This is a genomic window from Curtobacterium aurantiacum, assembly GCF_018598555.1.
Lineage (GTDB): Bacteria > Actinomycetota > Actinomycetes > Actinomycetales > Microbacteriaceae > Curtobacterium > Curtobacterium aurantiacum.
In genome coordinates, this window is record NZ_JAHEWN010000016.1 from 1 (window position 1) to 89,608 (window position 89,608).

80 protein-coding genes, 1 tRNA gene and 1 pseudogene are annotated in these 89,608 nt (G+C 70.6%); 46 read left to right on the forward strand and 36 right to left on the reverse strand.

From position 1 onward, the window contains the following. Positions 1-41: 41 nt before the first annotated feature. A pseudogene (locus tag KK087_RS18045) lies at positions 42-510 on the forward strand (ATP-binding cassette domain-containing protein); the annotation flags it as partial. Between the two features lie 23 nt (positions 511-533). Continuing rightward, the gene (locus KK087_RS13500) at positions 534-1,889 is read left to right on the forward strand and encodes an ABC-F family ATP-binding cassette domain-containing protein (RefSeq protein WP_439647695.1); all 1,356 of its coding nucleotides are present in this window, start codon (positions 534-536) and stop codon (positions 1,887-1,889) included. Positions 1,890-1,895: 6 nt separating this feature from the next. Here the strand turns inward: KK087_RS13500 and KK087_RS13505 are convergent, their stop codons facing one another. Both KK087_RS13505 and KK087_RS13510 read right to left on the reverse strand, forming a co-directional pair. After that, positions 1,896-2,372 carry a VOC family protein gene (locus KK087_RS13505; RefSeq protein ID WP_214565985.1) on the reverse strand — a complete coding sequence of 159 codons (477 nt, stop codon included), beginning with the start codon at positions 2,370-2,372 and terminating at the stop codon, positions 1,896-1,898. A gap of 47 nt (positions 2,373-2,419) precedes the next feature. Further along, complete coding sequence (locus KK087_RS13510; protein WP_071406000.1) at positions 2,420-2,914, reverse strand: MarR family winged helix-turn-helix transcriptional regulator; 495 nt, start codon at positions 2,912-2,914, stop codon at positions 2,420-2,422. Positions 2,915-2,993: 79 nt separating this feature from the next. On the opposite strand from KK087_RS13510, the gene KK087_RS13515 reads away from it, so the two are divergent. After that, positions 2,994-3,065 (forward strand) — tRNA-Gln (locus KK087_RS13515). A 136-nt stretch (positions 3,066-3,201) separates the two neighbouring features. Here the strand turns inward: KK087_RS13515 and KK087_RS13520 are convergent. Together KK087_RS13520 and KK087_RS13525 are read right to left on the reverse strand one after the other, a co-directional pair. Then, on the reverse strand, positions 3,202-4,302 hold the full coding sequence (locus KK087_RS13520) for a DNA cytosine methyltransferase (RefSeq protein ID WP_214565987.1): 1,101 nt from the start codon (positions 4,300-4,302) through the stop codon (positions 3,202-3,204). 32 nt (positions 4,303-4,334) lie between these two features. Next, positions 4,335-7,508 (reverse strand): sigma-70 family RNA polymerase sigma factor, encoded by a 3,174-nt coding sequence (locus KK087_RS13525; RefSeq protein ID WP_214565989.1) that lies wholly within the window; start codon positions 7,506-7,508, stop codon positions 4,335-4,337. A gap of 182 nt (positions 7,509-7,690) precedes the next feature. On the opposite strand from KK087_RS13525, the gene KK087_RS13530 reads away from it, so the two are divergent. Further along, entirely contained in the window at positions 7,691-8,707 is a 1,017-nt protein-coding gene (locus tag KK087_RS13530) for a PD-(D/E)XK motif protein (RefSeq protein ID WP_214565991.1), read from the forward strand. Beyond that, on the forward strand, positions 8,704-11,715 hold the full coding sequence (locus KK087_RS13535; protein WP_214565993.1) for a Z1 domain-containing protein: 3,012 nt from the start codon (positions 8,704-8,706) through the stop codon (positions 11,713-11,715). The genes KK087_RS13530 and KK087_RS13535 overlap by 4 nt, the downstream gene beginning before the upstream one ends. 368 nt (positions 11,716-12,083) lie before the next feature. Here the strand turns inward: KK087_RS13535 and KK087_RS13540 are convergent, their stop codons facing one another. From KK087_RS13540 to KK087_RS13555, 4 genes are all read right to left on the reverse strand, one after another. Then, on the reverse strand, positions 12,084-13,577 hold the full coding sequence (locus KK087_RS13540) for an SDR family NAD(P)-dependent oxidoreductase (protein WP_214566002.1): 1,494 nt from the start codon (positions 13,575-13,577) through the stop codon (positions 12,084-12,086). 3 nt (positions 13,578-13,580) lie between these two features. Then, positions 13,581-14,036 carry a GNAT family N-acetyltransferase gene (locus tag KK087_RS13545; protein ID WP_307860065.1) on the reverse strand — a complete coding sequence of 152 codons (456 nt, stop codon included), beginning with the start codon at positions 14,034-14,036 and terminating at the stop codon, positions 13,581-13,583. A gap of 61 nt (positions 14,037-14,097) precedes the next feature. Beyond that, positions 14,098-15,075: an SDR family NAD(P)-dependent oxidoreductase gene (locus KK087_RS13550; protein ID WP_214566006.1), complete on the reverse strand. Its 978-nt coding sequence runs from the start codon at positions 15,073-15,075 to the stop codon at positions 14,098-14,100. Continuing rightward, positions 15,072-16,058 (reverse strand): alpha/beta hydrolase family protein, encoded by a 987-nt coding sequence (locus KK087_RS13555; protein ID WP_250901117.1) that lies wholly within the window; start codon positions 16,056-16,058, stop codon positions 15,072-15,074. The genes KK087_RS13550 and KK087_RS13555 overlap by 4 nt, the downstream gene beginning before the upstream one ends. A gap of 155 nt (positions 16,059-16,213) precedes the next feature. Here KK087_RS13555 and KK087_RS13560 point away from each other — a divergent pair, with 155 nt between their 5' ends. Then, entirely contained in the window at positions 16,214-16,816 is a 603-nt protein-coding gene (locus KK087_RS13560) for a TetR/AcrR family transcriptional regulator (RefSeq protein WP_214529126.1), read from the forward strand. A gap of 126 nt (positions 16,817-16,942) precedes the next feature. Here KK087_RS13560 and KK087_RS13565 read toward each other — a convergent pair whose 3' ends face one another. Further along, positions 16,943-17,275 (reverse strand): hypothetical protein, encoded by a 333-nt coding sequence (locus KK087_RS13565; protein WP_214566008.1) that lies wholly within the window; start codon positions 17,273-17,275, stop codon positions 16,943-16,945. A 92-nt stretch (positions 17,276-17,367) separates the two neighbouring features. Here KK087_RS13565 and KK087_RS13570 point away from each other — a divergent pair, with 92 nt between their 5' ends. The 3 genes from KK087_RS13570 (at position 17,368) to KK087_RS13580 (ending at position 19,467) form a co-directional block, all read left to right on the forward strand. After that, positions 17,368-18,306, forward strand: coding sequence for a serine hydrolase domain-containing protein (locus KK087_RS13570; protein ID WP_214566010.1), 939 nt, complete (start codon positions 17,368-17,370; stop codon positions 18,304-18,306). Between the two features lie 57 nt (positions 18,307-18,363). After that, positions 18,364-19,071, forward strand: a complete 708-nt coding sequence (gene mtnN / locus KK087_RS13575; protein ID WP_110864380.1) for a 5'-methylthioadenosine/S-adenosylhomocysteine nucleosidase — start codon at positions 18,364-18,366, stop codon at positions 19,069-19,071. A gap of 240 nt (positions 19,072-19,311) precedes the next feature. Next, positions 19,312-19,467: a hypothetical protein gene (locus tag KK087_RS13580; protein ID WP_155896774.1), complete on the forward strand. Its 156-nt coding sequence runs from the start codon at positions 19,312-19,314 to the stop codon at positions 19,465-19,467. Between the two features lie 54 nt (positions 19,468-19,521). Here the strand turns inward: KK087_RS13580 and KK087_RS13585 are convergent, their stop codons facing one another. The 5 genes from KK087_RS13585 to KK087_RS13605 form a co-directional block, all read right to left on the reverse strand. Further along, entirely contained in the window at positions 19,522-21,945 is a 2,424-nt protein-coding gene (locus KK087_RS13585; RefSeq protein ID WP_214566012.1) for an excinuclease ABC subunit UvrA, read from the reverse strand. Positions 21,946-22,091: 146 nt separating this feature from the next. Beyond that, entirely contained in the window at positions 22,092-22,772 is a 681-nt protein-coding gene (locus KK087_RS13590) for a hypothetical protein (RefSeq protein ID WP_214529122.1), read from the reverse strand. Between the two features lie 208 nt (positions 22,773-22,980). After that, on the reverse strand, positions 22,981-24,366 hold the full coding sequence (locus KK087_RS13595) for an FAD-binding oxidoreductase (protein ID WP_214566014.1): 1,386 nt from the start codon (positions 24,364-24,366) through the stop codon (positions 22,981-22,983). Between the two features lie 61 nt (positions 24,367-24,427). Beyond that, positions 24,428-24,862, reverse strand: a complete 435-nt coding sequence (locus tag KK087_RS13600) for a VOC family protein (protein WP_214566016.1) — start codon at positions 24,860-24,862, stop codon at positions 24,428-24,430. Between the two features lie 194 nt (positions 24,863-25,056). Continuing rightward, positions 25,057-25,932: a DUF808 family protein gene (locus tag KK087_RS13605; RefSeq protein ID WP_214529120.1), complete on the reverse strand. Its 876-nt coding sequence runs from the start codon at positions 25,930-25,932 to the stop codon at positions 25,057-25,059. Between the two features lie 94 nt (positions 25,933-26,026). Between KK087_RS13605 and KK087_RS13610 the strand changes: the two genes are divergently transcribed. Continuing rightward, entirely contained in the window at positions 26,027-26,296 is a 270-nt protein-coding gene (locus tag KK087_RS13610; RefSeq protein ID WP_071245932.1) for a hypothetical protein, read from the forward strand. A gap of 19 nt (positions 26,297-26,315) precedes the next feature. On the opposite strand, the gene KK087_RS13615 is transcribed toward KK087_RS13610, so the two are convergent. Beyond that, on the reverse strand, positions 26,316-26,726 hold the full coding sequence (locus tag KK087_RS13615; RefSeq protein WP_214566018.1) for a VOC family protein: 411 nt from the start codon (positions 26,724-26,726) through the stop codon (positions 26,316-26,318). Between the two features lie 47 nt (positions 26,727-26,773). Further along, positions 26,774-27,397, reverse strand: a complete 624-nt coding sequence (locus KK087_RS17690; RefSeq protein WP_214566020.1) for an acyl-CoA-like ligand-binding transcription factor — start codon at positions 27,395-27,397, stop codon at positions 26,774-26,776. A gap of 107 nt (positions 27,398-27,504) precedes the next feature. Between KK087_RS17690 and KK087_RS13625 the strand changes: the two genes are divergently transcribed. Continuing rightward, a complete protein-coding gene (locus KK087_RS13625; RefSeq protein ID WP_214566027.1) occupies positions 27,505-28,446 on the forward strand; it encodes an aldo/keto reductase in 942 nt (313 codons plus the stop codon). Positions 28,447-28,531: 85 nt separating this feature from the next. Here the strand turns inward: KK087_RS13625 and KK087_RS13630 are convergent, their stop codons facing one another. Further along, positions 28,532-29,110, reverse strand: a complete 579-nt coding sequence (locus KK087_RS13630) for a TetR family transcriptional regulator (RefSeq protein ID WP_214566029.1) — start codon at positions 29,108-29,110, stop codon at positions 28,532-28,534. Between the two features lie 68 nt (positions 29,111-29,178). Here KK087_RS13630 and KK087_RS13635 point away from each other — a divergent pair, with 68 nt between their 5' ends. After that, a complete protein-coding gene (locus KK087_RS13635; RefSeq protein WP_214545041.1) occupies positions 29,179-29,940 on the forward strand; it encodes an SDR family NAD(P)-dependent oxidoreductase in 762 nt (253 codons plus the stop codon). Between the two features lie 296 nt (positions 29,941-30,236). Here the strand turns inward: KK087_RS13635 and KK087_RS13640 are convergent, their stop codons facing one another. Then, positions 30,237-30,824 (reverse strand): TetR/AcrR family transcriptional regulator, encoded by a 588-nt coding sequence (locus KK087_RS13640; RefSeq protein ID WP_214566031.1) that lies wholly within the window; start codon positions 30,822-30,824, stop codon positions 30,237-30,239. A 76-nt stretch (positions 30,825-30,900) separates the two neighbouring features. Continuing rightward, the gene (locus KK087_RS13645) at positions 30,901-33,135 is read right to left on the reverse strand and encodes an MDR family MFS transporter (protein WP_250901118.1); all 2,235 of its coding nucleotides are present in this window, start codon (positions 33,133-33,135) and stop codon (positions 30,901-30,903) included. Positions 33,136-33,231: 96 nt separating this feature from the next. On the opposite strand from KK087_RS13645, the gene KK087_RS13650 reads away from it, so the two are divergent. The 3 genes from KK087_RS13650 to KK087_RS13660 all read left to right on the forward strand — a co-directional run bounded on the left by KK087_RS13650 (position 33,232) and on the right by KK087_RS13660 (position 37,253). Beyond that, positions 33,232-33,696 (forward strand): MarR family winged helix-turn-helix transcriptional regulator, encoded by a 465-nt coding sequence (locus KK087_RS13650; RefSeq protein WP_214566033.1) that lies wholly within the window; start codon positions 33,232-33,234, stop codon positions 33,694-33,696. A 91-nt stretch (positions 33,697-33,787) separates the two neighbouring features. Continuing rightward, positions 33,788-35,596 carry a DEAD/DEAH box helicase gene (locus tag KK087_RS13655; protein WP_071245939.1) on the forward strand — a complete coding sequence of 603 codons (1,809 nt, stop codon included), beginning with the start codon at positions 33,788-33,790 and terminating at the stop codon, positions 35,594-35,596. 319 nt (positions 35,597-35,915) lie between these two features. After that, the gene (locus KK087_RS13660; RefSeq protein WP_214566043.1) at positions 35,916-37,253 is read left to right on the forward strand and encodes a fibronectin type III domain-containing protein; all 1,338 of its coding nucleotides are present in this window, start codon (positions 35,916-35,918) and stop codon (positions 37,251-37,253) included. Positions 37,254-37,401: 148 nt separating this feature from the next. Here KK087_RS13660 and KK087_RS13665 read toward each other — a convergent pair whose 3' ends face one another. After that, positions 37,402-38,340, reverse strand: coding sequence for an NAD-dependent epimerase/dehydratase family protein (locus KK087_RS13665; protein WP_214566045.1), 939 nt, complete (start codon positions 38,338-38,340; stop codon positions 37,402-37,404). 124 nt (positions 38,341-38,464) lie between these two features. Here KK087_RS13665 and KK087_RS13670 point away from each other — a divergent pair, with 124 nt between their 5' ends. The 4 genes from KK087_RS13670 (at position 38,465) to opgC (ending at position 44,425) form a co-directional block, all read left to right on the forward strand. Further along, the gene (locus KK087_RS13670) at positions 38,465-39,268 is read left to right on the forward strand and encodes a TetR/AcrR family transcriptional regulator (protein WP_214566047.1); all 804 of its coding nucleotides are present in this window, start codon (positions 38,465-38,467) and stop codon (positions 39,266-39,268) included. Positions 39,269-39,582: 314 nt separating this feature from the next. Continuing rightward, positions 39,583-41,532 carry a glycosyltransferase gene (locus tag KK087_RS13675; RefSeq protein ID WP_307860069.1) on the forward strand — a complete coding sequence of 650 codons (1,950 nt, stop codon included), beginning with the start codon at positions 39,583-39,585 and terminating at the stop codon, positions 41,530-41,532. Then, positions 41,529-41,939, forward strand: coding sequence for an ATP-binding protein (locus tag KK087_RS13680; RefSeq protein ID WP_214529105.1), 411 nt, complete (start codon positions 41,529-41,531; stop codon positions 41,937-41,939). Before KK087_RS13675 ends, KK087_RS13680 begins: the two co-directional genes overlap by 4 nt. After that, complete coding sequence (opgC, locus tag KK087_RS17950; protein ID WP_214566049.1) at positions 41,936-44,425, forward strand: OpgC domain-containing protein; 2,490 nt, start codon at positions 41,936-41,938, stop codon at positions 44,423-44,425. The genes KK087_RS13680 and opgC overlap by 4 nt, the downstream gene beginning before the upstream one ends. Before the next feature lie 139 nt (positions 44,426-44,564). Here opgC and KK087_RS13690 read toward each other — a convergent pair whose 3' ends face one another. The 5 genes from KK087_RS13690 to KK087_RS13710 are packed head-to-tail and all read right to left on the reverse strand — an operon-like array spanning position 44,565 to position 49,599. Further along, on the reverse strand, positions 44,565-45,668 hold the full coding sequence (locus tag KK087_RS13690; RefSeq protein WP_214566051.1) for a Gfo/Idh/MocA family protein: 1,104 nt from the start codon (positions 45,666-45,668) through the stop codon (positions 44,565-44,567). Beyond that, positions 45,665-46,483: a ThuA domain-containing protein gene (locus KK087_RS13695; RefSeq protein WP_214529102.1), complete on the reverse strand. Its 819-nt coding sequence runs from the start codon at positions 46,481-46,483 to the stop codon at positions 45,665-45,667. Before KK087_RS13695 ends, KK087_RS13690 begins: the two co-directional genes overlap by 4 nt. A gap of 32 nt (positions 46,484-46,515) precedes the next feature. After that, the gene (locus KK087_RS13700; RefSeq protein ID WP_214566053.1) at positions 46,516-47,403 is read right to left on the reverse strand and encodes a carbohydrate ABC transporter permease; all 888 of its coding nucleotides are present in this window, start codon (positions 47,401-47,403) and stop codon (positions 46,516-46,518) included. Beyond that, positions 47,396-48,361 carry a carbohydrate ABC transporter permease gene (locus tag KK087_RS13705; protein ID WP_214566055.1) on the reverse strand — a complete coding sequence of 322 codons (966 nt, stop codon included), beginning with the start codon at positions 48,359-48,361 and terminating at the stop codon, positions 47,396-47,398. The genes KK087_RS13700 and KK087_RS13705 overlap by 8 nt, the downstream gene beginning before the upstream one ends. A 2-nt stretch (positions 48,362-48,363) precedes the next feature. Then, positions 48,364-49,599, reverse strand: a complete 1,236-nt coding sequence (locus tag KK087_RS13710) for a sugar ABC transporter substrate-binding protein (RefSeq protein ID WP_214529100.1) — start codon at positions 49,597-49,599, stop codon at positions 48,364-48,366. Between the two features lie 201 nt (positions 49,600-49,800). Between KK087_RS13710 and KK087_RS13715 the strand changes: the two genes are divergently transcribed. From KK087_RS13715 to KK087_RS13730, 4 genes are all read left to right on the forward strand, one after another. After that, the gene (locus KK087_RS13715) at positions 49,801-50,817 is read left to right on the forward strand and encodes a LacI family DNA-binding transcriptional regulator (protein WP_250901121.1); all 1,017 of its coding nucleotides are present in this window, start codon (positions 49,801-49,803) and stop codon (positions 50,815-50,817) included. A 227-nt stretch (positions 50,818-51,044) separates the two neighbouring features. Next, positions 51,045-52,364: an ABC transporter substrate-binding protein gene (locus tag KK087_RS13720; protein WP_214529099.1), complete on the forward strand. Its 1,320-nt coding sequence runs from the start codon at positions 51,045-51,047 to the stop codon at positions 52,362-52,364. After that, complete coding sequence (locus KK087_RS17955; protein WP_214529098.1) at positions 52,361-53,329, forward strand: carbohydrate ABC transporter permease; 969 nt, start codon at positions 52,361-52,363, stop codon at positions 53,327-53,329. Before KK087_RS13720 ends, KK087_RS17955 begins: the two co-directional genes overlap by 4 nt. Next, complete coding sequence (locus KK087_RS13730; protein ID WP_250892880.1) at positions 53,329-54,177, forward strand: carbohydrate ABC transporter permease; 849 nt, start codon at positions 53,329-53,331, stop codon at positions 54,175-54,177. Before KK087_RS17955 ends, KK087_RS13730 begins: the two co-directional genes overlap by 1 nt. Positions 54,178-54,272: 95 nt before the next feature. Here KK087_RS13730 and KK087_RS13735 read toward each other — a convergent pair whose 3' ends face one another. Continuing rightward, entirely contained in the window at positions 54,273-54,719 is a 447-nt protein-coding gene (locus KK087_RS13735; protein ID WP_214529097.1) for a MarR family winged helix-turn-helix transcriptional regulator, read from the reverse strand. 121 nt (positions 54,720-54,840) lie between these two features. Here KK087_RS13735 and KK087_RS17960 point away from each other — a divergent pair, with 121 nt between their 5' ends. After that, positions 54,841-55,824, forward strand: coding sequence for an AraC family transcriptional regulator (locus tag KK087_RS17960; protein WP_214566057.1), 984 nt, complete (start codon positions 54,841-54,843; stop codon positions 55,822-55,824). Between the two features lie 27 nt (positions 55,825-55,851). Here KK087_RS17960 and KK087_RS13745 read toward each other — a convergent pair whose 3' ends face one another. Then, complete coding sequence (locus tag KK087_RS13745) at positions 55,852-56,895, reverse strand: LacI family DNA-binding transcriptional regulator (RefSeq protein ID WP_214529095.1); 1,044 nt, start codon at positions 56,893-56,895, stop codon at positions 55,852-55,854. 147 nt (positions 56,896-57,042) lie between these two features. Here KK087_RS13745 and KK087_RS13750 point away from each other — a divergent pair, with 147 nt between their 5' ends. Genes KK087_RS13750 through KK087_RS17490 form a run of 5 tightly spaced genes read left to right on the forward strand, consistent with a single transcriptional unit; the run spans position 57,043 to position 63,550 of the window. Further along, positions 57,043-58,338, forward strand: a complete 1,296-nt coding sequence (locus KK087_RS13750; protein WP_214566059.1) for an ABC transporter substrate-binding protein — start codon at positions 57,043-57,045, stop codon at positions 58,336-58,338. A 2-nt stretch (positions 58,339-58,340) separates the two neighbouring features. Beyond that, positions 58,341-59,363 carry a carbohydrate ABC transporter permease gene (locus tag KK087_RS13755; RefSeq protein WP_071405209.1) on the forward strand — a complete coding sequence of 341 codons (1,023 nt, stop codon included), beginning with the start codon at positions 58,341-58,343 and terminating at the stop codon, positions 59,361-59,363. After that, a complete protein-coding gene (locus tag KK087_RS13760) occupies positions 59,363-60,244 on the forward strand; it encodes a carbohydrate ABC transporter permease (RefSeq protein ID WP_214529093.1) in 882 nt (293 codons plus the stop codon). The genes KK087_RS13755 and KK087_RS13760 overlap by 1 nt, the downstream gene beginning before the upstream one ends. After that, the gene (locus KK087_RS13765; RefSeq protein WP_214566061.1) at positions 60,241-62,781 is read left to right on the forward strand and encodes a beta-xylosidase/alpha-l-arabinosidase; all 2,541 of its coding nucleotides are present in this window, start codon (positions 60,241-60,243) and stop codon (positions 62,779-62,781) included. The genes KK087_RS13760 and KK087_RS13765 overlap by 4 nt, the downstream gene beginning before the upstream one ends. A gap of 52 nt (positions 62,782-62,833) precedes the next feature. After that, entirely contained in the window at positions 62,834-63,550 is a 717-nt protein-coding gene (locus tag KK087_RS17490) for an aggregation-promoting factor C-terminal-like domain-containing protein (protein ID WP_307860066.1), read from the forward strand. 6 nt (positions 63,551-63,556) lie between these two features. On the opposite strand, the gene KK087_RS13775 is transcribed toward KK087_RS17490, so the two are convergent. From KK087_RS13775 to KK087_RS13785, 3 genes are all read right to left on the reverse strand, one after another. Next, entirely contained in the window at positions 63,557-64,618 is a 1,062-nt protein-coding gene (locus KK087_RS13775; RefSeq protein ID WP_214566063.1) for a glycosyl hydrolase family 18 protein, read from the reverse strand. 31 nt (positions 64,619-64,649) lie between these two features. Further along, the gene (locus KK087_RS13780) at positions 64,650-65,027 is read right to left on the reverse strand and encodes a DUF7882 family protein (RefSeq protein ID WP_214529088.1); all 378 of its coding nucleotides are present in this window, start codon (positions 65,025-65,027) and stop codon (positions 64,650-64,652) included. A 107-nt stretch (positions 65,028-65,134) separates the two neighbouring features. After that, a complete protein-coding gene (locus tag KK087_RS13785; protein WP_214566065.1) occupies positions 65,135-65,890 on the reverse strand; it encodes a helix-turn-helix domain-containing protein in 756 nt (251 codons plus the stop codon). 196 nt (positions 65,891-66,086) lie between these two features. On the opposite strand from KK087_RS13785, the gene KK087_RS13790 reads away from it, so the two are divergent. Genes KK087_RS13790 through KK087_RS13800 form a run of 3 tightly spaced genes read left to right on the forward strand, consistent with a single transcriptional unit; the run spans position 66,087 to position 67,413 of the window. Continuing rightward, positions 66,087-66,254: a hypothetical protein gene (locus KK087_RS13790; protein WP_163343324.1), complete on the forward strand. Its 168-nt coding sequence runs from the start codon at positions 66,087-66,089 to the stop codon at positions 66,252-66,254. Then, positions 66,251-67,213 carry a helix-turn-helix transcriptional regulator gene (locus tag KK087_RS17965; RefSeq protein ID WP_214566067.1) on the forward strand — a complete coding sequence of 321 codons (963 nt, stop codon included), beginning with the start codon at positions 66,251-66,253 and terminating at the stop codon, positions 67,211-67,213. Before KK087_RS13790 ends, KK087_RS17965 begins: the two co-directional genes overlap by 4 nt. Before the next feature lie 8 nt (positions 67,214-67,221). Continuing rightward, on the forward strand, positions 67,222-67,413 hold the full coding sequence (locus KK087_RS13800; protein WP_214566069.1) for a hypothetical protein: 192 nt from the start codon (positions 67,222-67,224) through the stop codon (positions 67,411-67,413). Here the strand turns inward: KK087_RS13800 and KK087_RS13805 are convergent. The 3 genes from KK087_RS13805 to xylA all read right to left on the reverse strand — a co-directional run bounded on the left by KK087_RS13805 (position 67,406) and on the right by xylA (position 71,155). Further along, complete coding sequence (locus KK087_RS13805; protein WP_214566071.1) at positions 67,406-68,407, reverse strand: acetylxylan esterase; 1,002 nt, start codon at positions 68,405-68,407, stop codon at positions 67,406-67,408. The genes KK087_RS13800 and KK087_RS13805 overlap by 8 nt on opposite strands. A gap of 82 nt (positions 68,408-68,489) precedes the next feature. Continuing rightward, on the reverse strand, positions 68,490-69,965 hold the full coding sequence (gene xylB / locus KK087_RS13810; protein ID WP_214566073.1) for a xylulokinase: 1,476 nt from the start codon (positions 69,963-69,965) through the stop codon (positions 68,490-68,492). Next, the gene (gene xylA, locus KK087_RS13815) at positions 69,962-71,155 is read right to left on the reverse strand and encodes a xylose isomerase (RefSeq protein WP_111033642.1); all 1,194 of its coding nucleotides are present in this window, start codon (positions 71,153-71,155) and stop codon (positions 69,962-69,964) included. Before xylA ends, xylB begins: the two co-directional genes overlap by 4 nt. Positions 71,156-71,252: 97 nt before the next feature. Here xylA and KK087_RS13820 point away from each other — a divergent pair, with 97 nt between their 5' ends. From KK087_RS13820 to KK087_RS13865, 10 genes are all read left to right on the forward strand, one after another. After that, complete coding sequence (locus tag KK087_RS13820) at positions 71,253-72,449, forward strand: Gfo/Idh/MocA family protein (protein WP_250901122.1); 1,197 nt, start codon at positions 71,253-71,255, stop codon at positions 72,447-72,449. After that, a complete protein-coding gene (locus KK087_RS13825; protein WP_214529081.1) occupies positions 72,446-73,153 on the forward strand; it encodes a ThuA domain-containing protein in 708 nt (235 codons plus the stop codon). The genes KK087_RS13820 and KK087_RS13825 overlap by 4 nt, the downstream gene beginning before the upstream one ends. Further along, positions 73,150-74,250: a Gfo/Idh/MocA family protein gene (locus tag KK087_RS13830; RefSeq protein WP_307860067.1), complete on the forward strand. Its 1,101-nt coding sequence runs from the start codon at positions 73,150-73,152 to the stop codon at positions 74,248-74,250. Before KK087_RS13825 ends, KK087_RS13830 begins: the two co-directional genes overlap by 4 nt. 34 nt (positions 74,251-74,284) lie before the next feature. Next, entirely contained in the window at positions 74,285-75,334 is a 1,050-nt protein-coding gene (locus KK087_RS13835; protein ID WP_214566077.1) for a sugar phosphate isomerase/epimerase family protein, read from the forward strand. A 114-nt stretch (positions 75,335-75,448) separates the two neighbouring features. Continuing rightward, a complete protein-coding gene (locus tag KK087_RS13840; protein WP_214566079.1) occupies positions 75,449-76,717 on the forward strand; it encodes an ROK family transcriptional regulator in 1,269 nt (422 codons plus the stop codon). Next, positions 76,714-77,745 carry an NAD(P)-dependent alcohol dehydrogenase gene (locus KK087_RS13845; RefSeq protein ID WP_214545016.1) on the forward strand — a complete coding sequence of 344 codons (1,032 nt, stop codon included), beginning with the start codon at positions 76,714-76,716 and terminating at the stop codon, positions 77,743-77,745. Before KK087_RS13840 ends, KK087_RS13845 begins: the two co-directional genes overlap by 4 nt. Before the next feature lie 373 nt (positions 77,746-78,118). Beyond that, a complete protein-coding gene (locus KK087_RS13850) occupies positions 78,119-79,501 on the forward strand; it encodes an MFS transporter (protein ID WP_214529076.1) in 1,383 nt (460 codons plus the stop codon). A gap of 148 nt (positions 79,502-79,649) precedes the next feature. Continuing rightward, entirely contained in the window at positions 79,650-81,077 is a 1,428-nt protein-coding gene (glmU, locus tag KK087_RS13855; protein ID WP_214566081.1) for a bifunctional UDP-N-acetylglucosamine diphosphorylase/glucosamine-1-phosphate N-acetyltransferase GlmU, read from the forward strand. Between the two features lie 61 nt (positions 81,078-81,138). Next, a complete protein-coding gene (locus tag KK087_RS13860) occupies positions 81,139-82,116 on the forward strand; it encodes a ribose-phosphate diphosphokinase (protein WP_111090688.1) in 978 nt (325 codons plus the stop codon). Continuing rightward, positions 82,113-82,892, forward strand: coding sequence for a putative protein N(5)-glutamine methyltransferase (locus KK087_RS13865; protein ID WP_214566083.1), 780 nt, complete (start codon positions 82,113-82,115; stop codon positions 82,890-82,892). Before KK087_RS13860 ends, KK087_RS13865 begins: the two co-directional genes overlap by 4 nt. 550 nt (positions 82,893-83,442) lie before the next feature. Here KK087_RS13865 and KK087_RS13870 read toward each other — a convergent pair. Beyond that, positions 83,443-85,068, reverse strand: a complete 1,626-nt coding sequence (locus KK087_RS13870; RefSeq protein WP_214566084.1) for a molybdopterin-dependent oxidoreductase — start codon at positions 85,066-85,068, stop codon at positions 83,443-83,445. 107 nt (positions 85,069-85,175) lie between these two features. Between KK087_RS13870 and KK087_RS13875 the strand changes: the two genes are divergently transcribed. Further along, positions 85,176-85,910 carry a hypothetical protein gene (locus KK087_RS13875; RefSeq protein WP_214566085.1) on the forward strand — a complete coding sequence of 245 codons (735 nt, stop codon included), beginning with the start codon at positions 85,176-85,178 and terminating at the stop codon, positions 85,908-85,910. Between the two features lie 66 nt (positions 85,911-85,976). On the opposite strand, the gene gnd is transcribed toward KK087_RS13875, so the two are convergent. Then, positions 85,977-87,434 carry an NADP-dependent phosphogluconate dehydrogenase gene (gnd, locus tag KK087_RS13880; protein WP_214529070.1) on the reverse strand — a complete coding sequence of 486 codons (1,458 nt, stop codon included), beginning with the start codon at positions 87,432-87,434 and terminating at the stop codon, positions 85,977-85,979. 112 nt (positions 87,435-87,546) lie between these two features. On the opposite strand from gnd, the gene KK087_RS13885 reads away from it, so the two are divergent. The 3 genes from KK087_RS13885 to KK087_RS13895 all read left to right on the forward strand — a co-directional run bounded on the left by KK087_RS13885 (position 87,547) and on the right by KK087_RS13895 (position 88,841). Next, complete coding sequence (locus tag KK087_RS13885; protein WP_214545587.1) at positions 87,547-88,086, forward strand: gluconokinase; 540 nt, start codon at positions 87,547-87,549, stop codon at positions 88,084-88,086. A 123-nt stretch (positions 88,087-88,209) separates the two neighbouring features. Then, the gene (locus KK087_RS13890; RefSeq protein WP_250896895.1) at positions 88,210-88,467 is read left to right on the forward strand and encodes a ribbon-helix-helix protein, CopG family; all 258 of its coding nucleotides are present in this window, start codon (positions 88,210-88,212) and stop codon (positions 88,465-88,467) included. Next, on the forward strand, positions 88,464-88,841 hold the full coding sequence (locus KK087_RS13895) for a type II toxin-antitoxin system death-on-curing family toxin (protein ID WP_214529068.1): 378 nt from the start codon (positions 88,464-88,466) through the stop codon (positions 88,839-88,841). Before KK087_RS13890 ends, KK087_RS13895 begins: the two co-directional genes overlap by 4 nt. Before the next feature lie 30 nt (positions 88,842-88,871). Here KK087_RS13895 and KK087_RS13900 read toward each other — a convergent pair whose 3' ends face one another. Further along, positions 88,872-89,471 (reverse strand): class I SAM-dependent methyltransferase, encoded by a 600-nt coding sequence (locus KK087_RS13900; protein WP_214566086.1) that lies wholly within the window; start codon positions 89,469-89,471, stop codon positions 88,872-88,874. Positions 89,472-89,608: the final 137 nt, after the last annotated feature.

Sequence of the window (89,608 nt, forward strand, 5' to 3'; positions counted from 1 at the left end):
CCCCGCACCCACCACCCCGCCGCGCCACCTACCCTTGTCGGGTGGCACATCTCCTCGGCGCCGAGAACCTGCATCTCGAGTTCCCCACCAAGGTCGTCTTCGACAACGTCACCCTCGGCATCGACGAGGGAGACCGGATCGGCGTCGTCGGCCGGAACGGCGACGGCAAGTCGACCCTCCTCGCACTGCTGTCCCAGCGTCTCGAACCGGATGGCGGCCGCGTCACGCACCGGCGCGGGCTGACCATCGGCTACCTGGACCAGCGCGACATCCTGCCCGAGGGCGCGACCGTCGGCAGCACCGTCGTCGGCGACCTCGAGGAGCACGAGTGGGCCGGCGACCCGAAGATCCGCGACATCATCGGCGGTCTGGTCTCGGACATCCCGTGGGACGTCAGCGTCGACGAGCTGTCCGGTGGGCAGCGTCGCCGTGTGGCACTCGCGCGGCTGCTGGTCGGTGACTGGGACGTCCTGTTCCTGGACGAGCCGACCAACCACCTCGACGTCGAGGGCATCGAGTGGCTCGCCGGGCACATCAACCGCCGGTGGTCGTCGAACCAGGGCGGCATGGTCGTGGTGACGCACGATCGGTGGTTCCTCGATGCGGTGTCGACCGACACGTGGGAGGTCCACGACGGCGTCGTCGACCCCTTCGAAGGTGGCTACGCCGCGTACATCCTGCAGCGCGTCGAGCGTGACCGGCAGGCTGCCACGATCGAGCAGCGCCGCCAGAACCTGGCCCGCAAGGAGCTCGCGTGGCTCCGCCGTGGTGCCCCTGCCCGCACGAGCAAGCCGAAGTTCCGCATCGACGCGGCGAACGCCCTGATCGACGACGTCCCGCCGATCCGCGACACCGTCGCGCTGTCCCGGACGGCGACGGCGCGCCTCGGCAAGGACGTCGTCGACCTGCTCGACGTGAGCGTCTCGTTCGACGGCACGCAGATCCTCGACCGCATCGAGTGGCGCATCGCACCGGGGGAGCGGACCGGCATCCTCGGCCCGAACGGCGCCGGCAAGTCGACCCTGCTCAACCTCGTCTCCGGGCGGCTGCAGCCGACCAGCGGGCGGGTGAAGACCGGCAAGACGGTGCAGGTCGCGGTGCTCGACCAGCAGCTCGCCGACCTGCAGCAGTTCGCCGACGACCGCGTGCGCGAGGTCGTCGCCCGCAAGAAGACGAGCTACGTCGCCGACGGCAAGGAGATGACGCCGTCGCAGCTGCTCGAGCGGCTCGGCTTCACCTCGGAGCAGCTCTCCACGCCGGTCAAAGACCTGTCCGGTGGGCAGAAGCGGCGCCTGCAGCTCATGCTCATCCTGCTCGACGAGCCGAACGTGCTCATCCTCGACGAGCCCACCAACGACCTCGACACCGACATGCTCGCCGCCATGGAGGACCTGCTCGACACCTGGCCCGGCACCCTGCTGGTCGTCAGCCACGACCGCTACCTGCTCGAGCGCGTCACCGACCAGCAGTACGCCGTGCTCGGCGGGCACCTGCGCCACCTGCCCGGCGGCGTCGACGAGTACATGCGTCTGCGCGAGGCCGGCACCGGTGGCGGGACCGCCTCTGCGGCTGCCGCCGCGTCTGCCGGGAGGCCCGACACCGTCGGCGGGACCGGCTCGGCCGGTGCCGTGGCCGGGTCCACGGCCGCTGGTACGTCCGCCCTGTCGGGAGCGGACCGGCGGACGGCCGAGAAGGAGATGTCGGCGCTCGACCGGAAGATCGCGAAGGTCGGCGCTGACCGCAAGAAGCTGCTCGACCAGTTCGCGACGCACGACCAGTCCGACTACGCCGGGCTCGGCGAACTCCAGTCGAAGCTGGGCGCGCTCGAGGCCGAGGTCGAGCAGCTCGAGGAGCGCTGGCTCGAGGTCGCGGAGCTGCTCGGGGTCTGAGCCGGTCTACTCGACGGACGCGGGGTCGACCGTGTCCTGGTCTGCATCCGTCGGCTTGGCGTCCTCGGGGGCTCCGCCGCCGGGGTTCGCCACGACCTCCCACAGGTGTCCGTCCGGGTCCTGGAAGAAGCCGGACCACATGCCCCACGGGCGGGTGTACGGCGGTTCGGGCATCGTGGCGCCCGCTGCCTGTGCTCGCTCGAGGAACGCCTCGGCCTCTGCCTGGCTGCTCGTGAAGTGCCCGATCGTGCTGCTCGGTGCCGTGGCCAGCTGCACGCCGGAGTCCTTCGCCATGTCGTCCCGGCCGTAGACGCTGACGATCAGGCCGTCGTCGAGGGTGAACATCGCCGTGGTGCCGCCGGCCTGCGTCTCGGTGGCGGGGTACTCGGTGCCGATGACGCCGCTGCCCTCGATGCCGAGCAGAGCGCGGTAGAACTCGGCCGATCGAGCGACGTCGGCGACGGCGAGGGTGATGGCGTGCATGCGCCGCACGCTACGCCGGGGCCGCTCGGCCCGTGTCGCGCTTTCGGTCAGTCCCCGAGACCCAGGATGAGTCGGCGGAGCAGCCCGGCCAACTGGCCCTGCTCGTCGGCGGAGACCCCGGACAGGATGTCCCGCTCGGCGGCCAGCAGGTCCGCGATCGCCGCGTCCACCGCCACCCGGCCCTTGCTCGTCAGCGAGACGAGGATGCCGCGGCCGTCCTTCGGGTCGGTCCGTCGCCCCACGAAGCCGCGGGCCGCCAGGCGGTCCACCCGGTTCGTCATCGTGCCGCTCGACACCAGGGTCTGCTGCAGCAGGGTCTTCGGGCTCAGCTCGTAGGGCTCACCCGCCCGCCGCAGTGCCGACAGGACGTCGAACTCCCACGGTTCCATGTCGCTCGCGTCGAAGGCTGTCCGCCTGGCGCGGTCCAGGTGCCGGGCGAGCCGGTCCACGCGGGACAGGACCTCGAGCGGGCCGAAGTCGAGGTCGGCACGCTCACGACCCCACGCCGCGACGATGCGATCGACCTCGTCCTCATGCGGCATCCCTCCATCTTGGCCGAACCCGGAGCGGACAGCCAGCCTCGTCGGTCGTGGGAGGATGGAGGAGCACCCCTCGGTGCGTTCCGCCTTGGTGTAATGGCAGCACGACGGCCTTTGGTGCCGTTAGGTCCGGGTTCGAATCCTGGAGGCGGAGCGGGAGACCGTGTCGCTCACGTCGCTTCACTTCACGAGGGCATGGGCACGGAGCCGTGAGATCCGGGTTCGAATCCATCCCGAGCATTATCGGCGCTTAGCGCCGTGCGCGGATGGATGAGAGCGCAAAGACGCTTTCAATCGATCAGCCCTGCCAGGTGTCGTCCGATCGCGGCCCCCAACGCGATTGGCACGGCGTTGCCGATTTGTCGGGCAATCTCGATCTTCGATCCCATGAAGAGGTACTCGTCGGGGAAGCCTTGAAGCGTCGCGGCCTCGTAATGCGTGAGCGCTCGGTCCTCGACCGGATGGAGGTAACGCCCCTTCTCCGGCTTGAAGAACTCTGTGCGCACGGTGACTGACGGCTTGTCCCAGTGCAGTCGCCCCATGACGTCCGCCGATCCTGATGTGTGCTTCTTCCAGCAGTCAGGCAAGAGCTCAAATGGAATGTCGAAGCGGTTACCCTTCTCGGGAATGTGAGCGAACCGCTCGCGCGAGAGCTCCGTGTAGTAGCGGGTGACGTGCAGTTCGGCGGCGCGATAGGGCCCGGACACCGCGCGTCCGTTGAGGACTCGAGCGCGATTGGGAGGGAGGTCGATCGTGCTTACGGCCGCGGCCATTCCACGCTGTTCGAAGGCCTGTCCGACGGTGACATGCGCATGCGTGCGCCCGGGTCCGTGTGTCGGCTCGGGGAATCCTGGCGCCTCCTGGTCGTCACGCCACCCGAGGATGACCGTGCGCTTCCGTGCTTGCGCTGCACCGTAGTCTGCAGAGTTGAGGACGCGCCAGTCGAAGGAGTAGTTGGATAGCATTCCCGCTTCGGAGGTTTCACGGCGAAAATCTTCGAACTGGCGAGACTTGGTGAAAGCGGCGACATTCTCGACCACAAAGTATTTGGGTTGGGCTCGTTTGACTGTCTCCGCGTATTGCTTCCAGAGGAAGTTACGCACGTCCTCGGCATCCTGCTTCCCGAGTGTGGAGAACCCCTGGCAAGGTGGGCCTCCGAGGACAATGTCGACGAAGGGGACTTCCTCCTGCGCCAGCCACTCCTCAATGGGGCCAGTGAACACGAGGTCGTCGCCGTGGTTTGATGCGTAAGTGGCTGCCGCCGCCGTGTCCATCTCGACCGCGCGCACCGTCGAGAATCGGTCCGAGCCTTCACGGAAACCTTCGCTGAGGCCTCCGGCTCCTGCGAAGAGGTCGAGCGTGCGGATGGGGGCGAGCTTCGTCGTGGCCATGTCGGATCAAACTTACGGTACGAACGCGCCGTTCAGGCGGGCGCGGCCGGCGCGCCGGCGGGACCAGGGTTCACCTCTGCGCGCTCCTCTACGGCGCTCGGCTGACGCCTCCGGAACGTGTCCGCATGGCGCGGCTCCATCAGAACCCGGCAGGCGACACCGAACGGAGTCCGTTCAAGCCGGAGTGCGACGTCGTGGATCGGGGTGCCGGTGGTGAGCGCTGAATCGATGAGCTGTGCGTCGACGTCCGAGTACCCGACACCGTGACGGGCGGGACGGTCAGAAATCGGCGTCGACGGTTCGACGCCGAAGAGCGTCTGGCTGAGCGAGGCCAGGACAGTGCCACGACCGACGTTCAGGCGGCGGGCGATGTCATCCGGGTGCTGGCCAGTTAGGAAGGCAGCCGCCGTGTCCGGGGGGCTCGCAATGGGATCGGTTTCTCGTTGCGCCGATCTGTTGGCAGAGGGGTCCGCGATCGTCGAGTGCGCGGCTGGCCGAGTCCGGCGCTTCTTCCGGCCATACTGCCTGATCTGCTCCTCGACGGTCAGAGGCCTAGCTCTAGGGACCGAAGTGATGGGCCTATCTTGCCGGACGGTGGTGTCGTCGATGAAGTGATGATGCGTGAGCATTGCCTGCACCTGGGGGCCACGCATCGTCTCCAGCGCCCTTTTCTCCACTTGTCGGATTCGCTCTCGGGTGACCCCGAACTCGACACCAATCGTGTCAAGTGTCCGACGCTCGCCTTCATCGAGCCCGAAGCGGAGCACGAGGACCCGTGCTTCCCTCCAGTCAAGGGTGTTGAGGACTCGGACGAGGTCTCGTCGGAACAACAGTGCCTCGAAGACGTCGCTTGTGGAGTCAACGGCGTCGTCTACGAGGTGATCACCGAAGGGCTCGTCCCTTCGCAGTTCTGGGTTGTACCAGGGCGCATCAAGTGACCACACATGCGTCAGCCGGTCCGCAGCGTCGAGCCGTTCGATGTCAGAGACGTCGATTTCGGACTGCCGGGCGAGCTCGTCGAGCGGTACGCCATCCGGGTAGAGCGGTTCGAGCGCGGCGCGAGCGCTGGACAGTCTCCGCAGTGACTCCATCAGATGTACTGGCAAGCGTATGGCGCGTGCCTTGTCGTCGAGCGCCCGCGAGATAGCCTGCCGGATCCACCAGGTAGCGTATGTCGAGAACTTCGTCCCTTGCTCGTAGTCGAACTTCTCGACCGCGTGGATGAGCCCCATGTTGCCCTCCTGGATCAGGTCGAGTAACTCCATGTCGCGCCCTGCGTAGCGCTTCGCGACGGAGACGACCAGGCGCAAGTTCGCGTTGACGAATCGTAACTTGGCGTGCTGACCAGCGTGAGCGATCTCTCGAAGTTCGCGTAAAAGCGACCTGCGCTGTTCCTGAGCGCTATCGGAGGCGAGACGCTCTTCGGCGAACAATCCGGCCTCGATACGACGCGCGAGCTCGACCTCGTCGGCGGCGCTGAGCAACTGCGCTCTCCCGATTCCCCAGAGGTACTGCTTCACCGCGTCTGCAGAGTGCGGGATTTCTTGACCGCGCTTGACGAACTCAGGGGTCGGATTGTCAATCGAGAAGCCCCCCTCGTCAAGTCGCGCGGGTGTTGGAACCTCGTCGCCAACCTGCCACCCGTCTAGATCGATTTCGTCGTCGGCAATCGGTCGGGCGACGCGGGTCGCCGTCTCGCGGGTTTCGTCGTAAGCGTGTTCGTCGATTTGCTGGAACGTGGCGGCGGCGAGAACCGCATGGATGCGCTCGATCTGATCGATCGTGCTCTGCTGCAAATGGCCGCGCTCGAGCTTGTCCTGCAGCTGCAGCACGATCGAGGTCTTGAAGAATGCGGCATCGCCGCCATGGACGCCCTGTAGCTGTTCTCGATAGCCCTCGTTCAACCAGACCGTCGCTGCGGCGTGCTCCAGTTCGAAGAGCCGGCCGCGGCCCAGAGGTTTCCACAAGACGCGAAGGTTGTTCCCATCGTCGCGGAATCCGAACTCCTCGTCCATCGCGCCGATCACGGCCTGAGGGAGTCCCTCGGCGATGCGCGCGACCGGCTTCGGGCCGCGCTCACGCCTGGCCCCGAGGCGGAACACTTCACGCGCTGCGGAAAGGAAGGATTGGAGACCACGCCCGTCCTCCGTGACGGCTCGTTCCATGGCGTGGACACCGTCCGCCGTGAGAACGACCCCGTGCTTCTCCGGGTTGATGCGGACGGCACCGGTGGCTCCGTCGTTTACGTCAATGGTGACCCGGGCGAGTTGTAGGTCGACCGCGTTGCCGGGCAGCAAGTTCAACCACCCGCCAGCGTGCTGAAGCCGGTCGTTACGGTAGACATACAAGCCCTGCCACTCCGCCCTCGGCCGGCCCAGCAACTTGGCGCTCGGGCCCTGGTTCGCGGGCTGCATGATGTGGCCGGTGAAGCGCAGTTCAGTGCCGCCCGGGGTCGTTCCGATCAGATCGAGCGGATAGCCTGCGGCGCCAGATACGAAATCTGTTGGATCGACAGGCGTCACTTTGGTCGGGATGCCGTCGCCCGTCCGAGTGTCGAACTGCTGTAGGACGATCGTGATGTCACCGCGCGAGATGATCCTGTGGAACGTCAGTCCGAGGTCGTGGCTCAGGCTCGTGATCACCTCGTCGAGCCACTGCCGCCGATCGACCGCCACTTCACCCGTGAAAACCGCATGCAGGTGGTCCCATTCGACCACAGTGCCGCTTTCGACGCGGGCGAAGCCGCCTGCCCCCTTGGTGAATCCGCGCTGAGCCTCAGCGTCACTGAGAACCTCGCCTTGGAATCGCCCTCGCACCAGACGTATCGCTCGCGTGGGCTCGTAGCCGCACCTTGAGTAAACGGTCAACCGATCGGCTTGACTGAAAGACGCCGCCTTCAAACCGACGCCGAAATGTCCGTGCTCGCCCGCTCCGTATTCGCGACGGACGCCTAGACGCATCGCAGCCTCGAGCTGCGTTGCCGACATCCCTGCGCCGTCGTCATGCATGCGGATGCCGATGAGCTCCTCGTTGCGCGTGATGAAGCGAGCCAGGAACTTGCTTGCGCCCTTGTCGATGGAGTTGTCTACCAGGTCGGCCATCGCCGTGGCCAAAGAGTGCCCAGCGCCGATCGCGCTGAGGATCGACGGATCAGGGGCGAGCTCGACGACATGCGCCGCCTCGGCGTGCTCTTCGATCGACTCCATGACTCTGGACGCTACAACCCTCGTCGGACATCCAATGATCAAGATTCAAACGACCGAGCCCTTGTGTCCGCCCCCAAAACAGGGGGAGCAGGCAAGCCCGCTCACCCGGCTATGCTCTGCCCGTACGCCCTCGGGGTGTGCTCGCCGCTCACGTGGCACACCGGGGTGAAGAATCAGCAGAATTGGCGAACAAGGGGAGGGGGGCTATGGTCGGCGGCGTTAGCGAGGAGATCGTCCAGCACCTGACACCGGAGACTGTCGATGTCTACTTCCGCGCTTCCGCTCCCGCTCGATTCCGTCTAAGTGCCCGTTTCGATGCGTTCCTGGACATCGATCCTGGTGCTCAGCGAATCAGCCTTCACGTCCCAGCGACCGCCGAAGTGCCCGACGTCTCGGCGTTCGAGCGCATCGCGATCGGTAAGTTCGCAATGGCCGGTCGCCCCGGAGATTGGTTTCGCATCGACATCGATGCGGCCGGTATGCGCTACGAGGCGTACGCCCTCGCGGAATCCGTGGTGGATCAGATGCAGGACGGGACAACGCTGCGTGACGCACTCTCAGAATGCCTCGAAGCACTCAAAGACTTGCTGAGCAAGCGAAGCCGGTTGACCGCCGAGAATGAGGCGGGTCTCCTTGGCGAACTGCTCGTGGTCCGGCACGTGCTGCAAACGAGCGGCGAGGGCGCCGCCATCGCCAGCTGGCTGGGCCCCGAATCCGGCGAGCACGACTTCGGCTTCGAGCACTTCGAGGCCGAAGTGAAGACAACTCGATCTGAAGCTCGGGTGCACGTCGTCGGGTCCGAAACCCAGCTCATGGCTTCACCCGATCGCCCGCTCCATCTGATCTCCATTCAGCTCACCTTGGCTGGCCGTGGCCAGAGTGGGTTCACCCTGCCGGAGCTCGTAGACGAGGTGCGATCGCCAGTGAATCGCGCCTCCCGTTCCTTAGACCATCGGCTGGAAGCGGCAGGCTGGCAGGACGAAGCGCGAGACCTCTACCGAACGCGCTTCCAGTTCCGGAGTCACCCTCGGGCTTTCCTGGTGGATGAGCTGTTTCCCGCGATCACGCGCCCTCGGCTCGACGAGGTTATTCCTCAGCCAGTGCATGTCCGTGGTGTCTCGTATCGTTTGGACGTTACCGATCTTCCCTTCACGAGTGCACTCGCGCCGTTGGAGGGATTCTGTGAAGGGGTATCATGAGCATAGTTGAGTCGGCCGTATTGGGGAGCGCGATCCAGTCCGCTTTCTACGCGATGGAGAAGACGGGGCCGAAAGCTCTTCTTCCTCGTGTCAACCTCGACGTTGTGGAAGAAGGCAAAGACCCGGTCGATGAGGGCACAGTCGTTTCGTTCATCGTCGACGCTGATCTGAATGACCCTGCCCGCCGCGCAGCGCACATTGCCCTTGCCCAGTGGGATGTCAGCAACGGGGTTGACTGGCCGGCTGGCGCCGCTGTGGGGTCGGCCGCCCGGCGGGAACGCGTCTACGACCTGCTCAAGTTGGGGACCGCTGGCCGGGCGCTCCTCGATGACGCCTTCCCTAGCCAGGCGCTGGTGGACTCCGTCATCGTCAGCGAGGAGTGGGATCCCTGGTACACCCAGGCCCGTCAAGAGCGAGACTTTTACTGGAAGGCATACAAGGGCGTCCTCGAGGGCAAGAAGTGGAAGCCCGAGGCAATCGCGGAGGTCGACGCGTCCGCCTCGACGATCGTCGGCCGTCTTGCTGATCCAGCGGCGGACGCTGCTTATTCATCACGAGGGCTTGTTGTCGGCTACGTGCAGAGCGGCAAGACCGCGAACTTCACGGGGATGATCGCCAAGTCCATCGACGCTGGCTATCGGCTTGTCATCGTCCTCACCGGCACGATCGAGCTCTTGCGCGGGCAGACTCAGCGCCGCCTGGACATGGAACTCGTTGGGGAGGAGAACATTCTTGGCGGACGCGACAAGAACGACGTCAACGCTATTCGGGACGTCGATTATGCGGGCAGTGGGGATACTGACTGGCTCGCCGACAAGTTCGTCCGTCACGGTATCGACCTCAACGCGCGCCGAGATATCCCTTCCATCAAACGTCTGACCACGGCAAACGGTGACTACAAGGCGCTGAAGCAGGGCCTCGACACCCTTGACTTTCGCTCAGCCGCCGAGCTCGCCGACATGAGCAAGCCGGTGAATCACCCTGACAACCTTTACGGAACCGATGTGCGCATCGCAGTGGTGAAAAAGAACAAAGCGGTGCTCACCAAGCTCCTCACGGACCTGAAGAACATCCGAGCGCGGCTTGACGAGATTCCTGTACTCCTTATCGATGACGAGGCGGATCAGGCATCGGTGAACACCAAGAACAACACAAAGAGAACCAAGCGCACTGATGAGGAGAAGGATCGGACCGCGATTAACAAGCTGATCTCCGATATCTTGGAGCTCATGCCGCGGGCCCAATACGTCGGATACACCGCTACCCCGTTCGCCAATGTGTTCGTGGAGCCCGACGACGAGGTCGACATCTTCCCGCGCGACTTCATCGTCCGGCTAAAAGCGTCACCGGAATACATGGGTGGAACAAGCTTCCACGACCTCGAGCCCCTTCAGCCCGGTGAAGAGGCATCAGCGGTGAATTCGAACGAGAAAGCTCACGTACGCAATCTCCACGCAAGCGCAGGAACACCAAGCGAGGCCCTGGAGATCCGTAATGCCCTGGATGCATTCGTCCTGACAGGTGCGATCAAGCTCTGGCGGCAGGCGCAGGACGCGGACCTACGTTTCCGACACCACACCATGCTCGTTCACGAGGACGTAACGCAGGCCGCGCACAACACTCTTGCTGTATTGATTCGCAAGGTGTGGGCGGAAGCCAGCTACCGCTCGCCTGAGACGAAGGCCCGGCTGCAAGACCTTTACGAGGACGACTTCTTGCCGGTGCACGAGGCCCGCGGCGGCTGGGGGCTCTCAATGCCCACTGAATTCGACGAACTAGTCGAGTACATCGGTGAAGCGGTCGGCAGGATCATGGCCGACAACAATCCGGTTGTCGTGGTCAACGGCTCCAAGGAGAGTGATTACGACGCCATGGACTTCACGACCAAGGACTATTGGCGCGTCATGGTCGGCGGAACCAAACTCAGCCGCGGCTTTACGGTTGAGGGGCTCACGATCACTTACTTCAAGCGCCGCGCCATGGCTGCCGACACATTCATGCAGATGGGGCGCTGGTTCGGCTACCGACCCGGTTACCGCGACTTAGTTCGCCTCTACGTCGCGCGGGATGTCACCGGTCCCCGAGGCAGGAGCTACGACCTCTACGGTGCGTTCACTGCTATGGTGCAGGACGAGGAAGCATTCCGCGAGCAACTCGACGAATTTGCCGACGTTGATCCCGAAACGGGACGGCCCGCGATGCGGCCAATTGACGTGCCGCCTCTCGTTTTCCAGCAGCTCCCGTGGCTCCGGCCGACCGCCGGCAACAAGATGTATAACGTCGAACTAGCTATCGAAGGCAGCCCCGGCAAGACCCGCGACTTCCCCATGCAAGCCGAACGAGGCACCGGCGCAGCCAACGTACGCCACTTCGAACTCGTTGCACCGTGGCTCGACCAGAGAAGCGAGAAAATGCGCTTCCTGACGGACACCGGCGGTAGCTACGACGCACGCGTAACGATCGTTCCTGCCGCTAACGTCATCGAGGTGCTCGATCGGTTCACCTGGGCGGACGGGTACTCGTTCAAGCCGACCGTCGCCTTCATGAGACACGCCGTTGAAGCAGGACAGTTGCACGACTTCGCACTTGTGTTCCCGGAGCTGTCTGTGAAGGGTGAAGCCGTACATGAGGTCTTTGGACGCGACGTTCAAATCCTCCAGCGCAAGCGCCGTGCTGACCGTCCCGGGTTCTCAGGAAGTTCCGCCCGGCAGCGTCATGCAGTCGAGTTCATAGCGGGGGCTTCCAAAAGCAAGCCAGCAGGAACCGGAGCGGAAGCGCTGCGATCCGCCGACGGTCGGGGCGCCCTCCTCTTCACTTTCGCCGACGACACCAATGGCTCCGACGGAGCACCGCTCAGCCGGGGAACCTCGGAGATCACGGGAGCGGCCGACGTTTCAGACGTTGCAACGTTGTTCTCGATTGTCATGCCGGAGTCGACCCGGTCGCTGGGTCGAGTCGGGTTCCGCGCCAAGCGGGCCGATGCTGGCTGGATCATCGACGCGGAATGACAAGGGAGAGACCATAAAGGGGCGGGTGAAGAGCGGTTCTCTTGTGCGACGTCGGAAGGCACTCGCCGTTCAATGCAGGTGAACAAAGGTCGCGACACCAAGCCGTAGCTCGCCGTTCGACGACTCCTGCACGCGGCAGGCCCGCGCTACTGCAAGAGACCCCCGAGGCCCGTGGAACGCCTGTCATCACTGGGCTTCGGGATTCGCGCGACCACTGGCAGGCGCGAATAGATCGATCACCTCTTGTTGGCGTCCAGGCCCTTGAGCCACGCCGACAGCGCGCGACTTCCTGCTCCGCTTCGCCGCGGTCCTGCCGCAGGAGACGGCCGCGTCGAAGCACTGACGGAACCGGTCTGGTCAGCGGCCGGTCACCACGAACTCGGCGCGTAGTCTTTCAGGAAGACGCCGAAAACGTCCTCGCCGGCTTCGCCCCGGACGATCGGATCGTAGACGCGGGCTGCCCCGTCGACCAGGTCGAGCGGCGCGTGGAAGCCCTCTTCGGCGAGCCGGACCTTCGTGGGGTGCGGCCGTTCGTCGGTGATCCAGCCGGTGTCGACGCTCGTCATCAGGATGTTGTCGGTCTCGAACATCTCCTGCGCGCTCGTGCGGGTGAGCATGTTCACGGCGGCCTTCGCCATGTTCGTGTGCGGGTGACCCGGCCCCTTGTACGCGCGGCCGAACACCCCTTCCATCGCGCTGACGTTCACCACGTAGGTGCGGCGTCCGGTGCTGGCGACCATCGCGGGGCGGAGCTTCGAGATCAGGATGAACGGCGCCGTGGTGTTGGCCAGCTGGACCTCGAGCATCTCGAGTGGGTCGACCTCGTCCACCTGCTGGGTCCACGAGTTCTCGTCGTGCAGGTCGGGGACCAGGCCACCGGCGTCGATCGCGGTGCCCAGTGCGAGTCGTTCGAGTGAGCTCGATCCCGGCGCCATCGCCTGTTCGGTCAGCTCGTCGGCTCGGGCTGCGGCGGCCGCGAGGATCGGGTGCGCGGCCACGGAACGGGCGAGCGCCAGCGGGTGCTGGTCGTTCGTGTGCCCGAAGGTCACGAGTTCGGGCAGCGGTCCGTCGGGCAGCGGCGCGAGTTCCGCGTCGACCAGCGGCTGGTAGGCCCCGGTCGACCGGCGCACGGTCTGGGTGGCGTTGTTGATCAGGATGTCGAGGGGACCGGAGGCGGCGACGTCCTCGGCGAGCCCGATCACCTGCGCCGGGTCGCGCAGGTCGATGCCGACGACCTTCAGACGGTCCATCCAGTCGGCGGAGTCGGGCAGGCTCGCGAACCGTCGGACCGCGTCGCGGGGGAACCGCGTGGTGATGGTGGTGTGGGCCCCGTCGCGCAGCAGCCGGAGCGCGATGTACATGCCGATCTTCGCGCGACCGCCGGTGAGCAGCGCCCGCTTGCCGGTCAGGTCCGTCCGGGCGTCGCGCTTCGCGTGGCTCATGCGAGCGCACGCCGGGCAGAGCTGGTGGTAGAACGCGTCGACGACCGTGTAGTGCTGCTTGCACATGTAGCAGGGCCGTGACTTCAGCAGCGTGCCCGCGGTCGTCGATGCGGTCGAGGCGCTGATCAGGACGCCGCGGGTCTCGTCGTCGATCCGGTCGGCGGCCCCGGTGGCGGTGGCGGCGATCACACGGCGGTCGGCCTCGGCGATGACGCCGCGCTTCTCGAGACGGTGCGCACGCTTGACGGCCTTGAACATCTTCGCGGTGGCCTGGCGGACCCGGATGAAGTCCGGGTGCGTCTCGTCGATCGACGGCAGCTGCTCGAGCACCCGGAGCGCGACGGTCAGGTCGTCGGGGTCGATGCCGCTGGGTTCGGGGTGCTCGGAGCTCACACGCGATCCTACGTCGGGACCGAGCATCGATCAGACGAGCTGCTGCTCCATGCACACGCTCGTCGGGTCGTCGACGTACGGACCGAACCGCGGGATGTCCGCGTACCCGGCCTTCCGGTACAGCGCGATCGCCGCGGCCTGCGGCAGACCGGTCTCGAGCCGGACGGTCCCGATGCCGACCGCACGGGCCCGGTCGTGCAGGGCGTCGAGCAGCCGCGTCCCCACGCCGAGCCCACGCGCGGCGTCGCTCACGAACATGCGCTTGACCTCGCCGGTGCCGTCGCCGGCGTCGACGAGCGACACCGTGCCGAGGGCGGTGCCGTCCTCGCGCGCCACCAGGAACGTGACGTCGGGCTGGTCCAGGTCGTCGACGTCGAGGGCATGGTAGTTCTCGGCCGCGTAGAGGCTCAGTCCGTAGTCGTCGCCCTGCTGCAGCAGGTGCAGGACGTCGTCCTGCCGGGGGCTCTCGATCCGCACGGTCAGCACCGTCACACAGTAGCGAGGACGACGAGAACAGTGAGCAGACGAGGCCCCCGGCTGACCCCGATCAGGCGAGAAGCCCCTCGCTGACCGCCCACAGCCGCCGGGCATCGTCGGCGTCGAGCATCGCCGAGTTCGCGTCCGACGGGATCCGGTCCGCGGTGAGGGGCAGGATCCGGTCGTCGATCACGGCGACGTCGCTGTCCTTCAGGTAGACCCCGCCGACGCCGTCGAGCAGCGGGCTCGCGGCACCGAACACGAGCGTCGCTGCGCCCTGCTCGACGGTCTTCTTGCCGACCTCGGGATCGATGACGGTCACCCCGTCGTCGTCGACCAGGCCCTGCTCGCGGTACGACGCGAGCACCGTCGGGTCGTGCGGGCCGGGTCCGATGATCACGCCCGGGTGCGCGGCGAAGGCGCGGATGCCCTGGTCGGCGTACCGGCGGTCGAGCTCCACCGTGAACAGGACGTTCGCCCGCTTCGACTGCCCGTACGCGGTGACCGGGTCGTACCCGTGCGCGAACGTCAGGTCGTCCCACCGGATCTGCCCGAACCGGGCCGCGCCGGAGGTGACGGTCAGGACCCGGGCACCACGGGCCTCCAGGAGGGCGGGGAGGAGCGCCCGCGTGAGCTGGAAGTGCCCGAGGTGCGTCGTCGAGAACGCCAGTTCGTTGCCGCGGCCGTCGAGCCGGCGGTCCGGGGTGAAGAGCATCGCGGCACTGTTCACGAGCATGTGCAGCGGGCGTCCGGAGGCTGACCAGCGCGCGGCGAAGGCATCGACCGACGACGGGTCGGTGAGGTCGAGGGCCTCGACGTGGACGCCGGGGATGCCGGCGACGGCTGCGGATGCCCGGTCGACGTCACGTGAGGCGACGGTGACGTCGGCGCCGGCCGCCGCGAGGGCGCGGCTGGTCTCGCGGCCGAGGCGGCTGTGTCCGCCGGTCACGATGACGTTCCGGCCGGTCAGGTCGACGCCGTCCAGGACGTCGGCGGCGGTGGACGCGGCGGTGAAGCCGCTGGGCAGGGGGTGCTGGTCGGTGATCACGACTGGTGCTCCTTCGATTCGATGTGGCCGACGGCGGCAGCAGGGCCGGCCGCGTCGGCGGTGGCAGAGCCGACGGCGGCGGCAGGGCCGTCGGCGGCGGCAGGGCCGACGGCGTCGACGATCGCCGACCACGCGTCGGGGTCGAGGCCGAGCGCGGTCCGGAGGAACGCCGTCGTGGTGCGGCGGACGAGGTCCACACGCTCGGGGTTCTCGTCGGTGGTGGCGGTCGACTCGTAGTCCTGGATCCCGCCGAGCAGGTGCTCGCCGCCGTGGACGGTCACCAGGTGCCGCGCGCCGGGGCTCAGGTGGTAGACGTCGGTGAACCAGTCCGGGCCTCGCGTCGAGAGCTGGGACTGGTCGTGGTCGCCGGCGACGACCAGTGACGGGGTGTGCAGCTGGCTGAAGTCGGGGCTCATGAACGCGAAGTGCTCCTGCGCGAACGGCACGAGGTCGCCGCGCGCGATCCCGGTGGTGGACAGCAGGACCCCGGCGCGCACGCGGTGGTCGGTGCGGTCCTCGCCCGGCCGTCCGTCGGCGTCCAGGACGCGGGCCCCGAGCAGCATGCCCACGGACTGTCCGCCCCACGAGTGTCCGACCGCGGCGATGCGCGCGGTGTCGACGCGCCCGCTCAGGCCGGGGACCGCGTCGATGACCTGGTCGAGGTCGTCGAGCACCCGCTCGAGGTCGTCGACCCGCGTCTGCCAGATGGTCGGGTAGCGCGGGTCGTCGAGCGTCAGCCCGTAGGCCTTCGCGTCGAGGAACGTCGGCTGGACGACGACGAAGCCGTTCGCGGTCCAGTGGTCGACCAGGGGGTCGCCGCCGGTCATGGACTGGCCGAAGCCGTGGGCGAAGACGATGACCGGCAGGTCCGTTCCGGTCGTCGGTGCGGTGATCCGGACCTCGAGGTCCTGACCGCGGGACGGTGCGGGAAGCGTGACGGGCCGCACGCTGATGACCTGCGGTCGGGGTGCTGTGGGTGCCATGGGGGCCTTTCCAGGATGCCGTGTCGCCCGTGGACGGGAGCGACTGTCGCCCAAAACGGAGCGACGTTCCGGAACGATACGGAACAACGATCCGGATTGCAAGAGGAAGTGGAGCAGCGTTCCGTATCGGTCGCGAGTCGTGCGATGATCGATGCATGAGCACTCCGGCGACCGACCCCGCACCGCGCCGCCGTCGCGACGTCGAGCGCAACGAGCGCACGATCCTCGACGCCGCCGCCGCGGTCTTCGCAGCCTCGGGCGTCGGTGCGCCGGTACGCGAGGTCGCCACCGCCGCCGGTGTCGGGGTCGGCACGCTCTACCGGCACTTCCCGACCCGCTCGGACCTGGTCGTCGCCGTCTACCGGCACCAGATCGAGGCCCTGGTCGACGCGGGGCCGGCGCTGCTCGACTCCGAGCCGACACCGTTCGCCGCCTTGCTGCGCTGGGTGCACCAGTTCGTCGACTTCCTCGGCACCAAGCACGGCCTGGCGCGCGTCTGGGAGGGCGACGCCGACGGCTTCACAGCGCTGCACACCCTGTTCGTCGACGAGCTCGTGCCCGTGCTCGGCCGGCTGCTCGACGCCGCGCGGGCGTCCGGCGAGGTGGCCGCACCGACCCCGCCGTACCAGCTGCTCCGGGCCGTCGGTGACCTGGTGGCGTGGAGTCCCCAGGACCCCGACTACGACGTCCGGACGATCGTGACCCTCCTGGTCACCGGGCTGCGGCAGGCGCAGCCGACGGTGACCGACAGCGCGTAGCCGGCCAGGTGCACTGGTCGCGACCGGCACCGGACTGGAGGCGCGGTGCGGGCCCGTCACGGGCCTCCCGTCCGGCGTCGCGACCGTCTCGGGACGCACCAGCGCCGTCGGGGCCCGCTCAGGCGGTCAGCCCGCCGGCGTCGAGTACAGGACCGCGAGGGTCGCCACCAGTCCGACGACCACGATGCCGAGGTCGAGCAGGGCCAGGGTGACGAGTCGGGTGCGCTGCGGCCGGACGGCGGCCCGCACCACGACCATCGTCACGAACAACACGATGACGAGCACGAGCGCCGGCCAGCCGATCGCCGGCGCTCGGATCGCCATGAGGACCATCACCGCGGCGACGATCACGGCCGTGACGGCTCCCCACGCGAGCCAGTTCGAACCCGACGCCGTCCGGAGTGCGGGCTGGTCGCCGACACGGGTGGGATCGGGGCGGCGGGGCTGTTCGTCGGACACGAGCCGGACGCTACGCGGCGGCCCCTGCCCGTGCCTGCAGCCGCTCGGCCACGGACGGCCGCGCATGCCGCTCGGCCACGAGAGGATGGGGTGTGCACACCGCCGCGACCATCCTCGACGCCGTCGTCCGGCGCATCGACACCACCGGGTTCGCCGCGCACGGCATCCACGTGCGCACGAGGACTGCCGCTCCGGGCGCTGAGGGCACCGCGGACGACGTCGCCGAGCACCACTGGACGCCCGACGTCCGACGCGAGATCCACTCCGCCGCGAAGGGCGTCTGTGTCCTCGCCACCGGCATCGCCGCCGACGACGGCCTGGTGGACCTCGACGAACCGGTCGCGACGTTCCTTGCCGCGACCGGGCTCGCGCTCGGCGACGGCGTCGACCGGGTCACCCTCCGGCACCTGCTCACCATGACGAGCGGCATCGACATGCCGTGGTCGGCGACCGAGCTGACCGACTGGCCTGACCTGGCGGCCGAGTTCCTGCGGCGACCGTCCCGCGGCCGGGTGTTCCAGTACGCCAACGCCAGTACGTACACGGCGATGCGCCTGCTCGAGACCCGGGTCGGCGACGTCGGCGCGTTCGTCACCGAGCGACTGTTCGCGCCGCTCGGCATCCAGGACGTCGAGTGGCAACGCTGCCCGAACGGGTTCGTCGCAGCGGGCGGGGGGCTGTCGCTCCGCACCGAGGAGCTCGCCCGCATCGGACGTCTGATCCGCGACCGCGGGGTCGTCGACGGACAGCGGGTCGTCAGCGCGCGGTGGTGCGACGCGATGCACACCGACTGGGTGGAGCGCGAGGGGACCGGGCCCGGCTACGAGCGGTACGCGATGGCCGGGTGGGGTGGTCCCGGCCGACTCTGGCGGCTGCACGGTGCGTACGGTCAGATGCTGCTGTTCGACGAGACCGAGGCGAGCAACGACTCCGGCACCGTCGTCACCATCACCGCCGACGATCACTTCGGCGCCGACGCGCTCGCCGCCTTCGTCGCCGACGAGCTGGCCCGCCAGGACCCCCGCCGCTAGCACCTTCGACGATCCGACCTGCACGTCCGCGCGCGCCCGGCGTGGGAGGATCGATCAGTGCAGCAGCAACCCGTCGCGATCATCATCGCGGCCATGAGCGAAGAGGTCTCGGCCTTCGCCGACCTGTTCGGCGGTGTCCCGGTCCTCGACGGCCCCGTCGGTGGCCACGACCCGCACCAGCTGCTCGACATCGGCGGCGCCACGGTCGTCGTGCGCCGCAGCGGCATCGGCTTCACGAACGCCACGGCCGCCGTCGCCCACGGCTTCCACGACTTCGGTCCGGGCATCCCGGTCATCAGCGTCGGGACCGCCGGTGGACTCATGCACGGTGTCGCCATCGGTGATGTCGTGGTCGGCGACCGGTACGTCAACCTCAACGCCGACGCCACCGCGTTCGGCTACGCCCTGGGCCAGGTCCCCGGCATGCCGACCGGCTACGCGCCGGACGCCCGGCTCGTCGAGCTCGCGATGGGCGCCGACATCGCGTGGCCGCTGCGGTCGGCGACGATCGGCTCGAGCGAGGTCTTCGTGACCGAGGGGCGTGCCCGCGCACTCCGGGTCGCGTTCCCCGAGGTGGCCGCGGTCGACATGGAGTCGGCCGCGATCGCACAGTTCGCCCACGTGCACGACATGCCGTTCGTCTCGGTCCGGTGCATCAGCGACCTCTGCGCGCCGGACGGTGCCGAGTTCCGCGAGCACCTGGACGACGCCGCGGCACGGGCAGCGCGCGTGGTCCACGACCTGGTGCTCGGCCTGCGTTCCTGAGTCCGCACCGGTGCACCGGCCTGGAGGCGCGACTCGCCGCCGCCGGTCCGCCGGCGGTGATCCGGGCCTCCAGTCCGTCCCGCCTGGTCGCGTCCGTGCATGCGTTCCGCGGCCATCAGATGGCCGGAATTGCGTTCCACGGACGTTCCGGGACGGATTGCGAACTGGTCGTCGGGGCGCTCGCTAGCCTCCATTTCGGGGGGCCAAGGAACCACGGCCAATCACACAGGGAGATCAGCCATGAGCGCCTACACGAGCGACGAGAACGTCGAACCTGCACGCATCACCACCTTCAAGCGCGTCCGCAAGCAGTGGCGTCGGACGGGTGAGGTCGGCTACACGCACAGTGGCAGCGACTTCTTCCGCGACGACGCGCCGGAAGCGGTCCAGCGGTAACCAGCTGCAGCCACGAAGTGCCCGCCAGGAGCGATCCTGGCGGGCACTTCTGCGTCAGCGACCGAGCTGGTCCCGCAGGTAGGGCGCGGTCCGGCTGGTCGTCGAGGCGGCGACCTCGGCGGGCGTGCCGGAGGCGACGACCCGGCCGCCGTCGTCGCCGCCCGAGGGACCCATGTCGATGACGTGGTCGGCGCTCGCGACGACGTCCATGGCGTGCTCGACCACGACGACGGTGTTGCCCGCGTCGGTCAGACGGGCGAGCTGGGCGGTGAGCAGCTCGACGTCGGCCGGGTGCAGGCCGGTGGTGGGCTCGTCGAGCAGGTACAGGGTGTGGCCGGTCCGCGCACGCTGCAGTTCCGTGGCGAGCTTGATGCGCTGTGCCTCGCCGCCGGACAGCTCCGGAGCGGGCTGGCCGAGCCGCAGGTAGCCGAGGCCGACCTCGCGCAGGGTCTCGAGTCCGCGCCCGGCCGCGGGCAGGGACGCCAGGAACGGTGCCGCTTCGTCGACGGTCATGCCGAGGACGTCGGCGATGGACGCCCCGTTCCACCGGACCTCGAGCGTCTCCGCCGTGTACCGGGAGCCGTGGCACTCAGGACACGGGGCCCAGCTACCGGGAAGGAAGAGGAGCTCGACGGACACCGAGCCCTCGCCCTGGCAGACCTCGCACCTGCCTCCGGCGACGTTGAACGAGAACCGTCCGGCGCCCCAACCGCGGGCCTTCGCCTCGTCGGTCTGGGCGAAGGCGGCCCGGACCGCGTCGAACAGGCCGGTGTAGGTGGCGAGGTTCGAGCGGGGCGTCCGGCCGATCGGCTTCTGGTCGACCTGCACGACGCGGCTGACGAGCGGGTGCGACGTCGCGACGCCGGGCAGCACGCCGCCGACGAGCGACGACTTGCCGGACCCGCTGACCCCGGTGACCGCGGTGAGGACACCGAGCGGCAGGTCGACGTCGAGCCCCCGCAGGTTGTGCAGGGTGAGGTCGCGGAGCTCGAGCGTGCCCACCGGGGTCCGGACGGCGCGGTCGGCGGTCGGCTGCCGGGGCTCCAGGAAGCGCCGGGTGACCGAGGCCTCTACCTCGGCCAGACCGGCGACCGGGCCGCTGTACAGGACGGTTCCGCCGCCGGTGCCCGCGCGGGGACCGACGTCGACGATCCAGTCGGCACGGCGCACGATGCTCATGTCGTGTTCGACCACGAAGACGCTGTTGCCGCCGGCGCGCAGGTCGTCGAGGACGTCGACGAGCGACTCGGCGTCGGCGGGGTGCAGCCCGGCGCTCGGCTCGTCGAGCACGTAGACGACGCCGAACAGTCCCGAGCGCAGCTGCGTCGCGATCCGCAGCCGCTGGCTCTCACCGGGGGAGAGCGTCGGGGTGGCGCGGTCGAGCGCCAGGTAACCGAGCCCCAGGCCGACCAGGACCTCGACGCGGGTGAGCAGGTCGCGGGAGATCGCCACGGCGACCTCGGTGTGCTCGCCGGACGATGCTCGCGACGTCGCCGCTGCCGCGTCGGTGATCGCCGCGATCGGGCGCAGGACGTCGGCCAGGCCGGTCAGCGGCAGGGCGTTCAGCTCGGAGATCGAGTGCCCGCCGATCGTCACGGCGAGGGCGGCTCGGGTCAGGCCGGTGCCGCCGCAGAGCCCGCACGGGCCGGACTCGACGAACTGCAGCACCTTCTTGCGCTGGGTCTCGCTCTGCGAGTCGGCGAGGGTGTGCAGCACGAACTGGCGGGCGCTCCAGAACCGGCCCTTGTAGGGCTTCGCCACACGGTCGCGCTTCGGCTGCACCTGCACGACGGGCTGTTCCTCGGTGAAGAGCAGCCAGTCGCGGTCCTCCCGCGACAGCTCGCGCCACGGGCGGTCGATGTCGTAGCCGAGCACGGCGGTGACGTCGCGCAGGTTCTTGCCCTGCCACGCACCGGGCCAGGCGGTGATCGCGCCGTCGCGGATGCTCAGCGACGGGTCGTGCACGGCCGATGCCTCGGTGACCTCGTGCGCGGTCCCGATGCCGTGGCACCGGGGGCAGGCGCCGGCGACGGTGTTCGGCGAGAACGAGTCCGACTCGAGCCGGTCGGCGCCGGACGGGTAGGTGCCGGCACGCGAGTAGAGCATGCGCATCGAGTTCGACAGCGTGGTCATGGTGCCGACGGTGGAGCGGGAACTCGGGGCACCGCGACGCTGCTGCAGGGCGACCGCGGGGGGCAGGCCGGTGATCGAGTCGACGTGCGGGGTGGACCCCTGCGCGATCAGCCGCCGGGCGTACGGGGCGACGGACTCGAGGAACCGACGCTGGGCCTCGGCGAACACGGTGCCGAAGGCGAGCGAGGACTTGCCGGAGCCGGAGACGCCGGTGAACGCGACGATCCGGTCGCGGGGGATGTCCACGTCGACGTCGCGCAGGTTGTTCTCACGGGCGCCGCGGACGCGGATGAAGTCGTCCGGCCCGGGTCGGTCATCGGTGGGGGTGGAGCGAGGAGCGGGCATTCATTCGAGCGTAGGCGCGGCCACTGGGAGAAGCAGTACCGCGGCGGAACCGCGAACGACGAAGAGCCGCTCCGCCCTGATCGGCGGAGCGACTCTTCGCGTCGTGCGTGGTGCTTCGTGCGTTTGTTGCTCTGTTGCGGCAGGTGTTACTTGATCTGTGCGGTGATGGTGGCGGTGCCGACGAGGAGGCCGCGCTTGACGGCGTCGGTGCCGAAGGTCTTGTTCAGCAGGCCGGCGGCGTCTTCGGAGATGTGGACGGTGGTGCCGGTCAGGATGGCGTTGTCGCCCTCGAGCTGGAGGGGCTTGAGGGAGCCGCCGTGCAGCTCGAACAGGAACGCGTTGGCCGCGGCGACCTTGCCGTTGACGAGGACGTCGCCGTAGAGCTTGGACGAGCCCGGGTTCACGACGAAGTTCTCCAGCGTGACGGTGGTGTCGCCGGCCTTCAGGGTCAGACCCGAGTCGTCGTGGTTCAGCAGCCCCTGCACGTACGGGCGGTAGTTGCCATCCGGGGACCAGTAGGTGACCGACCCGGCGGTGATCGGGAACGACACCGACCCGTCCTCGAGGGTCGCGTCGCCGGAGACGCCGGGGGTGAGCTTGAGGGCGGTGAGGGCGTCGGTGAAGCCGGAGTCGAGCTTCACGGCGGTGGAACCACCGAGGACCTCGGGGACCGAGGCGACGGGTGCGGGGATCTTCGACTCGGACGAGGACACCGTCTGCACGTTCGGGGTGGCGGCCTGGGCGGAGGAGATCCCGAACGCGGCGCCGCCGAGGACGAGGGCACCGGTCGTGGCGAGGGTGATGGAGGTCTTGAGGCTCTTACGCATCGTGATCAGTCCTTTGCTGTTGTCGCGCTCGGCGCGGTTGCTGTGTGCGCGCCGAACACACCCTCGAACAGGGTGGAGAACCAGCGGTGTGCGGCTGGTGAGCGCTCCGGGTGGTTCCCGGTCGTTGCAGGTGATTCGGCACCCTCCGGCGAAGGGTTTGGACGGATCTGCCGTCGTTACCGCTCTGTGACCTTTCGGGTCCCGCGGGTCAGAACGCCTTGCCGGGGTTCAGGGTCCCCGCCGGGTCGAGCGCGTGCTTGACGGAGCGGTGCATCGCGAGCACACGGTCGCCGAGCTCGACCCGCAGGCCCGGCAGCTTCAGCAGCCCGACGCCGTGCTCACCCGTGACGGTCCCACCGAGCGCCAGGCAGTCCGCCACGATCTGGTCGAACGCGGTCTTCGCGCGGGCCTTCGCGGCGTCGTCGCCCTCGGGCGCGATGATCAGCGGGTGCAGGTTGCCGTCGCCGGCGTGCGCGATGTTGGCGATCGTGACGTCCTGCGCGTCCGCGGCCACCTGGATCCGCCGGAGCATCTCGGGCACCGCACTCCGCGGCACGCAGATGTCCTCGGTCAGCACCGGACCGAGCCGTTCGAGTGCCGGGTAGGCGAGCCGGCGGGCCTGGAAGAGCCGGTCGATGTCCTCGGGGTCGGTGGCCCGCTCGACGTCGGTGCCACCGGCTTCGGTGAAGACGTCCGCCACGTGGCCGGCGATCTCGTCCCCGGCCGCACCGCGCTCGTCGACCCGTGCGAGCAGCAGGGTGTCGACGTCCGCCGGCAGCCCGAGGTGCATCCAGTCGTCGACGGCTCGCAGGCACGTGCGGTCGACGATCTCGAGCGCCGCGGGGATGATGCCCGCGCGCGAGATCGCGGCCACGGCGTCGCCCGCCGCGGTCAGCGAGGGGAAGTACCCGATCACGGCCCGCTCGTCACGGCCGGCCAGGGGCAGCAGCTTCACGGTGACCGACACGACGATGCCCAGCGTGCCCTCGGAGCCGACCATCAGTGCGGTGAGGTCGTACCCGGCGACGCCCTTCGCCGTCCGGCGGCCGAGCTCGACCACCGAACCGTCGGCCAGCACGACGGTCAGGCCGAGCACGTAGTCGCGGGTGACCCCGTACTTGACGCAGCAGATGCCGCCGGCGTTCGTCGCGACGTTGCCGCCGATCGTCGAGATCGCCGAGCTCGCGGGGTCCGGCGGATACCAGAGGCCGTGCTCGGCGACCGCGGCGCGGAGTGCATCGTTGATGACGCCGGGTTCGGTGACCGCGTAGCGCTCGTCGGTGTTCACCTCGAGCACCCGGTTCATCCGCTCGAGCGACACCACGATCGAGTCGGCCATCGCGTTCGCGCCGCCGGACAGGCCGGTGCCGGCACCGCGGGGGACGACCCGGAGACCGGCGGCGGCTGCCCAGCGGACGGCGGTGACGACGTCGTCGGTGCAGCGTGCCAGGACCACGGCGAGCGGTACCGTGGAGTCGGCCCACTCGGCGTCGTCGTGGCGGTAGCGCTCGAGCGACTCCGGGTCGCGGAGCACCTGGTCGGACCCCAGCAGGTGTTCGAGGGCGGTGGCGTCGGCTGCGGCGGTGACGATCATGCGGGGTGGGGGTCCTTCTGTGGCGCGGCGGTGCGGTTCGGGTCCGTCGACGATACGTCGGTCAGTCCAGGCAGAACTCGTTGCCCTCGACGTCCTGCATGACGATGCACGACTCGTTCACCTGGTCCGCCGTCATGCGACGGACCTGGGTGGCGCCGAGTCCCACCAGTCGGGCGCTCTCGGCGTCGAGGGCCGCGAGCCGTTCGGCACCGACCATGCCGGTGCCGACCCGGACGTCCAGGTGCACCCGGTTCTTCACCGTCTTGCCCTCGGGGACGCGCTGGAAGAACAGGCGAGGTCCGGCTCCGGTCGGGTCGACGCACGCGAAGGCCGATCCCTGGTGCTCCGGCGGCACCGACCGGTCGAACGCGTCCCAGTCGGCGAACCCCGGTGGGGGCGGTGGCACCACGTAGCCGAGGACCTCGCACCAGAACCGGGCGACACGCTCCGGCTCAGCGCAGTCGAACGTCACCTGGACCTGTCGCACCGTTGCCATGGCGCCGAGGATACGATGATGCACGACCGGCGTCCGCTCAGCGTCCGCTCAACCGAGCTGGGCCGCCGCTGCTCGCAGCTCGGTGAGCGCGGCCGTGGCGTGGTCGGCCAGCCGGTCGTCGTCCGCGCGCCCCACACCGGACGGGAGGCCCGTGGCGGGTCCGCCCCGGGCCTCCCGTCCGCCGTGCAGCCGCGTCAGTGCTGCTTGCCGCGCAGGCGACCGATGCCGAGCACGATGCCGACGACGACCATGCCCAGGACGAGCCCGACGACGGCCGACACGGCCGTGTCGGCGATCCACACCACGACGGGGCCGGCGGCCTCGAGGGCGTGCTCGATCACGTGCAGCAGGTCGTACGGTCCGTGCCAGAACGTCTCGGCGAGGTTCGCGATGACCAGGTGCCCACCGACCCACAGCATCGCGACCGTGCCGATGACGCTGATGACCCGGAAGACCATCGGCATCGCGCGGACGATCCGCGCGCCGATGCGACGGGTGCGGCGGACCGAGTTCTTCATCATCTGCAGGCCGATGTCGTCGACCTTCACGAGCAGCGCCACGGCGCCGTAGACGACGGCCGTCATGACCAGACCGATCACGATCAGTGCGCCGAGCGTCGGCCAGAGCCCGAGGTCGGGGTCGAGGCCCGCCAGCGCGATGAGCATGATCTCGGTGCTCAGGATGAGGTCCGTGCGGATGGCGCCGAAGACCAGCTTCGGTTCCGTGACGGCCTCGTCCGCGCCACCCTCGTGGTGGACGCCGAACCACTCCGTGACCTTCTCGGCGCCCTCGAAGCACAGGTAGGTCCCGCCGAGCAGCAACAGCCACGGCAGCACCCCGGGGGCGAACGCCGTCAGGAGCAACGCCAGCGGGATGATGATGATGAACTTGTTGAACAGGCTGCCGAGGGCGATGCGCCCGACGACCGGCAGTTCGCGAGCGGGCTCCAGGCCCTGCACGTACTGGGGTGTGACGGCGGCGTCGTCGATGACGACCCCGGCGGTCTTCGCGCTGGCCTTGAGGGCTGCGGAGAGGATGTCGTCCACCACGGCGAGCAATCCGACTGACAATTCGTTCTCCACTCGTCTGACCTGTGACCGTGCACAGCGTAGTCGGCGCGGAGCATCCTGAACGCCAGCCCGCGGCCGTCCGTAAGCTCGCGCCATGGCTGACTTCACCGCATCCCAGGCCGCCGTCGTCCGGATCGAGCGTTCCGAGCAGGGGCGCTGGGACCTCTCCGTGATCAGCGACGCCGGTGTCGCGATGGGGCACGGGGTGTACCTGTTCGACGCGGACCACGACGACGCCGAGGACGAGCAGGCTGCGGCCCTCGACTTCGTGCGCGACTACGGCTTCCGGTTCGAGCGCGACGCCGTGCAGGCGGACGGTCCCGATGCCTTCTGGGCGCCCCTGCTGCCGTCCGACCAGCAGTAGGCGCGTCAGCACGCGCGGCTCAGCGCGCGGAGCCCTCGAACCCGATCAGCCAGGTGACCCCGTGTGCGTCACGGACGGTGCCGTCCCAGTCGCCCCACGGGCGCTGCTGCAGCGGGTCGACAACCGTGCCGCCCTCGGCGAGCCGGTCGAACCACCGGCGCAGCACGTCCGGTTCCGCGGCGCCGAGCAGTGAGAAGAGGAGTCCCGTCGCCGAGAACGGGGTGTCGCCCTCGCCGGCGTCCGCGGCGAACAGCTGCAGTTCGCCGGTGAGCTCCCCGTGCGCCACGGCGTCGGTGGGGCCGTCCGTGCGGGAGAAGTCCGCGTAGGTCGCGATCCGCACCTCGCCACCGAACACCCGCTGCCAGTGCTCGAGTGCCTGCCTCGCGGTGCCGGCGAACTGGAAGTAGGGCGCGGGGCCGGTTGCGTGCATGCCCGGCAAGGTACTCCGGCGTGCGGCGCTGGGGAACCCGTCCGCGGTCAGTCCGCCGTGCCTCGGTTGGTCGGGCGGATGACGTCGAAGGTGCGGTGCAGGGTCCGGACCGCGTCGGGTTCGTCCCCGACGGCCCACTCCGCGATCGCGACGTCGAAGCACCCGAGGGCCGCCTGCACCAGCGTCCGGGCGCGCAGATCGACGCCTGGCCCTGCGAGCCGCTCGGCGACCAGTGGCGTCAGGACCTCGGCACACGCGTTGTGCTTCTCGAGGTTGCGTGCCCGCAGCGACGCCGTGCTCGTCATCACCCGGATCGAGCGGCGGGCGGTCTCGGTGTCCTCACCGCCGCTGTCGCTCACCAGGTCGGCGAACGCCTCGCGCAGTGCCGTCCACACCGGTTCGTCCGCGGGGCGGGACCGGAAGGCCGCGGCCAGTGCCTGGCGGTGCCGTCCGGGGTCTCCGATGACCGTGTCCTCCTTGGCGGGGAAGTAGCGGTGGAAGCTCCGCGCGGAGATCCCCACCTCGGCGGCGATCTGCTCGACGGTGACCTGGTCGAACCCGTCGGCGTCGAAGCGCGCGATCGCCACCTCGGCGACGCGGGCTCGCACGGCGTCGCGCGCGATGTCCCGCAGGCCGGGCTTCGCTGCGGGGTCCGTCGGGCGAGCGTTCACAGACCGATCCTACCTCGACGGCAGCCAATGCCTGGATTGGCAGACACTGACAGAACAGGCGTAGAGTGCCACCCGCATGACCTCGAGACGTCACGAAGGGACGGAACATGCAGCAACGCACCCTCGGCCGCCAAGGCCTCACCGTCAGCGCCGTCGGCTACGGCGCCATGGGCACCACGTTCGCCTACGGCCCCGGCGACGACAGCGAGTCGATCGCCGCCATCCGCACCGCCCACGACCTCGGCGTCACCCACTTCGACACCGCCGAGCTCTACGGCTGGGGCTCCGGTGAACGCCTGCTCGGCACGGCGCTCGCCCCGATCCGTGACGAGGTGACCATCGCCACCAAGTTCGGGTTCACCCCGGAGACCTACGCGCCGGACTCCCGCCCGGAGCACATCCGTCAGGTGGTCGACGCGAGCCTGCGGAACCTCGGGACCGACTCGATCGACGTGCTCTACCAGCACGTCCACGACCCGGCCGTCCCCGTCGAGGACGTCGTCGGCACGATGCAGGAGTTCGTGCAGGCCGGCAAGGTCCGGTACCTCGGCCTCTCCAACACCGACGCCGAGCAGATCCGCCGTGCGCACGCCGTGCACCCGATCTCCGTCCTGCAGAACGAGTACTCCGTGTTCTCGCGTGAGTCCGAGGAACTGTTCCCGACGGTCGACGAACTCGGCATCGGCCTGGTCGCCTACTCGCCCCTCGCGCGCGGGTTCCTCAGCGGCGCGGTCCAGCCTCGCGGCGCCTACGCGGCCGACGACATCCGCCACCAGCTCGAGTGGTGGGCGCCCGAGCACTTCGACGCGAACGTCGGGGTGACCGCTGCCCTCACCGACATCGCCGACGCGAAGGGCGTCCAGCTCTCGCAGCTGGCGCTCGCCTGGGTCCTCGCGAAGCGCGACGACCTCGTGCCGATCCCCGGGTCGCGCAACCGCTCGCGTGTGGCGGAGAACGTCGCGGCTGCCGACATCGTGCTCGGTGACGACGAGGTGGCGCGGATCGACGCGCTGTCCCGCCAGGTCCGCGGGAAGCGCGCGATGGGCTGAGCCCGGGCGCGTCTGGACGGGAGGCCCGTGGCGGGCCCGCCACGGGCCTCCCGTCCTTCAGGGCGTCTCTGCGTTGGCCCGCCCGTCAGTCGAGCAGCGCGAGCGCACGCTCCACGACGTCCTCCGGGCGCCCGTCGCCGTGCAGCGCCCACCAGGTGAGCGCGGCGCTCGCGGCGGCGGCCAGCGTGTGTGCCCGCACCGCGACGGCGAGGTCGTCGGCGGTGGCGCCGTCCCGCTCGGCCACGTACCGCAGGATCTCGTCCGTCAGGGCCGTCACCGTGGCGGCTCCGACGTGCTCGAGCGACGGGTTCGCGCGGATGACCCGGAGCCGGTGGCGGGTGACCTCGACGGCGTCGTCCGGGAAGGTGGCGCCGATCTTGTAGGCGGCCCGGAGTGCCACCGCCGAGGGCTCGTCGGCCGGTCGTGAACGCAGGGCCTCGCGGAACCGTGCGGCGAACTCGTCGAGGCCGCCCCAGACCAGCGCGGCCTTGTTCGGGAACAACCGGAAGAGCGACCGACGGCTCACGCCGGCCGCCGCGGCGACGTCGTCCATCGACACCGCGTCGAAGCCCTGTTCGTCGAACAGCCGGAGTGCGACGAGGGACACGGCGTCGGGGTCGATGGTGCGCGGGCGCCCCGTCGGACGGTCGTTCGTCGAGTTCATGGAGACCTTTCGGCACTGAGTGCTATAACCGGTGTGGCGCAGCGAGCGCCTCGCATCGAGGAGACGACATGACCGACACCACCACCGCCGGACGGTTCACCGGCAGGACCATCATCGTCACCGGAGCGGGTTCCGGCATCGGACGCGCCACGGCGACACGCATCGCGAACGAGGGCGGGCGCGTCATCGCGACCGACGTCGTGGCGGAGCGGCTCGACGCACTCCGCTCGGAGCTCGAGGGCTTCGCCGTGGAGACCGTCGTCGGCGACGTCGCCGCGAGCGAGACCATCGACGCGCTCATCGCCGCCGCCGGTGACCGGGTGGACGGGCTCGCTAACGTCGCCGGCATCATGGACGCGTTCCTGCCGCCGGACGAGGTCGACGACGCCACGTGGGAGCGCGTCTTCAGCGTCAACGTCACCGGTCCGATGCGGCTGACCCGTGCGGTGCTGCCGCTGATGATCGCCGCGGGCACAGGATCGGTCGTCAACGTGGCGTCCGAGGCGGCGCTCAAGGCCTCGGCCGCCGGTGCCGCCTACACCTCGTCGAAGCACGCCATCGCCGGGTACACCAAGAGCGTCGCGTTCTTCCACGGGCCGCAGGGCATCCGGGCGAACGCCGTCGCGCCGGGTGCGGTCGCCACGAACATCGAGGCGCCGATGCGCAGCGAGTACGCGGCCCGCCGGGTCGGTCCGATCATGCAGACCACGATCCCGCCGGTCGCGCAGCCCGAGCAGCTCGCCGCCGCCATCACCTGGTTGCTCAGCGACGACTCCGCGAACGTCAACGGTGCGGTGCTGCCGAGCGACGGTGGCTGGTCCGTCGTCTGACCCGTTGCTGCGGCTGGGAGACGCCGTCGTCACGTCGAGACGCCTCCGGGAACGGGGGCGTCTCGACGACTTCGCGGCGTCCGGCTGACACGACGGCGTGTTCGCACGCTGGCCACGGTGCGGACGGGAGGCCCGTGGGGACGCCGCCACGGGCCTCCCGTCCTCCCCTCGGTCGCGTCGACCACGTGACGTTCCTTCCCATTGCACGCGCGATGGAAAGTGGAATCGGGCGTACCGGGCAGGAAGTTCCTGCCAGGTACGCCCGATTCGACCAGGTACGCCCGCAGGGCCCCGCGTCAGGCCACGAGCGCAGCCATCTCCCGCACCACCGCACGGAGCCGGTCCGCGAGCTCGTCGTTGCTGCGGACGGTCTCGCGGTGGGCGACCTCGCTCAGCGCCGACATCACCAGGGTGACGGCGGTGCGGGCGGTCTGGGCGTCGGTCCGGGTGCCGGCGACGCTGAGCAGGGACTGGCGCGACTCCGCCATCCACTGCATCACCATCGAGGACATCTCCGGCCGGAGCACGAGCAGCTCCTTCATGCGTCGGCGGTCCTGCGACAGCGGCACGGTCGCAGCGACCAGGGTGCACAGGTCGTCGATCAGTGGACCGTCGGCCTCGGTGAACCAGGTCGCCGAGTGCTCCGGGACCTCGACCGAGTCGAGCCCGAGCGCCGCGTGCGCCTTCGACGAGAAGTAGTTGAAGAAGGTGCGCGGCGAGACGTCGGCGTCGGCGCAGATCTGCTCGACCGTGACGCCGTCGAGCCCGTGCGCGGACACGAGCGTGAGCGCCGCGTCGTGCAGGGCCTGCCGGGTCTGCTGCTTCTTCCGTTCACGCAGCGTGCACGGCTCCGTTGCCGCAGCCGCTGCCGGGGTGGTGATCACGTGGACTCCTGGTGGGTTGAAGTGTGTGGGAGGGGCGCCCGCCCGGAAAGGGGGCACGGACGGACGCCCCGGTCGGTCACCGACGGTGCGTCGGCGTGGATCCGGTCGAACCCGATCCGGTCGAGCCCGAGCCGGTCGAACCTGAGCCGGTCGAACCCGAACCGGTCGGCACGGACCCGGTCATCGGGCCCGTGAACGAGCCGGCCTCGGCTGCAGCGGCGCCGGCCTCGGCCTCGAGCTGCGCCTCGGCGGACATGTCGGCCTGCTCCTGCAGGGCGGAACGCTGGCGCAGCGGCGGCACCCGGAAGAACCAGGTGAGCACGAACGCGAGCAGGATGACGCCGAGACCGACCCAGTAGATCGTCACGGACGAGGCGTTGAAGCCCGCCATGAACGGCCGGGTCAGGCGGCTGTCGGCACCGGTCAGGAACGAGGTGTCGTTCGTGCTGGTGGCGCTGTCGCTCGTGGTGTTGCCGTCGTCGATCTTCTTCGCCAGCTCCGGGGTGAGCTCGTCGACCCAGTAGGACCGCTGCTCGGCGTCCGACCAGTCGACGGACACGGTGCCGTCCTGCACGCTGGCGTGCGCCTGGTCGGCGACCTGCTCGAGAGCCGACTGTTCGGCGGCCGGCGTGGCCGCGGCGACCTGCTGGTCGATGACGGTCTGCGCTGCCGCGGCGGGCACGGCACCGGCGGCGACCTGCTGCTGCACGGCCGCGGTGACCTGCTCGGTGACCGCGGTGTCGGCGGCCTGCTTCGCCGTCGCCGAGGCGTCGTCGAGCTGTGACTGCACGGTCTTCGTCAGCGGGGTGACGACGGGCGTCCAGATCTTGTCCATGGCGCCCTGGTTCGCCTTCGCGCTGGCGACGGTCGGGTTGAGTGCGGCGTCGAGCGCCGGACCGAGGTCCTTCTCGTTCGCGGTCGCCGTCAGGATGTTCGCCGGCATCACCGAGAACAGGATGGACAGCAGCACGGCGGTGCCGAGCGTGCCACCGATCTGACGGAAGAACGTGGCGGACGACGTGGCGACGCCCATGTCACGCGCCTCGACGGAGCCCTGCGACGCCAGGGTCAGCGACTGCATGACCGAGCCGAGGCCGAGACCGATGAGGAACATGCCGATCATCAGGAACCAGAGCGGCTTGTCGATCGTCATGAAGGTCAGCACGACGTAGCCGGCGGACACGAGCGCGGTGCCGATGACCGGGAAGATCCGGTACCGGCCGACGCGGGCGACGATCTGCCCCGAGGTGATCGAGGCGATCATCAGGCCACCGACGAGCGGCAGGGTCGCGAAGCCGGACTCGGTCGGGGTCAGTCCGACGACGATCTGCAGGTAGAGCGGGATCGTGAGCATCGCGCCGAACATCGCGAAGCCGACCAGGAACCCGATGACGGTCGCCATCGAGAACGTGCCCGAGCGGAACAGCTTGAGAGGGATGATCGCCGCGTCGCCCATCTTCGACTCGATGAGCAGCAGGCCGATCAGGCCGACGACACCGACGACGTAGCAGGCGATCGCAGCGGGGGAGCCCCAGCCCCAGATACGGCCCTGTTCGGCCACGAGCAGGAGCGGCACGAGGGTGACGATGACGGCGGTCGCGCCCCACCAGTCGACCTTCGGCTTCGCGTCGCCGGCGCCGTGCACCTTCGGCAGGTGCAGGAACACGATGACCATGAGGAGCGCCGCGACCCCGATCGGCACGTTGATGAGCAGCACCCAGCGCCAGCCGGTGATCCACAGGATCTCGGAGGAACCGGCGAGCAGACCACCGATCAGCGGGCCGATCACGGACGAGATGCCGAACACGGCGAGGAAGTACCCCTGGTACTTGGCGCGCTCACGCGGGGCGAGGATGTCGCCCATGATCGCGAGCGGCAGCGACATGAGGGCACCGGCGCCGATGCCCTGCACCGCGCGGAAGGCGGCGAGCATGAGCATCGAGGTGGACATCGACGACAGGACGGCGCCGAGGATGAAGACGACGATGCCGAAGATGTACAGCGGGCGGCGGCCGAAGATGTCGGAGAGCTTGCCGTAGATCGGCGTCGCGATCGTCGAGGTGATGAGGTACGCGGTCGTCACCCAGGCCTGCTGGTCGAGCCCGTGCAGGTCGTCGCCGATCGTGCGGATCGCCGTGCCGAACACCGTCTGGCCGAGCGAGGACAGGAACATGCCCGCCATCAGGCCGTAGATCACCAGGAGGATCTGACGGTGGGTCATCAGCGGCTGCTGGCCGGCGCCTCCGGAGGCCGCGGGGGCCTCGGCGGTGTGCCGACCGTGCTGCACCGGGACGGGTGCGGTGGCGGTCATCGAACTCCTTTTTCTGGCTGTGAAACTTTGCAGACCGCGCAACGATACATCCGTTGCTTCCGACAAGCAACTAAATGTGCCCGGTACGCTGTGCCCGTGACCGACGACCGGCGTGCCGCCGAGCGACTCCTGCGATCCCAGCTCGACCGGCTGTGGGTCCGGCAGACCCTGCGCTCCTCGCTCATCGAGTCCCGGGGCGGACTCGACCCGACCGCGCGCGTGATCCTCCGGGCCGTCGCCGGGCACGGCCCGGTCCGGGCGACCGCGATCGCCGACGCCACGGGGCTGTCGCGCCCGGTGATCAGCCGCCGGGTCGCCTCGCTGATCGAGGCCGAGCACCTGATCGGCTCGCCCGACCCCGCGGACGGCCGCGCCACGCTCGTCACGCTCGCCCCCGCCGGCCGACGACTGCTCGACGAGTTGGACGCGGCCGGAGCCGAGGTGTTCGACGACCTGACGGGGGAGTTCGCCTCCGACGAGCTGCGCTCGCTCGCCGAGATGCTGACGCGGCTGAACGACCGTGCCGACACGGTCCTGGGGATCGGCACCACGCGCTCCTGACGCGACCAACGGGGCGAACGGGAGGCCCGTGCCGGCGCCGCCACGGGCCTCCCGTCCCTGCGGAGCGCGCATTCGAGATACCGTTGGTGGTATGAGCACGGACACCACCCCCACCACTGAGACCCTCGACGACGGGCCCGTGGTGACGTTCGCCGATCTCGGCCTGAGCGACGCTGTGCTCAAGGCCGTCAAGGACATCGGCTACGAGACCCCTTCCGCCATCCAGGAAGCCACCATCCCCACGCTCCTCGCCGGGCGCGACGTCGTCGGCCTGGCGCAGACCGGAACCGGCAAGACCGCGGCCTTCGCGCTGCCGATCCTGTCCCGCATGGAGTCCGGCAGCAAGAAGCCGCAGGCGCTCGTGCTGTCCCCGACGCGCGAGCTCGCCCTGCAGGTGTGCGAGGCGTTCGAGCAGTTCGCGTCGCACATGAAGAACGTCCACGTCCTGCCGGTCTACGGCGGCCAGGCGTACGGCGTGCAGCTCTCCGCCCTGCGCCGCGGCGTCGACGTCATCGTCGGCACCCCCGGTCGCATCATGGACCACCTGGCGAAGGGCACGCTCGACCTGTCCGAGCTGAAGTACCTGGTCCTCGACGAGGCCGACGAGATGCTCAAGATGGGCTTCGCCGAAGACGTCGAGACGATCCTCGCCGACACCCCCGACGACAAGCAGGTCGCGCTGTTCTCGGCGACCATGCCCGCGCAGATCCGCCGCATCTCGCAGCAGTACCTGACCGACCCGGCCGAGATCACCGTCAAGACCAAGACGAAGACCGCCGCGAACATCACGCAGCGCTACCTGATGGTCTCGTACCCGCAGAAGGTCGACGCGCTCACCCGCATCCTCGAGGTCGAGGACTTCGAGGGCATGATCATCTTCGTCCGCACCAAGAGCGAGACCGAGACCCTGGCCGAGAAGCTCCGCGCCCGCGGGTACGCCGCCGCCGCGATCAGCGGTGACGTCGCCCAGGCCCAGCGCGAGCGCACGGTCAACCAGCTGAAGTCGGGCAAGCTCGACATCCTGGTCGCCACCGACGTCGCCGCCCGTGGCCTCGACGTCGACCGCATCACGCACGTCGTGAACTTCGACATCCCGGTCGACATCGAGTCCTACGTGCACCGCATCGGCCGCACCGGTCGCGCCGGCCGCTCGGGTGACTCGATCAGCTTCGTCACCCCGCGCGAGCGTCGCCTGCTGTCGGCGATCGAGCGCCACACCAAGCAGCCGCTCACGCAGATGCAGCTGCCGACCATCGACGACGTCAACGAGACGCGCCTGACCCGCTTCGACGACGCCATCACCGCGGCGCTCGAGGACCAGGGCCGGATCGCGGCCTTCCGCGACGTCATCGCGCACTACGTCGAGCACCACGACGTCCCCTCGGACGACGTCGCCGCTGCCCTGGCCGTCGTGGCGCAGGGTGACTCGCCGCTGCTCCTCACCGCAGCCGACGACGCCCTCCGCAGCCAGATGGAGCGCGACGCCCGCCGCAGCGAGCGCGACGAGCGTGGTGCCCGCGACGACCGTGGCGGCCGCAACGACCGCGGCGACCGTGGTGGCGACCGCGACCGTGGTGACCGCGGCGACCGTGGCCCGCGCCGTTCGCAGCCGATGTCCCCGTACCGCATCGAGGTCGGCCGTCGTCACCGCGTCGAGCCGCGCCAGATCGTCGGTGCCCTGGCCAACGAAGGTGGCCTGCGCCGCGACGACTTCGGTGCGATCCAGATCCGTCCGGACTTCTCGATCGTCGAACTGCCGGCCGACATGGACCCCGGTGTGCTCGACCGCCTGACCGACACCCGGATCAGCGGCAAGCTCATCGAGATCCGTGCGGACCGCCGCGGCGGCGGCCGCCGTGACGACCGCGACGACCGTCCGGAGCGCAAGCCGCGCTACTGAGACGCGCCGCGTCCGAGACGCGACCCCCTTCTGACGGGAGGCCCGGTGCCAGCTGGCACCGGGCCTCCCGTCCGTCGTCTGCCCGGGTCCAGAACCCGCGAGACGCCGTCGTGTCGGTTCCGCGCCGCCGAGACGGCGAGACGCCGCTGAGTTCGGCGGCGTCTCGCCGAACACGACGGCGTGTGCGGGACTGCCCTGCGGCATCTTGCGGTGCGGGGAACCGCACATCCCGCCCGCAGTCGTTCCCCTGGCGTCCGCACGGTGCTGTGATACCGGGAGCCGTGACGCAGGAAGCCGCGGAGAAGGCAGGGGAACCATCGTGTACCGAGCACTGATCACCGCGGTCGCCGCCGCGGCGCTCGTCTTCGGAGGTGCGGTGCCGGCGACGGCGCACACCTCCTGGTCGTCGGTGCCGGGAGCACCGACCGCCGTCCGTGTCACCGGCGACGCGGACAGTGCCACGCTGACGTGGCGCGGGCCGAAGCACGGTGCCAAGGTGACCGGCTGGAAGGTCGCCGTCGCCGCCGTCGCGAACCGGCACCACCGCCAGGTCGACCGACTCCACCCGCGCGCCCGCTCCGACCGCTTCGACGAGCTCTCGCCCGCGACCACGTACCGGTTCTCCGTCCGTGCCGTCGGCCACCGGGGGACCGGTCGCACGATCACGCTGCGCTGGACGGCACCACCCGCCCCGGAGCCGGAGACGACGCAGTCGCTGTTCGGACTCGACGACAACGGTGCCGTCGTGCGGTTCGCGGACTCCGGCAGTGGCGCGAAGGCCGTCGTCGCGACGGACGGCGAGGGCTTCGCCGCGAACGCCGACGGTGACGTGTTCACCCCGTCCGCGGACGGCACCGAGATCCTGCTGCACCCGGCAGACGGTGGCGGGATCTCGATCATCGCGTCCGGGCTGCACCTGACCCCGGACCTGCGCTCCGACGTCGCCGGCAACCTGTACTGGACGGACTCGGTGACCGGCGCGGTGCAGCAGTTGCCGGTCGGCACCTCGACCCAGAAGACCGTGCTCGACCTGGGCGGTGTCGCGACCGGCAGCGATCGGCGCTTCTGGACCGTCACCCCGGACGGCAAGGTCGTCGTGCTCGGCGGAACCGTCAGCCAGCCGTACGTCAAGGGCACCGGCATCGCACCCCGCACGTTCATCGGCCCGGGCGGCTCGACCGTCGGCTACCCCGCCGGCGTGCTCGCCGACTCGCACGGCAACGTCTACGTCGACATCCGATCGACCGGTGGCGCCGGGTCGTGGGTCTGGTACCAGCTCAAGCCCGGGGCGACCCAACTGACGCAGATCGAACCGCGGTACGCGTTCGAGTACGCCGCCGCGAACGCGGACGGCTTCTCGCTCCTGCAGTCGGCGGAGTTCTGCCCCGCCCCGTCGGAGTACCGGCCGGCCGGGTGCAAGATCGACCGCGGCATCCCGGACAAGCTCGTGGTGGGCGGCGGCGGGACGTCGACCGTGCCGGTGACCGGGCTGACCGCCGGGTCGCGTGGCGAGCACCTGGGTGCCGCCTCTGCCGACGGGGACGTGTTCGTCTCCATCGACAGCGGCCCCTCGGTCGGACTGTGGAAGGTCCCCGCCGCGGGTGGAGCTGCCCAGCAGCTCGACGCGGCGCAGTACTCGAGGCTGCTGGTGATCTGACCGGCGGTGCGAGGCGGAAGGGGGACAGGGCGCAACGGCGCGTCCTGTCCCCCTTCCGTGTGCGGCGGCGGGCGGTCGGCCGCCGCCGGCTCTGCGCTCGAGGCGCCGCCGCTGTGCGGCGGCGGGTGGCTGTGGTGGGAGCGGTGGTTCAGGCGCCGGTCGCCGTGCGGCGGCACACCTCGTCCCACGGCGTCGGTTCGATGCCGAAGTGCGCCCGGGTCTCCGAGTCGTCCACGACGTACGGCGCGGTCCACTGGTAGGTCAGGTCGGCCAGTTCGCGGAGCATCGGCGACACGAGCCCGCCGACCCGGAACAGGGCCGCGGGCATCCGCCGCACCGGCACCGCGGGCTTCCCCGCCGCGGCGAGCACGTCGGTGAGCGCCTGCCGCTGCGTCCGCGGCGCGTTGCTCGGCACGATCCACGTGCGGCCGTGCGCGCCCTCGTCCTCCGCGGCGGCGACCAGCGTCCGGGCGACGTCGAGTACGTCCGTGAAGGTGTGCGGCAGGTCGGTCCGGCCGAGCATCGCCACCGCCCGCCCCTGCAGCGCCGCCGGGAGCACGCGCGTCACGTGCCCGTTGGCGCCGATCCCGGGGCCGACGTAGTCCGAGCCGCGCACTTCGACGGTCCGGATCCGACCGGCGTCGTGCGCGGCGAGAGCATCGGCCCACAGGGTGGCCCGGAGCACGCCCTTGTGGTCGGTCGCGGCGTCCGGCAGGCCGGCGTGGACGGGGCCGTCGACCGGGCCGTAGGGGTACAGGTTGCCGGTGATGGCGGAGACCGCTCCGGTGCGTTCGGCCGCGGTGAGCAGGGCGGCGGCGAGCGGGGGCCAGGTGTGTTCCCACTGCGTGTAGTCGCCGGGGTTCGCGCAGTTGTACAGGACGGCCGCGCCCTCGGCGGCGCGGGTGAGGGCATCGGCGTCGGAGGCGTCGAGTGCAAGGTGCTCGACGCCGGCGACGCCCGTGGTGCGACCGGAGCGGGAGACGACGGTGACGCGGTCGCGTTGGTCGCTTCGTCCGCTCCGCTCGGCGAGCAGTGCGGCGACGTGCCGGCCGACGGGGCCGGCGCCGATGACGAGGTGGTGGGACATGCTTCCTGCTTCCTGGTCGGCACGAGAGCAGTGCTCTCGGAAGTGAGCATGACGATTCGACCGACGGAAAGCAAGAGCAGTGATCTCTTTTGTGTGCGCTGCTCTCCCGTGTCAGGATCGACGGATGGCACCCACCGCCCGAGAACTCGCCCGGCAGGCGGTCACCGCGGACATCCTGGCCGCGGCACGCACCCGACTGACCGACGAGGGCCCGGCCGCGCTCAGCCTGCGCGCCGTCGCCCGCGACGTCGGGCTGGTCTCGTCCGCCGTGTACCGGTACTTCCCGAGCCGTGACGACCTGCTGACCGCCCTGCTCATCACCGACTACGACGAGCTCGGCGCCGCGGTCGAGGCCGCCGACGCCGCTGCGGGGCCGGACGCCGGTGCGCGCTGGGTCGCGATGTGCCGCGCGATCCGAGGCTGGTCGGTCGCCCACCCGGGGGACTTCGCCCTGCTGTTCGGCTCGCCCGTCCCGGGGTACGCGGCGCCGAGGGAGACCGTGGTGCCGGCAACACGGACGACGCTCGCGTTGGTGCGCGTCGTCGCGGACGCGGTCGGGTCCGGTGCGTCTGGTGCGTCTGGTGCGTCTGGTGCGTCTGGTGCGTCCGGTGCTCCCGGTGCTCCCGGTGCGTCCGGTGCTCCCGCCCCGGTGACCGCCGGGAGGCCCGGATCACCCGCCGCGCCCACGTCGGCACCCGGGGCGGCCGGCCCGGCTGTCGCGGACGCGGTCGCCACCCTGCGGTCGTTCGGCGTCACGCTGCCCGACGAGGTCCTGGTCCGCACCCTGATGGCGTGGACGACGGTGTTCGGGACGATCTCGTTCGAGCTCTTCGGACACTTCGTGGGATCCGTGTCCGACCCGGCCGCCTACTTCGACCAGGTCATCGTGCGCCTGGCGGATGACCTGGGGTTCACCGCCACGTTCTGACACGGGTGCTGTCCCCAGATCGGGTGCGCAGCCTGACAGAGCCCCCGCCGGTGCGGTAGACAGGTCGTCACGCCCAGGTCGCGCCCGATGACCGACGGCGGACGACCGGCACGGTGGCCCCCGGGTCAGCTGCCGGACGGAACCACACACGGGCGGACGGTGCGGTACGGGGACCGTACGGATCAGGAGGCATGCTTGCGACGCAGCACGTGCGGTGACGTCACGGACCGGGCGACCCGGTGACCGCGCTCGACGTCAGCCGACAGGACCGCCGCCGCCTCACCACCGGCACCGCCCGTCGTCGCCTGGTCACCGTGCGGACGGTGGCGCTCCTCGCGTCCCTCGCCGGCGTGAACTACATCGTGTGGCGCTGGGCGGCCTCGGTGAACTGGCACTCGTGGTGGATCGCGATCCCGCTGATCCTGGCCGAGACCTACAGCGTCATCGACTCGCTCCTCTTCGCCCTCGGGGCATGGCGGCTCCGGGAGCGCGGCGAACCCCCGGCGAAACCGTCCACCGACGTCACCGTCGACGTCTTCATCACGACCTACAACGAGCCGATCGACCTGGTCGAGCGCACGGCCCGCGCGGCGAAGGCGATCACGCACCCGCACACCACCTGGATCCTCGACGACGGCAACCGCCCCGAGATGCGCGCGGCGGCCGAGGCGCTCGGCATCGGCGTCATCACCCGCGGTGCCGACTGGGTCGACCGCCCCAGACACGCCAAGGCCGGCAACCTCAACAACGCCCTGCTCGCGACCCAGGGTGAGTTCCTGCTCATCCTCGACGCCGACCAGGTGCCGGACCCGGCGATCCTCGACCGCACGCTCGGCTACTTCAAGGACCCGCAGATGGCGCTCGTGCAGACGCCGCAGTGGTTCGAGAACGTGCCGGAGGACGACCCCCTCGGCAGCCAGGCGCCGCTGTTCTACGGACCGATCCAGCAGTCGAAGGACGGCTGGAACGCCGCGTTCTTCTGCGGGTCCAACGCGATCCTCCGGCGCGAAGCCCTCATGCAGCTCGGCATCTCCCGCTACGTGGCCGAGGTCGAGGCGTCCGTGCAGCGCACCCTGTCGACGTCGCGCAAGCTCCTCGCCCGCTCCCGCGAGACCGAGACCGACCCGCGCGTGCTCGCCGCCCTCGACGACGCCGAGGCCGTGGTGGACCAGGCGCGCGAGCAGGTGCGCGCCGGTGAGCCGCTCGGCGACGTGACGTACGCGTTCCAGCGGGGGATCGACGCCATCGCGTTCCGGTTCGCGGCCGCCGACCTCGAGTCGGTGCGCAACGACCTGCAGGAGCTCGCGGCGATGTCCACCGACGCGAACACGTTCGCCGGCCTCGACGACGCCGCCCTCGACGTGCTCGGTCGGCGTGAGGCGTCGCCCGTCGCGGCCATCGAGTCGATCGCCGTGCTCGCCCGTGCGCTCGACGTCAACCGTGACGACGAGGCGCAGCCGATCATGCCGCTGGCGACGATCTCGGTGACCGAGGACATGGCCACCGCGATGCGCCTGCACGGCCTCGGCTGGAAGTCGGCGTACCACGACGAGATCCTGGCGAAGGGCCTGGCCCCCGAGGACCTGCCGACGATGCTCGTCCAGCGACTCCGCTGGGCGCAGGGCACCATGCAGGTGTTCTTCCGCGAGAACCCCCTGGTGCAGAAGGGGCTCTCGTGGGGGCAGCGGCTCATGTACTTCTCGACGATGTGGAGCTACCTGTCCGGGTTCGCCGCGATCGTCTACATCGCCGCACCCGTGCTCTGCTTGTCGTTCGGAGTGGTCCCCGTGCAGGCCTACAGCGTCGACTTCTTCGCCCGACTCATCCCGTTCCTGGTGTTCAACCAGCTGCTGTTCTGGGTGGTGGCCGCCGGCAGACCGACCTGGCGCGGGCAGCAGTACTCGCTCGCCCTGTTCCCGGTCTGGATCGAGTCGGTGACCAGCGCGTTCGAGAACGTCTTCCGGGGCAAGCCGCTCGGGTTCCGTGTCACCCCGAAGGTCCGCGACGCGACCGAGCAGAAGCCGCGGTGGGACCTCGTCAAGCCGCAGCTCTACGCGATGGGCGCCCTGGTCGCCGCCCTGGTCATGATCGGCATCCGCTACCTGACCGGGCAGGCCGAGGGGATCGCGCCGCTCGTGAACACCGCGTGGGTCATCTTCGACCTGTTCATCTTCAGCATCGTGATCCGGGCCGTCCTGTACCGCGGTCCGGCCACCCCAGCCCAGTCCGAACACGAGTCGAGCACCGCCGGAGGACCCCTGTGAGCACCGAGACCACGTTCGAGGTGGCCGCGACGCCCGACTCCCTCGACGAGGTGCAGGACCGCTTCGCCGCGTGGTGGGACGGCCTCGGCATCGACGACGTGCGGCTCCGCTTCGCGCTGGAGACCGCGCTCGCCGAGGTGGCCGCGAACATCGTCGAGCACACCGTCCGCGCCGACCGGGGGACCGGCCGTCGCTACAGCGTGCACCTCGAGGCGACCGAGCAGGCCCTGACGGCGGTGCTCACCGACAACGGCATGCCCGTCGACATCGACCTGAGTGCGGTGACCATGGCCGACGTGGAGCAGGAGAGCGGGCGCGGCCTCGCACTCGCCATCGCCGCGCTCGATCGGCTCGAGCACCGACACGAGTCCGGCCACAACGTCTGGATCCTTGCGTGCGACCGGTGAAGCACCCGGTGGCCCGTGCGGTCGCGCTCCTCGTCACCATCGCCACGCTCCTGCTCGGTGGCGCCCTGCCGGCGTCCGCGGCCTCGGTGCGCCCGGCCGCCGCGGTGCAGCCGGACGAGGGCACGACCTGGTTCGGCCCCGACCTCGACTGGGCCAGCGACTCGCCCGAAGGCTACGAGGGTCGGCTCGGCGCGACCCCCTCGATGTACGGGGTCTCCGTCGACTACCCGCTCGACCGCACGGCGAAGGAGGAGCTCCTCCGCTCGGCACGTGCGGCGGCGACCCAGGGTGCGGTGCTCGTCGTGAGCCTGGAACCCGACCGCGAACTGCGGTCGCTCGACACCGCGGACACCCGTGCCGTCAACACCGTGTTCGAGGACCTGCACGACCAGTACGACACCCAGGTGCTCGTCCGGTTCGCACCGCAGATGAACGGCACGTGGGTCCGCTGGGGCCAGCAGCCCACGGAGTTCGTCCGGGCGTTCCGCGCGCTCGGCACCGCCGTGCACGCGGGGACGTCGGACGCGCTCATGGTCTGGTCGCCCGGGTACGGTGCCGGGTACCCGTTCGGCGAGTCCGCCGGGCGGTTGCGGAACCTGTCGCCGGTCGACGTCGCGAAGGCGGACACGAACGGCGACGGGCAGCTCACCGGCGCCGACGACCCGTACGGCCCGTACTGGCCCGGCGCCGAGGCCGTCGACTGGGTCGGGCTGTCGATGTTCTCGTACGGCAAGGGCGACCCGACCGAGGCCGCCGGTCGTGCCGTGCCGCTCACCCGGAGCGGTGAGGTCGAGGCCCGGTTCGACGAGGACTGGGGCTACGACCAACCGCAGTCGGGCACGTTCTACGACCGGTTCGCCGCGGCCGACGACCGCCCGATGCTGCTCGACACCGGTGCCCTGTACAACCGAGAGCTCCAGGGCGATGCCGAGCTCGAGGTCAAGCGGAGCTGGTGGCGGCAGGTGCTCGCCGCCGTGCAGGAGCGTCCGCTGATCCGGGGCATCACCGTGCTCGAGGCGGAGCGACGCGAGCCCGAGGCGGGCAACCGCGTGGCCGACTGGCGACTCACCGCGGACCCGGGCGTCGCCGAGGCCTTCCGCAGCGACCTCGAACGGTCCGGGGACTTCGCCTTCGGCCCGGTCACCGACCGCGTGACCGTGCAGCAGGGCAACGCCGCGATCTCCCAGGAGTACGAGACCGGTGGCGACCAGATGGCGTGGATCGTCTGGCTGGCCGCCGGCCTGGCGATCGTGTTCCTGCTGAGCGGGGTGTTCGGCCGGCTCCTGCCGAGCTGGCGCTACCCCGACGACGGCAAGCCCGGCCGTGACCTGCGGCTCGACCTGTTCCGCGGGTTCATCATCCTCGCCGTGGTGATCACGCACATCGAGATCGGCGGACCGTACTCGTACCTCACGCTCCACGCGGTCGGCGCGATCACCGGCGCCGAGATGTTCGTGTTCCTGTCCGGCATGGTGCTCGGCATGACGTACCCGTTCGCGGTCAAGAAGTTCGGCGAGTGGGCGGCGGCGATCGGTGCCTGGAAGCGTGCGCGCAAGCAGTACGTCGTGACGCTCGTGGTGATCGCGGTGGTCTTCGCGCTGAGCTTCGTCCCGTTCCTGAACACCGACGCCATCACCACGTTCACCGACCGCGGCACGGGCACCGGCGGTGTCGACGCCGAGGGGCGGGTCTACGACCTGTACCCGAACGCGATGCAGCTGCTCGCGTACCCGCCGCCCTGGTACGCGATCCGGCAGTTCCTGCTGCTCGAGATGGGGCCGTGGCCGTTCAACATCATGGGCCTGTTCGTGGTGCTCAGCCTGTTCATCCCGGCGCTCGTCTGGGTGATCCGCCGCGGCTTCTGGTGGGCGCTGCTCGCCGTGAGCTGGGCGCTGTACGTGTTCCAGGCGCTCAACCCCGACTTCCGTCCGCTGAACTCCCAGTTCGAGGCGGTGTTCCCCCTGTTCACCTGGCAGGTCGTGTTCACCCATGGGCTCGTGCTCGGCTACTACCGACGGCAGATCGTCGGCGCGCTCACCGGGCGCCTCGGCAAGGTCCTGGTCGGCATCGCGGTCGGCGGGTACGCGGCGTTCCTGGTCTACGTCTGGGCGGGGGACCACTTCGGGTTCACCCCGGTGCCGTTCCCGGAGTCGATGTACCAGTCGCTGTACAACACGGCGTACCAGCGGGTGGACCTGCAGTGGGGCCGTCTCGTCGACATCGCGTTCTTCGCGATCGTGTCCTACGCGATCCTCACGGTGTTCTGGAAGCCCATCGCCGCGGCCATCGGCTGGCTCTGGATCCCGCTCGGGCAGGCGAGCCTGTACGTCTTCGTCTGGCAGGTGTTCTTCGCCCTGGCGATCGCGTCGATCCCCGGCGTCCCGTGGGGTGACTTCTGGATCGGCTTCGTCGTGCACACGGCGCTGATCCTGCTGGCCTGGTACATGGTCCGCAAGAAGTTCCTGTTCTCCGTCATCCCGCGCTGATCGCGCGCACGGATGGTGAGCAGGAACGGTCGGGTCCGACGTGCGGACCCGACCGTTCCTGCTCACGAAGCGAGGGCGGACGGACGGGAGGCCCGTGGCGGTGTCGCCACGGGCCTCCCGTCCGTCCTGCGGTCGCGTCTCAGGACGCGGGCAGCCGCTCGCGCAGGGCGCCGCGGACCGAGCCCCACGCCGCCAGGCGGTCACGGATCGTCTCGTCCTGCTCGGCGGCCAGGGCGTCCCGGTGTGCCTGCTCGAGCACCTCGTCGATGACGACGCGGCGTCCGCTGCGGGCCGACGTGATCGCGGCGTCGACCATCGTGAGGCTCATCACGTTGCCGTGCACCTCGCCGTCCGGGGTCCCGCCGGAGCGGACGGCCCGGACGAAGGACGCCAGCGACCCGGCGATCTCGTGCCCGACCGACGGCGCGGCGGCAGGGGACCCGGCGGTGCCGTCGAGGTCGCTCGACGGGTCGTGGTCGCCGTCCCAGAGTGCCGTGCCGGCCGCTCCGGAGGCACGCCAGTCGCCGTTCCACGAGGTCTCCGCCCCCGGCGCGCACCACGAACCGTCGTAGACGTAGCGGATGTCGTCCTCGAACGTGAAGACGGCGGCGGCCGCCGCGTCGCCCCGGTACCAGGACCACGACGGGTTCCACGACTCGCAGTACACCGACACCGGATCGCGTTCGAGCACGTAGCGGGCGGAGTCGAAGGCGTGGATCGCCATGTCGAGCAGCAGGACGTCGTCCATCTCCTCGCGGAAGCCACCGAAGTGCGGGGCCTTCGCGAACCGGGTGCTCAGCCCGCCCACGGCACCGAGGTCACGGACGTGCTGCCGGAACGCGACGAGCTGGTCGTTGTAGCGGCGCGACTGCGACACCATGAACAGCTTGCCGGTGGCCTCGGCGGCGGCGGCGAGCGACAGCGCTTCGGCGACGGTCTGCGCGGCGGGCTTCTCGCCGAGCACGGGGAGTCCGGCCCGGAGCGCCTGCAGCGTGACCGGGTGGTGCGCGACCGGCACGGTGATGTCGAGGACGGCCTCGGCACCGGTCTCGGCGGCCAGCACGGTCAGGTCGGTGCCCACCGGGATCGACGGGTCGCCGGCGTGTTCGGCCCCGGCGCGGGCGGCGTCGAGGTCGAGGTCGACGATGCCGACGAGCTCGACCTCGGGGTCGGCGGCGACGGTGGCGAGCCAGGCCCGCCCCATCCCGCCGGCGCCGACCTGGAGGACGCGAAGCGGGCTCACGCGTGGGCCCCGTCGCGCTCGGCGGGCTCCGGTGCGGTCGACGGCTCGGCGTCGTCGAACGGGCCGCGGTAGTGCTGCCCGTCGAAGTACTCGCCCAGGTCGTAGCGGCGGAGCGTCGGGATCTCCCGCTCACGCTCCGGCCGGGCCCACTCGGCGCCGTTCGCGATCACGCGACGGACGTCCGGGTGGTGGTACACGGGGAAGTCCTGGTCACCGGGGGAGAAGTAGAAGATCTTCCCGAGGCCGCGGCGGTACGTCATGCCGCTCCGGAACACCTCGCCGCCGGTGAAGCCCGAGATGAACACGAGCTCGTCGGGCGTCGGGACGTCGAAGTACTCGCCGTACATCTCCTGCTCGGGGATGACGATCGGGTTCGGCACCCCGCGGGTGATCGGGTGCTGCGGGTTGACCGTCCAGACGAGTTCCTGGTCGTGCTCGCTGCGCCAGCGGAGGGTGCACGTGGTGCCCATCAGCTTGCCGAAGATCTTCGACCAGTGGCCGGAGTGCAGCACGAGCAGCCCCATGCCGGAGAGCACGTGCCGGTGCACCCGGTCGACCACGGCGTCGTCGACGTCTTGGTGCGCGGCGTGCCCCCACCAGGTGAGGACGTCGGTGTCCGCCAGGACCTCGTCGGTGAGACCGTGCTCGGGTTCCTGCATGGTGGCGGTCCGGACGACGGCTTCGGGCAGGTGTTCGCGGATGCCGTCCGCGATCGCGCCGTGCATGCCGTCGGGGTACCGCTCGGCGACGTGCTGCTCGACCTGTTCGTGGACGTTCTCGCCCCAGACGGTGATGCGGAGCGGGGTGCTGGTCATGGTGTGTGCCTTTCGGGGGTGGTGGGACCCGGTCACTTGACTGCGCCGCCGGTGGCCCCGGCGGCGATGAACTTCTGCGCCACGAGCAGCAGCACGATGGCGGGGATCGAGGCCATCACCGCGGTGGCCATGACGGTCGACCAGTCGGCGGTGAAGGTGCCGATGTAGTTGTAGATGCCGAGCGTGATCGGCCGGACGTCCTCGGTGGTGGTGAGGGTCAGGGCGAACAGGAAGTCGCTCCAGGTGAACAGGAACGTGAACAACCCGGCGGTGATCAGGGCGTTGGCGCTGATCGGCACGACGACCGAGCGGAACGCCCTGAAGTTGCCGGCACCGTCGACCTTCGCGGCCTCGATGATCGACGGCGGGATGTTCTGCATGAACGCCCGCATGATGAGGATCGCGAAGGGCACGCCGGCGGTGCTGTCGGCCAGGATCAGCCCCGGCACGGTGTTGAGCAGCCCGAGGTCGTTGTACGCCGCGTACAGGGCGTTCGCGACGACGATGCCCGGGATCATCTGCGAGATGAGGATGCCGAACAGCACCGCGTTGATGCCCTTGACCTTGAACTGGGCGAGCGCGTACGACGCCGGCGTCGCGATGAGCAGGCTGACGACGACGCTGCCCAGGGCGATCACCAGGCTCGTGACCAGGGCGCCGCCCTGGTCGGCGATCGCCTGGGCGTAGCCGCCGAGCTGCGCGTTGATCGGGAACCAGGCGGCCTCGATCGCGGAGCCGGCCGGCTGCAGGGAGATGTTGATCATCCAGTAGACGGGGAACAGCATCACGGCGAGGATCAGGATCCCGACGCCGGACAGCACCCACTGCTTCGCGCTCGTGGGACGGACGGGTCGCCGGGTGCCGCGGGTGACCACCGCGCGGGTCCGGAGGGCGTCGGTGGTGGACGCTGCGTCAGTCATCGACGGCCTTCCTGTTGAGGCGGAGGTAGACGATCGCGAACAGGGCGGAGATCACGATGAGGATGTTGCTCAGCGCGGCGCCCTGCCCGAAGTCGAACTGCTTGAACGACAGGTCGTAGGACTGGGTCGCGATGGTCTGGGTGGCGTTTGCCGGCCCGCCGTTCGTCAACCCGAGGATGATGTCGAGCACCTTGATCGTGTAGACGACGCCGAGCACGAGCGTGACGCTCACGACCGGTCGCAGCATCGGCCAGGTGATCGCCCAGAAGGCCTTCCACCCGGTCGCGCCGTCGAGGGCCGCGGCCTCGTACAGCTCGGTGGGGATGTCCTGCAGGCCGCCGTACAGGATCGTGGTGTTGAAAGGGATCCCGATCCAGATGTTCACCGCGATGACGGTGATGAGCGCCACGGCGGGACTCGTCAGCCACGGGACCGACGGGATGCCGAAGCTGCCGAGGAACTGGTTGACGACGCCCGAGTCCTGGTCGAGCATCCACTTCCAGACCGCGCTCGAGACGATGAGCGGCAGCAGCCAGGGCAGCAGGAGCAGCGAGCGCAGGAGACCGGACAGCGGGAAGTTCCGGCGGAAGAACAGGGCGAGCAGCAGGCCGAGGACGAACTGGCCGACGATCGACCCGATCGTGAACAGCGCGGTGTTGAGCATCGCCGTGCCGAACAGCTGGGACGACACGACCGAGGCGTAGTTCGCCAGGCCGACCCACGGCGCCTCGCCCGTGTAGAACGTCGAGGTCGTGTACGCCTGGAAGCTCATGACGATGTTCTTGACCACGGGGTAGCCGAAGAACAGCAGCAGGAACAGGACGGCCGGCAGCAGGAACAGCAGCTGCGCGATCCGTTCGAAGCGCAGCGAGCGGCCCGGGCGGGGCCGCCGGGACGAAGCGGGCGCTCCGTTCCCGGCGGCCCGCCGTGGGGCGACGGGGGTCGCGGTGCTCGTCATGCTCAGTTGCTCGACTGCGCGTTCTGCAGGGCGTCGGCCGGGGAGTCCTGCCCGGTCAGCGCCGACTGCACGGCCGTGTAGATCTTCGTCGCGGCCTTCGGCCAGTCGGCACCGAGCTCGCCCGTGCGGGCGCGGGCGTCGGCGACGAGGTCGACGAACACCTGCTCCTCGGGGACGTCCTTGCCGAACTGCTGCGCGACGTCGGTCTTCGAGGGGATCGTGTAGCGGAGCTTCGCCATCGCGAGCTGGTTCGCGTCGCTGTTCATGCAGTCGACGATCTTCGCGGCGACGGCCTGCTTCGCCTTGTCACCGGTGTTCGGGACGGTCCAGACCTCGCCACCGAGCGGGGCCACGGCCTTGTCGCTTGCGGACTGCACGGGGATCTGCGCGATCCCGTAGTCGACCTTCGACTCCTTCAGACCGGGGATCTGCCACGGGCCGTTGATCATCATCGCGGCCTTGCCGGCCATGAACTGGTCGTTCACGTCGGCCTGGGTCCAGTTCACGACGCTCTTCGACATCGAGCCGTCGTCGACCAGGCCCTTCCAGAGCGACAGCGCCTCTTCGGTCTCCGGGGTCGCGATGTCCTTCTCGTCGCCGCCGTTCGACCACATGAACGGCAGGAACTGCCAGGTGCCCTCGTAGGTGGCGTTGGCGTCGACGGCGAACCCGTACTGGTCGCCCTTGGTGAGCTTCGCCGCGGCGGACTGCAGTTCGTCCCACGTCTTCGGCGGGGTGACACCGGCCTCGGACAGCACCTTCTTGTTGTAGAAGAGCGCGATGGTGTTCACGGTGGGGGCGAGGCCGTAGACCTCGTCCTCGTAGGTACCCGCCTGCAGCACGCCCTTCGCGTACCCGTCGGTCGAGATGTCGTAGTCGGACAGCGGTGACAGCGCACCGGTCTCGGCGATCTGCTGCAGGTCCGGGTTGTCGAGCATCAGGACGTCGGGCAGGGTCTTCGACGACGCCTGCTGCAGGACCTTCTGGATGAGCGACGAGCCGGGCACCAGGCTGCGCTTGATGGTGACGTCGTTGTCGGCCCCGCACTTGTCGAGGTACTCGCCGATGACCTTCTTGTCGTTGCCCTGGTTGTAGTAGTCGAGCACGGTGATGGAGTCCACCTTGCCGCCGGAGCTCGCGGACGAGCCCCCGGAACAGCCGGCGAGGACGAGGGGGACGGCCGCCAGCATGGCGACCGCGCTGAGGACCTGAGGCGTCCTGCGGTGTCGAGGCTTCATTGCTTCGCTCTTCTCTGGATGGTTGCCGGACACGAGTCGAACGTGTCGCTCGTGGATCGGGGACGACCGGACCAGAACCGCTCCGTCGCGTCCCGAGTGGGGTCGAAGCTAGCATCGAAGCGCTTTGATGGTAAAGCGCTTAGACGAACTTTTTCGTGCACCGCCCCCGCTACAGTGAGCGGGACAGGGTGAGGGAGCGGCATGGCGACGATGCAGCAGGTCGCCGACCGGGCGGGCGTCTCGATCGCGACGGTGTCCTTCGTCGTGAACGGCAACAAGCGCGTGTCCGCCGACACCCGGGCCCGGGTCACGGCGGCGATGCGCGAGCTCGGCTACCGGAACAACGTGGTCGCCCGGGCGCTGGCCTCGCGCCGCACCCGGATCCTCGCGCTCGTGTTCCCGGTGCTCGAGCACCGCCTCGGCCAGACCGCGCTGCAGTTCTTCACGAGCGCCGCGAGCCGTGCGTCCGAACTCGGGTACCACCTGGTCCTCTGGCCGGCCGTGACGACGGCCGACGACGTGCAGGAGCTCATCTCCGGCGGCCTCGCCGACGGGGTCGTCGTGATGGAGGTCACCATGCACGACCCCCGCATCGACCGCCTGACCGAGCTCGAGGTCCCGTTCGTGGCGATCGGCCGGACGGCCGACCCGTCCGCGATCTCGTTCGTCGACATCGACTTCGAGCGCACCGTCGAGGACGCCCTCGACCACCTCACCGGACTCGGGCACCGTCGGATCGGGCTCGTGGTCGAGGACCTCGACGGCACCACGATGGCCGACTACGGCCCGAAGGTCCGGTCCGAGGCGGCGTTCCGCGCATCGGTCGCCCGCCGTGGACTGACCGGCACCGTGGTCGCCGCCGGCGCCTCGGCCGAGGGTGGTCGTCGTGCAGCGGCCGACCTGCTGGAGCGTGACCCCGACGTCACGGCCGCGATCATCATGAAGGACGACTCGAACTTCGGGCTCGTCAGCGGGCTGCGGGCCGGCGGGCGCCGGGTGCCCGAGGACGTCTCGGTCATCGCGATCGTGTCCTCCGACGGCGCCGGTGCGGCGACCGAACCGGTGCTCACGACGCTGAACGCCCCCGGACCGGAGCTCGGCCGCCTGGCGGTCGAGTCCCTGGTCGAGCGCCTCGAGGGCGGCAGCACCGAACGCACGCACACGCTCATCCCGTGCGCCATGCACCTGGCCGGTTCGACGGCCCCCGCCCCGGCCTGACCTCCTGCCGGCCTGGAGGCTCGGGTCGACCCCGCCCCGTGCCTCCAGACGGTCGCCGGCTACGTTTCGGGCTGCGCGACAGTCCACGGGTCCCCGAGCGCGTGAGGTGTCGTCCAGCCCGAAAGGTGCCCGGCGCGCCCGCCGCAGGCGCCACCTGCCGGACAGACCAGGCTCCGCCTGGTTGTGTGGACGCACAGGTTCGCGGCACCACACGTCAAGGAGGACGGATGGCAATCGACCGGAGGACGTTCATGCTCGGGGGAGCCGGGGTGCTGCTGCTCGCCGGCTGCTCCACCCGACCCGAGCGCACACGGGTCGAGGACTGGCCCACCGAACCGCCCGAGGGCGAGGCGACGATCAGCTGGTGGGCCGGCCAGGTGGCCTCGAAGGACGGCGGTGACCTGCGCCGCCGACTCATCGCGGAGTTCCAGAAGGAGCACCCGAACATCCGCGTCCGGATCGTCAGCGCACCGAGCGACACCGACACGAACCGCACCAGCCTGACGACCCAGATCGCCGCGGGCAGCAGCACGCCGGACGTGTACCTCGGTGACGTCGCCTGGCCCGGGCAGTTCGCGAAGAACAAGCTCGCCACCCCGGTCAACCAGCTCGTCGGCGAGGACTTCTTCGACCAGTTCCCGGAGGGCCTGCGGCTGGCGGCGAGCGTCGACGGGACCTACTACATGTTCCCGCTCTACATCGACGAGTCGTTCTTCCTGTACCGGAAGGACCTGCTCGCGAAGCACTCCCTGCAGGTGCCGGGGTCGTGGGAAGAGGTGCGCGAGACCGCCGCGAAGCTCGTCGACACCGGTGACGTCTCCTACGGGTTCGCGTTCCAGGGCGACGTGTACGAGGGGCTCACCTGCAACGTCACGGAGTTCGTCGCCGACGCGGGTGGATCGCTGCTCAACGACGACCTGACGAAGCCAGCGACGACGAGCTCCGAGACGAAGCGCGCGTTCGAGTTCATGCGTTCCCTGGTCACGGAGGGCGCGAGTCCGCGGGCCACGCTGACGTACCAGGAGCAGGACACGAACGACGCCTTCTCCGGAGGTCGCGCGGCGTTCCTCCGCAACTGGTCGTACGCGTGGGGGATCGCGAACGGCCCGGACAGCCAGGTCGCCGGCAAGGTCGGGCTCGCCGCCCGGCCGACCTTCGACGGCATGGACGAGCACCACTCGACGATCGGCGGGTGGGGGAACTACATCAACCCGCACACCCAGGAACCCGCGGCGGCACTGACCTTCGCGAGCTGGATGTCGAGCGAGACCGCGCAGCAGTTCCTGACCCGCGAGGGCGGGGTCCTGCCGGCACGCAGCGCCTCGCTCGTGAGCGAGGACGCGAAGCGCCAGAAGCGCCCGACGTACGACACGGCGGCCGGGATCACGCTCGTGCCCCGCCCGACCTCGACCGCGTACTACCCGAAGGTGTCGCAGGGCGTCTACCAGAACGGCAACAGCATCCTCGGCGGACAGGCGTCGGTCGACGGCGGCACGCGCGCGATGGCCTCCGCCATCTCGCTCGCCCTGCAGGGGGCGGCGCTGTGACCGCCGGCACGGCGACACGACCGGCACGGCCTGGAGGCACGGGTCGCGTCGACCCACCACCTCGCCCGACGGGGCGGTCGCGACTCGACCGCATCCGCGCGCGGGGCGCGTGGGGCTTCGCGGCTCCGGCGCTCCTGGTGGTCGCCGCGGTGACGATCTTCCCGGTCGTGTACTCGGTCGTCCTGAGCTTCGCGAACGTCGAGGTCGGGTACGAGGGCTTCACGATCCAGTCGTTCGGGCTCGACAACTACGCCGCCCTGCTGCAGAGCGCCGACTGGTACCGGGCCCTCGGGTTCACCGTGCTCTACACGGTCGTGACGGTGTCGGTCGAGCTCGTGCTCGGCATGCTCGTCGCCCTGGTGCTCGAGCGGCTCGGGGCGACCCGCGGCTGGATGCTCGCGCTCATGCTCATCCCGTGGTCGCTCGTGACCATCGTCAACGCCCAGCTGTGGAAGTACATCTACGACAGCACCTACGGCGTCGCGACGTGGTTCTTCGGGTTGTTCGGGGACGCCCCGGTGATCCTCGGCGAACCGGTGCCCGCTATCACCGGGCTGATGGTCGCGGACATCTGGAAGACGACGCCGTTCGTCGCGATCATCCTGCTCGCCGGACTCGTGCAGATCTCCGAGGACCACTACGAGGCCGCCGAGCTCGACGGTGCGAGCACCTGGCAGACGTTCTGGCGCGTGGTGCTCCCGCAGCTCACCCCGACCCTGACGATCGCGGTGCTGTTCCGCATCCTGCAGGCGTTCGGCGTCTTCGACCTGCCGTTCGTGCTGACGAACGGCGGACCCGGAACCGCCACCCAGTCGCTCGCGATCATGGGCTACAAGGTGCTCTTCCAGGACATCAACATCGGACCGGGCGCGGCGATCGCGACCTCGACCGCGGTCATCGTCGCGGCCGGGTGCCTGCTGTTCCTCCGGGCGTTCCGGAACCAGGCGAAGGGAGGGGACGACTGATGCCCCGTCAACGTGTGCGCAAGGGCTGGCGGAAGTGGGTCAACACCGTCAACGTCAGCGGCGTCGTCATCGCGGTGCTCACGGCGCTGCCGCTCTACTGGCTCGTCACGACGTCGCTCAAGCCGGCGGCCGAGATCGGGCAGTCCCCGCCCACCGTCTGGCCGCGATCGTTCACCTTCGACAACTTCGTGGTGGCCTTCCGCGACAACGCGCTCGGCCAGTACATGGTGAACAGCGTGATCGTGTCGGTGTCGACGACGGTGATCGTGCTCGCGCTGGCGTTCCTCGCCGGCTACGCGCTGGCTGGCCGGTTCATCCGGGGGCGCACGGCGATCATGACCTCGCTGCTCATGCTGTCGGTGTTCCCGGCGATCGCCGTGCTGACGCCGCTGTACCTGCTCGAGCGCAACCTCGGGCTGCTCAACTCGTACCCCGGACTGATCGTGCCGTACGTGGCGTTCAACCTGCCGTTCGCCATCTGGATCATGCGGAACTACCTGCAGGGCATCCCGTCGACGATCGAGGAGGCGTCGGAGATCGACGGTGCCGGGGCGTGGCGGACGGTGCTGTCGGTGATCCTGCCGATGGCCAAACCGGGCCTGTTCACGGTCGGCGTCTTCACCTTCACCGCGTCGTGGAGCGAGTTCCTGATGGCGCTGACGTTCAACAGCGAGAACTCCTTCCGCACGATCCCGGTCGGCATCGCGCTCTTCGGGACGCAGTTCACGGTGCCGTTCGCGCAGATCTTCGCCGCGAGCGTCGCTGCGACGGTGCCGATCGTGATCCTGGTCCTGGTGTTCCGACGCTCGATCGTGTCCGGTCTGACCTCCGGCGCCGTCAAGGGGTGACGTGTGTCCGGCATGCGGAGATAGGTAGAGAACTTACCTAGCTGCGCATGCTGGACATTCGTCCGAGCGCCGCGCTGACCGCCCGTAACCTGCCGTCAGGGGCCCGGAGCGCCGAGGTCGACGGCTGCGACGATGCGGTCGATGATCCGCACGAACCTGGCCCGTTCCCGTTCCGAGAAGGAGGCCATCAGGTCGTGCAGGTGCTTGTTCGTGCCGTCCATCGCGCGCGCGTAGTCGCGGCGGGCAGCATCGGTCAGCTCGATGTACCGGCTCCGGCCGTCGTCGGGGTTCGGGACGCGACTCAGGTGACCGCTCTGCTCGAGCCGGTCCACCATGCCGGTCACCGCCGGCCCGGTGAGCCCCAGGTGCTTCGACAGGTCCTTCACGCGGACCGTCCGTCCGGCTTCCTCGGCGCGCGAGACGAACTGCAGCAGGGTCAGGTCGCCGCCGGAGACGCCGAGCTGGTCCCGCAGACGCCCGCGCAGCTCGGACACCGCGCCCTCGAGCCGGGTCAGCGCCGCGTTGAGATCGACATCGCTCACGACAACGCCCTCTCTGCACGGGTCTCGTCCGGGTCACGATACGCCGCAGTCACCGGCCCAGCGTATCCACATAACGCGAGTCGTCGTACCGAGGTCATCCACATGACGCGATCGGTCCGCCGTGGTTGAGCCGATCGAGTTCCCGCAGCGCACGGCGCGGGCGAACGAGCCGGTGCGGTTCGAGGTCTCCGGCGGCGACCCCGACTCGGCCGCGCGCGACCTCGCCGCCGTCCACGGGGCCGAGCGGTGGTCCGTGCGCCGGATCGACGACGACTTCTCCTACCGGTACACGGCCGTGGGTGACTCCGAGGTGAGCATCCGGCGGTCCCAGCTCCGGGGTGCTGTCCGCGGATCCGTGCCCGCCGGCAGCGACTACGTCGTCACGTGGATCACGAGCGGGACGGCCCAGCTGGACTCGGGCCGCGTCCGCATGGAGCTGCAGCGCGACGTCCCCGTGCTCCTGCCGCCCGAGGACGACTTCGTGTTCGCGGCCGAGGACCACGACCAGCGGCTGGTGCACTTCGGCCGTGACTACGTGCACCGGGTCGCGTTCGAGCACCTCGAGGTCGATGCCGGTCCGCTCCGGTTCGACCCGACCCGTGCACCGGAGCCGGACACCGCGGAGCGCTGGCAGGCTGCGCTCGTCGCGCTGTCCCGCGCGCTCCGCGCCGAGGGGTCCGACTCCGACGCCTGGCACGAGGCCAAGCGGTCGGCAGCCACCGCCTTCCTCGACACCTTCCCGCCCCTCGCCGACGACCTGCCGGCGGTGCTCGGGCTGCCCCGGAACGCCCGGTTGCGTGCCGCGGTCGAGTACATCAACGCGCACGCCGCCGAGCCGGTCACGGTCCAGGAGCTGTCCGAGGTCGCCGGGCTGAGCGTGCGGTCGGTGCAGGAGTCGTTCCGTCGTGTCTTCGACGTGTCCCCGCTGACCTACCTGCGCGAGGTCCGGCTCGACCGTGTGCGCAGCGAGCTGCTCGAGCTCGACCCGCAGGCCGGGGTCGTCGGTGACGTCGCCCGTCGGTGGGGGTTCGCCCACCTCGGCCGGTTCTCGGCCGCCTACGCCGCCCGCTTCGGCGAGTACCCGAAGCAGACGCTGCGCCGCTGACGGCGGTGCACGGGGCCCGGTGCTCGGTCAGCGGCCGGGTGCCGGCCGCTGGGCCGGGCCGGTGCTGGCCCGCACCCGCAGGGTCGTGGGGAGCCGGACGTGGTCCGTCGTCGGCTCACCGCGGAGCATGGTGAGGAGCATCTGCACGGCGTGTGACCCGAGCTCGGCGAGCGGCTGCGACACCGTGGTGAGCGGTGGGGTCGTCGTCGAGGCCTGTGGGACGTCGTCGAAGCCCACGACGGACAGGTCCTCGGGCACGCGGAGCCCGACCTCGGCCGCGGCGCGGAGCACACCGATCGCCGACGAGTCGTTCGCCGCGAACACGGCGGTGGGGCGGTCATCGAGGGTCAGGAGCTCCCGGGCGACGGCCGCGGACTGGTCCTCCTGGTAGCCGCCGTCGCGCAGCAGGCACTCGTCGACGGGGATGCCCGCGGCCGTCAGCGCCGAGCGGTACCCGGCCGCCCGCAGCTGGGCGGACGCCAGATCGGCTCGGCCCTGCAGGTGCGCGATGCGGGTGTGCCCGAGCGCGAGCAGGTGTTCGACGGCCTGCACGGCGCCGGCCTCGTTGTCGGCGTCGACGGTGGCGTGGCCCTCTGGCCCGGTGTGCGGGTCGATCGCCACGACGGGGATCGACGAGCTCGAGAGAGCGGTGGTCGGCGTGACCACGATCGCACCGTCGATCAGGGTGCCGGACAGGCGGGACAGCGATCGGCGTTCCCAGCCGGGGCGGTCGGCCCCGGTCATGAGCCCGGCGTAGGCGAGCAGCTCGTACCCGGTGCCGGTGGCCGCCCGCGAGATGCCCCGGAGCAGCTCGGTCGAGAACGGTTCGAACTCGGGCACCAGGATGCCGACGACCCCGGTCCGTGAACTGCGCAGACTCCGGGCGACCAGGGAGGTCTCGTACCCGAGGTCCTCGACGACCTGTTGCACGCGGAGCATAGTGGCGGGGGCGACCCCGTCGCGCTGGTTGATCACCTTGGACACGGTGGGTATCGACACCCCGGCGACCCGTGCCACGTCGCCGATCGTCACCCGGCCGGCACCGGGACGCGTGCCGAGAGCCGAGTCCATCTGCACACCGTACCGCTGCGGGTCGCCGCAATCGGTAAAGAAAACGTTATCGATATCGATTGACATCGGCGCGGAGCACCAGGCATGCTCTCCGCAGCGGCAGTCGATGTCGCTGCATGTCAACGACGACACTTCAGGAGTTCCACGATGACGAGGAAGATCCGTGCCGCGGCAGCCATCGCGCTGATCGGGGCCACAGCACTGGTGGCCAGTGGGTGCTCGGCGGGCAGCGATGCCTCCGAGGACGGCGGGGAGGTCACGATGACCTTCTGGCACAACTCGACCACCGGACCGGGCAAGGCCTACTGGGCCTCGACGGTCAAGGCGTTCGAGGAGAAGTACCCGAACGTCACCATCAAGACCCAGGCGATCCAGAACGAGGACCTGGACGGCAAGCTCCAGACCGCCCTCAACTCCGGCGATGCCCCCGACGTGTTCCTGCAGCGCGGCGGCGGCAAGATGGACGCGATGATCGCTGCCGGGCAGCTCATGGACATCTCCGACTCCATCAGCGCCGACGCGAAGAAGTCCATCAGCGCGGGCACGTTCGCCGGGTACGAGAAGGACGGCAAGACCTACGCCATGCCGGGCGCGGTGCTCCCCGAGGGCATCTGGTACTCAAAGGACCTGTTCGAGGAAGCCGGCATCGAGGGCACGCCCACCACGATGGACGAGCTGAACGACGCGGTCGACAAGCTCAAGGCCAAGGACATCGACCCGGTCGCCGTCGGCGCGAAGGACGCCTGGCCGGCCGCGCACTGGTACTACAACTTCGCGCTCCGCGAGTGCAGCCAGAAGACGCTCGAGGACACGGCGAAGTCGCTGGAGTTCGACGACGCCTGCTGGACCAAGGCCGGCGAGCAGCTCGAGGACTTCAACGCGACCGAGCCGTTCAACAACGGCTTCCTGACCACCGCCGCACAGCAGGGCGCCGGCAGTTCCGCCGGTCTCCTCGCCAACCACAAGGCGGCCATGGAGCTCATGGGCGCGTGGGACCCGGGCGTGATCGCGTCGCTGACGCCGGACGCCAAGCCGCTGCCCGACCTCGGCTGGTTCCCGTTCCCCGCGATCGACGGTGGCAAGGGTGACCCGAAGTCGATGATGGGTGGTGTCGACGGCAACTCCTGCTCGGCCCAGGCCCCGAAGAAGGCGTGCACCGACTTCCTGAACTTCATCGTGCAGAAGGACAACCAGGAGGGCTACTACAAGGCCTTCAACGCCATCCCGGTCAACAAGGACGCCCAGTCCGTCGTCGACTCGGACTACCTGAAGTCGGCGCTGGCCGCCTACCAGGAGGCCCCGTTCGTCTCGCAGTACCTCGACACCCTGTACGGCCAGAACGTCGGCAACGCGCTGAACACCAGCGTCGTCGACCTGCTCGCCGGCAAGGGCAGCGCGAAGGACATCGTCGAGACCACCAACCAGGCTGCGGCCAAGGGCTGAGCATGACCCTCGACACCTCGCTCGGTACGACTCCGGCCACCGGGTCGGACACGGCCGCGGGGACGTCCCCGGCGGGGAGCGGTTCGCCGCTCCCCGCCGGTCGGCGGACCAAGCGCCGCATCGCGGACTGGCGGAAGCGCGTCGAGATCGCGGTCCTCGCCGGACCCGCGGTCATCGTCTTCGTCACGTTCGTGATCCTGCCCGTGGCGCTCGCCGCCTACTACGGGTTCTTCAAGTGGCAGGGCTACGGCCCGCCCACCGACTTCGTCGGGCTGCAGAACTACCTGATCATCTTCCAGGACAAGGCGTTCCACGCGGTCCTGATGCACAACGGCTTCATCGTCGTGCTCTCCCTGGTGCTGCAGGGGCCGATCGCCATCGTGCTCGCGCTGCTGCTCAACCAGAAGATGCACGGCCGTGGGCTCGTCCGCGTGCTCGTCTTCGTGCCGTACGTCATCTCCGAGGTCATCGTCGGCACCGGGTGGAGCCTGATGCTCCAGTCGAACGGAGCCGTGAACGACCTGTTCCAGAGCATCGGCCTGGGCGGGCTCCGTGCGGACTGGCTGTCGAACCCCGACATCGCCATCTGGACGCTGCTCGTGATCATCTCGTGGAAGTACATCGGCTTCGCGGTGATCCTGTTCCTCGCCGGCCTGCAGAGCATCCCCGAGGAGCTGTTCGAGGCCGCCGCGATCGACGGCGCCGGCTACTGGCAGATCCAGCGGCGCATCACCCTGCCGCTGCTCGGTCCGACCATCCGCATCTGGGCGTTCCTGTCGATCATCGGCTCGCTGCAGCTGTTCGACCTCGTCTACATCATCTGGGGCCAGTACATCGCGTCGACCGCGGGCACCTCGACGATGGCGACGTACATGGTCGCCAACGGCCGCACCTCGGGCAACTTCGGCTTCGGCAGCGCCGTCGCGGTCGTGATGTTCGTGATCTCGCTCGTGGTGGCCCTGATCTACCAGCGCTTCGTGCTCCGTCGCGACACCGCCGGTGCACTCACCGAGAGGAAGAACTGATGGCCACCACGAGCATCGTCGCCCCCGGGCGGCGGGCCATGCGGGATCGTCGGTCCAGTGCCGCGATCGGACGTGCCAACCCGCTGACCTACGTCGTCGCGATCCTGTTCGTCGCCGCGAACCTGGCGCCCGTGCTCTACATCGTGCTGGGCGGCTTCCGGACGAACTCGCAGATCACCACGAGCCCGGCCGGGCTGCCGGCGCCGTTCGAGTTCGGCAACTACGGGTCCGTGCTGTCGAGCGGCATCTTCTGGCAGCAGCTCGGCAACTCCACGATCAGCGCCGTCACGACCACCCTCGGGGTCGTCGTGCTCGGGCTGATGGTGAGCTTCGTGCTCGCCCGCTACCGGTTCGCCGGCCGCGGGGCGCTCTACGCCCTGTTCGCCGCGGGGCTGATGTTCCCGATCACCGTCGCGATCACCCCGCTGTACCTGCTCGTCAAGGACCTCGGACTGACGAACAGCCTGGCCGGCGTGATCCTGCCGCAGATCGCGTTCGCCCTGCCCACCACCGTGATCATCCTCGTGCCGTTCCTGCGGGCGATCCCGGACGAGCTCGAGGAGGCGGCGTCCATCGACGGTGCCAGCCGCCTCGGGTTCTTCTTCCGGATGGTCGTGCCGCTGTCGCTGCCCGGCGTCGTCACGGTCGGCATCCTGGCGTTCATCGCCAGCTGGAACAGCTACATCCTGCCGCTGTTCATCCTCAACAACGAGGCCGCGTACACCCTGCCGCTCGGGGTCCAGTCGTTCTCGTCGCAGTACTCCGTCGACACCGCCAAGGTGCTCGCGTTCACCTCGATGTCGATGATCCCGGCGCTCGTGTTCTTCACGATCTTCCAGCGCCGCATCGTCGGTGGCCTGACCGGGGCGGTGAAGGGGTGACCGCGACCGACGCGACGCGGACCGCCGGACGGGACCCGCGCCTCCAGGCCGACAGCGCGACGGACGCGACGGCCGCGACGGACGCAACCGCGACGGACGCGACCGCGAGCGCGACCGCGAGCGCGACCGCGACCACGACGGACGCGACCACGGCCCCGGCAGGCCCCCGCGCCGACGCCCTCCTCGCCGAGATGACCCTCGACGAGAAGGTCGCCCAGCTCGTCGGCTACTGGCTCGACCAGAACGGCGTCGTCGCCCCCATGCAGGGCGAGATGGCGGCCGTGCAGCAGGGCAGCTCCCTGGCGGACATCACCCGCGACGGCATCGGCCAGTTCACCCGCGTCTACGGCACCCGCCCCGTCGAACCCGACGAGCGTGCCGCCTGGCTCTGGGCCGAACAGCGCCGCCTGCAGCGTGAGACCCGGCTCGGGATCCCGGCGCTCGTCCACGAGGAGTGCCTCACCGGCCTCGCCGCGTGGAAGGCCGCGACGTTCCCGACGCCGCTGGCGTGGGGTGCGTCGTTCGACACCGAGCTCGTCGAGCAGGTCGGCGCCGCGATCGGCGCCTCGATGCGCGAGCTCGGCGTGCACCAGGGCCTCGCGCCGGTGCTCGACGTCATCCGCGATCCCCGCTGGGGCCGGGTCGACGAGTGCATCGCCGAGGACCCGTACCTGGTCGGCACCGTCGGTACCGCGTACGTGCGGGGCCTGCAGTCCGCCGGGGTCGACGCGACGCTGAAGCACTTCCTCGGCTACTCGGCCTCGCAGGCGGGGCGGAACCACGCCCCGGTGCACGCCGGAGCCCGCGAGGTCGCCGACGTCTACCTGCCGCCGTTCGAGATGGCGCTCCGCGACGGCGGCGCCCGGAGCGTCATGAACTCGTACGCCGAGATCGACGGCGTGCCCGTCGCGGCGAGCGGCGAGCTGCTCACCGACCTGCTCCGCGACCGGCTCGGCTTCGACGGCACCGTCGTCGCGGACTACTTCTCGGTGGCGTTCCTCGAGGTCATGCACGGCATCGCCGCCGACCGTGGCGAGGCCGCGGCGCTGGCGCTCGAGGCCGGCATCGACGTCGAGCTGCCGACGGGCGACGCGTACCTCGCGCCGCTCGTCGAGCGGGTCCGCACCGGGCAGGTGGACGAGGCCCTCGTCGACCGCGCCGTGCTCCGGGTGCTCCAGCAGAAGGAGCGGCTCGGTCTGCTCGAGCCGGACGCGTTCGCCGAGGACGCCCCCACCGGGATCGACCTCGACACCCCGCTGCACCAGGCGCTCGCGAAGGAGCTGGCGGCGAAGTCGCTCGTGCTGCTGGCCAACGACGGCGTCACCGCCGCCGACGGCACCACCCCCGTCCTCCCGCTCGCCCCAGAGGCCTCGGTCGCCGTCATCGGCCCGAACGCCGACCGCGCCGAGGCACTGCAGGGCTGCTACTCGTTCGCGAACCACGTGCTCGCCTCGCACCCGGACCTGCCGCTCGGCTTCGCGATCCCGACCGTCCGCGAAGCCGTCACCCAGGCCCTCGGCACGGCGGCGGTCCGATTCGCCGCCGGCTGCGCCGTCACGGGCGACGACCGAGCCGGCTTCGCCGACGCCGTGGCCGTGGCATCCGCCTCGGACGTCGCGGTGGTCGTCGTCGGCGACCAGGCCGGACTGTTCGGACGCGGCACCGTCGGCGAGGGCAACGACACCGAGTCCCTCGACCTGCCCGGCGTGCAGCGCGAGCTGGTCGAGGCGGTCGTCGCGACCGGCACGCCCACCGTGATGGTGCTGCTCACCGGACGGCCCTACGCGATCGGGTGGGCGCTCGACGGCGACCAGCCGCGTCCGGCAGCGGTCGTGCAGGCGTTCTTCCCCGGTGAGGGCGGCGGGCTGGCGATCGCCGACCTGCTCACCGGCGCGGCCGCGCCCTCCGGCCGGCTGCCGCTGTCCCTGCCCCGGTCGGCCGGCGCGCAGCCGTTCACCTACCTGCACCCCCGGCTCGGCGGTCCGTCCGACGTCACCGCCGCGGACTCGACGCCGGTTCGACCGTTCGGCTTCGGCCTCGGCTACACCGACTTCGCGTACGAGGAGCTCGCCGTCGACCAGGAGGTCCGCTCCGACGGGGTCTTCACCGCGTCGGTCACGGTCCGCAACACCGGGTCCCGTGACGGCGAGGACGTCGTGCAGCTCTACGGGCACGACGTGCACGGCAGCGTCACCCGGCCGGAGGTCCAGCTCCTCGGGTACGCGCGGGTCGCGCTCGTCGCGGGGGAGTCCACCCGGGTGCGCTTCCGTGTCCCGGTGCAGCGCTTCGCGTTCACGGACCGCCGGATGCGCAAGGTGGTCGAGCCCGGCGACGTGCAGGTCTGGGTCGCGTCCCACGCAGCGGCGTCACGGCCGGGAGGCCCGGTGGCAGCGGGTGGGATCGTCGCCTCGGGCGACGGGCCGGTCCGACACCCCGTGCCCGGCACCGCCACGGAGCGCGCCACCGTCGCGGTCACGGGCGCCGTGCACGCGGTCACGCCGGACGACCCCCGCCTCGTGGAGTGGTCGCTCGTCTGAACACACGGGTGGTGTCGGCCCTGCCGACACCACCCGTCACTATGCTGAGCGCGTGGGGAGACACGCAGCGTTGCCACCCGCCTCCGGGCGTCCGCCGGTCCGGCGCGCCCCGGGGCCGATGCTCCCGCCGCCGCTGCCCCCGACTCGTCCCGCCGCGGTCGCCGCACCCGTCCGGACCGTTCCGTCCGTCCGGCGTCGCGCAGCAGCCACCCTGGCCTTCACCGCCCCGATGGTGCTGCTCGCCACGCAGCTGACCCTGCCGGCCTTCGCGGACCTCGACGCCGTGGCCGTCCCCGGCGTCGCGGCACCGGCGGCCGACCCGCAGGAGTTCGCGGTCGCATCGGTCACCACGCCCGTCGTCGACCGTGACGACTTCGCCGTCGAGGCCCCGACGCCGAAGCCCCGACGCGCTGCCCAGCAGTCCCTCGCCGAGGCCGCGATCGGTGCCCCTGCAGTCACGGCGGCGACCCCGGGCAGCGCCCAGGCCATCGCGGCCCAGATGGTGGCCGCGCGCGGATGGGGTGCGGGCGAGTACGGCTGCCTGGTGTCCCTGTGGAACAAGGAGTCGGGCTGGCGCACGACCGCCGCGAACCCGAACGGCGCCTACGGCATCCCGCAGGCGTACCCGGGGTCCAAGATGGCCTCGGCCGGTGCCGACTGGCAGACGAACCCGGCGACGCAGATCACCTGGGGTCTCGACTACATCGGTGGCCGGTACGGCACGCCGTGTGGCGCGTGGGGGCAGAGTCAGGCCACCGGCGCCTACTGAGCCGGTTCAGCCGATCGGGTCGATCGGGTCGGACAGGTCGAGTGACCAGACGGCGACGCCGGTCAGGCCGAGCCGCTCCGCCAGGGCGACGCGGTCGCGCAGCGAGCGTGCGTCCGACCACCAGAGCACCTCACCGCTCGGCAGGGTCGCGGTCCACTCGCCGACCGTCGCGTTCCACTCCGGGGTCACGCCGGCCTTCCGGACCCGCAGTCGGGCCTGGGCGTCGGAGAGCTGTCCGGCCGGGCGCGTGCCCTTCCAATGGTACCCGTAGCCGGCGACGCCGAGCACGATCTGGTCGGCGGGGGCGAGGGTCGCGAGGGCGCGGGCGGCCTTCGACGACCACGCAAGTGATCCGACCGGGCCAGGAGCGTCCGGCTCCCAGGGGCCGTGCTGGTCGTAGGCCATGAGCGTCAGGTGGTCGAGCGGCGCACGGAGGGCACGGATGTCGTACCCGAGGTCGGCGTACCCGGCAGCCGTGGTCGACGCGGTCAGGGCGATGTCCAACCGGACGTCGTCGCCGACGGCCGCCCGCAGCTCGCGCGCGAACGCGGTGAGCCCACGGCGGTCGGCCGCGGTCAGCGCCTCGAGGTCGATCATGATCGAGTCCCACCCGCCGGTCCGGACGGCGGTGGCGAGGGAGCGGACGACCCGGGCGCGGTTGGCCGACGACGTCAGGAGCTTCCGCGCGATCGGCTCGCTGAAGTCGCCGTCGGCCTCGGAGTAGTTGCTCACGAGCAGTTGCGCGGTGAGCCCGTTGGCGTGTGCCCGGTTGCGCTGGGCCTTGGCGGCACGCGACGGCGCCGTGACCTTCGTGCCCGCGCGGTTCAGCAGCAGCCCGTCGACGCCGACGACGTCCATCGCCGGGGCGTTCGCGTCCACCAGGGCCGGGTCGGCGTTCTCCGGCTGGAACCCGGTGACGTCGAACCAGTCGGCGGCCGGTGTCGTCGCCCCACCGCCGACCGCCGACCCGCTCGCCGGTGCGGGCGTCGCACAGCCGGTGAGTGCGAGGCCGGCGGTCAGTGCGGCGGCGAGCAGCGCGGTGCGGCGCCGGCGAGGGGTGGTGGTCACAGCGGCGGTCGTCCTGTCGTTCGGGCCCCGGTCAGGAGGCGCTGATGATGGTGGTCGGTCGTGCGGGTGGTGCTCCGGCGACGTCGTCGGCGGACACCGGCTCCCCGGCGTCCGACGGCTCGGGCGACAGGACGAGTCCGGAGCCGCTCGCCGCACTGGCGTAGAGCTCGTCCAACCAGGAGCGGTTGACGCTGGGCGACTTGCCACCGGCGAACTTGAAGTGCAGTCCACAGTACGGGTGGATCCAGATGCTGCTTCGCCCACCCCCGACGGCGGGGTCGTCCTTCCACGAGAACACGAAGCTCTCCCCGCGTCGGATCAGGTTGACGATCACGATCTGCAGGTGCGTCAGCGCGCGGTCGTCGAGACGGAGTTCGAGGGGCTGGGAGTCGTAGATGAGCTGTCCCATGGGGCTGCCTTCCGGTGGGGGGCCACGCGCGGCGGCGTCGAGCGGGGTCTCCCCATCCTGCCTCCGATCCCGCGCCGTCGACGCTTTTCGTACAACCGGCGACGTGATCAGTCCCGCTCGGGCAACCTGGGTGGCACGCTGCTCGGTGCGGACCACGGCGGCAGTTCGGCCGCCGGGTAGCCGCCCTGCTCGTCCGGAGCCCGCAGCATCGGGTTGACGGCGCGCAACCGGATGCCGGCCGTCTCGGCGGTCACGCCCCGCACAGCGCTGGCGAGCAGGAACGCCACGACGTCCGCCGTGCTGCCGTCGGGGTCGTAGCCGTGCCAGGGGTCTTCGTCGCCGTGGGCGCGACGGAGGGCACTGGCGAAGGTTGCGTCGGCGTCCTGGACGTCGATCTCGCAGTCGAGGACGATGCGGAACCGGGTGCCGTCACCGGGCGGACCCGCGAGGTCCGTCGTGCCGCGGGGGTCCGGGTCGCCAGGGTCGAACGACCGGAGTGCCGTGGACGGGGCGGTTCCGAACGCGGCCCGGTACTCGGCCGCCATCCGGCCGGCGTTGCTGAAGTGCCAGTGCTTGGCGACCTCTGCGATCGTCCGGCGGTCCGACGGTGTCATCGCCAGCAGGTCGCGGCGGACCCCCTCGAGCCGCACCCCGCGCAGGTACGACGCGGGTGAGGTCTGGAGCTCCCGCCGGAACGCGCTCTGCAGGCCGCGGGTCGACAGGTGTGCCGCGGCGGCGATGTCCGGTACGGAGATCGCGTCGCGGGCGTGGGCGTGCACGAACCGCAGCGCCTCGTGCACGGTGCGGGACAGCCGTGCTCCGCCGTGCTCGGGACCACTTGCCGTGGTCGGTGCCTGGTCCATACGTGGAGGGTACGAGTCGATCGGGTGGATCGGCCTCCGACGCCACGACGCCGCCGTTATCCGGGGTGCGCGGATGTGGATCGCACCCGTTCGGGGGCCATTGTGGACCCCGGCGAGGGCGCTTATCGTCCAAGAGGTACTCAAACTGTCCCCCTCCGAACAGGGTCGGAGGCACGGGGACAGATCGGAGGATCTGATGAGTGGTTACGAGCGTGCACCGGGGGTCGCCCCGGTCCACATCACCTCCTACCGGGCTCGGGCACGCGCTGCCCGACGCGGGTGGATCGTGCAGTCCGAGGACGACGTCGACCGCGAGCGGTTCACCTTCGCGGACCTCCGCGCCCGGCGAGGATCGGGCCAGTGAGCAGCGACACCGTCCCGCGGGTCGCCGTCGGCCACGCGCCCCGGACGGCCGAGCGGTGCGGCCGGACCCCCGCGGACGCCGTCCGGACGGTGCGTGCCGTGTACGACGGTCGCGACGTGCGGTTCGCACCCACCGACCGGTTCGCGTTCCGGCACCGGACGGTGCGCCACCACAACGTCGCGCTGCTGTCGTCGGCGGTGTCGACGGCCGCCGCCGCCTCGTTCACGCCGGACGGCACGCCGGTGCTGGCCTGGTCGACCGCGGGCTGCCTCCGGGTCGACGACGACGCGCCGACCCGGCCCGGCGTCCCGGTGCTCCTGCCGACGGACCGACCGTTCACGCTGGTCGTGCCGGCGGGGACCGTCCAGGTGCTGCGGGTCGACCGCGGCTTCCTCGACGCCGTGAACGGGGTCGTGTTCGACCACCGCTTCGCCGGCCGACTGCGATCCCGCCCAGCGGATGCCGAGGTCCCACAGCTGCTCGCTCGCATCGACACCGTCGCCGTCAACGCGCTGCACCCGGACCGCAACCCGGGTGGTCACCTGTCGGCGCAGGTGCTGCTGGCCGAGGCGGTCCTGCGGGCCTTCGGCGGACCCGTCGCGGAGCAGGACGCGCCACAGGTGTCCCGGACCGCGAACACCGTGCACCTGGCACAGGCGTGGCTCGCGGAGCACTGCGACCGACCGCTCCAGCTGGCGGACGTCTGCGGGGCGGTCGGGGTCAGCTCCCGCACACTGCAGGAGAACTTCGTGCAGCACCTCGGGGTGAGCCCGATGACGTACCTGCTGCTGGTCCGGCTCGACCGCGTCCGGATCGCGCTCCAGCTCGCCGACTGCACGCAGACGACGGTGGCCGAGGTCGCGCACCGGTGGGGGTTCCGTCACATGGGGCGCTTCTCGAGCACGTACTTCCAGCGCTTCGACGAGTACCCGAAGAAGACGCTGCACACGAGTACCTGAGGCGACGCATGCGCACCCGACAACAGCGACTGATCGGGCTGGCGGAGCGGGTCCTGCTCCACCAGCCCGACGTGGTGCCGGACAGCATCCTGTTCGAGTGGGGCGACCACCGCGGTGACTGGGAGCAGACCCTCACCGTGCACTACGACGTCGGTGACGGCAGCACCGGCACCCACCACCGGCACCACTACTTCATCTGATCCGCTCCGGCAGCTGCGCCGCCAGGAACGCGGCCTGGCGCTCCCAGTGCCGGAAGCCGCCGCCCTCGTGCCCGTTGTACGGGTACACGACGATCTCGCGGTCGGTGGACCCGAGGGCGTTGAACGCGGCGAAGGTCGTGCGGGGCGGAACGACGTCGTCCATCAGCGCGACCGAGAACAGGGCCGGGGCGGTGATGCCGGCGGCGTGGTTCACCCCGTCCAGGTACGCGGCGGTCTCCCACACGCGGTCGGCCGCGTCGCGGTGGACGGCGAGGTACTGCGCGAGCTCCAGGTACGGACCGCCGACCGCGACGTCGGTGCCGTTCCGCCAGTCGGCCAGGAACGCCACGTCGGGCAGCACCGCGGCGACCGGTCCGACGTGTGCCTCGACCAGGGCCGCCGCGGCGATCGTGATGCCGCCGCCCTGGCTGCCACCGGTCAGGGCGATGCGCTCGGGGTCGACCCCGGGCAGCCTCCGCACCGCCTCGACGAGTCGCACGGCGTCGGTGTAGACGCGGCGGTAGTAGTGGTCGGCGGGCGAGCCGATGCCGCTCGTCATCCAGCCGCTGGCGTGCGGTGCGGAGCCGTGCGGGTCCGGGGTGTCGCCGCCGGCCCACCCGGAGCCCTGGCCGCGGGTGTCCATCACCACGTGCACGTACCCGGCGAGGGCCCAGTGCACGCGCTCGCCCGGACGACCACGGCCACCGCCGTACCCGAGGAACTCGACGACGACCGGCAGTGCGGCGGGGTCGTCGGACACCGGACGGTTGACCCACGCGCGCACCGGGTCCCCGGCGAACCCGGGGAACGTCAGGTCTTCGACGACGAGACCGGTCACCGGGGTCTCGGCGGGCACGAGGGTCACCTCGACCCCCTCGCCCGCGGTCCGGGCGGCGGCGATCGTGTCCGCCCAGAAGGCGTCGAAGTCGGCGGGACGACGGACGTCCGAGCGGTGGGCGCGGAGCGCGTCGAGGGGCAGGTCGGTCAGTGGCATGGGGGTCCTCCGGGGACGATGATGCCCCCGGCACCCTGGTGGAGGGCGCCGGGGGCGAGGGGTGTCGAACTCGGTGCGTCGGTCAGCGCGCCGCGGCGCGGTACTGCTCGAGCACCTCGGGGTGGGGGTCGGACGGCACGGTGGTCGTCGCGGTGTCCCACGTCGGCAGGGCACCGGTGAGCGCCCACGCGGCCTGCTTCGCGGCACCAGCGGCGACGTACTCACCGGGCTCCGGCACCAGGACGTCTCGGCCGAACACCTGTGCGGCGACGGTGCGCACCGCCGGGTTCCGCGCAGCGCCGCCGATGAGCAGCAGCCGCTCGACGGTCACCCCGGTGTCCTGCACCGCGGCCAGTCCGTCGGCGAGGGCGCAGAGCATCCCCTCGACGGCCGCCCGGGCCAGGTGCGCCCGGTCGGTGGTCGCCGGCGTCATGCCGAGCAGCGATGCGGTCGCGTCCGGCCGGTTGGGCGTGCGCTCGCCGACGAAGTACGGCACCAGGACGAGGCCGTCGGCCCCGGCCGGCGCCTGCAGCGCCAGCTCACCGAGTGCGTCGTGGTCGACGCCGAGCAGGCGGCCGATCACCTCGAGCACGCGGGCCGCGTTGAGCGTCGTGACGATCGGGAGGCGCGACCCGGTCCCGTCGGCGAAGCCCGCCACGGTCCCGCTCGGGTCACGCACCTCGGCGTCGCTGACCCCGAAGACCGTGCCGCTGGTGCCGAGGGACACCGCGACGTCGCCCGGGCCGAGACCCAGGCCGAGCGCTGCCCCGGCGTTGTCACCGAGTCCGGCACCCACGACGAGGCCGGACCGTGCGACCGCGCCGCCGGGCAGCCCCACGTCGGTGGACAGGGCGCCCATCGCCTCGTCGGGAGCGACCACGCGGGGCACGACCACGGCGTCGTCGTCACCCATCGACGCCGGTCGCATCGGCCGCCCGAGCGCGAGCTCGAACAGCTCCGGGTCGTACTCGCGGCGCACCGGGTCCCAGTACGCCGTGCCGCTGGCGTCGGACGCGTCGGTCGCCAGCGCGTCGAGGTCGGGGCCGAGCGGGCTCTCGCCCGCCGGGCCGTGGCCGCGGAGCCGCCACGACAGCCAGTCGTGGGGGAGCGCCACGGCCGCGACGCGCGCCGCGTTCTCGGGTTCCGCGTCGCGGAGCCACCGCAGCTTGGTACCGGTGAACGAGGCCACCGGGACCAGACCCGTCCGGGCGACCCACGCCTCCCGGCCGAGCTCGTCGACCATCTGCGCGGCCGCGTCCGCACTGCGCACGTCGTTCCACAGCAGCGCGTCGCGGACCACGCGACCGTCCGCGTCGAGCGCGACCATGCCGTGCTGCTGCCCGGCGATCGCGACGGCACCGACGTCGTCGAGGCCGCCGGCGTCCGCGATCGCGGCACCGAGGGCGTCCCACCAGTGGCGGGGGTCGACGGACGTGCCGTCCGGGTGGGACGCGCGTCCCTCCCGGACGACCGCACCGGTCGCCGCGTCACGGATGGTGACCTTGCAGGACTGGGTCGACGAGTCGACCCCCGCGACGAGCTGCCCGCTCGCGCTCAATTCCGCGCGCCCATGAGGTGCTCCATCGCGAGCTGCTGCAGGCGGACGAAGCCGAAGCCCTTGCCGCCGAAGTAGGCGTCGGCGTCGAAGTCCTCGTAGGCCGAGCGGTCGGCGAGGAACGTGTCGTACGACTCGCCGTCGTTGAGCGTCGGCGTCGACAGCTCGCCGACCTTGGAGGCCTCGAGCGCCGCCTGCACCTCGGGGTCGGCGCGGAACGCCTGCGCACGCTCCTTCAGGAGCAGGTACATGCGCATGTTGGCCGACGCGGAGTCCCAGACGCCGGTGATGTCCTCGGTGCGGCTCGGCTTGTAGTCGAAGTGGCGCGGGCCGTCGTACGCCGGGCCGCCCTGCGGGGCGCCGTGCTCGAGCAGGTCGACGAGCGAGAACGCGTTCTGCAGGTCGCCGTGGCCGAACACCAGGTCCTGGTCGTACTTGATGCCGCGCTGACCGTTGAGGTCGATGTGGAAGAGCTTGCCCTGGTAGAGGGCCTGGGCGATGCCGGCCGTGAAGTTCAGGCCCGCCATCTGCTCGTGGCCGACCTCGGGGTTGATGCCGAACAGCTCCGGGCGCTCGAGCGTCTCGGTGAAGGCGATCGCGTGGCCGAGGGTCGGCAGGAGGATGTCGCCACGGGGCTCGTTCGGCTTCGGCTCGATGGCGAACCGGATGCCGTAGCCCTTGTCGGTGACGTACTGCGCGAGCAGGTTGACGGCCTCGCGGTACCGCTCGAGCGCGGCCTGCACGTCCTTCGCGCTGTCGTACTCGGAACCCTCGCGGCCGCCCCACATCACGAACGTCGACGCGCCGAGCTCGGCGGCGAGGTCGATGTTGCGCAGGACCTTGCGGAGCGCGAAGCGGCGCACCTGCCGGTCGTTCGAGGTGAAGCCGCCGTCCTTGAACACGGGGGCGGAGAACAGGTTCGTCGTGACCATCGGCACGACGAGCCCGGTGGACTCGAGCGCGCCCTTGAGGCGGTCGATCTGGGTCTGGCGTTCGGCGTCGGTCGAACCGAACGCGAACAGGTCGTCGTCGTGGAAGGTCAGGCCGTAGGCCCCGAGCTCATCGAGCTTCTCGACCGCCTCGACCACGTCGAGGGCGGGTCGGGTCGGCCCGCCGAAGGGGTCGGAGCCGTTGTAACCGATGGTCCAGAGACCGAAGGAGAACTTGTCTGCACGGGTGGGCGTCGTTGCCATGGTGGTCACCGTTCGTCGTCGAAACAAAATGTTGCCGCGCCCAACATAAGCGGTAGTGTTGGCTGTGGCAAGCACGTGATCGCAAAGGAGCGAGCGGATGGCAAGTGAGTCGACGGTGCAGCAACGACTGCGGGTCGCGATGGTGGGGCACGGCTTCATGGGAGCCGCACACTCACAGGCGTGGCGGACCGCCCCCAGGTTCTTCGACCTCGGGACCGAGCCCGAGATGGCGGTGGTCGTCGGGCGTGACCCGGAACGCACCGAGGCCGCACGCGTGCAGTACGGCTGGCAGGCCGCGTCCACCGACTGGCGTGCCGTCGTCGCCGACCCGGACATCGACGTGGTCGACATCGTCTCGCCCGGGTCGTCGCACGTCGAGATCGCGATCGCCGCGCTCGAGGCCGGCAAGCACGTCCTGTGCGAGAAGCCCCTCGCCAACACCGTCGCCGAGGCCGAGGCGATGACCGCCGCCGCCGACGCCGCCCGTGCGCAGGGGGTCCGGGCGATGGTCGGGTTCAGCTACCGCCGGGTGCCGGCCATCGCGTTCGCCCGGCAGCTGGTGCAGGACGGCCGGATCGGCACCGTGCGCCAGGTCCGTGCGCTCTACCTGCAGGACTGGTTGGCGGACGAGGACGGTCCGATGACCTGGCGCCTCGACAAGTCGCTCGCCGGCTCCGGCGCACTCGGCGACATCGGTGCCCACGCCATCGACCTCGTCGAGCACGTCACGGGTGCGTCGCTCGCCACCGTGTCCGGCACCCTCGAGACCTTCGTGACCGAGCGTCCGTTGATGGCCGAGGGGGTCGGGCTCTCCGGCACCGCGTCGAGTGAGCGCGGCCAGGTCACGGTCGACGACGCCGCGTTCTTCACCGCCCGCCTGGGTGGCGGTGCGGCCGACGGTGCGATGGGCACGTTCGAGGCCACGCGGTACGCGACCGGGCGGAAGAACGGCCTGACGCTCGAGATCAGCGGGTCCGAGGGCGCGATCCAGTTCGACCTCGAGGCGATGAACGAGCTTCGGCTGTACGAGTCGAACGCCCCGGCGGGGGAGCAGGGGTTCCGCCGCATCCTCGTCACCGAGCCCGAGCACCCCTACATGGCCGCGTGGTGGCCGACCGGGCACCTCATCGGGTACGAGCACACCTTCAGTCACCAGGTGAAGGACTTCGTCGACGCGATCGTCGCCGGCACCGACCCGTCGCCGTCGTTCGCCGACGGCCTGCACGTGCAGCGGGTCCTCGACGCGGTCGAACGCAGCGCCGCCGCCGGCAGCACCTGGACGGCGACCTCGTGAGCGCCGCCGACCAGACCCGCCGGGCACTCGTCGTCCGCGGCGGGTGGGACGGCCACCAGCCCGTCGAGACCACCGACCTGTTCATCCCGTTCCTGCAGGCCCACGGGTTCGCCGTCCGCGTCGAGGGCTCGCCCGCCGTGTACGCCGACCAGGAGTACATGGACACCGTCGACCTGATCGTCCAGGTCAACACGATGACGACGATCGCGGCCGACGAGTTCGCCGGGCTGCAGCGCGCCGTCCTGAACGGCACGGGCATGGCCGGCTGGCACGGCGGGATCGCGGACTCGTACCGCGACAACGCCGACTACCTGCACATGATCGGCGGGCAGTTCGCGCACCACGCGGGCAAGCACCCCGACGAACGGGTCGGCGAGCAGTCCGACAACTACATCCCGTACACGGTGCACATCACCGAACTCGGGCACGAGCACCCGATCACGCAGGGCATCGAGGACTTCGACCTCGTCACCGAGCAGTACTGGGTGCTGAGCGACGAGTACGACGACGTCCTCGCCACCACCACGCAGGAGGCCCGCTCGTGGGACCCCTGGAACCGCCCGGTCACCGCACCGGCGATCTGGACCCGGCAGTGGGGGAAGGGACGGATCTTCGTCTCGGCCCCCGGACACCGGATCGAGATCGTCGAGTCGCAGCCGGTCCGAACCATCATCGAACGGGGACTCCTGTGGGCAGCACGGTGAACGAAGGGGTGCTCCGCGTCGGGGTCGTCGGCGTCGGGGTCATCAGCCAGCAGTACTTCGAACACTTCCCGGCACTGCCCGGGCTCGAACTCGCCGCGGTCGCCGACCTCGACGTCGCACGGGCCGAGGCGGTCGGCGCGGCCCAGGGCGTGCGCGGGACCACCGTGGACGACCTGCTCGCCGCCGACGACGTCGACGTGGTCCTCAACCTGACGATCCCGGCCGCGCACGCCGACGTCGCGACCCGGGCACTCGCTGCCGGCAAGCACGTCTACGGCGAGAAGCCGCTCGCGATGTCCACCGCCGAGGCAGCACCGGTGCTCCAGCTCGCACGCGACCGGGGCCTCCGGGTCGGCAGCGCCCCGGACACCGTCCTCGGCACGGGCATCCAGACCGCCCGTGCCGCCCTCGACGACGGCGCGATCGGTACCCCGGTCGGCGCCGCCGTCGCGTGGAGCGCCCCCGGGCACGAGCTCTGGCACCCCGCGCCGGCGTTCTACTACCAGCCCGGCGGCGGACCGCTCCTCGACATGGGGCCGTACTACCTGACGAGCCTCGTCACGTTCTTCGGGCCGGTCGTCCGGGTCAGCGGCAGTGCGACCCGGTCCAGCCGGGAGCGCACCGTCGCCACCGGGCCGAACGCCGGCACGCCGATCCCGGTCGACATCGACACACACGTCGTCGCGATCCTCGAGCACGCGGGCGGCGTGGTCTCCACCGTGACCGTCTCGTTCGAGGTCTGGGCCACCCGCGCCCCGCTGTTCGAGGTGTACGGCACCGCCGGCACCCTGGGCGTCCCGGACCCGAACCGGTTCTCGGACACCGTGTCGATCGCCACGGCCGACGACCGCTCGTGGCGCGACCTGCCGGTGTCCGCCGGGTACGCGGACGCCGGGCGCGGCTACGGCCTCGCCGACATGGCGCACGCGATCGCGACGGACCGGCCGCACCGAGCCTCCGGTGACCTCGCGTTCCACGTGCTCGAGGTCATGGAGGCGGTCTCCGCCGCCGCCCGTGACCACTCGGTCGTCGACGTGCACTCCCGCGTCGAGCGACCCGCCACCGTCCCCGCCGGGTCCGCACCCGGATCCTGGTGACGGAACCCGACCACCGCGAAGAAGGACGACGACGATGACGACGACGGACGCGAGCGAGACGACGGAGACGACACGGGCCTCCCGGCCGGTCACCCTGTTCACCGGACAGTGGGCCGACCTGCCCTTCGAAGAGGTCGCCCGGCTCGCCGGCGAGTGGGGCTACGACGGGCTGGAGATCGCCTGCTGGGGCGACCACCTGGACGTCCGGCGCGCCGCGACGGACCCGGAGTACGTCGCCGAGCGCACGGCGATCCTGGAACGCAACGGCCTGCGGGTCTGGACCATCGCGAACCACCTGGTCGGCCAGGCAGTGTGCGACGACCCGATCGACCAGCGGCACGAGGACATCGTCCCGCCGCACGTGTGGGGCGACGGCGACCCCGAGGGCGTACGGCAGCGTGCGGCCGAGGAACTGCAGTGGACCGCCCGTGCCGCCGCGGCGCTCGGGGTCGACACCGTCACCGGCTTCTCCGGTTCGTCGATCTGGAAGACCGTCGCCGGGTTCCCGCCCGTGCCCCCGGGGATGATCGACGCCGGGTACCAGGACTTCCACGACCGCTGGTCACCGATCCTCGACGTCTTCGAGGAGGTCGGGGTCCGGTTCGCGCTCGAGGTGCACCCGTCCGAGATCGCCTACGACTACTGGACCGCCAGGCGCACGCTCGAGGTGTTCCAGGACCGGCCGGCGTTCGGGTTCAACTTCGACCCGTCGCACTTCGTCTGGCAGGACCTCGACCCCGCCGCGTTCCTGCTCGACTTCGCCGACCGGGTGTACCACGTGCACTGCAAGGAGTCGGTGAAGCAGCTCGACGGGCGCAACGGGCGGTTGTCCTCGCACCTGCCGTGGGGCGACCCCCGGCGCGGGTGGGACTTCGTCACCGCCGGTCACGGGGACGTACCGTGGGAGCGGGTGTTCCGCGTGCTGAACCACATCGGGTACGCCGGACCGACCAGCGTCGAGTGGGAGGACGCCGGCATGGACCGGCTCGTCGGCGGGCCCGAGGCGCTGGCGTTCGTCCGGCGGCTCGGCACCATCGCCCAGCCGGACGCCGCGTTCGACGCCGCGTTCTCGCAGTCGCGCTGACCCGGCTCTTCGCCGGGGTTTCGCGCTGCGCGACAGTCCACGGTCGCCCGGGTGCGAAACTCGTCGCTCAGCCCGAAACCCCACCCGCGACCCCATTCACAACGAGGAGGACCCATGGCACGGCAGCCCACGGCGACGCCGGGCAACGCCGCGCGCGTCCTCCGGCTCGTCCACGAGGACGGCCCCGTCACCCGCGCCGAGCTCACCCGGCGCACCGGACTGAACCGCTCGACGATCCTCGCGCTCGTCGGGGACCTCGTCGACGCCCGTCTCGTGCACGAGGAGACCCCGGCCGCGGGGACCCCCGGTGCCGGGGTCGGACGGCCGAGCGGGGTCGTGCGGGCGTCGGCCGACGTCCTCGCCGCCGCGGTCACGGTCGAGATCGACGCCGTCGGGGTTGCCCTCGTCGGCCTCGACGGCAGCGTGCGTGACCGGCTGGTGGAGCCGCAGACCACCGTCCCCACCGCCGCGCAGGCCATCGACGCCGTCGCCCGGGTCCTCGCCGCACTCGTCGCCCGCACCGGACCCGGTGCCCGGGTCGTCGGGGTCGGCGTCGCCGTGCCCGGCATCGTCCGGGTCGAGGACGGCACCGTCCGCGACGCCCCGCACCTCGGGTGGCGTGACGAACCCCTCGCCGGACCGCTCGCGGAACGCCTCGGGCTGCCGGTCCGGGCCGCGAACGACGCCAACCTCGGCGCCTGGGCGGAACGGCTGTACGGCAGCGCCCGCGGCGTCGACGACCTCGTGTACCTGAACGGCGGCGCGAGCGGCATCGGCGGCGGGATCGTCAGCGCCGGCCGGCCCTTCAGCGGCGCCGACGGGTACGCGGGCGAGCTCGGGCACACCTTCGTCGCGGCGAACGGGATCCGCTGCCACTGCGGCGCGGTCGGGTGCCTGGAGACCGAGGCGTCGCGCTCCGCCCTCACCGACGTCACCGGGACCCCGCCGGACGACCTCGACGCGCTCGCCGCGGCGCTCGCCGAGGGCCGGCCCGAGGTCGAGCGGGTCGTCGACCGACAGGTCACCGCGCTCGCGACCGCGCTGCGCAACGCCATCCACACCGTCGACCCCGAGGTCGTGGTGCTCGGCGGGTTCCTCGGTGCGCTGCTCGGGCACGTCGGCGACCGGGTCGAGACCGACGTCCGTGCGCAGACGATGGCCGCCATGACCGACCGGCTCCGCATCGTCCCGGCGGCACTCGGCCGTGACGTCCTGGTCCGCGGCGCCGCCGAGATCGGCTTCGCGGAGCTGCTGCGCGACGCCACGATGACCGCAGCGACCGCAGCGACCGCGGCGACCGCAGCGACCGCGGCGACCGCAGCCCCCTCCACCACCCCCACGTCCGGCCGCGACGACGCGGCCGAGGAAGCGAGAACCGCATGACCTCCACCCAGCGCACCAGCGTCCTGCTCGGCACCCAGGACCTCACCGTCGAGGACCGCCCCGTCCCCGCCGTCGACCCCGGTGACGTGCTCGTCCGGGTCGCCGCCGTCGGGGTCTGCGGCTCCGACGTGCACTACTACCGCCACGGCCGCATCGGGGACTTCGTCGTCGAGGAGCCCCTCGTCCTCGGGCACGAGCTCTCCGGCACGATCGAGGCCGTCGGCGAGGGGGTCGACCCGTCCCGCGTGGGGGAGCGCGTGGCCATCGAGCCGCAGCGCCCCTGCCACCGCTGCGCCCAGTGCCTGGCCGGCCGCTACAACCTCTGCCCGCACATGCGCTTCTACGCGACGCCGCCGGTCGACGGCGCCTTCACCGAGTTCGTCACCATCGAGGCCGAGTTCGCGCACGTCCTGCCCGACGCCGTCTCGTTCGAGGCCGGCGCGCTCCTCGAGCCGCTGTCCGTCGGCATCGCCGCCGTCCGCAAGGCCGGCATCGTCCCCGGTTCGTCGGTGCTCATCGCCGGTGCCGGTCCGATCGGCATCATCTGCGCCCAGGTCGCGAAGGCCTTCGGAGCGTCGCGCATCGTCGTCAGCGACCTCGTCGCCGAGCGCCGTGAGCGCGCCCTGCGGTACGGCGCCACCGAGGTCGTCGACCCCACCGCCGTGTCCGTCGCGTCCGACATCGTCCCCGTCGACGCGTTCATCGACGCCAGCGGTGCACCCCGCGCGGTGTCCGACGGCATCAAGGCCGTGGGCCCCGCTGGCGCAGCGGTGCTGGTCGGGCTCGGCAACTCCGAGATGACGCTGCCGGTCGAGCACATCCAGAACCTCGAGGTCACGGTCACCGGGATCTTCCGGTACACGAACACCTGGCCGGTCGCCATCGAGCTGGTCGCGTCCGGGCAGGTCGATCTCGACTCGCTCGTCACCGGCCGCTTCGGGCTCGATGACGTGCGCGAGGCCCTCGAGAGCGACACCGACCCGGAGTCGCTCAAGTCCGTCGTCTACCCCGGCGGCGTCCCCGCCTGAGCGCGCTGCGCGTCGTCCGGTGCAGGTTTCGTCGGCCCGGGGCGCATTGCGTGCCTGACGCGGCGTTGCAGCCGGGCACGGTGCGTGGAAGCTCGCACCAGGTGACGACTTACGCACGGTGCGGGCGGGAGGCACGGGGCGGGCCCGCCACGCGCCTCCCGTCCGGCACGGTGCACGGTCGGTCGGACGGTGCGGGCTTGGCCGCCTGGTGCGGCATTGCAGCCGGGCACGGTGCGTGGAAGCTCGCACCAGGTGACGACTTACGCACGGTGCGGACTGGAGGCGCGGGGCCGGCCCGCCACGCGCCTCCCGTCCGGCACGTGACCCGGAACGGGGCCACCGTCGCGTCACCGGGACGCGCTACGGTTCGCGCATGACCGCTTCACCGGCCGCCGTCGTGCCGCAGCGCACCGACCGGCGCGCGCTCGTCTCCTGGGCGCTCTGGGACTGGGGTTCCGCCGCGTTCAACGCGGTCGTCACCACGTTCGTGTTCAGCACGTACCTGGCCAGCCGGGCGTTCGTGGACCCGGCGCTCGTCGGTGACACGTCCGCGGCGGGCAAGGCGATCGTGGAACGCGAACTCGCGCACAACGCCGCCGTCGTCTCGACCGCACTGACCATCGCGGGGATCGTCGTGGCGCTCGTGGCACCGGCGATGGGACGGCTCGCAGACTCCTCCGGGCACCGTCGCCGCTCGGTCCTCATCGCCACGATCGGCGTCGCACTGTCGATCGGTGGCATGGTCTTCGTCGCGCCGAGCCAGCCGTACCTGCTGCTCGGCGCGGCCCTGCTCGGCATCGGGACCGTCGCCTACGAGATCGCGAGCGTCGGCTACAACGCCATGATCGGGCAGATCGCACACGGGGAGCGCACCGGTCGTGTCTCCGCGATCGGCTGGGCTGCCGGGTACTTCGGCGGCATCGTCCTGCTCGTGCTGCTGCTCGTGCTCTGCATCCAGGACTTCCGGGGCGACGGCGTCGTCGGCGGGCTCCTGCAGCTGCCGGCCACGGTCGCCGCCGGCCAGTGGGACGTCCGCGTCGCGATCGGGATCGCCGCCGTCTGGCTGGCCGTCAGCTCGATCCCGCTGTTCCTCACCGTGCCCGAGGCGGTGCCGGACCGCACCCGCGGCGGCGGCGTCCTCGGGGCCTACGCCGACCTGGTGCGGGACATCGCCCGGCTGTGGCGGGAGCGCCGCAACGTCCTCGCGTTCCTGCTCGCCAGCGCCGTCTTCCGCGACGGCGTCGGGGCGGTCTTCACCTTCGGTGGGATCGTCGCCGCCCAGGTGTTCGGGTTCAGTGCGTCCGAGGTCATCCTGTTCGCCATCGCCGCGAACGTCGTCGCCGGGATCGCGACGTTCGTCTCCGGACGGCTCGACGACCGGTTCGGCTCACGCGCGCTCATCATGGTGTCGCTCGTCGGGCTCGCCCTGTGCGGGGTCGGGGTGTTCGTCGCCGGCACCCGGACGGAGTGGTTCTGGGTGCTCGGACTGACCCTCGCCGTGTTCGTCGGCCCCGTGCAGTCGTCGTCGCGGGCGTACCTGGCGCGCCTGGCCGTGCCCGGTCGCGAGGGGGAGCTCTTCGGCCTCTACGCCACCACGGGCCGGGCCGCCTCGTTCCTCGCGCCGGCGCTGTTCGGCGTCGCGGTGACCGTCGGCGGGTCGACGCGCTTCGGGATCCTCGGGGTGGTCGTCGTGCTCGTCGCGGGGTTGGTCCTGATGGCGTTCGTCAAGCCGGAACCGCGGGTCGCGCGCGCCTGAGTCGTGTCCTGTCTGAGGTGCGGCCTGCTGTCGGCCCGGCCTGGAGGCGCGGTGCCCGTCCGTCCACAGGCTGCGGTTGTGCGCACGGTTCCGCACAGGGCCGTGGTCGCGTCGGGCGGCCCGGGCTGCGGTGCGCCAGGATGGGTGCATGACCGACCAGCGCATCGCCGTCGTCGTCCTCGCCGCCGGGCAGGGCACGCGCATGAAGTCGTCCACGCCCAAGGTGCTGCACCGGCTCGCCGGGCTGCCGCTCATCGGGCACGTCCTGCGGACGGCGTCGTCCCTCAGCCCCGAGCACGTCGCCGTCGTCGTGCGGCACGAGCGTGACCTCGTCGCGGCCGAGGTCGTGGAGCGCGCGCCCGACGCGATCGTCGTCGACCAGGACGACGTCCCCGGCACCGGCCGTGCGGTCGAGGTGGCCGTCCAGGCGCTCCCGGCCGACTTCGACGGTGCCGTCGTGGTGCTGTCCGGCGACGTTCCGCTGCTCGACGCGGCGTCCCTCCGGCTCCTCGTCGACGCACACATCGGTGCCGCCAACGCCGTGACGCTCGTCAGCGCGATCGCCCTCGACCCGACGGGCCTCGGCCGCGTGGTCCGCGACGCCTCCGGTGCGTTCGTCGGGGTCGTCGAGCACAAGGACGCCACCGACGCGCAGCGCACGATCACCGAGACCAACGCCGGTATCTACGCCTTCGACGCAGCGCACCTCCGTGCCGTGCTGCCCGGGCTCACCACCGCCAACGCCCAGGGCGAGAAGTACATCACCGACGCACCGACGCTCATCGCCGAGCGCGGTGGGATCATCGACGTCGTCACCCTCACCGACCAGTGGCTCGTCGCCGGCATCAACGACCGCGCGCAGCTGTCCGACGCCGCCCGTGAACTCAACGCCCGCATCGTCCGGCGGCACCAGCTCGCCGGCGTCACCGTGCAGGACCCGGCGACCACCTGGATCGACCTCGACGTCACCATCGAGCCCGATGCCGAGGTCCTGCCCGGCACCCAGCTCATCGGCGCCACCGCGATCGCCGCCGGTGCCGTCGTCGGACCGGACACCACGCTCCGCGACACCGAGGTCGGGGCCCGCGCCACCGTGAACCGCGTCGACGCCACCCTCGCCGTGATCGGGGACGGCGCCTCGGTCGGCCCGTTCGCCTACCTGCGACCCGGAACGATCCTCGGTGACGACGGCAAGATCGGCACCTTCGTCGAGACGAAGAACGCCCGGATCGGCCGCGGCAGCAAGGTCCCGCACCTGTCCTACATCGGCGACGCCGAGGTGGGTGAGGACTCGAACATCGGCGCGAACACCATCACCGCGAACTACGACGGCGTGCACAAGCACCGCACCGAGGTCGGCTCGAACGTCCGTACAGGCTCGCACAACGTGTTCGTCGCCCCCGTTAGGATTGGTGACGGTGCGTACACCGGTGCCGGGACCACCGTCCGCAAGGACGTCCCGGCCGGATCCCTCGCGATCAGCTACGCCCCACAGCGCAACACCGACGGATGGGTCGAGGAACACCGACCCGGCACTCCGGCGGCCGAGGCTGCTCGGCTCGCGAACGGCGAATAGATCCTGGCGACCACCCGTCGCCGACATCGACCCCTCGTGGGTCAGGGAGTGAGCACCGCACTTGTCCGGAATCAAGACAACCGGCCAGAAACGACTCGTCCTCGTCTCGGGGCGAGCACACCCGGCGCTCTCTGCCGAGATCGCGGAGGAGCTCGGGGTCGACCTCGTGCCGACCGATGCCCGGACGTTCGCGAACGGTGAGCTCTACGCCCGCTTCGACGAGTCGGTCCGTGGCTGCGACGCCTTCGTCATCCAGTCGCACACCGCGCCGATCAACGAGTGGCTCATGGAGCAGCTCATCATGGTCGACGCGCTGAAGCGTGCCTCGGCGAAGCGCATCACGGTCGTGGCGCCGTTCTACCCCTACGCCCGCCAGGACAAGAAGGGCCGTGGCCGCGAGCCGATCTCGGCCCGCCTCGTCGCCGACCTGTTCAAGGCCGCCGGCGCGCACCGCATCATGAGCGTCGACCTGCACGCCGCGCAGATCCAGGGCTTCTTCGACGGCCCCGTCGACCACCTGTTCGCCATGCCGGTGCTGCTCGAGCGCTTCCGCCAGATCCTCGACCCGAAGACGCTGACCGTGGTGTCGCCCGACATGGGCCGCGTCCGCGTCGCCGACATCTGGTCCGAGAAGCTCGGCGCCCCGCTCGCCATCATCCACAAGCGCCGCGACCCGCTCGTGCCGAACCAGGTCTCCGTGCACGAGATCGTCGGCGACGTCAGCGGCCGCGTGTGCCTGCTCGTCGACGACCTCATCGACACCGGTCGCACGATCGCCAAGGCGGCCGAGGCGCTCAAGAACGCCGGTGCCACCGGTGTCGTCGTCGCCGCGACCCACGCCGTGTTCTCGGACCCGGCGACCGAGCTGCTGCAGAGCGAGTTCATCGACCGCGTGGTCGTGACGGACACCCTGCCCCTGCCGATGGAGAAGCGCTGGGACCGCCTCGAGGTCCTGCCGATCGCGCCGCTCATCGCCCGCGCCATCCACGAGGTCTTCGACGACGGTTCGGTGACGTCGATGTTCGATGGCGCCGCTTGACCCACCCCGCGCGTGACGCCCTCGCGGCCCGGCTCCGGGTCGCGGGGAGCGTCTTCGCCGAGGACGAAGCCGACCTGTTGCTCGAGGCCGGCGACGGTGAGCCCGTCCGGCTCCGGACGCTCGTGCAGCGTCGGCTCGCCGGTGAGCCCCTCGAGTACGTGCTCGGTTGGGCGGCGTTCGACGGGCACCGCATCCGGGTGACCCCGGGGGTGTTCGTGCCGCGTGCGCGCACCACCGTCGTCGTCGAGCAGGCAGCGCGTCTGCTGCAGCGCTACGACCGCGTGGTCGACCTGTGCTGCGGTGCCGGCGCGATCTCGGTCGCCCTGTTCGGTCGCGTCGGCGCACTCGACCTCGTCGCCACCGACATCGACCCGGATGCGGTCGACGTCGCGGCCGAGAACGTCGGGGACCGCGGCATCGTCGTCGCGGGCGACCTGTTCGCCCCGCTGCCCGACCGGTTCCGAGGGGCCGTGGCGGTCATCGCGGTGAACGCCCCGTACGTGCCGACGGCCTCGATCGAGCTGATGCCAGCCGAGGCCCGGGAGCACGAGCACCGCGTCGCCCTCGACGGTGGCGCGGACGGCCTCGACTTGCACCGGCGGATCGCTGCGGGCGCTGGGGAGTGGCTCCGTCCCGGTGGCGCGGTCGTGATCGAGGTGTCGGAGGCCCAGGCCGAGGCGTCCGCCGCTTCGTTCACGGCTGCCGGCTTCACCACCGAGGTCGAGCGCGACGCCGAGGTCGACGGCACCTGCGTCGTCGCGACCCTGCCCGCCTGACCCTCGTCTGCCCGCCTGGCCCTGGTCCTGGTCTGCCTGCCTGGCGCCGGCGCCGAGCGGTCACGACATGCCGCTCAGGTCCGCCGAGGTGGCACGAAGTGTCGCCTGCGCGCCCGCGAACCGACACTTCCTGCACCCCTGGCGTGACGTACGTGGCGTGTCGCGCGACCGGGGCGAGGGGAGGGGCGGGGCGGCACCGGGCCTCCAGGCCGTCGGGTGGCCGGAGCGCGCCGGTGCCGAGCGGTCACGACACGCCGCTCAGGTCCGCCGAGGTGGCACGAAGTGTCGCCTGAGGGTCCGCGAACCGACGCTTTCTGCACCCCTGGCGTGACGCACGTGGCGTGTCGCGTGACCAGGGCGAGGGGCGGGGCGGGCCGGCACCGGGCCTCCAGGCCGTCGGGTGACCGGAGCGCGCCGGCGACGAGTGGTCACGACACACCGCTCAGGTTCGCTGAGGCGGCACGAAGTGTCGCCCGCGCGCCCACGAACCGACGCTTTCTGCCACCTTGACGGCTGCCCGCGGGCGTGTCGCAGACCAGCTTCCGGACGGTCAGCGCGCGTCGACCGTCACGGTGTGCCAGCCCGTCGCACCGTTCGGCGCCGGCGGACGGTCCACGCTCGTCTGCACCTCGCCGTCGGCGCTGGTCGCACGCACCTCGATCCGGTGTGACCCCGCGGTCGGTGTCCAGCGGAACACCCACTGTCGCCAGGTGTCCGCAGAGACCGAGTCCGCGAGTTCCGCGCGCTGCCAGTCGCCGCCTCCGACACGGACCTCGACCGCCTTGACGCCGGTGTGCGGCTGCCAGGCGACCCCGGCGATCGCGACCGGCTTGCCCGCGGTCACGGTCGTGCCGTTGCGCGGGGTGTCGATGCGGGACTCGAGCTTGACCGGGCCACGCTCGGACCAGCCGCGCGGGGTCCAGTAGCCCTGCGCGTCGGCGAACCGGGTGACCTCGAGCTCGGTGACCCACTTCGTCGCCGAGACGTAGCCGAACAGGCCCGGCACGACCATCCGCACCGGGAACCCGTGCTCGGTCGGCAGGGGTTCGCCGTTCATCCCGACCGCGAGCAGCGCCGCTGTGCCGTCGTCCTGCAGCACGTCGAGCGGCGTGCCGGCCGAGAACCCGTCGACACTGCGGGAGAGCACCATGTCGGCGTCACCCGTGGGCCGGGCCCGTGCGAGGAGCTCCCGGATCGGGTAGCCGAGCCAGCGCGCGGTGCCGATGAGCTCGCCGCCGACCTCGTTCGACACGCAGCTCAGCGTGGCGACGTGCTCCTCGAGCGGCAGCACGAGCAGTTCGTCCCACGTCAGTGTGATCTCCTGCTCGACCGCACCGTGGATCCGGAGCGACCAGTCGGCGGGGTCGACCTGCGGCACCCGAAGGGCCGTGTCGATCCGGTAGAAGTCGGCGTTCGGCGTGATGTAGGGCGTGATGCCGTCGACGTCGAGCGAAGCACCCGCGGGGACGGCCGGACCGCTCGTCGCCGCGGCGGGCAGACGGATGGCCCGCCTGGCAGCGGCGGCCGCCTGCATCGCGGACGACCCCAGCCGGGAGGCGGTGCCCACCACGACCGCGAGGGTCGCCGTCCCGACGCCCCAGACCAGGAACGCGCGGCGCTCCGCCGAGGCGGGTCGCGGTGCCGCGGTCGGCACGGCTGCCGCGGCCTCCCACCGGCGGAGTCGCCGGAGCTGCAGACGCAGGACGACCACGGCCGCCGCGATGCCGAGCACCGTCGGGGCCCCGTCCCAGGTCCCGCTACCCGAGCGGGTGCTCACGGCCAGGAGCGCCAGCACCCCGCCGGCAGCGAAGACGAGCGCACCGAAGGGCGGTCGGGCCCGTTCGAGGACGCCGGCACCGGCGCTGATCGCGATGACGATCACGGTCATGAGCACGAACAGGGCGACCTTGTCCCCGGTGCCGAACACGGCGACCATGGCGTCCTTCGCGGCAGGAGGAGCGAGGTCGATGACCGCGGACCCGACGGCCACGAGGGGACTGCCTGCACCGCCGAGCAGCAGTGCGCCGAACTCGGCGACCCCGAGGAACGCGGCAGCGGCCACGATGCCGACGGCCGCTGCGAACAGGGTCGGGTGTCGGGTCGGACCGGTGTCGGGACCGTCGGGCGGGCTCGCCGTCGGTCGGCCGATCGGTTCGTCCGTCGTCTCGGTGGTCACCGCCCGAGCGTAGGTCGCCGCGCCGCTCGTGGGCTGTGTGTCGGCTTCCCCGGGCGTTCATCGGGTCCGGCCAGCAGTCGGCGGGCGGCTCGTGGGAGGATCGGACCGTGCTGCAGCGTCCCGATGGTGTCCCGCGGTCCGGTCGTGCCCGCGGTGCGGGTCGGACGCCGATGTCGCCGGCACGTCGGCTCTCGACGCTGCGCTGGGTGATCGTCGCCGTCTGGTTGGCCGTGCTGATCACCCGGATCGTCGTGCTCTCGGCGGTGCCGGGCGCGGATCTGTCCTGGTACGGCCTCGTCGAGTTCGGGGCGATCGCCCTCGGTCTCGTGGTCATCGCGATCGCGGTGGTGCGGACTTCGACAGCACGGCGACGGCAGGCCGACGAGGCCCTCGCCCTCGCCATCCGCCGGATCGACCCGACCGTCTGGCTGGTGCCGGCGGCGCCGACGCCCGAGCTCCGTGGGGTCGTCGACGAGGTCCGGCCGGACACCCGCCTCGGGTCACGCGTCACCTGGGCCTTCGGCGCCACCGAGGCGTCGCTGTGGGAACTCGACGAACGCCGGGCGACCCGACTGCTCGTGATCCGGTGGAGTCGCGTCGTGCACGTCGGGCTCGAGGACGTGGCGGAAGACGTTGCGGAGGGCATCGCGGAGCATGCCGGCGGCTCGGGCGGCGCTCGCCGTGCGTGCGCGGTGGCGATCCATCACATCCGCCCGGACGACACCCCGGCCGTTGCGACCTTCTTCGTCCGGACCGCCCCGGGCTCTGGTCGGCTGCTCGGGCGCGGTCCGCGGCTGGACCGGCTCGTGGCGGACCTGGCACGCGAACGCATCGTCGCCTGACCCGACCGTTCGGCTGATGCCTCGGAAGGCCCCGCGGTCCGCGAGGCCCCCCGACGCTCAGGATCGTCAGTGCGTGGACGGCTCCTGCTCGACCTCGCGGCGGTCGTCGTCGGACCACAGCGTGTGGAAGGTGCCGTCCTTGTCGATGCGCTGGTAGGTGTGCGCACCGAAGAAGTCGCGCTGCCCCTGGATCAGCGACGCGGGCAGACGATCGGAGGCGAGCGAGTCGAAGTACGACAGCGCCGACGAGAAGCCCGGCGCGGGGACGCCCGACGCGGCAGCGATGCCCACGATGCGGCGCCAGGCGGCCTCGCCCTCGGACACCGCGTTCGCGAAGTACGGGTCGACCAGCAGGCTCTCGAGCGAGGGGTTCTCGTCGTACGCCTCGACGATGCGGTTCAGGAACTGGGCGCGGATGATGCAGCCGCCCCGCCAGATCTTCGCGACGTTGCCGAGGTCGATGTCCCAGCCGTACTCCTTCGCCCCGGCGATGATGAGGTCGAAGCCCTGCGCGTACGCGACGACCTTCGAGGCGTACAGCGCCGCCCGGACGTCGTCGGCGAAGGTGTCCGGCACCTCGGCGATCTGCGGACGGTTCGTGATCGACTTCTGGACGGCCGCACGCTGGACCGGCTTCGACGAGACGGCACGGGCGAACACGGCCTCGCCGATGCCCGAGACGGGGATGCCGAGGCCGACCGCGTTCTGCACGGTCCAGACGCCGGTGCCCTTGGAGCCGGCTTCGTCGCGGATGACGTCGACCAGGGGCTTGCCGGTGTCGGCGTCGCGCTGCTTGAGGACCTCGCCCGTGATCTCGATCAGGTAGGACTCGAGGTCGCCCTTGTTCCACTCGTCGAACACCTGGACCAGGTCCTCCACCGACAGCCCGCCGACACGACGGAGCAGGTCGTACGACTCGGCGATGAGCTGCATGTCGGCGTACTCGATGCCGTTGTGCACCATCTTCACGAAGTGCCCGGCACCGTCGGTGCCGATGTGGGTCACGCACGGTTCACCCTCGGCCACCGCGGCGATCGACTTCAGGATCGGGCCGAGCGTCTCCCAGGCCTCCTTCGAGCCGCCGGGCATGATCGACGGGCCGTTCAGCGCGCCCTCTTCACCACCCGAGATACCGGTACCGACGAAGTTCAGACCCTTCTCGCGCAGGTCGTGTTCACGTCGGATGGTGTCGTGGAAGTTGGCATTGCCACCGTCGACGATGATGTCGCCCGGTTCGAAGCGCTCGGCGAGCTGCCCGATCACGGCGTCGGTGCCCTTGCCGGCCTGCACCATGATGATCGCGGTGCGGGGCTTGGAGAGTGAGGCGACGAACCCGTCGATGTCCTCGGACGCGATGAACCCGGCGTCGCCGTGCTCCTGGAGCAGTTCCTCGGTCCGGGCGTACGTGCGGTTGTAGACCGCCACGGTGTTGCCCTCGCGCGATGCGAGGTTGCGCGCGAGGTTCGAACCCATCACTGCGAGCCCGACGACTCCGATGTTCGCCTGACCGTTGTTGTCTGCCACGAGGGCCTCCTTTGTCCTGACGTTGGCGCCCAACCTACGACCGGCGGTCTGGGATCGCACAGGTGTTCCGGGAACTGGGGACCAGAGTTCACCGGATCAATACTGTGGAGGGATGAGCGAGCTCGCTGTCCACCCGCCCGTCCTCGTGATGGGCGTCTCCGGCTCCGGCAAGTCCACCATCGGCCAGGCCCTCACCGACGCCCTGGTGGCGCGGGGCGAACCGTGCGTCTTCGTCGACGCCGACGACCTGCACCCGGCGGCGAACAAGGAGAAGATGCGGCAGGGCACCCCGCTCACCGACGAGGACCGCTGGCCGTGGCTCGAGGCCTGTGCCGACCGGATCGCCGCGGTCGAGGCCGACGGGTCTCGGTGCGTGATGGCGAACTCGGCGCTCAAGCGGGCCTACCGCGACCGCCTGCGCGCGTCCGCACCGGGTCTCGTCATCGCCTTCCTCGACGGCTCTCGCGGCCTCATCGCCGAACGGCAGTCCCACCGCCAGCACGAGTACATGCCGACGACGCTGCTCGACTCGCAGTTCGCGACCCTCGAGCGGCCGCAGTCCGACGAGACCGCCGTTGCCGTGTCGATCGACGGCTCGGTCGACCACACCGTGCGGGAGATCCTCGCCGCGCTCGCGGTCACTTCCGGCTGACGACCCATCGACGACCTGCGGTGGATCCGGGCAGTTCCTCCACAGGCTGCCGCGCGGCCGTCGTCATCCCCAACCGGTTCCGAGCTCGGCGTGCGTCGTGGGAGACGTTCGTACCGTCGTTCCATGACCACGATCGCTGTCGCCCGTTCAGATACCACCGTTGATACCATCGACGCCATGGCCATGACCCTCCGACTCGACGACGCCGAGGCAGCGGCCTTGCGCAAGCGTGCCGACCTCGAGGAGCGCTCGATGCAGGACGTCGCCCGAGCCGCCATCCGCGAGTACGTCGAGCAGCACAGCCGCAGCGATCTGATCGACGGCATCCTCGACCGAGAGCTCCCGCGCTACGCCGAGGCGCTCGAACGACTCGGCAAGTGATCCACCTCACGACCGACGAGGCGTTGCACATCGCTCGACGGACCCTGGGGGCTGACGACGCGGTCCGCGACGTCGGACTGCTCGAGGCGGCGGTCGCGCGACCCGCCGCGTCGGTGGGCGGGAACGACGCCTACCCGACTCTGGTCGACAAGGCTGCGGCGCTCGTCCACTCCGCCGTCCGGAACCACGCCCTGGTCGACGGCAACAAGCGCCTCGGCCTGATGCTGCTCGTGGTCTTCCTCGGCGTGAACGGAGTCCGGCTCCACGCCTCGAACGATCAGGCGTACGACTTCATCGTCGCGATCGCCGAAGGGGAACTCGATGCCGTGCCGGAGATCGCCGCGGCTCTGAGCTCGATGGTCTCGGACGACTGACAGGCCGCTTGAACGGACAGCGGTCAGCGATCAGCGGCGCACCGCACTGATCGCCCCGTGCGGCCGGTGCCCCGAGTCCGTGCGGGTGTGGACGTCCACCACGTCGAAGCCCGCTTCGTCCAGCAGCGCCACCAGGGACGCGACCGGCCAGCGGTACGCGGTGACGACCGCGTGGTCGAAGGCCTCGACCGCGGCGCCCTCGAAGAACCCGAGCAGCAGCCCACCGCCGGGGGTGAGCACCCGGCGGAACTCCTCGAGTGGCCCACCGATCCGCGACGGCTCGTGGTGGATCACCGAGTACCAGGCGAGGACCCCGTCGACGCTGCCGTCCGCGAGCGGGAGCGCGTCGAGCGACCCGACCCGGAAGTCGACCGAGGCGTCGTGCGTCCGTCGTGCGTGCTCGACGAACTCCGGCGCCGCGTCGATGCCGATGACACGATTCCCCTGCCGTGCGAGGTGCGCCGTCCAGTGACCGGGGCCGCACCCGGCGTCGAGCAGCAGGCCGTCCCGGACCGCTGCCCAGGCGTCGACGAGTGCTCGGTCCTCGGGGTGGACGGTGTCCATCGAGCCGAGCACGGCTGCGTACTCATCGGCCCGAGCGCTGTACGCCCTGGTCACCCGCTCCGTCATGCGCTCGACGGTACCGGCGCAGCGCCGAACCGTGCGAGGTTCCCTGCTCCGTGCGACCCGGCAACCCTCGCAACGAGCACGGAACCTCGCACCACGCGCCCGCCCGCCGCGCCCGCGGCCTCGGCCCGGCCCGGCCC

Coding starts and splice junctions, on each gene's coding strand:
- KK087_RS13720 (WP_214529099.1), top strand. CDS start 51,045: ATGGCAATCGACCGGAGGACGTTCATGCTCGGGGGAGCCGGGGTGCTG.
- KK087_RS13520 (WP_214565987.1), bottom strand. CDS start 4,302: ATGGCCACGACGAAGCTCGCCCCCATCCGCACGCTCGACCTCTTCGCA.
- KK087_RS13580 (WP_155896774.1), top strand. CDS start 19,312: ATGAGCGCCTACACGAGCGACGAGAACGTCGAACCTGCACGCATCACC.
- KK087_RS13755 (WP_071405209.1), top strand. CDS start 58,341: ATGACCCTCGACACCTCGCTCGGTACGACTCCGGCCACCGGGTCGGAC.
- KK087_RS13785 (WP_214566065.1), bottom strand. CDS start 65,890: ATGGACCAGGCACCGACCACGGCAAGTGGTCCCGAGCACGGCGGAGCA.
- KK087_RS13800 (WP_214566069.1), top strand. CDS start 67,222: ATGCGCACCCGACAACAGCGACTGATCGGGCTGGCGGAGCGGGTCCTG.
- KK087_RS13850 (WP_214529076.1), top strand. CDS start 78,119: ATGACCGCTTCACCGGCCGCCGTCGTGCCGCAGCGCACCGACCGGCGC.
- glmU (WP_214566081.1), top strand. CDS start 79,650: ATGACCGACCAGCGCATCGCCGTCGTCGTCCTCGCCGCCGGGCAGGGC.
- KK087_RS13645 (WP_250901118.1), bottom strand. CDS start 33,135: ATGACCGCCACCGCACCCGTCCCGGTGCAGCACGGTCGGCACACCGCC.
- KK087_RS13790 (WP_163343324.1), top strand. CDS start 66,087: ATGAGTGGTTACGAGCGTGCACCGGGGGTCGCCCCGGTCCACATCACC.
- KK087_RS13610 (WP_071245932.1), top strand. CDS start 26,027: ATGGCTGACTTCACCGCATCCCAGGCCGCCGTCGTCCGGATCGAGCGT.
- KK087_RS13710 (WP_214529100.1), bottom strand. CDS start 49,599: ATGAAGCCTCGACACCGCAGGACGCCTCAGGTCCTCAGCGCGGTCGCC.
- KK087_RS13630 (WP_214566029.1), bottom strand. CDS start 29,110: ATGAACTCGACGAACGACCGTCCGACGGGGCGCCCGCGCACCATCGAC.
- KK087_RS13695 (WP_214529102.1), bottom strand. CDS start 46,483: ATGACCAGCACCCCGCTCCGCATCACCGTCTGGGGCGAGAACGTCCAC.
- KK087_RS13655 (WP_071245939.1), top strand. CDS start 33,788: ATGAGCACGGACACCACCCCCACCACTGAGACCCTCGACGACGGGCCC.
- KK087_RS13715 (WP_250901121.1), top strand. CDS start 49,801: ATGGCGACGATGCAGCAGGTCGCCGACCGGGCGGGCGTCTCGATCGCG.
- KK087_RS13665 (WP_214566045.1), bottom strand. CDS start 38,340: ATGTCCCACCACCTCGTCATCGGCGCCGGCCCCGTCGGCCGGCACGTC.
- KK087_RS13730 (WP_250892880.1), top strand. CDS start 53,329: ATGCCCCGTCAACGTGTGCGCAAGGGCTGGCGGAAGTGGGTCAACACC.
- KK087_RS13745 (WP_214529095.1), bottom strand. CDS start 56,895: ATGGACTCGGCTCTCGGCACGCGTCCCGGTGCCGGCCGGGTGACGATC.
- KK087_RS13845 (WP_214545016.1), top strand. CDS start 76,714: ATGACCTCCACCCAGCGCACCAGCGTCCTGCTCGGCACCCAGGACCTC.
- KK087_RS13705 (WP_214566055.1), bottom strand. CDS start 48,361: ATGACGAGCACCGCGACCCCCGTCGCCCCACGGCGGGCCGCCGGGAAC.
- KK087_RS13760 (WP_214529093.1), top strand. CDS start 59,363: ATGGCCACCACGAGCATCGTCGCCCCCGGGCGGCGGGCCATGCGGGAT.
- KK087_RS13670 (WP_214566047.1), top strand. CDS start 38,465: ATGGCACCCACCGCCCGAGAACTCGCCCGGCAGGCGGTCACCGCGGAC.
- KK087_RS13615 (WP_214566018.1), bottom strand. CDS start 26,726: ATGCACGCAACCGGCCCCGCGCCCTACTTCCAGTTCGCCGGCACCGCG.
- KK087_RS13635 (WP_214545041.1), top strand. CDS start 29,179: ATGACCGACACCACCACCGCCGGACGGTTCACCGGCAGGACCATCATC.
- KK087_RS13625 (WP_214566027.1), top strand. CDS start 27,505: ATGCAGCAACGCACCCTCGGCCGCCAAGGCCTCACCGTCAGCGCCGTC.
- KK087_RS13890 (WP_250896895.1), top strand. CDS start 88,210: ATGACCACGATCGCTGTCGCCCGTTCAGATACCACCGTTGATACCATC.
- KK087_RS13585 (WP_214566012.1), bottom strand. CDS start 21,945: ATGCCCGCTCCTCGCTCCACCCCCACCGATGACCGACCCGGGCCGGAC.
- KK087_RS13700 (WP_214566053.1), bottom strand. CDS start 47,403: ATGACTGACGCAGCGTCCACCACCGACGCCCTCCGGACCCGCGCGGTG.
- KK087_RS13900 (WP_214566086.1), bottom strand. CDS start 89,471: ATGACGGAGCGGGTGACCAGGGCGTACAGCGCTCGGGCCGATGAGTAC.
- KK087_RS13510 (WP_071406000.1), bottom strand. CDS start 2,914: ATGCCGCATGAGGACGAGGTCGATCGCATCGTCGCGGCGTGGGGTCGT.
- KK087_RS13780 (WP_214529088.1), bottom strand. CDS start 65,027: ATGGGACAGCTCATCTACGACTCCCAGCCCCTCGAACTCCGTCTCGAC.
- KK087_RS13540 (WP_214566002.1), bottom strand. CDS start 13,577: ATGCTCGGTCCCGACGTAGGATCGCGTGTGAGCTCCGAGCACCCCGAA.
- KK087_RS13505 (WP_214565985.1), bottom strand. CDS start 2,372: ATGCACGCCATCACCCTCGCCGTCGCCGACGTCGCTCGATCGGCCGAG.
- KK087_RS13555 (WP_250901117.1), bottom strand. CDS start 16,058: ATGGCACCCACAGCACCCCGACCGCAGGTCATCAGCGTGCGGCCCGTC.
- KK087_RS13820 (WP_250901122.1), top strand. CDS start 71,253: ATGGCAAGTGAGTCGACGGTGCAGCAACGACTGCGGGTCGCGATGGTG.
- KK087_RS13535 (WP_214565993.1), top strand. CDS start 8,704: ATGAGCATAGTTGAGTCGGCCGTATTGGGGAGCGCGATCCAGTCCGCT.
- xylA (WP_111033642.1), bottom strand. CDS start 71,155: ATGGCAACGACGCCCACCCGTGCAGACAAGTTCTCCTTCGGTCTCTGG.
- KK087_RS13885 (WP_214545587.1), top strand. CDS start 87,547: ATGAGCGAGCTCGCTGTCCACCCGCCCGTCCTCGTGATGGGCGTCTCC.
- KK087_RS13525 (WP_214565989.1), bottom strand. CDS start 7,508: ATGGAGTCGATCGAAGAGCACGCCGAGGCGGCGCATGTCGTCGAGCTC.
- KK087_RS13805 (WP_214566071.1), bottom strand. CDS start 68,407: ATGCCACTGACCGACCTGCCCCTCGACGCGCTCCGCGCCCACCGCTCG.
- KK087_RS13840 (WP_214566079.1), top strand. CDS start 75,449: ATGGCACGGCAGCCCACGGCGACGCCGGGCAACGCCGCGCGCGTCCTC.
- KK087_RS13750 (WP_214566059.1), top strand. CDS start 57,043: ATGACGAGGAAGATCCGTGCCGCGGCAGCCATCGCGCTGATCGGGGCC.
- KK087_RS13595 (WP_214566014.1), bottom strand. CDS start 24,366: ATGATCGTCACCGCCGCAGCCGACGCCACCGCCCTCGAACACCTGCTG.
- KK087_RS13835 (WP_214566077.1), top strand. CDS start 74,285: ATGACGACGACGGACGCGAGCGAGACGACGGAGACGACACGGGCCTCC.
- KK087_RS13560 (WP_214529126.1), top strand. CDS start 16,214: ATGAGCACTCCGGCGACCGACCCCGCACCGCGCCGCCGTCGCGACGTC.
- KK087_RS13600 (WP_214566016.1), bottom strand. CDS start 24,862: ATGGCAACGGTGCGACAGGTCCAGGTGACGTTCGACTGCGCTGAGCCG.
- KK087_RS13590 (WP_214529122.1), bottom strand. CDS start 22,772: ATGCGTAAGAGCCTCAAGACCTCCATCACCCTCGCCACGACCGGTGCC.